The sequence below is a fragment of the Filimonas zeae genome (genome assembly GCF_014641615.1).
Taxonomy (GTDB): Bacteria; Bacteroidota; Bacteroidia; order Chitinophagales; family Chitinophagaceae; genus Filimonas; species Filimonas zeae.
This window is the reverse complement of the sequence record NZ_BMIB01000005.1, coordinates 1-115,343: the sequence shown is the minus strand read 5'-3', so window position 1 is coordinate 115,343 and position 115,343 is coordinate 1. Positions and strand designations below refer to the sequence as shown.

Annotated in this window: 103 protein-coding genes and 2 tRNA genes; 66 read left to right on the top strand and 39 right to left on the bottom strand. The window is 45.0% G+C overall.

The genetic code is table 11. From position 1 onward, the window contains the following. Positions 1 to 238 precede the first annotated feature (238 nt). The 23 genes from rplC (at position 239) to IEY13_RS24075 (ending at position 13,555) form a co-directional block, all read left to right on the top strand. Positions 239 to 856, top strand: coding sequence for a 50S ribosomal protein L3 (rplC, locus tag IEY13_RS24185; RefSeq protein ID WP_146838634.1), 618 nt, complete (start codon positions 239 to 241; stop codon positions 854 to 856). Between the two features lie 18 nt (positions 857 to 874). Continuing rightward, positions 875 to 1,507, top strand: a complete 633-nt coding sequence (rplD, locus tag IEY13_RS24180) for a 50S ribosomal protein L4 (RefSeq protein ID WP_188957196.1) — start codon at positions 875 to 877, stop codon at positions 1,505 to 1,507. Positions 1,508 to 1,536: 29 nt separating this feature from the next. After that, positions 1,537 to 1,836 (top strand): 50S ribosomal protein L23, encoded by a 300-nt coding sequence (gene rplW / locus IEY13_RS24175; RefSeq protein ID WP_146838638.1) that lies wholly within the window; start codon positions 1,537 to 1,539, stop codon positions 1,834 to 1,836. A 50-nt stretch (positions 1,837 to 1,886) separates the two neighbouring features. Next, positions 1,887 to 2,726 carry a 50S ribosomal protein L2 gene (gene rplB, locus IEY13_RS24170; RefSeq protein WP_188957194.1) on the top strand — a complete coding sequence of 280 codons (840 nt, stop codon included), beginning with the start codon at positions 1,887 to 1,889 and terminating at the stop codon, positions 2,724 to 2,726. 57 nt (positions 2,727 to 2,783) lie between these two features. Beyond that, positions 2,784 to 3,053 carry a 30S ribosomal protein S19 gene (rpsS, locus tag IEY13_RS24165; RefSeq protein ID WP_146838642.1) on the top strand — a complete coding sequence of 90 codons (270 nt, stop codon included), beginning with the start codon at positions 2,784 to 2,786 and terminating at the stop codon, positions 3,051 to 3,053. Positions 3,054 to 3,087: 34 nt separating this feature from the next. Next, entirely contained in the window at positions 3,088 to 3,432 is a 345-nt protein-coding gene (rplV, locus tag IEY13_RS24160; protein WP_146838644.1) for a 50S ribosomal protein L22, read from the top strand. 21 nt (positions 3,433 to 3,453) lie between these two features. Next, positions 3,454 to 4,245, top strand: a complete 792-nt coding sequence (rpsC, locus tag IEY13_RS24155) for a 30S ribosomal protein S3 (RefSeq protein ID WP_188957192.1) — start codon at positions 3,454 to 3,456, stop codon at positions 4,243 to 4,245. Positions 4,246 to 4,337: 92 nt separating this feature from the next. Continuing rightward, positions 4,338 to 4,757 (top strand): 50S ribosomal protein L16, encoded by a 420-nt coding sequence (gene rplP / locus IEY13_RS24150; RefSeq protein ID WP_146838648.1) that lies wholly within the window; start codon positions 4,338 to 4,340, stop codon positions 4,755 to 4,757. 19 nt (positions 4,758 to 4,776) lie between these two features. Beyond that, positions 4,777 to 4,992: a 50S ribosomal protein L29 gene (rpmC, locus tag IEY13_RS24145; RefSeq protein ID WP_188957190.1), complete on the top strand. Its 216-nt coding sequence runs from the start codon at positions 4,777 to 4,779 to the stop codon at positions 4,990 to 4,992. A gap of 30 nt (positions 4,993 to 5,022) precedes the next feature. Beyond that, a complete protein-coding gene (gene rpsQ / locus IEY13_RS24140) occupies positions 5,023 to 5,280 on the top strand; it encodes a 30S ribosomal protein S17 (RefSeq protein ID WP_146838652.1) in 258 nt (85 codons plus the stop codon). Between the two features lie 110 nt (positions 5,281 to 5,390). Then, a complete protein-coding gene (gene rplN, locus IEY13_RS24135) occupies positions 5,391 to 5,759 on the top strand; it encodes a 50S ribosomal protein L14 (protein WP_076379459.1) in 369 nt (122 codons plus the stop codon). A 104-nt stretch (positions 5,760 to 5,863) separates the two neighbouring features. Next, positions 5,864 to 6,202 (top strand): 50S ribosomal protein L24, encoded by a 339-nt coding sequence (gene rplX, locus IEY13_RS24130; RefSeq protein ID WP_146838656.1) that lies wholly within the window; start codon positions 5,864 to 5,866, stop codon positions 6,200 to 6,202. Continuing rightward, positions 6,202 to 6,777, top strand: a complete 576-nt coding sequence (gene rplE, locus IEY13_RS24125; protein ID WP_146838658.1) for a 50S ribosomal protein L5 — start codon at positions 6,202 to 6,204, stop codon at positions 6,775 to 6,777. The genes rplX and rplE overlap by 1 nt, the downstream gene beginning before the upstream one ends. A 53-nt stretch (positions 6,778 to 6,830) precedes the next feature. Next, positions 6,831 to 7,100, top strand: coding sequence for a 30S ribosomal protein S14 (gene rpsN, locus IEY13_RS24120; protein ID WP_146838660.1), 270 nt, complete (start codon positions 6,831 to 6,833; stop codon positions 7,098 to 7,100). A 51-nt stretch (positions 7,101 to 7,151) separates the two neighbouring features. Further along, positions 7,152 to 7,550, top strand: coding sequence for a 30S ribosomal protein S8 (gene rpsH, locus IEY13_RS24115; protein ID WP_188957187.1), 399 nt, complete (start codon positions 7,152 to 7,154; stop codon positions 7,548 to 7,550). Between the two features lie 136 nt (positions 7,551 to 7,686). Beyond that, positions 7,687 to 8,241, top strand: a complete 555-nt coding sequence (gene rplF / locus IEY13_RS24110) for a 50S ribosomal protein L6 (protein ID WP_188957185.1) — start codon at positions 7,687 to 7,689, stop codon at positions 8,239 to 8,241. A 57-nt stretch (positions 8,242 to 8,298) separates the two neighbouring features. Beyond that, the gene (gene rplR, locus IEY13_RS24105; RefSeq protein ID WP_188957183.1) at positions 8,299 to 8,652 is read left to right on the top strand and encodes a 50S ribosomal protein L18; all 354 of its coding nucleotides are present in this window, start codon (positions 8,299 to 8,301) and stop codon (positions 8,650 to 8,652) included. Positions 8,653 to 8,683: 31 nt separating this feature from the next. Continuing rightward, the gene (gene rpsE / locus IEY13_RS24100; RefSeq protein WP_188957180.1) at positions 8,684 to 9,205 is read left to right on the top strand and encodes a 30S ribosomal protein S5; all 522 of its coding nucleotides are present in this window, start codon (positions 8,684 to 8,686) and stop codon (positions 9,203 to 9,205) included. A 61-nt stretch (positions 9,206 to 9,266) separates the two neighbouring features. Further along, positions 9,267 to 9,449 carry a 50S ribosomal protein L30 gene (gene rpmD / locus IEY13_RS24095; protein WP_146838670.1) on the top strand — a complete coding sequence of 61 codons (183 nt, stop codon included), beginning with the start codon at positions 9,267 to 9,269 and terminating at the stop codon, positions 9,447 to 9,449. A gap of 64 nt (positions 9,450 to 9,513) precedes the next feature. Beyond that, entirely contained in the window at positions 9,514 to 9,963 is a 450-nt protein-coding gene (rplO, locus tag IEY13_RS24090; RefSeq protein WP_188957178.1) for a 50S ribosomal protein L15, read from the top strand. A gap of 80 nt (positions 9,964 to 10,043) precedes the next feature. Then, a complete protein-coding gene (gene secY, locus IEY13_RS24085) occupies positions 10,044 to 11,393 on the top strand; it encodes a preprotein translocase subunit SecY (protein ID WP_146838674.1) in 1,350 nt (449 codons plus the stop codon). A gap of 85 nt (positions 11,394 to 11,478) precedes the next feature. Beyond that, positions 11,479 to 12,324 carry a type I methionyl aminopeptidase gene (gene map / locus IEY13_RS24080; protein WP_308421188.1) on the top strand — a complete coding sequence of 282 codons (846 nt, stop codon included), beginning with the start codon at positions 11,479 to 11,481 and terminating at the stop codon, positions 12,322 to 12,324. Between the two features lie 4 nt (positions 12,325 to 12,328). Beyond that, on the top strand, positions 12,329 to 13,555 hold the full coding sequence (locus tag IEY13_RS24075; RefSeq protein WP_188957176.1) for a BaiN/RdsA family NAD(P)/FAD-dependent oxidoreductase: 1,227 nt from the start codon (positions 12,329 to 12,331) through the stop codon (positions 13,553 to 13,555). 122 nt (positions 13,556 to 13,677) lie between these two features. Here the strand turns inward: IEY13_RS24075 and IEY13_RS24070 are convergent, their stop codons facing one another. Next, positions 13,678 to 13,971 (bottom strand): hypothetical protein, encoded by a 294-nt coding sequence (locus tag IEY13_RS24070; protein ID WP_188957174.1) that lies wholly within the window; start codon positions 13,969 to 13,971, stop codon positions 13,678 to 13,680. Positions 13,972 to 14,156: 185 nt separating this feature from the next. Between IEY13_RS24070 and rpsA the strand changes: the two genes are divergently transcribed. Both rpsA and IEY13_RS24060 read left to right on the top strand, forming a co-directional pair. Next, complete coding sequence (rpsA, locus tag IEY13_RS24065; protein ID WP_188957172.1) at positions 14,157 to 16,052, top strand: 30S ribosomal protein S1; 1,896 nt, start codon at positions 14,157 to 14,159, stop codon at positions 16,050 to 16,052. Positions 16,053 to 16,173: 121 nt separating this feature from the next. After that, positions 16,174 to 17,493, top strand: a complete 1,320-nt coding sequence (locus IEY13_RS24060) for a cryptochrome/photolyase family protein (RefSeq protein ID WP_188957170.1) — start codon at positions 16,174 to 16,176, stop codon at positions 17,491 to 17,493. Here the strand turns inward: IEY13_RS24060 and IEY13_RS24055 are convergent. Then, positions 17,486 to 18,343: a 1,4-dihydroxy-6-naphtoate synthase gene (locus tag IEY13_RS24055; RefSeq protein WP_188957167.1), complete on the bottom strand. Its 858-nt coding sequence runs from the start codon at positions 18,341 to 18,343 to the stop codon at positions 17,486 to 17,488. The genes IEY13_RS24060 and IEY13_RS24055 overlap by 8 nt on opposite strands. 1 nt (position 18,344) lies before the next feature. Beyond that, a complete protein-coding gene (gene mqnB / locus IEY13_RS24050) occupies positions 18,345 to 19,010 on the bottom strand; it encodes a futalosine hydrolase (RefSeq protein ID WP_188957165.1) in 666 nt (221 codons plus the stop codon). Between the two features lie 73 nt (positions 19,011 to 19,083). Here mqnB and IEY13_RS24045 point away from each other — a divergent pair, with 73 nt between their 5' ends. The 4 genes from IEY13_RS24045 to fabD all read left to right on the top strand — a co-directional run bounded on the left by IEY13_RS24045 (position 19,084) and on the right by fabD (position 21,537). Beyond that, the gene (locus IEY13_RS24045) at positions 19,084 to 19,494 is read left to right on the top strand and encodes a 6-pyruvoyl trahydropterin synthase family protein (protein WP_188957163.1); all 411 of its coding nucleotides are present in this window, start codon (positions 19,084 to 19,086) and stop codon (positions 19,492 to 19,494) included. Between the two features lie 11 nt (positions 19,495 to 19,505). Further along, complete coding sequence (locus IEY13_RS24040) at positions 19,506 to 19,922, top strand: 6-pyruvoyl trahydropterin synthase family protein (protein WP_188957161.1); 417 nt, start codon at positions 19,506 to 19,508, stop codon at positions 19,920 to 19,922. Between the two features lie 26 nt (positions 19,923 to 19,948). Then, the gene (gene folE, locus IEY13_RS24035; protein ID WP_188957159.1) at positions 19,949 to 20,548 is read left to right on the top strand and encodes a GTP cyclohydrolase I FolE; all 600 of its coding nucleotides are present in this window, start codon (positions 19,949 to 19,951) and stop codon (positions 20,546 to 20,548) included. 95 nt (positions 20,549 to 20,643) lie between these two features. Further along, the gene (fabD, locus tag IEY13_RS24030; RefSeq protein ID WP_188957157.1) at positions 20,644 to 21,537 is read left to right on the top strand and encodes an ACP S-malonyltransferase; all 894 of its coding nucleotides are present in this window, start codon (positions 20,644 to 20,646) and stop codon (positions 21,535 to 21,537) included. 90 nt (positions 21,538 to 21,627) lie between these two features. Here the strand turns inward: fabD and IEY13_RS24025 are convergent, their stop codons facing one another. From IEY13_RS24025 to IEY13_RS24015, 3 genes are all read right to left on the bottom strand, one after another. Next, the gene (locus IEY13_RS24025; protein ID WP_188957155.1) at positions 21,628 to 22,092 is read right to left on the bottom strand and encodes a GNAT family N-acetyltransferase; all 465 of its coding nucleotides are present in this window, start codon (positions 22,090 to 22,092) and stop codon (positions 21,628 to 21,630) included. Between the two features lie 102 nt (positions 22,093 to 22,194). Beyond that, positions 22,195 to 22,638 carry a DUF2147 domain-containing protein gene (locus IEY13_RS24020; protein WP_188957153.1) on the bottom strand — a complete coding sequence of 148 codons (444 nt, stop codon included), beginning with the start codon at positions 22,636 to 22,638 and terminating at the stop codon, positions 22,195 to 22,197. Positions 22,639 to 22,743: 105 nt separating this feature from the next. After that, the gene (locus tag IEY13_RS24015; RefSeq protein WP_188957151.1) at positions 22,744 to 23,739 is read right to left on the bottom strand and encodes a beta-ketoacyl-ACP synthase III; all 996 of its coding nucleotides are present in this window, start codon (positions 23,737 to 23,739) and stop codon (positions 22,744 to 22,746) included. A gap of 156 nt (positions 23,740 to 23,895) precedes the next feature. On the opposite strand from IEY13_RS24015, the gene ruvA reads away from it, so the two are divergent. Both ruvA and sov read left to right on the top strand, forming a co-directional pair. Further along, positions 23,896 to 24,495 (top strand): Holliday junction branch migration protein RuvA, encoded by a 600-nt coding sequence (gene ruvA / locus IEY13_RS24010; RefSeq protein WP_188957149.1) that lies wholly within the window; start codon positions 23,896 to 23,898, stop codon positions 24,493 to 24,495. An 84-nt stretch (positions 24,496 to 24,579) separates the two neighbouring features. Then, positions 24,580 to 31,794: a T9SS outer membrane translocon Sov/SprA gene (gene sov, locus IEY13_RS24005; RefSeq protein WP_188957147.1), complete on the top strand. Its 7,215-nt coding sequence runs from the start codon at positions 24,580 to 24,582 to the stop codon at positions 31,792 to 31,794. A gap of 21 nt (positions 31,795 to 31,815) precedes the next feature. Here the strand turns inward: sov and IEY13_RS24000 are convergent, their stop codons facing one another. From IEY13_RS24000 to atpG, 9 genes are all read right to left on the bottom strand, one after another. Next, a complete protein-coding gene (locus IEY13_RS24000; RefSeq protein WP_188957145.1) occupies positions 31,816 to 32,220 on the bottom strand; it encodes a response regulator in 405 nt (134 codons plus the stop codon). Between the two features lie 37 nt (positions 32,221 to 32,257). After that, a complete protein-coding gene (locus IEY13_RS23995; protein ID WP_188957143.1) occupies positions 32,258 to 34,159 on the bottom strand; it encodes a sensor histidine kinase in 1,902 nt (633 codons plus the stop codon). A 49-nt stretch (positions 34,160 to 34,208) separates the two neighbouring features. Continuing rightward, complete coding sequence (locus IEY13_RS23990; protein ID WP_188957141.1) at positions 34,209 to 34,973, bottom strand: SDR family NAD(P)-dependent oxidoreductase; 765 nt, start codon at positions 34,971 to 34,973, stop codon at positions 34,209 to 34,211. A gap of 56 nt (positions 34,974 to 35,029) precedes the next feature. Continuing rightward, entirely contained in the window at positions 35,030 to 37,645 is a 2,616-nt protein-coding gene (locus IEY13_RS23985) for a PKD domain-containing protein (RefSeq protein WP_188957139.1), read from the bottom strand. 21 nt (positions 37,646 to 37,666) lie between these two features. Continuing rightward, the gene (locus IEY13_RS23980) at positions 37,667 to 38,470 is read right to left on the bottom strand and encodes an alpha/beta fold hydrolase (protein WP_188957137.1); all 804 of its coding nucleotides are present in this window, start codon (positions 38,468 to 38,470) and stop codon (positions 37,667 to 37,669) included. A gap of 7 nt (positions 38,471 to 38,477) precedes the next feature. Then, positions 38,478 to 39,626 carry an Lnb N-terminal periplasmic domain-containing protein gene (locus IEY13_RS23975; RefSeq protein ID WP_188957135.1) on the bottom strand — a complete coding sequence of 383 codons (1,149 nt, stop codon included), beginning with the start codon at positions 39,624 to 39,626 and terminating at the stop codon, positions 38,478 to 38,480. An 84-nt stretch (positions 39,627 to 39,710) separates the two neighbouring features. Then, positions 39,711 to 40,925, bottom strand: a complete 1,215-nt coding sequence (lysA, locus tag IEY13_RS23970) for a diaminopimelate decarboxylase (protein WP_188957132.1) — start codon at positions 40,923 to 40,925, stop codon at positions 39,711 to 39,713. Positions 40,926 to 40,927: 2 nt separating this feature from the next. Beyond that, on the bottom strand, positions 40,928 to 41,911 hold the full coding sequence (gene scpB, locus IEY13_RS23965; RefSeq protein WP_188957130.1) for an SMC-Scp complex subunit ScpB: 984 nt from the start codon (positions 41,909 to 41,911) through the stop codon (positions 40,928 to 40,930). 162 nt (positions 41,912 to 42,073) lie between these two features. Beyond that, a complete protein-coding gene (gene atpG / locus IEY13_RS23960) occupies positions 42,074 to 42,955 on the bottom strand; it encodes an ATP synthase F1 subunit gamma (protein WP_188957128.1) in 882 nt (293 codons plus the stop codon). 296 nt (positions 42,956 to 43,251) lie between these two features. Between atpG and secA the strand changes: the two genes are divergently transcribed. The 3 genes from secA to IEY13_RS23945 all read left to right on the top strand — a co-directional run bounded on the left by secA (position 43,252) and on the right by IEY13_RS23945 (position 48,512). Continuing rightward, the gene (gene secA / locus IEY13_RS23955) at positions 43,252 to 46,587 is read left to right on the top strand and encodes a preprotein translocase subunit SecA (RefSeq protein ID WP_188957125.1); all 3,336 of its coding nucleotides are present in this window, start codon (positions 43,252 to 43,254) and stop codon (positions 46,585 to 46,587) included. Between the two features lie 12 nt (positions 46,588 to 46,599). After that, positions 46,600 to 46,932: a hypothetical protein gene (locus IEY13_RS23950; RefSeq protein WP_188957123.1), complete on the top strand. Its 333-nt coding sequence runs from the start codon at positions 46,600 to 46,602 to the stop codon at positions 46,930 to 46,932. 377 nt (positions 46,933 to 47,309) lie between these two features. Beyond that, positions 47,310 to 48,512: an NAD(P)/FAD-dependent oxidoreductase gene (locus IEY13_RS23945; RefSeq protein ID WP_188957120.1), complete on the top strand. Its 1,203-nt coding sequence runs from the start codon at positions 47,310 to 47,312 to the stop codon at positions 48,510 to 48,512. 2 nt (positions 48,513 to 48,514) lie between these two features. Here IEY13_RS23945 and IEY13_RS23940 read toward each other — a convergent pair whose 3' ends face one another. The 3 genes from IEY13_RS23940 to IEY13_RS23930 form a co-directional block, all read right to left on the bottom strand. Continuing rightward, on the bottom strand, positions 48,515 to 49,951 hold the full coding sequence (locus IEY13_RS23940; protein WP_188957118.1) for a DUF294 nucleotidyltransferase-like domain-containing protein: 1,437 nt from the start codon (positions 49,949 to 49,951) through the stop codon (positions 48,515 to 48,517). Beyond that, entirely contained in the window at positions 49,948 to 50,646 is a 699-nt protein-coding gene (locus tag IEY13_RS23935; RefSeq protein ID WP_188957112.1) for a 3'-5' exonuclease, read from the bottom strand. Before IEY13_RS23935 ends, IEY13_RS23940 begins: the two co-directional genes overlap by 4 nt. Before the next feature lie 122 nt (positions 50,647 to 50,768). Then, positions 50,769 to 51,380 carry a PAS domain-containing protein gene (locus tag IEY13_RS23930; protein ID WP_229687996.1) on the bottom strand — a complete coding sequence of 204 codons (612 nt, stop codon included), beginning with the start codon at positions 51,378 to 51,380 and terminating at the stop codon, positions 50,769 to 50,771. Between the two features lie 264 nt (positions 51,381 to 51,644). On the opposite strand from IEY13_RS23930, the gene IEY13_RS23925 reads away from it, so the two are divergent. The 7 genes from IEY13_RS23925 to IEY13_RS23895 all read left to right on the top strand — a co-directional run bounded on the left by IEY13_RS23925 (position 51,645) and on the right by IEY13_RS23895 (position 60,947). Beyond that, entirely contained in the window at positions 51,645 to 54,419 is a 2,775-nt protein-coding gene (locus IEY13_RS23925; protein WP_188957110.1) for an outer membrane beta-barrel family protein, read from the top strand. A gap of 19 nt (positions 54,420 to 54,438) precedes the next feature. Then, positions 54,439 to 55,179, top strand: coding sequence for a GLPGLI family protein (locus tag IEY13_RS23920; protein WP_188957108.1), 741 nt, complete (start codon positions 54,439 to 54,441; stop codon positions 55,177 to 55,179). Positions 55,180 to 55,204: 25 nt separating this feature from the next. Then, on the top strand, positions 55,205 to 55,876 hold the full coding sequence (deoC, locus tag IEY13_RS23915) for a deoxyribose-phosphate aldolase (RefSeq protein ID WP_188957106.1): 672 nt from the start codon (positions 55,205 to 55,207) through the stop codon (positions 55,874 to 55,876). A gap of 42 nt (positions 55,877 to 55,918) precedes the next feature. Then, positions 55,919 to 56,368: an SPOR domain-containing protein gene (locus IEY13_RS23910; RefSeq protein ID WP_188957104.1), complete on the top strand. Its 450-nt coding sequence runs from the start codon at positions 55,919 to 55,921 to the stop codon at positions 56,366 to 56,368. A gap of 18 nt (positions 56,369 to 56,386) precedes the next feature. Continuing rightward, positions 56,387 to 57,568: a M20 metallopeptidase family protein gene (locus IEY13_RS23905; protein WP_188957102.1), complete on the top strand. Its 1,182-nt coding sequence runs from the start codon at positions 56,387 to 56,389 to the stop codon at positions 57,566 to 57,568. 277 nt (positions 57,569 to 57,845) lie between these two features. Next, on the top strand, positions 57,846 to 60,191 hold the full coding sequence (locus IEY13_RS23900) for an NADP-dependent malic enzyme (RefSeq protein WP_188957100.1): 2,346 nt from the start codon (positions 57,846 to 57,848) through the stop codon (positions 60,189 to 60,191). Positions 60,192 to 60,257: 66 nt separating this feature from the next. Then, a complete protein-coding gene (locus IEY13_RS23895; RefSeq protein ID WP_229687995.1) occupies positions 60,258 to 60,947 on the top strand; it encodes an MlaE family ABC transporter permease in 690 nt (229 codons plus the stop codon). Between the two features lie 8 nt (positions 60,948 to 60,955). Here IEY13_RS23895 and pbpC read toward each other — a convergent pair whose 3' ends face one another. From pbpC to IEY13_RS23880, 3 genes are all read right to left on the bottom strand, one after another. Further along, positions 60,956 to 63,358, bottom strand: a complete 2,403-nt coding sequence (gene pbpC / locus IEY13_RS23890) for a penicillin-binding protein 1C (RefSeq protein ID WP_188957095.1) — start codon at positions 63,356 to 63,358, stop codon at positions 60,956 to 60,958. A 26-nt stretch (positions 63,359 to 63,384) separates the two neighbouring features. Further along, entirely contained in the window at positions 63,385 to 65,799 is a 2,415-nt protein-coding gene (locus tag IEY13_RS23885) for an ABC transporter permease (RefSeq protein ID WP_188957093.1), read from the bottom strand. 205 nt (positions 65,800 to 66,004) lie between these two features. Beyond that, positions 66,005 to 71,569, bottom strand: coding sequence for an alpha-2-macroglobulin family protein (locus tag IEY13_RS23880; protein WP_188957091.1), 5,565 nt, complete (start codon positions 71,567 to 71,569; stop codon positions 66,005 to 66,007). A gap of 155 nt (positions 71,570 to 71,724) precedes the next feature. On the opposite strand from IEY13_RS23880, the gene IEY13_RS23875 reads away from it, so the two are divergent. From IEY13_RS23875 to IEY13_RS23860, 4 genes are all read left to right on the top strand, one after another. After that, positions 71,725 to 72,642 (top strand): helix-turn-helix domain-containing protein, encoded by a 918-nt coding sequence (locus IEY13_RS23875; RefSeq protein WP_188957089.1) that lies wholly within the window; start codon positions 71,725 to 71,727, stop codon positions 72,640 to 72,642. Positions 72,643 to 72,802: 160 nt separating this feature from the next. Beyond that, positions 72,803 to 73,378, top strand: a complete 576-nt coding sequence (locus IEY13_RS23870; RefSeq protein WP_188957087.1) for a hypothetical protein — start codon at positions 72,803 to 72,805, stop codon at positions 73,376 to 73,378. A gap of 138 nt (positions 73,379 to 73,516) precedes the next feature. Next, complete coding sequence (locus tag IEY13_RS23865; RefSeq protein ID WP_188957085.1) at positions 73,517 to 75,097, top strand: C1 family peptidase; 1,581 nt, start codon at positions 73,517 to 73,519, stop codon at positions 75,095 to 75,097. A gap of 6 nt (positions 75,098 to 75,103) precedes the next feature. Beyond that, positions 75,104 to 76,507, top strand: coding sequence for an MBL fold metallo-hydrolase (locus IEY13_RS23860; protein WP_188957083.1), 1,404 nt, complete (start codon positions 75,104 to 75,106; stop codon positions 76,505 to 76,507). On the opposite strand, the gene namA is transcribed toward IEY13_RS23860, so the two are convergent. From namA to IEY13_RS23825, 7 genes are all read right to left on the bottom strand, one after another. Then, positions 76,508 to 77,527, bottom strand: a complete 1,020-nt coding sequence (gene namA / locus IEY13_RS23855; RefSeq protein WP_188957081.1) for an NADPH dehydrogenase NamA — start codon at positions 77,525 to 77,527, stop codon at positions 76,508 to 76,510. Positions 77,528 to 77,571: 44 nt separating this feature from the next. Next, entirely contained in the window at positions 77,572 to 78,225 is a 654-nt protein-coding gene (locus IEY13_RS23850) for a class I SAM-dependent methyltransferase (RefSeq protein ID WP_188957079.1), read from the bottom strand. A 92-nt stretch (positions 78,226 to 78,317) separates the two neighbouring features. Further along, positions 78,318 to 79,646 (bottom strand): DEAD/DEAH box helicase, encoded by a 1,329-nt coding sequence (locus tag IEY13_RS23845; RefSeq protein WP_188957077.1) that lies wholly within the window; start codon positions 79,644 to 79,646, stop codon positions 78,318 to 78,320. A 95-nt stretch (positions 79,647 to 79,741) separates the two neighbouring features. Further along, positions 79,742 to 79,924, bottom strand: a complete 183-nt coding sequence (locus tag IEY13_RS23840) for a DUF3606 domain-containing protein (protein ID WP_188957076.1) — start codon at positions 79,922 to 79,924, stop codon at positions 79,742 to 79,744. Between the two features lie 215 nt (positions 79,925 to 80,139). Beyond that, positions 80,140 to 82,710: a M1 family metallopeptidase gene (locus IEY13_RS23835; RefSeq protein ID WP_188957073.1), complete on the bottom strand. Its 2,571-nt coding sequence runs from the start codon at positions 82,708 to 82,710 to the stop codon at positions 80,140 to 80,142. Between the two features lie 391 nt (positions 82,711 to 83,101). Then, positions 83,102 to 83,425 carry a S24 family peptidase gene (locus IEY13_RS23830; RefSeq protein WP_188957071.1) on the bottom strand — a complete coding sequence of 108 codons (324 nt, stop codon included), beginning with the start codon at positions 83,423 to 83,425 and terminating at the stop codon, positions 83,102 to 83,104. Between the two features lie 87 nt (positions 83,426 to 83,512). Further along, positions 83,513 to 85,849: an ABC transporter permease gene (locus IEY13_RS23825; RefSeq protein ID WP_188957069.1), complete on the bottom strand. Its 2,337-nt coding sequence runs from the start codon at positions 85,847 to 85,849 to the stop codon at positions 83,513 to 83,515. Between the two features lie 211 nt (positions 85,850 to 86,060). Between IEY13_RS23825 and IEY13_RS23820 the strand changes: the two genes are divergently transcribed. Further along, a complete protein-coding gene (locus IEY13_RS23820) occupies positions 86,061 to 87,188 on the top strand; it encodes a cellulase family glycosylhydrolase (protein ID WP_188957067.1) in 1,128 nt (375 codons plus the stop codon). A 17-nt stretch (positions 87,189 to 87,205) separates the two neighbouring features. On the opposite strand, the gene IEY13_RS23815 is transcribed toward IEY13_RS23820, so the two are convergent. Further along, on the bottom strand, positions 87,206 to 87,577 hold the full coding sequence (locus IEY13_RS23815; RefSeq protein WP_188957065.1) for a winged helix-turn-helix transcriptional regulator: 372 nt from the start codon (positions 87,575 to 87,577) through the stop codon (positions 87,206 to 87,208). Positions 87,578 to 87,696: 119 nt separating this feature from the next. Between IEY13_RS23815 and IEY13_RS23810 the strand changes: the two genes are divergently transcribed. Continuing rightward, complete coding sequence (locus IEY13_RS23810) at positions 87,697 to 88,329, top strand: nitroreductase family protein (protein WP_188957063.1); 633 nt, start codon at positions 87,697 to 87,699, stop codon at positions 88,327 to 88,329. A 252-nt stretch (positions 88,330 to 88,581) separates the two neighbouring features. Here IEY13_RS23810 and IEY13_RS23805 read toward each other — a convergent pair whose 3' ends face one another. The 3 genes from IEY13_RS23805 to IEY13_RS23795 all read right to left on the bottom strand — a co-directional run bounded on the left by IEY13_RS23805 (position 88,582) and on the right by IEY13_RS23795 (position 90,385). Then, positions 88,582 to 89,448 carry an SDR family oxidoreductase gene (locus IEY13_RS23805; RefSeq protein ID WP_229687994.1) on the bottom strand — a complete coding sequence of 289 codons (867 nt, stop codon included), beginning with the start codon at positions 89,446 to 89,448 and terminating at the stop codon, positions 88,582 to 88,584. Positions 89,449 to 89,470: 22 nt separating this feature from the next. Then, complete coding sequence (locus IEY13_RS23800) at positions 89,471 to 89,728, bottom strand: hypothetical protein (protein ID WP_188957061.1); 258 nt, start codon at positions 89,726 to 89,728, stop codon at positions 89,471 to 89,473. Between the two features lie 78 nt (positions 89,729 to 89,806). Continuing rightward, positions 89,807 to 90,385 carry a YciE/YciF ferroxidase family protein gene (locus IEY13_RS23795; protein ID WP_188957059.1) on the bottom strand — a complete coding sequence of 193 codons (579 nt, stop codon included), beginning with the start codon at positions 90,383 to 90,385 and terminating at the stop codon, positions 89,807 to 89,809. Between the two features lie 181 nt (positions 90,386 to 90,566). Here IEY13_RS23795 and IEY13_RS23790 point away from each other — a divergent pair, with 181 nt between their 5' ends. The 5 genes from IEY13_RS23790 to IEY13_RS23770 all read left to right on the top strand — a co-directional run bounded on the left by IEY13_RS23790 (position 90,567) and on the right by IEY13_RS23770 (position 95,511). Continuing rightward, entirely contained in the window at positions 90,567 to 92,435 is a 1,869-nt protein-coding gene (locus IEY13_RS23790; RefSeq protein WP_188957057.1) for a monovalent cation:proton antiporter-2 (CPA2) family protein, read from the top strand. Positions 92,436 to 92,510: 75 nt separating this feature from the next. Continuing rightward, positions 92,511 to 93,524 (top strand): sensor histidine kinase, encoded by a 1,014-nt coding sequence (locus IEY13_RS23785; RefSeq protein WP_188957055.1) that lies wholly within the window; start codon positions 92,511 to 92,513, stop codon positions 93,522 to 93,524. Positions 93,525 to 93,526: 2 nt separating this feature from the next. Then, positions 93,527 to 94,300: a LytR/AlgR family response regulator transcription factor gene (locus IEY13_RS23780; RefSeq protein ID WP_188957053.1), complete on the top strand. Its 774-nt coding sequence runs from the start codon at positions 93,527 to 93,529 to the stop codon at positions 94,298 to 94,300. 96 nt (positions 94,301 to 94,396) lie between these two features. After that, complete coding sequence (locus IEY13_RS23775) at positions 94,397 to 95,104, top strand: hypothetical protein (protein WP_188957051.1); 708 nt, start codon at positions 94,397 to 94,399, stop codon at positions 95,102 to 95,104. Between the two features lie 20 nt (positions 95,105 to 95,124). After that, a complete protein-coding gene (locus tag IEY13_RS23770; RefSeq protein WP_188957049.1) occupies positions 95,125 to 95,511 on the top strand; it encodes a DUF4890 domain-containing protein in 387 nt (128 codons plus the stop codon). Positions 95,512 to 95,561: 50 nt separating this feature from the next. Here the strand turns inward: IEY13_RS23770 and IEY13_RS23765 are convergent, their stop codons facing one another. Next, a complete protein-coding gene (locus tag IEY13_RS23765; protein WP_188957047.1) occupies positions 95,562 to 96,563 on the bottom strand; it encodes a lipid A deacylase LpxR family protein in 1,002 nt (333 codons plus the stop codon). 140 nt (positions 96,564 to 96,703) lie between these two features. Here IEY13_RS23765 and cysC point away from each other — a divergent pair, with 140 nt between their 5' ends. Both cysC and IEY13_RS23755 read left to right on the top strand, forming a co-directional pair. Next, entirely contained in the window at positions 96,704 to 97,273 is a 570-nt protein-coding gene (gene cysC, locus IEY13_RS23760; protein WP_188957045.1) for an adenylyl-sulfate kinase, read from the top strand. Further along, the gene (locus IEY13_RS23755) at positions 97,273 to 98,097 is read left to right on the top strand and encodes a sulfotransferase family protein (RefSeq protein ID WP_188957044.1); all 825 of its coding nucleotides are present in this window, start codon (positions 97,273 to 97,275) and stop codon (positions 98,095 to 98,097) included. Before cysC ends, IEY13_RS23755 begins: the two co-directional genes overlap by 1 nt. A 364-nt stretch (positions 98,098 to 98,461) precedes the next feature. On the opposite strand, the gene IEY13_RS23750 is transcribed toward IEY13_RS23755, so the two are convergent. Continuing rightward, positions 98,462 to 99,553 (bottom strand): Kelch repeat-containing protein, encoded by a 1,092-nt coding sequence (locus IEY13_RS23750; protein ID WP_188957042.1) that lies wholly within the window; start codon positions 99,551 to 99,553, stop codon positions 98,462 to 98,464. 113 nt (positions 99,554 to 99,666) lie between these two features. After that, complete coding sequence (locus IEY13_RS23745; protein ID WP_188957040.1) at positions 99,667 to 100,239, bottom strand: Crp/Fnr family transcriptional regulator; 573 nt, start codon at positions 100,237 to 100,239, stop codon at positions 99,667 to 99,669. A 95-nt stretch (positions 100,240 to 100,334) separates the two neighbouring features. On the opposite strand from IEY13_RS23745, the gene IEY13_RS23740 reads away from it, so the two are divergent. Next, complete coding sequence (locus IEY13_RS23740) at positions 100,335 to 101,090, top strand: type 1 glutamine amidotransferase domain-containing protein (RefSeq protein ID WP_188957038.1); 756 nt, start codon at positions 100,335 to 100,337, stop codon at positions 101,088 to 101,090. A 155-nt stretch (positions 101,091 to 101,245) separates the two neighbouring features. On the opposite strand, the gene IEY13_RS23735 is transcribed toward IEY13_RS23740, so the two are convergent. Then, positions 101,246 to 101,317: transfer RNA gene (locus IEY13_RS23735), tRNA-Glu, on the bottom strand. 64 nt (positions 101,318 to 101,381) lie between these two features. Next, a tRNA-Glu gene (locus tag IEY13_RS23730) sits at positions 101,382 to 101,453 on the bottom strand. Between the two features lie 191 nt (positions 101,454 to 101,644). Here IEY13_RS23730 and gap point away from each other — a divergent pair. From gap to IEY13_RS23700, 6 genes are all read left to right on the top strand, one after another. Further along, positions 101,645 to 102,658 (top strand): type I glyceraldehyde-3-phosphate dehydrogenase, encoded by a 1,014-nt coding sequence (gene gap / locus IEY13_RS23725; protein ID WP_188957036.1) that lies wholly within the window; start codon positions 101,645 to 101,647, stop codon positions 102,656 to 102,658. Positions 102,659 to 102,726: 68 nt separating this feature from the next. Further along, positions 102,727 to 103,938 (top strand): phosphoglycerate kinase, encoded by a 1,212-nt coding sequence (locus tag IEY13_RS23720; RefSeq protein ID WP_188957034.1) that lies wholly within the window; start codon positions 102,727 to 102,729, stop codon positions 103,936 to 103,938. A 91-nt stretch (positions 103,939 to 104,029) separates the two neighbouring features. Further along, complete coding sequence (locus IEY13_RS23715) at positions 104,030 to 104,749, top strand: hypothetical protein (RefSeq protein WP_188957031.1); 720 nt, start codon at positions 104,030 to 104,032, stop codon at positions 104,747 to 104,749. Next, complete coding sequence (gene yidD / locus IEY13_RS23710) at positions 104,727 to 105,203, top strand: membrane protein insertion efficiency factor YidD (protein ID WP_188957030.1); 477 nt, start codon at positions 104,727 to 104,729, stop codon at positions 105,201 to 105,203. The genes IEY13_RS23715 and yidD overlap by 23 nt, the downstream gene beginning before the upstream one ends. Next, on the top strand, positions 105,203 to 106,078 hold the full coding sequence (locus tag IEY13_RS23705) for a hypothetical protein (RefSeq protein WP_188957027.1): 876 nt from the start codon (positions 105,203 to 105,205) through the stop codon (positions 106,076 to 106,078). The genes yidD and IEY13_RS23705 overlap by 1 nt, the downstream gene beginning before the upstream one ends. Then, positions 106,023 to 106,847, top strand: a complete 825-nt coding sequence (locus tag IEY13_RS23700) for a hypothetical protein (protein ID WP_188957025.1) — start codon at positions 106,023 to 106,025, stop codon at positions 106,845 to 106,847. The genes IEY13_RS23705 and IEY13_RS23700 overlap by 56 nt, the downstream gene beginning before the upstream one ends. Positions 106,848 to 106,927: 80 nt before the next feature. On the opposite strand, the gene IEY13_RS23695 is transcribed toward IEY13_RS23700, so the two are convergent. Next, positions 106,928 to 107,395: a TM2 domain-containing protein gene (locus IEY13_RS23695; RefSeq protein ID WP_229687993.1), complete on the bottom strand. Its 468-nt coding sequence runs from the start codon at positions 107,393 to 107,395 to the stop codon at positions 106,928 to 106,930. A gap of 178 nt (positions 107,396 to 107,573) precedes the next feature. Between IEY13_RS23695 and IEY13_RS23690 the strand changes: the two genes are divergently transcribed. Genes IEY13_RS23690 through IEY13_RS30325 form a run of 3 tightly spaced genes read left to right on the top strand, consistent with a single transcriptional unit; the run spans position 107,574 to position 109,419 of the window. Further along, positions 107,574 to 108,164 carry a LemA family protein gene (locus tag IEY13_RS23690; RefSeq protein ID WP_188957023.1) on the top strand — a complete coding sequence of 197 codons (591 nt, stop codon included), beginning with the start codon at positions 107,574 to 107,576 and terminating at the stop codon, positions 108,162 to 108,164. Between the two features lie 9 nt (positions 108,165 to 108,173). Next, a complete protein-coding gene (locus tag IEY13_RS23685) occupies positions 108,174 to 108,638 on the top strand; it encodes a TPM domain-containing protein (protein ID WP_188957021.1) in 465 nt (154 codons plus the stop codon). 4 nt (positions 108,639 to 108,642) lie between these two features. Continuing rightward, entirely contained in the window at positions 108,643 to 109,419 is a 777-nt protein-coding gene (locus tag IEY13_RS30325; RefSeq protein WP_188957019.1) for a TPM domain-containing protein, read from the top strand. An 84-nt stretch (positions 109,420 to 109,503) separates the two neighbouring features. On the opposite strand, the gene IEY13_RS23675 is transcribed toward IEY13_RS30325, so the two are convergent. After that, positions 109,504 to 111,993: a M1 family metallopeptidase gene (locus IEY13_RS23675; protein ID WP_188957017.1), complete on the bottom strand. Its 2,490-nt coding sequence runs from the start codon at positions 111,991 to 111,993 to the stop codon at positions 109,504 to 109,506. A 258-nt stretch (positions 111,994 to 112,251) separates the two neighbouring features. Between IEY13_RS23675 and IEY13_RS23670 the strand changes: the two genes are divergently transcribed. Continuing rightward, positions 112,252 to 113,409, top strand: coding sequence for a proline and serine-rich protein 1 family protein (locus IEY13_RS23670; protein WP_188957015.1), 1,158 nt, complete (start codon positions 112,252 to 112,254; stop codon positions 113,407 to 113,409). Positions 113,410 to 113,418: 9 nt separating this feature from the next. Then, positions 113,419 to 114,168 (top strand): tRNA pseudouridine(38-40) synthase TruA, encoded by a 750-nt coding sequence (truA, locus tag IEY13_RS23665; RefSeq protein ID WP_188957013.1) that lies wholly within the window; start codon positions 113,419 to 113,421, stop codon positions 114,166 to 114,168. The last annotated feature ends 1,175 nt before the right edge of the window (positions 114,169 to 115,343 follow it).

Here is a 115,343-nt window from a genome sequence, read left to right as displayed (position 1 = left end):
TAGATGCCCGGGATACTAATTAAGGTAAAACGGGCATTAAACAGAAACAAATATAAACAAGCCCTTCGAGGTTTGTTTACCGTCGGTACTTCTACCGTTACTGTTGCAAAACAGAACGAACAACAGAAAAGGTCGACGGCAAACAAAGGATTGAATCCTTTCATAATCCGCTCCGGGATGAGAGCGGCAAATGCGAAAGGATGTCCTTCCGACCTTGCGGGGCGTAAACCGCAACACAATGAAAGGTATTATCGGAAAAAAAATTGGGATGACCAGCATCTTCAGTCCCGATGGTAAGCAAACAGCTTGCACCATCATCGAAGCTGGTCCCAATGTAGTAACCCAGGTGAAATCTAAAGACACAGATGGTTACAGTGCATTACAGTTAGCATTCGGCGACAAGAAAGAAAAGCATGCTACTAAGGGCGACATTAATCACTTCGCAAAAGCCCAGACTGCTCCAAAGCGTTTCGTAAAAGAATTCCGCGATTATTCTCTTGATAAAAATTTAGGTGAAACGGTTACCGTTGACATCTTTACTGAAGGTGAAGATGTGGAAGTAGTTGGTACTTCAAAAGGTAAAGGTTTTCAAGGTGTAGTTAAACGTCATGGTTTCTCTGGTGTGGGTGAGCAATCACACGGCCAGCACGACCGTCAGCGCGCTCCCGGTTCTGTAGGTGGTTCTTCTTATCCTTCACGCGTATTTAAGGGTATGAGAATGGCTGGCCGTATGGGTGGCGACAGAGTGAAAGTTAAAGGCCTGAAAGTGGTTAAAATTTTCCCTGAGAAGAATTACATCCTTGTTACTGGTTCTGTACCGGGCCACAATGGTTCCATCGTTTTAATCCAGAAATAAATCTTAACCTGAAGTACGATGCAAGTAGAAGTATTAAATAGTAAAGGACAAAAGACTGGCAGATCTATTGAGTTGCCAGACGATATATTCGGTGCTGAGCCAAACGACCACGTAATTTACCTGGCCGTTAAACAATACCTGGCTGCTCAGCGTCAGGGTACTCACAAAGTAAAGACCCGTGCTGAAGTACATGGTGCGAGCCGCAAGCTGCACCGCCAGAAAGGTACCGGTGGTTCCCGTAAAGGTAACATCCGTAACCCTTTATACAAAGGTGGTGGTACCATCTTCGGACCTAAACCACATGGTTATGGCTTTAAGCTGAACAAGAAAGTGAAAGATCTGGCTAAGATTTCTGCACTGTCTTACAAGGCTAAAGAAAACGCAATCGTTGTATTAGAAGAGCTGAATTTCGAAACTCCTAAAACCAGGCAGTTTGCTGAAGTTTTAAAGAGCCTGAATGTAGCTGGTAAAAAGAGCCTGCTGGTTCTTGACGAATACAATGACAACCTGTATCTGAGCTTACGCAACATTTCTTCTGTAGGCAGCACTCTGTTAACTGATATCAATACTTATGATATCGTTAATTCAGATGTTCTGATTTTAACAGAGAACGCTGCGAAAGTATTTTCTGAAGCAGAAGTTGAAGCATAGAAATTTTCACATTCTCAAATTGAGATACAATGAATCTGAACGAAGTTTTAGTAAAACCAATCCTGACAGAAAAAGCAAACAACCAGCAGGAAAAGCTGAGAAGATATGCTTTCAGAGTAAGCCGCAAAGCCAACAAGCTGGAAATTAAAACCGCTGTTGAGGCTTTCTATGGTGTATCTGTTGTGGACGTTAATACCGTAGTTGTACCTGGTAAAAATAAAACCCGCTATACAAAAGCTGGTTTTATTAAAGGGGTAAAACCTGCCTATAAAAAGGCTTATGTAACTGTAGCTGAAGGTGAAACTATTGACCTGTACGCTAATATTTAAAAGTATGGCTGTCAAACGCCGCTAAGTATTGACTTATAAAGTATTAAAAAATGGCACTGAAGAAGTACAAACCAATGACCGCAGGTACCCGGTGGAGAATCGGTAATGCCTATGCTGAAATTACAACCAACCAACCTGAGAAGAGCCTGTTAGAGCCTATCAGCGGAACTGGTGGTCGTAACGCGCAAGGTCGTCGTTCTATGCGCTACATTGGTGGTGGTAACAAAAAGCACTACCGTATTATAGATTTCAAGCGTAACAAGAGAGATGTTTCTGCTAAAGTAGTATCTATTGAATACGATCCGAACCGTACTGCATTTATTGCTTTACTGCAATATGCTGATGGTGAAAAAAGATACATTATTGCTCCACAAGGTATACAGGTTGGTGCAACCGTAGTAGCCGGTGACGCAGTAGCTCCTGAGATCGGTAACGCGCTGATGATGAAGAATATGCCTTTAGGTACTATGATTCACAACATTGAGTTGCAGCCTGGTCAGGGTGGTAAAATGGCAAGAAGCGCAGGTTCTTCCGCACAGCTGGCCAACAAAGAAGAAAAATATGCAGTATTAAAAATGCCTTCCGGCGAACTGCGTAAAGTTCTGATTAACTGTTACGCTACTGTAGGTGTAGTAAGTAATGGTGACCATAACCTGGAAACAGCTGGTAAAGCAGGTGTTAACCGTTGGAAAGGTATCCGTCCACGTACCCGCGGTGTTGCAATGAACCCGGTTGATCACCCAATGGGTGGTGGTGAAGGCCGTGCATCTGGTGGACATCCAAGAAGCAGAACCGGTAAATACGCTAAAGGTGAAATTACCCGTACTCGTGGTAAAGGTTCTGATAAGATGATTATCCAGAGAAGAAACGGTAAAAAATTAAGTAAATAATTATTCTTGTTAAAATGGTTCCTGTAAGAGGGAACAAATAAACAACAAAGCAATACTATGGCTCGTTCGATTAAAAAAGGTCCTTACGTTGATGCAAAGCTGGAAGGTAAAGTTCTGGCAATAAACGAAGGCAAAGGCAAAAGAGGCGTTCTGAAAACATGGAGCCGCCGCTCTACAATCACCCCTGATTTTGTAGGCCACACTTTCGCCGTGCATAACGGAAACAAGTTTATCCCTGTTTATGTAACAGAATTTATGGTAGGTCACAAATTAGGTGAATTTGCTCCTACCCGGAACTTTAAAGGACATGCCGGTTCTAAGAAATAGTAGCCGGTTTTAAGAACACATTTAATTAAAAGAAATGGAAGCAGTAGCTAAACTCAATAATTACCCAACAGGACCCCGTAAGATGCGTTTGCTGGCAGACGTTATCCGCGGTATGCAGGTGGAAAAAGCACTTGCTATCCTGGAGCACCACCCTCAGCACAACGCCGTTCCTCTGGCAAAACTGCTGAAGAGTGCAATCAGCAACTGGGAGCAAAAGAACAATGGTCAAAGCGCGGCTGATGCCAGCCTGATCGTTAAAACCGTTTTTGTTGACGGTGGACGTGTGTTAAAGCGCATGCGCCCTGCACCACAAGGCCGTGGTTACAGAGTACGTAAACGCAGCAATCACGTAACTATCATTGTTGATTCAAATAATTAGTAAAACCTATTAATCCATTATATGGGTCAGAAAGCAAATCCAATTGGTAACAGGTTAGGCATCATCCGCGGATGGGAGAGTAACTGGTATGGCAGCAAAAAAGACTTCGCTACCAAGTTGATCGAGGATAACAAAATCAGAACCTACCTGACTGCACGTATCAGCAAAGGTGGCATTGCCAAAATTGTAATTGAGCGTACACTGGGTAAACTGATTGTAACTATACACACTTCCAAGCCTGGTATCATTATCGGCAAAGGCGGTAACGAAGTTGACCGTATCAAGGAAGAACTGAAAAAATTAACCGGTAAAGACGATGTTCAGATTAATATTCTGGAGATCCGTCGTCCTGAGTTAGACGCTAACATTGTTGGTGACACTATCGCAAGACAAATTGAAAACCGTATCAACTTTAAACGCGCTACTAAAATGGCGATTGCTTCTACCCTGCGTATGGGTGCTGAAGGTATCAAAGTTAAGCTGAGCGGCCGTTTAGGTGGTGCTGAGATTGCACGTAGCGAGGAATTCAAACAAGGTCGTGTTCCATTACACACTTTCCGTATGGACATTGATTATGCAAACGTGTTTGCTCAGACTGTATACGGTAAAATCGGTATCAAAGTATGGATCTGTAAAGGTGAAGTATTAGGTAAGCGCGAACTGAATCCAAACTTCGTTAGTGGCAAGAACGACCTGAGCGACAGAAGAGAAAGAGGTGATGACAGAAGAGGTGGTGATGACAGAAGAGGTGACAGAAGAGGTCCAGGTGGCGACAGAAGAGGTGGTGGAGAAAGAAGGGAGCGTAGAAATTAACCCCCTTGCTCCCCACGAGGGGAGCCCAAGGAAAAACTATACATAAAAATTTTAGAAAATTTGCCTCCCTTATGGGAGGATAGGAGGGTACCATGTTACAGCCAAAAAGATCAAAACATAGAAAAATGCAAAAAGGTCGCATACGTGAAGTTGCCAAAAGAGGCACTTACATTGCGTTTGGATCTTTTGCTTTAAAAGCTTTGGAACCTATCTGGTTAACTAACCGTCAGATCGAAGCCGCCCGTCAGTCAATGACACGTGCTATGAAGCGTGAAGGTAACGTTTGGATCAGAGTATTTCCTGATAAAATCATCACCCGCAAGCCTTTAGAAGTAAGGATGGGTAAAGGTAAGGGTAACCCTGAATTCTGGGCTGCAGTAGTAGAACCAGGACGCATTCTGTTTGAGTGTGATGGGGTGACAGAACAAGTAGCACAGGAAGCTATGTTATTAGCCGCCCAGAAGCTACCCATCAAAACAAAATTTATTGTAAGAAGAGACTTACAAGGTTAATTTCTAAAAGGTTATAGCGATGGCTACTAATAAAAAAATTGAATTTAACAGGAGCATTAAAGATCTGAACGTAACAGACCTGAAGGCTCGTATCCAGGAAGATCAGCTGCGTTTAAAGAAGCTGGAATTTGCTCATGCTATCTCTCCTCTGGAAAATCCTATGAGTATTCGCAATCTCAGAAAGGATATTGCCCGTTTGAAAACTGCATTACAGGTTAAAGAACTGGCGAAATAAACTAAATAGCTCAAGCTAAAAATAAGAACGATGTCTGAAAGAAATTTGCGTAAAACGAGGATAGGTGTTGTTAGCAGCAACAAAATGACTAAAACCATTACTGTTGCTGTAGAAAGAAAAGTAAAACACCCTATCTATGGTAAGTTCGTAAAGAAAACTACCAAGTTTCATGCTCATGACGAAAAAAATGAGTGCGGTATTGGTGATACCGTTAAAATAATGGAAACCCGTCCTCTGAGCAAAACAAAGCGCTGGAGACTGGTGGAAATTGTAGAAAAGGCGAAATAGTATTACGCGCCTTCAAGCTGTGTCTCTGGCGATACGGAGCTCAGCCTCTGGGAAAATAAACAACATTAACCCCGGTTAACTCCGGGGATAACAGCTAAAAGCTAAATAAAATGATTCAGCAAGAAAGCCGCCTCAACGTAGCTGATAACAGCGGCGCTAAAGAAGTACTCTGTATCAGGGTACTGGGCAACTCTGGCCAGGATTACGCTAAGATCGGTGACAAAATCGTTGTTACTGTAAAAGACGCCATCCCTGCCGGTGGTATTAAGAAAGGAACTGTTTCTAAAGCGGTAATAGTTCGTACTACCAACAAATTGCGCCGTAAAGACGGTTCTTACATCCGTTTTGACGATAACGCGGTTGTATTGTTGAACAACTCTGACGAGCCAAGAGGTACCCGTATTTTCGGCCCGGTAGCGAGAGAACTGCGTGACAAGGGTTATATGAAGATCATTTCTCTGGCGCCTGAAGTGTTATAAACAAAAACGGGAAATTTTAATTACCTTTGCGCCCCCTTTCGCTTCCTAAGGTTAGTGAAAGGGCATCAGGCAGTCAGAAGGGTTGACTCCATAAACAAAATAAAATGAGCAACAGATTTAAACCTAAATACAATATCAGAAAAGGCGACACTGTAGTAGTGATTGCCGGTGATGATAAAGATCTGAAGAAACCCCGTACGGTTTTGGAAGTTATCATTGATAAAGGCCGTGTAGTGGTTGAGGGTGTGAACATTGTAACCAAACACACCAAGCCTTCTGCCCAGAATACCAAGGGCGGTATTGTAAAGAAGGAAGCTCCAATCCACATCAGCAACGTAATGTTGTGGGATGCAAAAGCTGGTGCACCAGCGAAAGTAAAACGCACCAGAGAAAATGGTAAATTAGTTCGTATATCAAAAAAATCCGGGGAAGCCGTTAAATAATGAGTACCGTTAAATACACTCCGAGATTGGCAGATAAATACAAAAGTGAAGTTTTACCTGCCTTAATGAAGAAATTTGCTTACAAAAGTGTAATGCAAGCTCCCAAACTGGAGAAAATCTGTATCAACCGTGGTGTTAATGGCGCTGTGGCTGATAAGAAAATGGTAGACGTAGCTGTAGAAGAGCTGACAATGATCACTGGTCAGAAAGCTGTTCCTACCATGTCTAAAAAAGATATCTCCAACTTCAAACTGCGTAAGGGCATGCCAATTGGCGCACGTGTTACTTTACGTGGCGAGAGAATGTATGAATTCCTGGATCGCTTGATTGCTGTATCACTGCCTCGTGTACGTGACTTCAAAGGCATTAGCGACAAAGCATTCGACGGCCGTGGTAACTATACACTGGGTGTAACCGAGCAAATCATTTTTCCTGAAATCGATATCGATAAAGTGAACAAAATCACTGGTCTTGATATCACTTTCGTTACCTCTGCCAATACCAACGAAGAGGCTTACGAACTGCTGAAGGAAATGGGTATGCCATTCAAGAACATCAAGAAAGATAACAACTAATATAAAATTCACGATTAGCCGTAAGGCTGATCTGAAATTGTAAATAGAAAATCATGGCAAAAGAATCAGTAAAAGCCAGACAAAGAAAGCGCGAAGCAATGGTTGCTAAGTTCGCTGAAAAGCGTGCTGAATTAAAAGCTGCCGGTGATTACGCAGCATTAGACCAATTGCCACGCAATGCGTCTCCTGTTCGTTTAAAGAACCGTTGTCAGCTGACCGGTCGTCCTAAAGGGTACATGCGTTATTTCGGTATCTCCAGGGTAACTTTCCGCGATATGGCTCTGAATGGCAAAATTCCAGGTGTTAAAAAGGCGAGCTGGTAGTATATCAGTTGCGTTAACAACAATTCATAACAGTAGTAACTAGACATAATTATGGTAACTGATCCTATAGCAGATTTCCTGACCAGGGTTCGTAATGCGCAGCTGGCTGGACACAGACTGGTTGAAATACCAGCGTCAAACCTGAAAAAGCGTATCACTGAAATCCTGTACGATCAGGGATTCATTTTAAAGTACAAATTTGAGGATGACAGCAAACAAGGCATCATCAAAATAGCTTTAAAGTACGATGCTGCAACTAAACAACCAGCTATCCGTTCTCTGGAAAGAGTAAGCCGTCCTGGTCTTCGCCAATATGCAAAGCCAGCCGATTTCAAGAGAGTAATCAGCGGTTTAGGTATTGCGATCGTAAGTACTTCCAAAGGGGTTATGACCGACAAGCAAGCGAAAGCTGAGAACGTGGGTGGTGAGGTATTGTGCTACATTTATTAATACTAAGCGCCAACAAAACCAGGTAAATGCCTGGCTTTGTTCGTTTTATATATTTTGTTTTCAGATACATTAAGCTGCACATACACGGCTGACCGGTTTGAAGACGTATTATCATCAGAATTAAAACAATTTTTGTATGTCTCGTGTAGGTAAAAAGCCAATTGTTGTTCCGGCCGGAGTAACTATTACTGTTGGTAAAGACAACATTGTGACTGTTAAAGGTGCTAAAGGTGAACTGAAGCAGGCTGTTGACAGAGATATCGTTGTAGAAGTTAAAGACGGTATCGTAAATATCGGTCGCCCGACTGATCAAATCCGCCACCGCGCACTGCATGGCCTGTACCGTGCTTTGATTGCTAACCTGGTGAAAGGTGTAACCGAAGGTTACAAGAAAGACCTTGAGTTAGTGGGTGTAGGTTATAAAGCAGCAAACCAGGGCAACACACTGGATCTGTCTTTAGGTTATTCTCACAACATCATTATCGAAATTCCTTCTGAATTAAAGGTTACCACTTTAACAGAAAAGGGTCAGAACCCTAAAATTTTCCTGGAAGGAATTGACAAACAATTACTTGGACAGGTAGCAGCCAAAATACGCGGCTTACGTAAGCCTGAGCCATACAAAGGTAAAGGTGTTAAGTATAGCGGTGAATTTATCCGTCGTAAGGCTGGTAAATCTGCTGGTAAGTAATTATAAATTAAAATAATCAGCCCCCCGGCAGTATCGGGGGGCCATAAATAAACAACAATGGACGCGAAAGTTGTAAGGAGACAAAAGATCCGCTATGCTATTCGTAAAAAAGTAGCCGGTACTTCTGCCAAGCCGAGAATTTCTGTATTTCGCAGTAACAGCGATTTGTATATTCAGGTAATTGACGATCTGAGTGGTAAAACACTTGCCGCAGCATCTACTAAAGACAAAGAAATTGCTGCACAGAAAGTTACTAAATCTGAAAAGGCGAAACTGGCTGGTGCAGCTGTAGCCCGTAAGGCTGTTGCATTAGGCATTACGGCTGCTATTTTTGATCGCGGTGGTTACTTATACCATGGCCGTGTGAAAGCTGCTGCAGAAGGCGCTCGCGAAGGTGGTCTTCAATTTTAATAAAACAACTAACATCGTAAATTCGATATAAATGTCTAAAGTAACTGTAAATAAAGTTAAAGCCGCCGGTGACGTGGAACTGAAGGAGAAAGTTGTGGCTATTAACCGTGTGGTAAAAACCACAAAAGGTGGCCGTACCTTCAGCTTTTCAGCTCTGGTAGTGGTTGGTAATGAAAATGGCATTGTTGGAACTGGTTTAGGTAAAGCTAAAGAAGTTCAGGAAGCCATCACCAAAGGCATTGAAGATGCCAAGAAAAGCCTGGTGAAAGTTCCTGTTATGCATGGTACTATTCCTCACGACCAGCTGGCAAAAGACGGTGCTGCTAAAGTGCTGATTAAACCTGCTGCACACGGTACCGGTGTAATTGCCGGAGGCAGCATGCGTGCTGTACTGGAAAGCGCTGGTATTACAGACGTACTGGCAAAGAGCCTGGGTTCTGCCAACCCTCACAACGTGGTTAAAGCTACCATTAAAGCTTTAACGCTGTTACGTGAGCCGGTACAAGTTGCGAAAGATCGTAACCTGCAATTAAAGAAAGTATTTAACGGATAAGAAAAGTCAGTAAGTCAGGTAGTCCCTGAGACTATCTGATTTGCCTAAAAAGATTTTTATTATGAAAAAGATTAAAATAACTCAGGTTAAGAGTGCTATCGACAGACCTGAGCGTCAAAAACTGACTTTGAAGGCTTTAGGTTTAAACAAACTGAATTCTTCTAAAGAAGTAGAAGCTACTCCACAGATACTGGGAATGGTAACTAAGGTTAACCACCTAGTGAAAGTTGAAGAGTTAGCCTAGTCATTAAGACCATTTATTAAGCAAGGGGGTGATTCCCCGTCGAGTTAAAAAATCATTATATATCATGAAACTGCATAATCTTAAGCCAGCAGAAGGTGCTGTACATAAAGACAAACGTTTAGGTCGCGGTGAAGCGAGTGGTAAAGGTGGTACTTCTACCAAAGGTAACAAAGGTGGTCAGAGCCGTGCCGGCTACCAGCGTAAAAACGCCTTCGAAGGTGGTCAGATGCCTATTCAGAGAAGAGTTCCTAAACGCGGATTCAAGAACAACAGACGTATTGAGTATAAAGTGTTCAACCTGGGGCAGATTTCCCAGATTGCAGAGAAGTACGGTATTACCGAATTTACTCTGGAGAACCTGTACATCAATGGTTTGATTAACCGTACGGATGCTGTGAAAGTATTAGGCAACGGCGAGTTAACCGCTAAAGTTACTTTCAAAGTAAACGCAGTAAGTGAAAAAGCAAAGGCTGCTATCGAAGCTGCCGGCGGAACAGTTGAAGTTTTGAAATAAATTTTAACGATATTTGCCAGACGCATCTTCGGATGCGTCTTTTTGGCTTTCATGCAATCACATAATTAACCGCAGATTCAGTGAAAAAATTTATTCAGACGGTAAAAAATATCTGGAGCATTGATGAGTTACGCAGCAAAATTCTGGTGACTCTGGGCTTAATACTGGTGTACAGGGTTGGTACTCAGATTGTACTTCCTGGCATCAATCCACATTTATTGGAAGCGGCCAAGGCCAACGCCGGTAAAGGTGGTATGCTTGGTCTGTTTGATATGTTCGCAGGTGGTGCCTTTACACAGGCTTCAGTACTGGCTTTAGGTATTATGCCTTATATCTCTGCTTCTATCTTTATGCAGCTGATGACCATTCTGGTTCCGCAACTGCAGAAGATTCAAAAAGAGGGAGAGAGCGGCCGTAAGAAGATTAACCAGTGGACAAGATATCTTACAGTAATAGTTACAGCTTTCCAGGCTGGCGCTTATGTTGCCTACCTGAACAGCCCCGGATATGCAGAAGCGATCATCCCTGCCTATAAAGCATTTTTCTTCCCTTCTACCTTAATTGTACTGACTGCAGGTACTTTATTTGTAATGTGGATTGGTGAAAAAATTCAGGACAAGGGGTTGGGCAACGGTACTTCTATCATTATCATGGTAGGTATCCTGGCCAGGCTTCCTCAGGCAATTATTCAGGAATTTGGTGCCAAGCAGGCTAAAGCCGGCGGTGGTTTGCTTATTTTCCTGATTGAAACTGCCTTACTGATTGCTATTATCATGGGCTTAATCATCCTGATTCAGGGTGTTCGTAAAGTTCCTGTTAACTATGCCAAACAAATTATTGGTAACAGACAGTTTGGTGGTGCAAGACAATTTCTGCCTTTAAAGGTGAACAGTGCCGGTGTAATGCCCATCATTTTTGCCCAGGCGATCATGTTCCTGCCTACATTGTTCTCTTTTACTAATCTTGACTCTGCCAAAGGTATTGTTCGCATATTCAACGACCACAGTAACGTATGGTACATGGTTATTTATGCGGTAATGGTTATTGGTTTTACCTTCCTATATACTGCTCTGATTTTCAACCCCAAGCAAATGGGGGAAGATCTGAAGCGTAACAATGGATTTATTCCGGGAGTAAAACCAGGTCAGCCTACAGCTGATTATATCGGTGCAATCATGGACAGAATTACCTTGCCTGGCGCTATTTTTCTGGCATTGGTTGGTATTCTTCCTGGTTTTGCGCAGCGTTTGGGTGTTACCCAGGCGTTCAGCACCTTCTTTGGAGGTACTTCGTTGCTGATTATGGTGGGTGTTGTGCTGGATACACTTCAGCAAATTGAAACACATCTGTTAATGCGTCAGTACGATGGCCTTATGAAAGGCGGTCGTTTACAGGGCAGACAGGCTACCACAACAGCAGCCAGTTATTAATTCAGATAATTGACAATAGTAAATAACCTGTTGGGCTCTGTCTGACAGGTTATTTTATTTATAGAACACAAGTATTAGTATACTAATGAGCAGGAGGTTTAATATGATTATGTATAAGACTGAGGCGGAAATTGCTATTATGAAAACAAATTCCAGTCTGGTGAGTACCATGCTGGGAGAGGTTGCCAAAGTGCTGAAGCCTGGTATGACAACGCTGGATATTGATGCTTTTTGTAAAAGTTTCATTCTGGATAATAAGGGCATTCCCACCTTCTTTAATTTTCATGGTTATCCCCATAATATCTGTGCATCGGTAAATGATGTAGTTGTGCACGGTTTTCCAAACAAGAAGGAGTTGAAGGAGGGGGATATCGTATCAGTAGACGTTGGTATTACCAGGGATGGATATGTGGGTGAGCATGCCTATACTTTTATATTGGGGGAGGTAAGTGCGGAGGTGTTGCAGCTTGTAAAGGTTACCAAGGAGTCTTTATATAAAGGAATTGAAAAGGCTATAGCGGGCAACCGGGTAGGAGACATAGCTCATGCTATTCAGGAACATACTGAGAAAAAGTATGGCTATGGTGTTGTTCGGGAACTGGTAGGGCATGGTTTAGGCAAGACCATGCATGAAGATCCACAGATTCCGAATTATGGTAAAAGAGGTACAGGCCCTGTGCTGAAGGAGAACGTGGTATTAGCCATAGAGCCTATGGTCAATATGGGTAAAAAGGAAATTTTCACAGAATCTGATGGCTGGACAGTGAAAACGAAAGATGGTAGTCCGTCTGTTCATTTTGAACATAATGTGTGTGTGAAGAAAGGGAAAGCCCTTATTCTTTCCGATTACAGCATTATAGAAGCGGCAGAACAAACCAATTCCAATCTGAATACCAGTTATTATACCAATACTGCAAAAGCTTCTTCCTGATAACATGCAAAAACATTTAGTTGTTATTGGTGGAGGGGCGGCAGGCTTCTTTTGTGCCGTGAATGCCGCACGATTGCAACCATCGCTAAAAGTTACCATATTGGAGAAAAGCAGTAAAGTGTTTTCGAAGGTAAAGGTAAGCGGCGGTGGTCGGTGCAACGCTACTCACTCATGTTTTATTGTAAATGAATTGGTACAGTTTTACCCACGCGGAAAAAATTTTCTTAAAAAGACTTTTCATCAGTTTAGCCCCTCTGATACGGTGGAGTGGTTTAAGGAGCGGAGGGTGAGCCTGAAAACCGAGGCAGACGGCCGGATGTTTCCTGTAACTGATAACTCTCAAACAATTATTGACTGTCTTTTACAAGAAGCAGATAGGTACGGCGTTGAGTTGTTGATGCATGCAGATGTAAAAGAGATCCAGCAACAGGTCACCGGCTTTTCGCTGATACTGGCTGGCGACAGACGCTTACAGGCAGACTATGTTTGCATAGCCTGCGGAGGGTTTGCCAAATCTTCTCAGTTTGACTGGCTTCGTCAGCTTTCTCATACTATAGAAGAGCCGGTGCCTTCTTTGTTTACTTTTAACATGCCTGGAAATGCTATTACTGCTTTAATGGGAGTAAGCGTTCCCAAAGCACAGGTTAAAATTACCGGAAGCAAACTGGTGCAAACCGGACCTTTACTAATTACGCATTGGGGGATGAGTGGGCCAGTTGTACTTCGTTTATCGGCGTGGGGCGCGCGATATCTGGCCGAACTGAATTATCGTTTTCAGTTGCTGGTGAACTGGATACCTGAATATACAGAACAAACCCTGAGAGAAGCATGGGCGGATATCCGGATGGATTATGCACAGCAGAAAATGGGAAGTAAAAATCCGTTTCAGTTGCCCTCACGCTTATGGGCCTATCTGTTACAGCAGTGTGAGGTAGATGAAAGTGTCCGTTGGAGTGAGCTGCCATCGAAACAACAGAATAAGCTGATTCAGCATCTTTGTCAACAGGCTTTTGATGTAAACGGTAAGACTACGTTTAAAGAGGAGTTTGTTACTTGTGGAGGCGTAAAAACATCTGAGATAGAGCCGGGTACTATGGAGAGCCGGATTGTACCGGGATTGTATTTTGCCGGTGAAATTATGGACATTGACGGTGTTACAGGCGGCTTTAATTTTCAACATGCCTGGACCAGTGGCTGGATTGCTGCCAAAGCAATAACTGAATGTATATAGAATATGCAAAGACTTATTTACAGATAGCATTTGAGGGATGCTTGCCGGAAGCCTGCTTTTTCCTGAAACAAAAAAAGAGGTAGTATTTTAGTTTAATACTACCTCTTTTTTTAGAAATATAGCTACTGGTTTTTAGCTGGGGTAGTTGCTGGCTTATTGGCCTTATAGCGCTTATCAGGAGTGCCATCTTTTTTTACAGGACCTGCAGGCTTTTGCGCTTTAGCAGCGTCTTTGTTGGCTTTAAATCTCATATCGGCTGTACCATCTTTTTTAGTAGGGGAAGCTGTTTTTGCTTCTTTCTTAGTGTTTGTTTGCTGAGTGGTACCTTCTGCCTTTTTTGTCGGTTTTGTTGTTTGGGCAAAGGAGGATACGGTGAGTACGCAGGCGGCCATCAAAGCCATGATCATCTTTTTCATATCTATATGAATTTAAGGCACAAAAGGTACTCTGATTTTGGATCGGTACATTTAATTTGAGGTGAAGAATTGCTTAAAAAGTACGTAGAATCAATGTCAATCCACCTGCCAGCTGCTGTAAATACAGTTTCTGCCAAAAAATAAGTAACTTTGCTGCCCCGAATAAAAAACCTCGGGACAATGTTATGTTTCAGAATTTAATTGTTAAAAACTTAAACGCAGATGCACAGGAGAGTGCTGCTCCGGCAGAACAACCTACTGCGACAACAAATGCACCTGTGGCTGAGCCGGTTGTTGCAACCGCTCATGACGACTTCGACTGGAGTATTGATAAGCGCAACGTTTCTCATTACTCTGCTGAAGAGCAGGTAAAGTATGACAAAGTGTATGAAAACACTTTCGTACAGATTGAAGATGGTGAGATTGTAAACGGTGGTGTGGTTGCTTTAACCAAAACTGACGTTGTAATCAACATCGGCTTCAAAAGTGATGGTCTGGTTTCTTTAAACGAATTCCGTGATCTGCAGAACCTGGCAATAGGTGATACTGTAGAGGTAATGGTAGTTGAGAAAGAAGACAGACAAGGTCACTTACACCTGAGCCGTAAACAAGCCCGTATTCACCGCGCATGGGAAAGAATCGTTGAGGTTCATAAAACAGGCGAAGTGGTTACCGGTACTGTTACCAGCAAAACTAAAGGTGGCTTGATCGTTGACGTATTTGGTATGGAAACCTTCCTGCCAGGTTCTCAGATCGATGTTAAACCTGTTACTGACTACGATCAGTTCGTTAACAAGACCATGGAGTTTAAAGTGGTTAAAGTAAACGAGGCTATCAAAAACGCAGTAGTATCTCACAAAGCACTGATCGAAAGCGATATCGAAGCACAACGTGCAGAGATTATCTCCAAACTGGAGAAAGGTCAGGTTCTGGAAGGTACTGTGAAGAACATCACCGATTTCGGTGCCTTCATGGACCTGGGTGGCCTGGACGGTCTGTTATACATCACCGACATCAGCTGGGGCCGTATTTCACACCCAGGCGAGGTGCTGAAACTGGACCAGAAACTGAATGTGGTTGTTCTGGATTTCGACGACGACAAACGTCGTATCAGCTTAGGTCTGAAACAATTAACTCCTCACCCATGGGATGTGCTGCCTGAGTGGATTCACGAAGGTGCTACCGTTAAAGGTAAAGTAGTTAACATTGAAGACTACGGTGCATTCTTAGAAATTCAGCCTGGTGTTGAAGGTCTGGTACACGTAAGTGAAATTACCTGGGCTAACACTCCAATCAACGCTAAAGAGTTCTTCAAGCTGGGTAACGAGCACGAAGCTAAAGTGGTTACTTTAGACAAAGATGCCCGTAAGATGAGCCTGAGCATCAAGCAACTGACTGAAGATCCATGGAGCACTATCGAAACAAGATTCCCAGAAGGAAGCAAGCACAAAGGTCTGGTGAAAAACATCACTCCTTACGGTGTGTTTGTTGAGCTGGAAGCTGGTATCGGTGGTATGATCCACATCAGCGACCTGAGCTGGCTGAAACGCTTCAACCATCCTTCTGAGTACACTAAGGTTGGCGAGCAAATCGATGTTATCATCCTGAGCATTGATAAAGAAAACCGCAAACTGCAATTAGGACATAAGCAACTGGAAGAAGATCCATGGAACACCCTGGAAGATACGTTTGCTGTAGGTAGCCTGCACGAAGGTACAGTTACCCGCAAAGACGAGAAAGGTGCTATTGTTCAGTTACCTTATGGTTTAGAAGGTTTTGCGCCTAACCGTCACCTTGCAAAAGAAGATGGTAAGAGCGTAGGAGCTGACGAGACTGCTCAATTCATGGTGATCGAATTCGATCGCAATGAAAAGCGTATCGTTGTAAGCCATGCGCGTATTTGGGAGCAAGCTGTTGCTGAAGAAAAAGAAGCAGTGAAGAAAGAGGCAAAAGTTGAAGCTGACAAAACGAAGAAGGCTGTTAAAACCATCCAGAGCAAAGTAGAAAAAGCTACTTTAGGTGATCTGGGTGCTTTAGCTCAAATTAAAGAGAAACTGAAGAAAGAAGAAGACAACGGTTAATCTGTTGTTACTGATTTCTGAAGATACAGAGGCGATACCCGAAAGAGTATCGCCTCTTCTTTTGTATGATTATCAGGTTATTGCTTAAACCTTTATCTTGCCGGCCTGTTACCTGTACAATATGAAACCGGAAGTAAACATTATTTGGTTCAGAAGAGATTTGCGATTAACTGATAATGCGGCCCTTTATCATGCACTTAAGGGGGAGTTACCGGTAGTACCGGTATTTGTATTTGATACCAACATACTTAATGAACTACCTGCTGAAGACAAAAGAGTAACCTTTATTTATCAGGCGCTGGAAGAGATGCAACAGCAATTACTTGAGTTTGGAAGCAGTATGGAAGTATATTACGATACACCGGAAGGGATGTTTACTGCGCTTTTAACGAAGTACAGCGTTGCACATGTATTTACCAATCACGACTATGAGCAGTATGCAATAGATCGTGATGCTGCAATAAAGGAACTGCTGAAAAAACAAAATGCTATACTACACACCTATAAAGATCAAGTTATTTTTGAGAGGAGTGAAGTGGTGAAAGATGATGGAACTCCATATACTGTATTTACACCCTACAGTCGCAAATGGAAGGCTAAGCTTACTGAATTTTACCTTTCTTCTTACCCATCAAAGAAATACTATAAGCAGTTTTACCAACAGAACCCGTATGGCTTACCTTCTTTAGAGAGTATGGGGTTTGAGCAGGTTGAGATAAGTTTTCCGGCCAAACAAGTGAAGAATGCTTTGCTGGAACATTACAAAGATACCCGCGATTTTCCCGGTGTAAAGGGTACCAGCCATCTGGGTATTCATTTACGTTTTGGTACTATAAGCATTAGAGAATTGGCGCGTAAGGCACAGGGAAAGAGCGAAGTTTTTCTGAATGAACTGATCTGGCGCGATTTCTATCATATGATATTGGCTCAGTTTGCACATGTGCGTACGGGAGAGTCGTTTCGGCAGGAGTATGACCGGATTCCCTGGCGAAATAATGAAAAGGAATTTGAACGTTGGTGCAACGGACAAACAGGTTATCCTATAGTGGATGCGGGCATGCGTGAGTTGAATACAACAGGTTTTATGCATAACCGGGTGCGTATGATTACGGCTTCCTTCCTTACCAAACACCTGCTGATAGACTGGCGATGGGGAGAGGCTTATTTTGCAGAAAAGCTGCTTGATTACGATTATGCGGCCAATAATGGCGGCTGGCAATGGGCAGCAGGAAGTGGTTGTGATGCTGCACCCTATTTCAGGGTGTTTAATCCTACTCTACAAACAGAACGCTTTGATAAAGACCGGAGCTATATAAAGAAGTGGGTACCGGAACTGGAGGGTTTTGAGTATCCGGCGCCCATGGTGGTGCATGAGGATGCCCGCAAAAGAGCGCTGGATACGTATGGCAGAGTGTTAAAAAATAACACCGGAATCAACTGAATATAGCAGCTGTATTTACTGCTGTACCGGGGTGCAATTGCTGATATACCTGTAGCAGGGCTGTCACCGCTTTTTCACCTTCGGTACCCAACTGTCTGGAAAAATCGTTTACATACAGGTTAATGTGCTGGCGCATCACTGTTTCGCTCATTTCCTGTGCGTGTGCTTTTACGTAATCGGACAGTTCGTGGTGGTGATGGTCGTAAGAATATTGAAGACTTATCTGAATTAGACTATTTACCCTGGTTATAAGCGCCTGATCCAGATTTTTACGGGCTACAATGCCACCCAGGGGAATAGGTGCTTTTACAGTAGCTTCCCAGTATTCACCCAGGTCCATTATTTTGTGCAAGCCTCTGGTATGATAGGTAAACCTGTTTTCGTGGATAATTACTCCGGCATCTACTTCGCCAGACAGTACTGCGTCTTCTATTTCATGAAACACCTTAAATACCTTTTTACGGGCATTGGGAAAAGCCAGTGAAAAAAGCATATGAGCGGTAGTATTTTCGCCGGGAATGGCAATTAGTGGCTGCGAATCGGCATTTGTAAAACGTTCCTGAAAATTAATCAGGTTATTTTTATCGGCAGTAATCAGGAGGGGGCCAACACCTTTTCCCAACGCGCCACCACTGTTGAGCACGGTATACTGCTGGCGAATCAAGGGTAACACCCCATAGCTTATTTTAGAAAAATCCAGTTTACCCTGTAAAGCCCATTCATTTAGCGTTTGTACATCTGCCAGTACTACTTCAAATTCCAGCCCTTCTGTATCTATTTTATGATTCACAAGGGCGTCAAAAACGAAGGTGTCGTTGGGGCAGGGGCTAAATCCTAACGTTAGTTTCATATCATCCTATCTTATAAAGTTTATCAATATACTTCAGCAGTGTATTGTTCAATGCGGATATGGAATCCTTTATTTGCCATTTACTTTTATCCCGTTCTCCAATGTAATTGCTAATGGCACGTACCTGTAGAAAGGGGATGTTAGCCTGGCGGCATACATAATGCAGGGCAGCGCCTTCCATACTTTCCGTAACAGGCTGATATTTTTTGCGGATCTGCTGAATGCGTTTTTCGCCGGTAGTAATCGTATTTACGGTAACTGCATTTACAGCAGGCAGTTTAAGCAGGTTGTACTCACTAAGCCAGGGGTTAGGCAACCTCCTTTTTTCAAAAGGGGGATAGCTGGGTTTTTCCAGTTTCAGGTCAAAAATGTCCCTCCATTTTCCATGTTCCTGCACTCCGGTATCTGCAAGGCTTTCTTCTTTTATCAACACTACAGAGGAAAGGGGCATGAAGGTATCAAAAGTGCCGGCAATACCTGCCTGTATAATCAAGTCGGGTTTTTCTTCGTATGCGAGGCGGGTAATGGCCCATGTGGCGGCTAAAAGGCCTACCCCACACTGGTGAAAGGTTACATTAAGCCGTTTGCTTTTCTGGTAAAGCGGGTCAAGACCTGCATAAGCGGGCATCCATTCGCCTATAGTGGCTGCTGTAATAACTACGCGCATAATAAGGCAAAGGTCGTGGTAAAATAGGTATAAACGCAGAAACAGTTAACTTTGCAAAAATTTTGGGAGCGAGATGGTTTATCTAACCCGGCTGGAACATTTTAACGCAGCGCACAAGTTGTATAATCCCAACTGGAGCAAAGAGCAGAATGATGCTGTGTTTGGTGTTTGCGCCAACGAGAACTGGCATGGTCATAATTTTGACCTTTATATTACTATCAAGGGAACTGTGGACCCTGATACGGGCTTTTTAATGGATGTGAAAAAGCTGAGCAAGCTGGTGCAGGAGAAGGTGATTAAGAAAGTAGATCACAAAAATCTGAATCTGGATGTGGACTTTTTGCGTGGTAAAATGTGTAGTACCGAAAACCTGGCAATGGGCATCTGGAACGAACTGGCACCGCATCTGCCGCAGCAGGTAAAACTACATTGCGTAAAACTGTACGAAACACAGCGGATTTACGTTGAATATTTTGGTGAATAAGTAACAACAAAATGCCTGATAACAAAGTAGCAGTATTCCGACATGAGCATTTTAATGCCGCCCACCGCCTGCATGTTCCTGAATGGGATGTAGCGCGTAACGAGGCTGTGTTTGGCAAATGCAATAATGCCAATTATCACGGGCATAATTATGAGCTGATTGTAAAAGTAACAGGTGTACCTGATGCTGCTACCGGCTATGTAATTGATCTGAAAATACTCAGCGATATTATAAAGGAACAGGTGCTGGATCGTTTTGATCATAAGAACCTGAACCTGGATACTGCTGAGTTTGCCAGCCTCAACCCTACTGCGGAAAATATAGCTGTGGTAATTTACGGATTACTTCGCCCGCATGTAGATGCTTCGCTGGAGTTGCAGGTAAGATTGTACGAAACGCCGCGGAATTTTGTGGAGTATCCTGCCTGATTTCTATTTCATAAAACATTTACAAGATGGCATACAGAAAAACTGAAGAATACGATGAGCGTGTGACGGAAGGGCTGATGAAGAGTTATAAGGATGCGTTGCAGTTACTGGGTGAAGATTCGGAGCGTGAAGGCTTACTGAAAACGCCGGAGCGTATGGCCAAGGCTATGCAATATCTTACACAAGGGTATGAGCTGAACGCAGTGGACATACTCAACTCTGCCAAGTTTAAGGAAGATGTTAGTGAGATGGTTATTGTGAAGGATATTGAACTGTATTCTATGTGCGAGCATCATATGCTTCCTTTTTTTGGTAAGGCGCATATTGCTTATATACCTAACGGATATATTACCGGGTTAAGCAAGCTGGGCCGGGTGGTAGATGTATTTGCCCGCCGTTTGCAGGTACAGGAACGTTTAACCACACAAATATTGGGTGCTATTAAAGAGGCGTTGAACCCGCTGGGAGTAGCAGTGGTAATAGAAGCAAAGCACCTTTGTATGATGATGCGTGGTGTGCAAAAGCAAAACTCTGTAACCACTACTTCGGCGTTTGACGGAGAGTTTCTGCACAATCATATTACCCGTAACGAGTTTTTGAAGTTGATAGCTTCCGACCTTAGTTAAGGCAGGAAGAGCGCATATCCCTTATTTATATGTTTTCGTGATCGGGGCTATCTAACTCAGTTACATTACGTTTGCAAAAAAGTTATCCATCTGTTATGAGTAAACATGCTTATATTTTCCCGGGACAGGGCAGCCAGTTCAGTGGTATGGGAAAGGCCTTATATGAATCTAACGAAAAGGCCAAAGCGCTGTTTGAGCAAGCGAACGATATATTAGGGTTTAATATCAGTGAAATTATGTTCACCGGCACCGATGCCGAGCTGAAACAAACCAATGTTACCCAGCCAGCCGTTTTTTTACATTCTGTAATAGCCTACAACACGCTGGAGAACGCAATACCTGATATGGTGGCGGGCCATTCTCTGGGCGAATTTTCGGCCCTGGTAGCGAACGGTGTACTTTCTTTTGAAGACGCTTTAAAGCTGGTAAGCATTCGCGCACAGGCTATGCAAAAAGCGTGTGAGTTAACCCCTTCTGTTATGGCGGCAGTACTGGCACTGGATGATGCCAGAGTGGAAGAGATTTGTGCAGAAGTGCAGAATGAAACCAAAGAGGTAGTAGTTGCAGCTAACTATAACTGCCCGGGCCAGCTGGTAATCAGCGGCAGCATCCGGGGCATAGATGTGGCGTGTGAAAGACTGAAAGCAGCAGGTGCAAAGCGTGCGCTTGTACTACCTGTAGGCGGTGCGTTCCATTCTCCTTTAATGGCCCCTGCGCGTGAAGAACTGGCAGCAGCTATAGAAGCAACTACTTTTAATACTCCCGCTTGTCCTGTATACCAGAATGTGGTAGCCCGTGCAGTAAGCGATGCGGCAGCTATTAAACAAAACCTGATAAGCCAGTTAACCGGTGCTGTAAGATGGACACAGAGTGTGCAGGCAATGGTAGCCGACGGTGCTACTCATTTCACTGAGGCAGGACCTGGTAAAGTATTACAGGGGCTTGTAGCTAAAATTGAAAAAACAGCAGTAACCGACGGAGTATCTTAACGGTTACACAACCAAATACAAAGGTTCATAGCTTACCGGCGGCAAAACAGGTAGTTTCCTGATGCAGCGTTAGCTATGAACCTTGTTTTATTATACGTTCACTGCACAGTTGATCCATTCCCCATCAAAACTGGCATTCAGCTTTTTATAGAAATTAATGGCGGGTTCATTCCAGTCCAGCACCTGCCAGCTAACAGCTTTTAACTGCCGCTCCCTTGCTTCCTGAAACAATTGCTGAAATAGTAGAGAGCCTATTCCTTTACCGCGCCATTCCTGGGTAACCAGCAGGTCTTCCAGGTACATACGCTGGCCTTTCCAGGTAGAGTAGCGGATGTAATACAGGGCAAAGCCCACCACATTTTTCTCAGTTTCAGATACTGCTGTTTCTGCTACAATAGCCCACCATACAGGTGAGGGGCCAAAGCCACTTTCTACAAAATGCTCCAATGTAACGGTTACTTCCCCGGGGGCTTTTTCGTAAAGCGCCAGTTCGCGCACTAATTCCATCAGTCTGGGGCAGTCCGCCTGTTCGGCCCTGCGTATAGTAATGCTCATTCTCTTCTGTTAGGTTAAGGCGTTATTTACATTATTGGAAGCGTAAATTACGCAATAACCCGGATGAGCCTATTTGCACAGGTGGGTCATTTCTATTAATGCTTATTCAGCAAGTTCCCAGGTGCTGGAGCGGCTAAGCAGTGAAAAGCCGCAGACAAAGCCTTTTAAACGCAATGTTTTACCTTCTACAGTCAATTTGCCGCAGTAGGTTTTACCCGATTTTGGATCGTAAACAGTACCTTCTTCGTACACATTTGCATCTTTGGTGTTTTGAACAAATGCTTTGAGGATGGGATAGTTGAGTAATGGTGTATTACGCAAATTATCCTTAGGATTCTTAACATCTGTACGGGGCTTACCATTTTCATCATTGGGCTGCGCCAACCAGGTAATTTTGCCGTAAAATTTACCATCTGTAGCCTTATATATCTGAATTTTAGACGTTTTTTCGGCGTTATACCATGTATGTTCTACTGAGGTTTTCTGCGCATCGGCAAATAGCAGGCATCCGAGTGTAAAGGACAAGAGTAAGGTTAGATGTTTCATATTAACAGCTTTCTACTTCAAGTTACTCATTTTCATGCCAGGAATATGTAAAAAAAAGCGGCCGGTACCACAGGTACCGGCCGCTGATAAAGCTTATTACATAATCTAGCTGTTGTATGCCCATTTTACCCAGCATGAACCCCAGGTAAAACCGCCACCAAAAGCTGCGAGAATAATGTTATCACCTTTTTTAAGCTGCTTTTCCCACTCCCATAAACATAGTGGTATGGTGGCAGCCGTTGTGTTACCATACCGCATAATGTTAATCATTACCTTTTCTTTCGGTAAGCCCATACGGGTAGCGGTGGCGTCAATAATACGCAGGTTTGCCTGGTGTGGTACTAACCAGGCAATATCATCAGCGGTAAGGTTATTACGCTCCAGTATCTGTGCGCCCACGTCTGCCATGCCGGTAACGGCAAATTTGAATACTGTTTTACCTTCCTGGTAAGCAAAATGCTCACGGGCCGTAACAGTTTCAATAGAAGCCGGTTTCAGAGAACCACCTGCTTTCATATGCAGATAATGCCTTCCGGCACCATCACTTTTCAGAATACTGTCTTTCAAACCATAGCCTTCTTCATCAGGTTCCAGCAGTACGCCGCCGGCACCATCACCAAAGATTACGCAGGTATTTCTGTCGGTATAGTCAATAATGGCGCTCATTTTATCCACGCCAATTACAATTACTTTTTTATAGCGGCCGCTTTCAATAAAAGCAGCACCGGTGGTAAGGGCGTAAATGAAACCGCTACAGGCAGCGCTAACGTCAAAACCAAAGGCGTTAACAGCCCCAACTTTGTCAGAAACAATATTGGCAGTAGCCGGAAACACCATGTCAGGGGTAACCGTAGCACAGATAATACAATCAATTTCTTCGGCGCTGATATTTCTTTTTCTGAGTATTTCTTCTACTACGGGTGCGGCCATATCGCTGCTGGCTTTGCCTTCCCCCTTTAAAATACGTCTTTCCTCAATGCCTGTTCTGGCTATAATCCATTCATTATTGGTGTCTACCATCTTTTCCAGCTCCTGATTGGTAAGCCTGTACTCCGGTACATATCCTCCTACAGCTGTAATGGCTGCATTTATTTTGTTCATGCTATAAATTCAATTAAAGGTGCCAAAGGTATTGACAATTAATTAATCTGGTTTTTCAATTTTAAGGGATGGAAGAAATAAAAAAATTAATGCGCAACTAGTTAAAAATTACACAAATCCGGCAGAAAAACCCCTATTTTTGAAATAACTCGGTATATGATAGCATTTGTAAGAGGCGTTTTTGCGCACAAAACCCCGGCCCAGGTGATCGTAGATGTGAATGGAGTAGGTTATGACTTACATATCAGCCTCCACACCTTCTCCGCCATAAGCAACCTGGAAAAAGGGCAATTGTTCACATATCTGCACATTACAGAAAATGGTCATACACTGTATGGGTTTCATGAGCTTAGAGAGAAAGATCTTTTTCTGCAGTTGATTAGTGTGTCTGGCGTAGGTGCTTCCACTGCAAGAATGATGCTATCCGGTATGAGACCTGAAGAAATAGTAAAGGCTATTGTTCAGGGAAATGCAAAGCAACTGGAAGGAATTAAAGGAATAGGAAAGAAGACTGCCGAACGACTTATTCTGGAACTGAAGGATAAACTGAATAAGCAAGCGCCTGATGTGGCTATGCTTAGCCCGGTAGATGCCCAGCAGTACTCCATGGAAACAGACGCACTGAATGCCCTTGTTAGTCTGGGAATAGCCAGGCCGCTAGCCGAACAAGCTTTGAAGAAAGCATTAAAATCCAATCATCTTACGGACGACCTTACACTGGAAGCGTTAATAAAAATGGCCCTGAAAAATATTTGAGCCTATTGATATAATTGTACTTAACCAGAGCTAGACAGAAAATTGATAACCCGCAAATATAGTTTTCGGTTTCATTGGATACCTATGCTGGTATGCTGGCTGTTTTGTGTGCAGGAAGCACAGGGCCAGAAAACCGATTCACTTCGTTTTCCTATACAAGACCGGAGAGGTGACCCTTACACTGCTCCGCGTGCTAATCCTTTTGATATCAGAGATACCTCTTACCTAAAACGTACGGTGGAATACGATCCTGTTACCCGTCAATATTACATCGTAGAAAAAGTTGGTAAAACGTACTACCGCAAACCCACTTACCTCACGTTTGATGAGTTCTGGCGTTTAAGGAGTCAACAGGCAGAAGCGGATTATTTCAGCCAGCGGTCGCAAACGCTTTTTGATCTGAATAAAAAATCAAGGCGCCCCAAAATGCAGATGTACAATAAACTGTTCGATCGCATTTTTGGGGTAGATAGTGGTGGATTAAAAGTAAACATTAAGCCACAGGGTAACGTAGATTTGTTGCTGGGCTATCAGGGCCAGAAGATAGATAACCCAACCCTGCCGGAACGTGCCCGGAAAACAGGTGGTTTTGATTTTGACATGAATGCCAACCTGAACGTAATTGGTAACATTGGTAATAAGCTTAAACTACCCATTAACTATAACACACTTGCCAACTTCGATTTTGAAAACCAGATAAAGCTGGATTATAAGGGTATGGATGATGAAATTATCCGGAGTATTGAAGCGGGTAATATCTCTTTCCAATCCAAAGGTACACTCATGTCCAGCGTACAAAGTTTGTTTGGTATAAAAACGCAGTTGCAATTTGGTCGTTTAGGTATTACCACGGCACTGGCCAATGATAGGTCGCAAAAGCAATCACTGGCATTACAGGGCGGCGGTTTAAAACAAACGCTGAATAAGAAGCTGGATGATTATGAAGAGAACCGGAACTTCTTAATGGCCCAATACTTCCGTAATACCTATAATAAAACCATGAGTAACCTGCCTGTGGTAAGCAGCCAGGTACAGATACTCCGGGTGGAAGTATGGGTTACCAACCGCACGGGTGCTACTACCGAAACCAGAAACGTTGTGGGATTAATGGATCTGGGCGAAAACGCTCCGTACAATACCAGTATTAACTCTGCTACATCCAGCCCGCTGCCACAGAACGGAGCTAACGATTTGTACGGATTTCTGGCAGGTAACGAGGCTAACCGTAACCCCAATCTGGTAAGTTCACTACTACAGGCAAGAGGTTTACGGCCCGTGAATGATTTTGAAAAAACTTTTGCCCGTAAACTGAATCCTTCTGAATATTATTTTAACCCGCAGGCGGGTTTTGTCTGTTTAAATCAGCAATTGCAGTCAGACCAGGTATTGGGTGTTGCTTATCAATATACTTATAATGGCCGCGTATATCAGGTGGGTGAATTTTCTCAGGATGTAGCGGTTGATTCTTCAAAAGGGGTACAAAAGGTACTGTTTGTAAAACTGCTGAAAGCTACTTCACAGCGTGTAAATCTGCCTCTGTGGAGGTTACTGATGAAGAACGTATACTCGCTGGATGTAACCGGTTTACAGCAGCAGGATTTTAAACTGAATGTATTGTATCAGGACCCCAGTGGTGGCTATAAGCGTTACCTGCCCGAAAGTGCTCCTGGTGTAGAAGGTAAATCATTGCTCCGCATTGTTAACCTGGACAGGTTAAACAACAGGAACGATCCTTTGCCGGATGGAGAATATGACTATGTAGAAGGATTTACCGTGTTATCTCAACAGGGTAAAATTATCTTCCCTGTACTGGAACCTTTCGGGCGCGATCTGGATACTCTGGCATTTGCAGGAATGCCGCAGTCGTTGAAAGACAAGTATGTATTTTATCAGTTGTACGATTCTATTAAAGCCATTGCGCAAACCTATGCCAATGTAAACCGTTTTGTGGCGCAGGGCTCTGTAAAAGGAAGCTCTACTTCAGAGATTTATCTGGGAGCGCTGAACGTGCCACAGGGATCGGTAAAAGTAACAGCAGGCGGGCAAATGCTTACGGAGAACACAGACTTTATTATTGATTATAACCTGGGCACACTGCGTGTAATTAACCAGGCCATACTTTCTTCGGGTGTGCCGGTAAATGTGCAGTTTGAAAACAATGCTACGTTTGGCTTGCAGCAACGCAGCTTTATGGGTATGCGTCTTGATTATGAGGTGAGCAAGCAACTGGCTATCGGCGCTACGTTTGAAAAGCTGGCAGAGCGACCCTTCTTTACTAAAGTGAATTATGGAGAAGACCCTATTAACAACTCCATGTACGGGCTCGATTTCAATTATCGTTCAGAATGGCCCGGCCTTACCCGTGCATTAAATAAGCTGCCTTTTTATAACTCCACTACCATGAGTACTATTAATGCTTATGGTGAGTTTGCTATGTTAAAACCGGGGCATGCCGGACAAATTGGAAGTGGTACAGAAGGAGCGGTTTATATTGATGACTTTGAAGGCTCTACCAACAGTATTGACATACGTTTTCCTACCACTTCCTGGGTAATGGCCTCTACGCCTGCGGGCAATGGGTTGTTTCCGGAAGCTACGCTTACCGATTCTATTGATTATGGTAAAAACCGGGCAAAGCTTGCCTGGTATAATATTGAGCCTATATTACAGGATGTAAGCAATGTAAACAACCCGCTAAGGGGAGAAAGAGAAGCGTTGTCAGATCCGCGGGTGCGTGCTGTTTATACCACTGAATTGTTTCCGCAAAAGACCACGAATATTGTGGATGTTCAGGCAACTACTTTAGATCTGGCCTTTTACCCGAGAGAAAGAGGGCCTTACAACTACTCCAGCAGCCCCTCTGAAATTGATGCCGAAGGTAATCTGCTGAACCCACGTAGTCGCTGGGGGGGTATTATGCGTAACGTTGACCAAACCGACTTTGAAACCGGTAATATCGGTTTTATTGAATTTTGGGTACAGGATCCTTATATTATGCAACCCAACAGTACGGGTGGTAAGCTTTATATCAACCTGGGCGACATTAGTGAGGATGTTCTTAAAGACGGTCGCAGGTTTTATGAAAATGGTTTAAATACACCTACACAATCTGCTTCAATAGATAGTACCACTACCTGGGGCCGTACGCCCATTAACCCTATTCAGATTACACAGGCTTTTAGTAACGAACCTTCAGACCGTGCTTTTCAGGATCTGGGCTTTGATGGTTTGGATGATGCGGGGGAACGCCAGAAAAGAGGTAAGTTTCTGAATGATCTGTCAGTAAACTTTACTCAGTTTTCTACTGTATTCCGGGATGCTTTTAACGATCCTTCTTCGGATAACTATAAATGGTACCGCGATGAAAGTTATGATGCTGCCAAAACCGGTATTCTTGGGAGGTATAAAAACTTTAACAGGCCGCAGGGTAACTCCCCGGTTGTATCCGGAGGTTCACTGTTTTCTCCTGCAGCAACGCTATATCCTGATAATGAAGATTTGAACCGGGATAACACTCTGAATGAAAGTGAAGATTATTATGAGTATGAGATCAATCTTACTCCCAATATGCAGGTGGGCTCTAAATATATTACCGACAAAAGAACTTTTACACCCACTACCCCTAACAATAATGCCAGAGAGGAAAGCTGGTATCTGTACCGTATTCCGGTAAATGACTTTACCAGAAAAGTGGGTAATATTCCCGATTTTAAATCCATTCGTTTTATCCGTTTATTTCTTAGTGGTTTTGAAGATTCAGTGGTAATGCGTTTTGCAAAGTTTGATCTTGTTCGTAACCAATGGAGAAATTTTACTTATGATCTGGATACCACCGGTTCTTACAGGCCGATACAAAATACCGGCGGTACTACATTTGATGTGCAGGCAGTAAACCTGGAAGATAATAGCGATCGGAGGCCTATTCCTTACAGAATACCTCCTGGTATTGAAAGGGTGCAGATGCTGAGCAATAATGGTGTCAACCTGCTACAGAACGAGCAATCGATGAGTTTAAAAGTAAGGGGCCTGGTAAATGGTGATTCGAGGGCGGTGTTTAAAACTATGAATCTGGATATGCGTCAGTATGGCCGTTTATCTATGTTCATGCACGCAGAATCTATGATCGGCCGTACAGCGGTACAGGATGACGAATTGAATGCGGTAATCCGTATTGGACAAGACTTTCTTAATAACTATTATGAGATAAAGGTTCCATTAAAAATCACGCAGCCTTCCATGGCGGCTACAGGAGAACAGATATGGCCTATAGATAATGAACTGAATGTAAGCCTGCAGGAGCTGGTAAAACTAAAACTGAGAAGAAACAGCAACGGCGCTCCTATAAGTAACATATACCGGGAGCAGATTAGTGGCCGCACTATATCTATCATGGGTAACCCTAACCTGGGCGAAGTAAATGCTTTCCTTATTGCGGTAGAAAATGCCACCGACGCTAACACTCTGCCATTGGATGCAGAGGTTTGGTTTAACGAACTGCGGCTTGCAGAAATTGACGAAAAAGGAGGCTGGGCTGCATTGGGCAGGGTAGATATGCAATTGTCAGATCTGGGTACTTTCTCTTTATCTGCCAATACTTACACACAAGGATGGGGTAGTATTGAACAGCGCACTAATGAAAGAGCCCGGGAAGATATGATGCAGTTTGATGCTGCATTGCAGATTGATGCGGGTAAACTGATGCCTAAGAGTCTTGGGGTATCTATGCCTGTATACGCCAGCATTAATAAAACAACGTATACGCCGGAATATGATCCCTATAATCTGGATGTAAAACTGGATGATGTACTGGCAACGGCAGGTAATAAAAGAGATTCTGTAAAAAATGTAGCGTTGGACCAGACTACTATTAAAACGCTGAACTTTACCAACGTAAGGTTTGGTAATACCGGTAAAAAGCCGAAGCTATGGAGCATCAGTAACTTCGACTTTAGTTATTCATACACCAGTACTGTACAAACCAGCCCGCTTATAACCCGCAATAGCGTTATTAAACATCATGGCGGCTTTGGTTACACCTATAACGGAACGGCTAAATACATACAACCCTTCAGAAGGTTATTTAAAGGCAAGAGCCCCTGGTTTGCTTTATTAACCGATTTCAACTTTAACCTTACACCTTCTTTAATAGGTTTCAGAACAGATATTAATCGCCAGTTTGGTACCTATATACCGCGTATTATTAATACCTATGATAATAAAGTGGAACGTGTAGATACCACATTTGACAAGTACTTTACGTTTGACAGGTACTATAATTTCCGCTGGGATCTGGCACGCTCACTGAATCTGGATTTTAATGCCGTAAACAAAGCCTATGTTGACGAGCCGGCTGGCAGACTGGATACCAAGGCTAAGCGCGACTCTGTGAAAAATAACTTCTTTAAGGGGGGGCGTAATACTTTATATCAACAGAAAGTAGTGGCCAGTTATAACCTGCCGCTGAATAAACTACCATTGACTGACTGGATAAATGTGCGCTATAGCTACTCTGCCAACTATAACTGGATTGGTGCCAGCCGCCTGGCCCTGAATCTGGGTAACATTATTGAAAATGGCCAGCAGAATACGTTAAACGGAGAGTTTGACTTTACGCGTTTGTATAGCAAATCGAAGCTGTTAAATGCCATAGACATGCCTGCCGGGCCTGCACAAAAGAAGCAGCCTGCTAAAGCGCCCACAGTTAACCCTGCCGGCAAAGACCCCATGGCCACCATACCTTCCAGAGAGGAAGTGGTGAAAGGGCTTTCCGGTAAAAAAAGAAGAGAAGCCCTGCGCAAATGGCGTCAGCAGAAAAGAGATGCCAGAAAGGCAGCGAAACTGTTAAAGGCCAATGAACCTATTAATCCGGGTGGTATAGTAAAAGCCGGTGGCAGATTGCTTACCATGGTGAAGACCGTTTCTGTTAACTATACCGCTAACTATAGCACCCGCGTTCCGGGCTATATGGATAGCACACGTGTATTGGGGCAAAACTGGAGCAGTATGCAGCCGGGAATGGACTTTGTATTGGGCAAACAGCCGGGTACAGAATGGCTGGATGCCAAAGCAAAGCAGGGGATTATTTCGCGCGATTCTACTTTTAACCTCATGTTCAGGCAAACCTTTGATCAAAGGCTGGCATTAACGGGTAGGCTGGAGCCGATAAGAGAGTTTACTGTCGATCTGAATCTTGATAAATCATTCAGCAAAGAATATTCAGAACTATTTAAGGATACTACGGGCACTGGTAACAATTTTGGTCACCTGAGTCCTTACGCAGCGGGTGGTTTCAGTGTTTCTTATATCAGCTTTAAAACCATGTTTCGCAAGTACAATTCAGGCGAGGTTTCCGGTACTTTTAAAGAGTTCCAGAACAACCGTATGATTATCTCTGAAAGGCTTGCACGTAGTAACCCTTATCAGAACGGAACCAAAACCCCGGATGGTTATTATACGGGTTATGGAAGGTACTCACAGGAAGTAATTATACCCGCATTCATTGCAGCATATAGCGGAAAAGATCCTAATAGCGTTAGTCTTATCAAACAATCTAACCGCAATATTAAATCCAACCCATTCAGTGGTATTAAGCCTATGCCTAACTGGCGGGCTACTTATACCGGATTGTCGCGTATGCTGGGGCTGCAGAATGTATTCTCTAACGTAACACTTACACATGGTTACAACGGAACACTGAGCATGAATAGCTATACCAGCGCGCTTAACTTTAACGATCCGTTCCATCTCGGTTCTCCTGGCTTTTTAGATACGGTGTCTGGTAACTTTGTACCTTATTTCCTGGTGCCAAACCTTACCATACAAGAGCAGTTTAGCCCGTTATTGGGTATAGATGTTACCACTATCAGCCAGCTGAACGTGAAGTTTGAATACATCAAAAGTCGTCAGCTGAGTATGAGCCTGATTGACTATCAACTGAGTGAGGTAAGAAGTACCCAATGGAATTTTGGTTTCAGCTGGCGTAAACGTGGGTTAGTGTTGCCTTTTGCACTGCCGGGCAGTGGGGGAAGTAAAAAGCTGAATAATGATCTTAATATTACACTGGATGTTTCTATGCGTGATGATACACAGAACAACAGTACGCTTGATCAGAATGCCAGTTACAGTACCGGTGGCCAGAAAGTGATTAAAATACAGCCTTCCATAGATTATATCCTGAATAATCGTATTAACGTGAAGCTGTACTTCGATCAGCAGAAGACAATACCTTATATCTCTTCATCTTCACCCATTACTACCACCAGAGGCGGATTACAAATCCGGATTTCTCTGGCGCAGTAATTAAGCTATACCTGAGAGGTATTAACAGGCTTTGCTAATAATGCCTGTTAATACCTCTTTTGTTACCGGCTTTACTATGTAGCTGGATACGCGTTTATACTGGCCAGCCATTTCAATGTCTTCAGTGGCAGGAGAGGAACTGATGATATGAATAACGGGCTTGTAAGAGCCTGCTATTGGAAGGTTTTCCAGTGCTTCCAGAAACTGCCACCCATTCATAAAAGGCATATTAATATCCAGCAGCAGAATTTCGGGAAGGCTTTGAACTGGATTGCTGGTATTGGCTTTTAAAAAGTCAATAGCTTCTTCTCCATTGTAAAACTGCATCAGGGAATGAGCAGGCTGACTTTTCTCAAAAGTCTTTTTCAGAATCAGCTGATAAACCTGGTCATCGTCAATAATGGCAAAACGTAATGATTTCTCCATGGCATATTAGTTTTAGCAAAAGTTAGTGCATGTACATTTATAAAGCAATAGTAAATGTAGTACCCGACGTGCCATCACTGGCAATTTTTATTTTTCCGCCGCAGGCCTCTACCTGATTTTTTACCAGAAACAGGCCCAAACCGCGTCCGTTATGCCCTTTATGAAAAATTCTCTTATACTTAAAAACATCTTCTTTGTACCTGTTTAGGTCAATTCCGGTTCCGTTATCTGCTACGGTAATAATAGTTTTGTCCCCCCTTTTTTCCGAGGTTATCTGTATCTCCAACGGCCTTCCTTCCTGCCGGAAGCGGATGGCGTTGCTTAACAGGTTGTAGAAAACAGATTCCAGGTATACACGTGGAAAATGTATGTCTGCAATATCCAGCCGGGTAGTTATTGTCGCATTGCTTTCGCGGATAGCTTCCTGTAGTGTTTGGGTGCTGGCAGCTATAATATCTCGTAACGGGCAACTACTAAAAGTAACATTCCTGTTCAGCTGCACTTCTATTACCTCTTTCAAATCGTTTAAGGTTTGAATAATCAGTTCCGAAGTACCTTTAATTCTGGTAAGCAGTTCTGCCGCTTCTTCTGCTTCGCAATCTGCCACAATATCTACGGCACTTATCAGGGTTGTGGCGGGGCCGCGCAAATTATGGCTGATGATTCTGTTAAACTCTGTGATATGCTCAATATGGTATTGCAGATTATGGTTTGCTTTTTCCAGCGCCAGGTTTTTGTTTTCCATTTCATTCAGCAGGTGTTTGTTAGCTGAAATATCAACCAGCTGAGAAGTAAAAAAGGCGGGCTGATTGTCTTTCCACACAAGCGAAGCGGAAAGCAGGGTCCAGATAACGCTACCGTCTTTTCTGTAGAATCGCTTTTCCATCCGGTAGTTGTCTATCTGATGGTTCAGTAGCTGTTTCACATAATCCATGTCTGCCGCAATATCATCCGGGTGGGTCATATCCATAAATGTTCGCTGCAGCATTTCCTCTCTGGTATAACCAAACATGTCGCATATTGATTGGTTAACGTTTATCCACCGCCCTTGTATATCTACCAGCGCCATGCCTATAGAAGAATAGTCAAAGGCATTTTTAAATATCCGTCTGCTTTCTTCCAGCAGTTGTTTGTTTCTTTTGAATTCTGTGATGTCCTGCGAGGTACCAATAATCTTGATTGCCTCATTGTTATTGTTACAAACAACAGAACCACGGGTAAGAAAGATTTTTTTATTGCCTTTAGCGGTAACAATGTTCTGGTAATGAGTGCGGAAATGTCGGTTATTGATAAAAGTTTCCAGCAGGTCGTGCTGTTGTACTCTTTCCGCATCCGGAATAAAATTCAGATATGCTGCCAACGTGGTTATTTCCTGTGTTTCGGGTAAATCAAACAGCTGGCGCATGCCTTCAGACAGTTTCAGGGTTCCGCTGGCCAAATCCCATTCAAAGTGTCCAAACTGTCCTATCGTTTCGGCGTTTCTCAACTGCTCGTTTTTCAGCTGTAGTTCCTGTTCTGCTTTCTGGCGCATAGCTGCTTCTGCTTCCAGGGCAGCGGGCGTTTTCAGCGAAAAATAATAAGGCAGCAATCTGATCATATAGAAAATAGTCACCCAGCTTACAATGGCTGTAACCAGCCTTATCAAGGCATTAAGCCGGTAAGCAGGATACCAGAAGCTCACTGCATCTAAAAAGTGGGTAGTGCCGCAGGCCATAATAAAGGCGGCAAAAAGAAAGTACAGTCGTATAAACCGCTGGTGTTTTTTAATGGTAATGTAACGGATAATAATAGCGGGTATGGTAAAATAGGCACTCCAAACCAATAAGTCGCTGATGATGAAAAGCCAGCCATGAAAGGAACTCCATTTTCCGCAATGCCATCTGGGCGGCCAGTCGGCAGTTTCCAATAATTTACTGATGAAATCAGCGATTTCACTCATGGGGGGAACGAATTAATTGCTTGCAATGTAAGCAATTACCGCAAGGTTATCAGGCGTTTTTGTGGGTAAAGAAGGAATTGGCCTGGGCTGTACACGTAACCACCAGGTCGTTAATACATACATGCTCAGGCAGGGTAGCGCAATAAAAAGTGATGTCTGCAATATCTGAAGCATGTAAGGGCTCATACCCCTCATATACGGCTTTGGCTTTACTTCCGTCGCCTTTAAAACGCACATCTGAAAACTCCGTTTCAGCAGCTCCGGGATGTATTACCGTTACTTTAATGCGATGGGGCAACAAATCTATTCGCTGTGCTTTGCTAATGGCATCTACTGCGTGCTTGGAAGCGCAGTAAACGTTGCCGTTAGGATACACTTCTTTACCGGCAGTAGAGCCGATATTGATAATATGGCCTTTACCGTTTTGCACCATGTAGGGTATAATTGCTTTGGACACATACAACAGGCCCTTCAGATTAGTATCAATCATGGTATCCCAGTCGTCTAACGAGGCTGCGTCAAAACTGTCTCTGCCTAAAGCAAGGCCGGCATTGTTTACCAGCACATCAATCTGCTGCCAGTCTGCCGGCAATTGTTGTAATATGGCCGTGGTTTCTGCTCTGTTTTGTACATCAAAGTGCAGAGGCAATATTTTAGTGCCATAGGTTTGCTGCAAATAATTGCACCATTCTTCCAGCTTTTCTTTTCTGCGGCCTGTGATAATACAGTTCCAGCCTGCTGCTGCAAATTTTTCTGCAATTGCTTTTCCAAATCCTGAAGTAGCGCCTGTAACCAGTAGTATTTTATTTGCCATATACCTGTATTTGCCACACGAAGCTAAGTAAATAGACAGGTTAGCCATTGAAAATATTACCGGATAAGTACGATGGTGCCTCTGCTTTGTACTGTTTTACCGGTGTAGTCAATCGCCTGAACGGTGTACACATAGGTGCCGCTGGGCTGGTCGGCGCCGTTCAGTTTGCCATCCCATCCTCTTCCTTCTTCCCGGGTAAAAAACATTTGCTGGCCCCAGCGATTGTATATTCTGAAAAAATCCAGCTGTTTCATTCCGGCAAGAATCGGTTTTACAATATCGTTTCTGCCATCAGCATTAGGTGTAAAGCCAGTAGGAACAAAAATCTCCGGCTGGGTAGAGAATATTTTTACGGTTATATTGTCATCTGCATAGCAGCCTTCCGCACTATATACCCGTACAGTATAATGTATGGTATCCAGCTCTCCTGAAAAAGTAGCTATAGGGTCTGCAATATTGGCATTGGAAAGCGCCATGGCCGGACTCCAGACATAAGAGGTGCCGCCGGTAGCTTGTAGCTGAAGGGGTTGGCCTACCACTACAGAAGTATCATTGCCGGCAAAGGGTTTTACTCTGGGGTATACCGTTACCAATATAGAATCTTTTACCGGTTTTGGGCAGCCCAGTGTATCTGTAACAGTAATGTAATATAAGGTGGTAGCAGATGGCCCTGTAAGCGGCGATAATGTATTGGAATACAACATAGAGTTGAGTGGCGACCATTGGTGAGAAGCTGCTGTGGTTACAGCAGATATCCTTGCTGTTGACCCAAAACAGATAGATGTATCTCCCAAACCATCCACTTCTGGGTAAGGTACTACTAATACGGTAGTGTTACCACTGGCGCCGCATTTGCCCAGCCTTGCTTCTACATGATAGGTGGTGTTTGAAAGCGGCGCGGCTTTAGGGTATTTAACCGTGCTGTTGTTAAGCCCGGTAACTGGTGTCCAGGTGTATTGCAGGCCATGGCTTACCGGGCTTAATACAATACTGTCTGTGCGGCAGATGGTAGTGTCTGCCGGTAGCTGAACAGTAATAAAATCCAATACGTTTACTTTTATAGAGTCTGTATTAATACAGCCCTTGTCGTTCAGCGATACAATATAAGTGGTGGTATCGGCAGGAAAAACCAACGGTGTACTGGTATTGGTATTGAGTATACGATAGCCGGGAGTCCATGAGAAACTACCGGTACCAATAGCCCGCAACTGCAGTGTATCTATTGAACAGATCAATGTATCCCGGAAGGGGAGTGTAATAAGCGGTTTGTCAAAAATGTCCACCTTCTTAACAAGGGTATCTATACACCCCTTGCTGTTGGTTACAATAAACTGAACATCTACTTCGCCTGGTGCGGAATATTTGTAAACCGGATGCTGAAGGTGTGAGGTGTCTGAAAGTACTGTCAGGTCACCAAAATTCCATCTCCAGGAATCTACTACTCCGTATCTGGTCCAGGTAACATCTCTGAAATTGTAGTTGTTTTGAAAGCAACTACCATCCACCGTAAATTCGGGTGTAAAGCCAGGGTATACTCTTACTTTGGTTTGTGCTGAGTCTGTGCAGCCTGCACCAGCTTCTACTGTCAGTTTTACGGTATATACACCTGTATCCGGATAAGTAAATGAAGGGGTAGGTTCTGTAGATACGTCTGTAGTGGTATTGGGTACGCCAAAATCCCACATATAGGCGGTGATGTTGGTACTGGTTGATTCGTTAAAGAAGTTATTGGTAAAGCTGTTACACGAAATATACTCCGGATTAAGTACAGCGCCGGATACACTACAATTAGCTACTGTAACGTGAATCTCTTTCCGCGTTTGTCCTATCAGTACACCTTTCCGGTATTCTGAAGCAACTACTGCCACCACATAATCGCCTGTACGGGAAGGAGCCCGGCCTGAAATAATGCCTGTAATGGGATCAATAACTACATTATCTCCCAAAGGAGCGGTGCCGGTAAAGCCCCCATCGTAGGTAACAGAACTATAGGGCGGGTTACTGGGCGGGTTAGGGCGTGCACCATTATTACCCGTACTACCCCCCACTATACCATCTGTAAAAGAATAGGAGAGAGAGTCGCCGTCTATATCAGAGGCACTGAAGTCGAAAGTGAAAGGTGAATTATAACATACTACCGCAGTATCTTTCTGGGCATACACAGGGCTGTTATTATCGCGGAAAGGCAAACCGTTAATAAGGCCGGGAATGGTATTGGTATAAGTAACACCTACGTTGCTGGAGTTGAATACGTTTACTATGTCTTTAATTCTGCAGCAACGCTGAACAGCAAGTACGTAACCACTGGCGTTGTTGGCCAGGTCCAGTACGGTAGTGTATTTGTCAATACGGTAACAAACGGAAGGTGCTGAACTGATACAGGGACTGAAGAATTTTTTATCAGACCATACCATTTCTGTGTGTGTAACAGTACGCTGGCTTATCAGCTGTCCGGTGCCCCCATCAAAAATACCCAGAAACACTTCTTCATCTATCTGACGGCTTTGCGAGGCGCAGGATAAATACTGGCTGATGGTTACACTATAGCGGCTGCCATTGCCATCGGTAGTGGGTCCAAGGTATTCATACGATATCCATCCGCCTTTTAAGTGGTCTGCAAGTAAGGGGCTTGCGGCGCTTAATAACAGGAGAAAGATGAATAGTTTTTTCATGAACCCACGGCTAATATATATTTATCTGTTCGCAGCCATCACAAAGTCTGAAATGAATCTGTTTACTATATCGGGAGTTTCCCAGATCCCCATGTGCCCTACGTGATCCAGCACATGAATATACGAATAATCAGGCATGGATGTTTGCTTCAAAACATCATTTATTGGTACTGCTACATCCTCAGTTCCCGCAATAAATAATACAGGCTTTTTAATTTCCGTTAAAACACTGCTTCTGTCCGGCCGTGTCATCATTGCATAATAATATTGCTGAAGCGATTGAGTGGAAAATTCATTCCCTTGTTCAATCAGTTTATTTATTTCGTCAGCATTAGTCATTTTATAAGAAACAGAAAAAAGATTGGGAATGGTTGTTTTCAAAAATGCAGCGCCACCATATTGATCCATCATTTGAATACCGCGCTGCCTGTTGGCTTTTTTTTCTTCATTATCTGCAAAAGCGGTACTGTGCACAAGCCCCAGCCCGTTTATTATATCAGGATGTTTTTGCGCCAGTGCCAGTGCAATGTATCCGCCCATGCTGTGGCCCAGCAGCGTGCAACGGGTAATATGTTCCTGTTGCAATAAAGCATACATGGCATCTGCATATTCTTCAATACCTGCTTCTGGCAAATCGTGCAGCCGGTCAGAGCCGCCCGAGCCAGGTATGTCCGGTGCAATCACCTGAAAAGATTGTTCCAGCCAGGCTATCTGATTATTCCACACGCGGCTGTCTTCTCCAAATCCATGTAATAAAACTACAGGTATACCTGCTCCGCTTTTTACGTAACGGATGTTTCGGCTATTATATAAAAAATCGGGCATGTAAATATTAATTGGCTGATAACTGATAATAACGATAGGCTAATAACAGAACAACAGGCACCAGCGAAATGTTGAGTTGCTGTGGCAAAAACAACCAGGCAAACAGAATAGCTATCTGCAGAAACCCGGCGTATAAAAAATATTTTTTTAACCAATTGGGTCTTTTCCATAAAAAGAAACCAGCTACCAGGTTGGTGGGTAACATCCACAACAGGTTATAATTGTTGGCACAGGCCACATGATCAGTACAAAACCACATAAACAGCAGCAGAAAACCGGCCAGCCCGGTCAGATACAATAAAACAGAGTCTGCAATGCGGGTAAGCGTTTTGCCGGTTTTGCTTTTCCATCTGGATAATAAAAGTATCAGAAAAGCAAAAATGCTGAATACCAGCAAAGGCACCCACTTGTTTTGTTTATGAGAAACCGGGGTAGCAGTAAACAGTTGTTTACGGGCTGATACTACAGATGCTCCCTGCCGGGTAGCGCTGTCTACACCCTTCATCAGAAAATCCGGTAAAAACATACTCTCCTGAACGGTTACCGCACGGTCCATGCGGCTACCCAGCAGTATATCAATGCCCAGTTTGCTCCAGGGCTGCCCGCCATTATCCAGGTACGTATGTATCATGTGCCGGAAGGTAGTGCCGGGCGCAGTCAGCCGCGTTTGCATGGTCAATCCTGGAATATGTTTCTGTAGCAGATCGCGCACGCGTGAGGTGCAGTTATCAAATAGAAAATCGTACTTATAGTATTTGTTGGCACCCTGCAGGTTTACATGCAGCGCCTGAATTACGGCTTGCTTTTCTGCACAGGTAAGCTTCAGTTCCTGCTCCGTAATACCCCGCTGTTCTTCCTGGTAAAAGCGTATAAAATCGTGATAGTATTCGGGATTCAGAAAGTAGTCCAGCTTGCCTCTTACAAACTTGGCATAAAAATCAGGATCGCCAAAATCAAAAGTGCCGTAGTTGTATACAATATCTTCTCCTTTGGTACTGTCAGTTATGCGTAAAGCAGTATGCCCAAACAGGGCGTATAACTCCTCGCCCGGGGCGCAGGTAATTACACTAATGCGTATGGGGCAACTGTCGGTTTGTGCACCGGCAGTAAAAAAAAACATAGTGGCCAGCAGGGCGGCCAGGCAAGGTTTTATCAATCGGCTTATCTGTAAGGTCATAGCTGGATAAAAATGAAAGAGCCAAAATCAGTTGGTAGTCAGTTTTGGCTCTTTATGAAAGAATTATAATATTTCTATCTGGTTTCGGAGCAGGTCTTCAAACACATCTCTTTTGCGTATCAGATGCGCTTCTCCTTCTTTTACCATTACTTCTACGGGTTTATAGCGCGAGTTAAAGTTGCTGCTCATTTCAAAGCCATAAGCCCCCGCATTGTAAAATACAAGATAGTCGCCTTCCCGTACTTCATTCAGTTCTCTGTGCCAGGCAAACGTATCCGTTTCGCAAATATTACCTACTACCGAATAGGTTTTTACTGCACCATCGGGGTTGCTTACGTTTTCTATGCGGTGGTAGGCATCGTAAAACATAGGGCGTATCAGGTGGTTAAAGCCACTGTCTACGCTTACAAAAGAAGCGGCCGAGGTTTCTTTAATTACATTTACCTGTGTAATAAAGTAGCCACATTCACTTACCATAAACTTACCGGGTTCAAACCAAACCTGTAAAGGTTTGCCGCCGGGGTTGGGGTGGTTGGCAAAAGCTTCATTTACTTTTTGGGCAAGCAGGTTAATGTCTGTTTCTACATCACCATCTTTGTAAGGTACTTTAAAGCCACCGCCCAGGTCAATAAACTCCAGGTCTTTAAACTGTGGCACTATATCAAATAATACCTCAATGCCTTTTACAAATACATCCACATCTTTTATTTCGCTACCGGTATGAATGTGCAGGTCGCATATGCGCAGGTCGTATTTTTTTACTACTGCCAGTATGGTATCAATCTGATCTACCGGAATACCGAATTTGCTTTTATCGTGGCCGGTAGAAATTTTCAGATTGCCCCCTGCCATAATATTGGGGCGTAAGCGGATACCTACCGGATAGCTGTGGCCGAATTTGGCTCCAAACTTTTCCAGGTTAGACAAGCTGTCTATATTAATATATACACCCAGGTTTTTGGCTTCTTCAATTTCGCTGAAGGCAATACCATTAGAGGTGTACAGAATTCTGTTGGGTGAAAATCCGGCGTGTAACGCCAGCTTAACTTCATTAATAGAACTACAGTCTACATTGGCGCCCAGTTGTTTAATGTGTTTCAGCACATTAATATTGGTAAGGGCTTTACAGGCATAGAAAAATACAGTATTGGTATTCTTAAAAGCTGTAGTTAGTTTCTGGTATTGTTCTGCAATTTTTTCCGCGTGGTATACATATACCGGCGTGCCGTACTGGTTGGCAATCTCTGTTAGTTGTTCTTTACTTAATGCTTGTGCCATGATTATTGTTGTTCGGGGTGGTCGTCTGTTTCCTGCTCTTCAGGGCCACTGTCTTCGTTATTGTCAGGGGTAATGTTATCTGCCGCGTCTTCCTTTGTTTGTTCCTCTTCCTCACCTTCCAGGTTGCCGGTTGGTTCCACATCTTCTTCATCTGAAAAACCATCTACCGATTCAGCTTCCCAGTCATTTTCTTCCGGGCCATCTGCGTCTGGTTCAACTGACGTTGTTTCGTTTGCAGGCAATTCATCTGTATTTATGTCAGGTGCCGCAGAAGCGTCCATATTGTCAGGTACATCCTCCTGCTCAATAGGAATAAGTGCACCGCTGCTGTCTACTGCCAGCGGAATGTCAGACTGTATGGTAGTGGTTTCTTCCTCCTCGCTGCCTGCTGTTTCTTCCTGGGCGCTTCCTTTTACTACAGTGGCTTCCACAATCTGATCGGCCAGTACCTCTTTTATCTTGGGCAGGTCATCAGCACTGTTAATACCAAAATAGTCCATAAAGCTTTTAGAAGTGGCGTATACCAGTGGCTTACCAGGCAGCTCTTCGCTGCGGCCGGTAATTACAATCAGTTCTTTTTCCAGCAGCTTCTGAATGCTGTAGTCGCTGTTTACACCGCGTATACCTTCTATCTCTCCTTTGGTAATGGGCTGTTTATAGGCAATAATGGCCAGGGTTTCCATAGCGGCGTTACTCAGCCGTTTCAAAAACTTATCGCCATTCAGCTGGGCCACTGTTTTATGAAATATCTTTTTGGTCAGAAACTGCCATCCGCCGCCGCTTTCCCTTACTTCAAACGGAAAAAATTCAGATTCGTATTTGTCTCTGATGTTTTCCATGCAATCGTCTACCTGCTCCACGGTAATACGTTGTTCCATAAAGCCAAAGGCATTGTTAATCAGCTCTGCTATTTCCGCACTGGTTAACGGCTTTTCACTGGCAAAAATCAGCACCTCTATATGGGGGATAATCTCAGATAATTCCATAATCTGTGTTCGTTAAAAGTTGAAAACACGGAGGCAAAACACTCCTGCACAACAGCAAATATTACAAATAATCCCGGAAGTACAGTAAAAACAAATAGCCAATAAATGACTGAAAAGCATTTATTGGCTATTTTATATATACCAGCCTGCGGCCGGTTAAAATTATCCCTGTAATGCAGCTGCACCACTTACAATCTCAGTCAGTTCGGTTGTAATAGCGGCCTGACGGGCACGGTTGTAAGAAATTTTCAGCGATTTCAGTAATTCGTTTGCATTCTCGCTGGCTTTATCCATGGCCGTCATACGGGCACCATGTTCGCTGGCGTGTGCATCCAATACTGCCTTATATAACTGAATGTTCAATATTTTAGGCATTAACTCTGCAATCAGCTGGCCTTTTTCAGGCTCGAATATAAAGTCTGTTTTTTTAGCACCCTGTGCAACTTCCTGTTTAGGAATAGGCAAAAACTGTTCTGCGGCAAAACGCTGGGTAGCAGCATTCTTAAACTCGCTGTATACAATTTCAACGGCATCAAACACACCTTCTTCAAACGCTTTCATAGCAGCTTTGGCTACTGTTTGCACGTTTTCAAAAGTAAGTTGTAAAAACAGGTCTTTATAAGTAGCGTCGGTTTTGTAACCTGCTTTGCTAAGGGTTTCCCAGCCTTTTTTACCAATGTTCCATACGGTAACATGGCCTTTGGCAAACTGAGCAGCATATTTATCCTGAATGGTTTGCTTAGCTGCTTTTACCACGTTGGTATTATAAGCACCGGCCAGGCCACGGTCGCTGGTAATTACTATCAGCAGCACGTTTTCTACAGGGCGGTTTTCAGCCAGTTTCAAATTCAGTTCTCCTTCAGTGCTGCTTACTATATTGCTCAGCATTTCCTGCAGCTTTTGTGCATAAGGTCGCATTTGTACAATCGCGTCCTGCGCACGGCGTAATTTGGCAGCACTTACCATTTTCATGGCTTTGGTTATCTGTTGAGAACTCTGTACAGATTTTATGCGGTTTCGAACTTCTTTTAACTGACCGGCCATTGTTAATGAATCGTTTGGATGTTTTTTAACAGTAAAATCCTGAAATTGGCTGCAAAAGTAGCAGAAACGGGCCGTATTTCCATTAGTTACCGTAAAAAAGCCGCTGTCATTTTTAGGTTACGGGGTAGGCGTGGCCTTGTAAATTGATTACCTTTGACACCCACTGCCTTAAAATGCCTGCCAATTTGGCGAGCAGGCAGCGGGTTGCATTGTTTTTGAGTAACATGCATATCATAAATTGTAATAATTAAGCTCCGGAATCAACTGTTACCGGGTTGTAAAACGATCATAATTCTATGTTAGGTTTTTTAAGTAAACTACTGGGTGGGAACAAATCAGAGAAAGATGTTAAGCAAATCGAACCTGTTATTGCCCGCGTAAACCAGTTTTATCAACAATTCCAGAGCTTATCTAACGATGAGTTGCGTGGCAAAACCGTTGAATTTAAACAACGTATTCAAGCGCATATTGCTTCTGTTGACGCCGATATTGCCGGTAAAAAGCAGGCTGCTGAAACCCTGTCCGAGCAGGACATTCAGGGCCGTGATGAAATTTACACGGAAATAGACAAGCTGAAAAAAGACCGCGATAAGAAAATTGAAGAAGCACTGGAGCAGATATTGCCCGAAGCCTTTGCAGTAGTAAAAGAAACCTCCCGCCGTTTTAAAGAAAACGCAGAACTGGTGGCTACCGCTACAGATTTAGATCGTGAGCTGAGTGTTAGAAAAGACAATGTTACTATTAATGGTGACCAGTCTTCCTTTAAAAATACATGGAACGCCGCCGGTATACAGGTTACCTGGAACATGGTGCATTACGATGTGCAGTTAATTGGTGGTACCGTACTGCACCAGGGTAAAATTTCTGAAATGGCTACCGGTGAAGGTAAAACGCTGGTATCTACCCTGCCTGCTTACCTGAACGCATTGGCTGGCGAAGGCGTACACATTGTAACGGTGAACGATTATCTGGCCCGCAGGGATAGTGAGTGGAACGGACCGCTGTTTGAATGGTTAGGCCTGCGTGTGGATTGTATTGATAAACACCAGCCTAACTCCGCCGCACGCCGCAACGCTTATATGGCGGATATTGTATACGGTACCAATAACGAATTCGGCTTTGATTATCTGCGTGATAACATGGTGCATTCTCCGGAAGAAATGGTACAGCGCAAACACCACTTTGCCATGGTAGATGAGGTGGATAGCGTATTAATTGATGATGCGCGTACACCGCTGATAATATCCGGTCCGGTAGGCCATAGTGATAATACCCAACAGTTTTTTGAACTGAAGCCGCGTATTGAAAAATTGGTAGAAGCGCAAAGACGTGCTGTAAACCAGTTTTTGAATGAAGCTAAAAAGAAAATCTCTGAAGGCAACGACGATCCTAAAGACGGTGGCCTGGCCCTGTTCCGTGCTTACCGCGGTTTACCAAAAAACAGCGCTACTATTAAATACCTGAGTGAGCCTGGTGTACGTGTTAAACTGCAAAAAGCAGAAAACCACTACCTGGCCGATCAGCAGCGCGAAATGCATAAAGCAGATGCGGAACTGTTTTTCTATATTGAAGAAAAAAGCAATTCTGTTGAGTTAACCGATAAGGGTATTCACCTGATTACCGGAGCCGGAGAAGATCCTAACTTCTTTGTGGTTCCTGATATTGCTACCGAACTGGCAGCAGTAGATCAGAATGCATCTTTTGCAGCAGACGAAAAACTGCATCGTAAAGAAGCTATTCTGAACGACTATGCCGTAAAAGTAGATCGTATCCATACCGTACAACAGCTGTTAAAAGCCTATACTTTATTTGATAAAGATGTAGAGTATGTGGTACTGGATGGTTCGGTTAAAATTGTAGATGAGCAAACCGGCCGTATTCTGGATGGTCGCCGCTATAGCGATGGTTTACACCAGGCTATTGAAGCTAAAGAAAACGTAACCATCGAAGCTTCTACACAAACTTACGCAACGGTTACCCTGCAAAACTATTTCCGTATGTATCATAAGCTGGCTGGTATGACTGGTACAGCGGAAACAGAAGCGGCAGAGTTCTGGGATATTTATAAGCTGGATGTAGTTAGCATTCCTACCAATATTACTCCTGTAAGAAAGGATGAGCACGATCTGGTGTTTAAAACCAAGCGTGAAAAGTTCGGTGCTATCATTGACAAGGTAGATGAACTGCGCCAGGCTGGTCGTCCGGTACTGGTAGGTACCACGTCGGTTGAAGTGAGTGAATTGCTCAGCCGTATGCTGCGCCAGAAACAAATTCCACACAACGTACTCAACGCTAAACAGCACGCCCGTGAAGCACAGGTAGTTGCTGAAGCTGGTTTGGCAGGTAATGTTACCATTGCTACCAACATGGCTGGTCGTGGTACGGATATCAAACTCGGACCCGGCGTTAAAGAAGCGGGCGGTTTGGCCATTCTGGGTACAGAACGCCATGACAGCCGTCGTGTAGACAGACAGTTACGTGGCCGTGCTGGTCGTCAGGGCGATCCGGGTTCTTCTCAGTTCTTTGTTTCGCTGGAGGATGATCTGATGCGTATGTTTGGTAGCGAAAGAATTGCGAAGGTGATGGACTTTGCCGGTTATAAAGAAGGTGAGGTTATTCAGCACAGCATGATTACCAAGAGCATTGAACGCGCTCAGAAGAAGGTGGAAGAAAATAACTTCGGTATCCGTAAGCGTTTGCTGGAATATGATGATGTTATGAACAAGCAGCGTACGGTAATTTATACCAAACGTAACCACGCCCTGTTTGGCGAGCGCCTGGCGCTTGATCTGGACAATGCGTTTTACGATGTGGCAGAAGGTGTCATCAGCTCGTTCCGCGAAAGCAACGACTACGAAGGCTTTAAGCTGGAAGTAATTGTAAACTTTGGTATTGAAACCGGTATTACACAGGAACAATTTGGCCGTCAGAACGCTACTGACCTGGCTAATACTTTATACAACGAAGCTATTAACAATTTCAAACGCCGCAGAGAAGAACTGGCTGGCAATGCCTTGCCGGTATTCCAGAACATCCGGGAAACGCAGGGTGCGCGTGTTGAAAACGTAGTGGTTCCGTTTACAGATGGCAGAAGGCACATGCAGGTATTGGCCAATCTGGATAAAACCTTAGCTACTAACGGTTCAGAACTGGCACAGGCGCTGGAACGCAATATTACACTTGGCTTTATTGATGATGCGTGGAAAGAGCATCTGCGTGCAATGGACGATCTGAAACAAAGTGTGCAAACCGCCCACCTGGAGCAGAAAGATCCGCTGGTGATTTACAAGCAGGAAGCGTTTATGCTGTTCAGACAAATGGACAGTGCTGTAAATAAAGACATTGTAAACTTCCTGAGCCATGCGGGTATACCGGTTGAGCAGGATGCACCGGCACCTCCCATGCCTGCTATGCAACAGCCGCCCAAAACAGATATGAGCCGTATGCGTGCTAATAAAGAAGATATCGACGCTGCCGGTAGCGATTATGCTGCCAACCAGAACGATTACTTCGATCCTTCAGAAGCGCCTAAGGCTGAGCCGGTGAAAGTGGGACCTAAAATTGGTCGTAACGATCCTTGTCCTTGTGGCAGTGGTAAAAAATACAAACAATGCCACGGCAGAGATTTGTAGTATAACAGTATTATGATACTAAATATAAAGAGCGGACCTGCCTTATGGCGGGTTCGCTTTTTCTTTGCCGCTGAAAAAGCTTATCCAGCGGCTGAGCATACTTTTTCTGGGGTGGAGAACACTCATCCGGCGGCCGGGCGAACTTATTCTGCGGCCGGAAAAACTTTTCCCGTGGCTGAGTTCACTTTCTCTACGGCAGAGAACACTTATCCGGCGCCGGGCGAACTCATTCTGCGACAGGAAGAGTTTTCTCTGCAACCAGCACACTTTCTCTATGGCAAAGAACACTTATCCGGCGGCCGGGCGAACTTATTCTGTGACAGAAAAAGCTTTCTCTGCAACTGAGTCCACTTTCTCTGTGGCAAAGAACACTTATCCGGCGGTCGGGCAAACTTATTCAGTTGCAGAAAAAGCTTTCTCTGCAACTGAGCCCACTTTCTCTGGGGCAGAGAACACTTATCCGGCGGCCGGGTGAACTTATTCTGTGACAGAAAAAGCTTTCTCTGCAACTGAGTACGCTTTCTCTGTCGCAGAGAAATATTTTCCCTGCGGCCGGGCAAACTTATTCTGTAGTGGAAAAGCTTTCTTTGCGGCCGGGAAGTATTTTCTGTGATAGAGAAGACTTTCTCAGTTGCCAGGAAAGGAATTCTTGCAGGCATTCTTTAATGTATATAGATAGATGCAGGAATGGTTCTTGTATCAACTGGATGTAAAATTCTATTGTGTTAAATCTGCATTCCGGACTTCCTTATTCACTTATCAGATATGGTATACCGTTTATATATCCTTCATTGGAAAAAGACCTGCGTGCAGATGTGGTAATAGTAGGTGGAGGTATTTCCGGCGCATTAACTGCATATGCACTTGCGCAGGAGGGAGTGGACGTGGTAGTAGCAGATGCACGTACTATAGGTTTAGGTAGCACAGCAGCAAGCACTTCGCTGGTGCAGTACGAAATAGATGCTCCCCTGGTAAAGCTGGCCGAAAAAATAGGGATGGCAAAAGCTGCTGCTGCTTATCAGCTTTCTCACGAATCGGTAGAGGCGCTTGCTGAGATATGCCGCAAAACCGGTTTCCCGCTTTTTGAATCCAGGCCCAGCATGTATCTGGCGTCTGCTTCTAAAGACGTTGCATGGATGAAGAGCGAATACGAAGCGCGTAAGGCATTGGGTTTTGATGTTCAACTTTGGCATCCGGGAATGATTACCCGTACCATGGGGTTTGATGTACCAGCAGCTATTTACTCTGAAACAGCTGCTCAAACAGATGCCTATATGCTTACCCATCACCTGCACCAATACAATATTAAAAAGGGGGTGAGCGTGTACGACCGTACGCAGATTGTTAGGGTGAGCCGTACCAGGCAGCAGGTAAAACTTATCACAGAAAAAGGATATCAGATTACGGCTAAATATATGGTGGTAGCTACCGGATATGAAGCCATGCAATATATAAAGGAGCCTCTGGTACAATTACATTCTACCTATGCGCTGGTAAGTGAAAATCTGCCTCAACAGCATCAGTGGTATAAAAACTGTTTGCTGTGGGAAACGCGGCAACCTTATTTGTATATGAGAACTACGGCAGATAACCGCATTCTTGTGGGCGGGCGTGATGAGGCCTATTATAGCCCCCAGCGGCGCGACCGGTTAATACGCCGGAAATCGGGAACCCTGGTTAAAGATTTTGCAGCCCGGTTTCCGCATATTCCGCTTGTTCCTGAATTAATGTGGACCGGTACCTTTGCTACTACTGAAGACGGGCTGCCTTTTATTGGGGCCTATCCACGGTTAAAAAGAACCTTTTTTGCATTGGGCTTTGGTGGCAATGGCATTACGTTCAGCCAGCTGGCGGCAGATAGTATTGCCGCACTTATTAAAGGGCGCAAAAGCGAAGCTCAAAAACTGTTTGCTTTCGGGCGTTGATTTTATCCAAACAGATTATTGGTAAAGGCCAGTTTAATGCGGGTCTGGAAATTTTCAATGGTTTTGAAAATCTCAATCAGGGTAGAACGTTCAATTCTGTTGAGGCTGCTGATGCTTACGTAGTTGTTCGGCTCCGTTTTTTCATCCATTATCTGCGATGCCTGATTTTTCAAACGCAGGCCCATTAAAAAATAATAGCTCTGCGATAGTTCTTCGTAGTCCGCCTCTTTAAAAACACCCTTTTCCCGCAGAGCATTTAAACGGTCACCCGTATTCACCTCAAATATCCGGTTTTTAAGGGCATACACACGTACCAGATCTACAATAGGCGACATGGCTTTTTTAATGTCAATCACCTCCTGTTTGTTTTTGGTAATGGTGCGTATATTTTTAAAAAAGGTAAGTGGCGGCTGGTATTGCAGGGCGTTCCGGGCCATGTAAAAAAACAGCTTTTCCAAAGGCTGCTCCAGTTCCTTATCCAGAAACGCATGCAACTCATCTATAATAGTGCTTTCGCCATATACAAACCGGCAGTCGAAAAAGGTAGAAAACTGAATGGCGGTTTCTGGTATCGGATCGGTCATCCATTTATCATAATTGCCTTTCCAGTGCGATAGGCTGTGTGTCCATTGCGGGTTCATAGCCATAAAACCACCGGTGCAGTAGCTGAATCCGATGTAGTTTAACCGGTCCGATACCTTTTTGGCAAAGTCCAGAAAATAAGCCCTTACCTCTTCGCGGTGTTCATTGGCTTTATCTTCATATATAATAGCGTTATCCTGGTCGGTCTTTAGCGTTTGTTCTTTGCGGCCTTCGCTGCCCAGTACCATAAAAGCAAATTTTGCCGGCGGCGGGCCTACTTCTTCAATTACCGTTTCAATTACTTTCAGGGCAATGGTATCGGAAACAGAGGTAATTACCTGGTTTACTATTTCGGCAGGCACATCGCTGTTCAGCAGCTTGGCTACCACCTGCGGCACACCATCCCATTTGCGTTTCAGCTCATCGTCCGAAACGGCTTGCCGTACACTCTGAATAAACAACAGGGGCGATTCGGCCTGCTCTCCCAGCAGCTTGTTACGGCTTATAAAACCGGTATATTTCCCATTTTTGGTAATCAGCAGGTAACGTGTTTTGGTACGGAACATCATTAATATGGCCTCGTACACATAGGTGTTGGAACTGATTGACACAATTGGGTTGTCCATGATATTTTTTACAGGCTGGTTTAAATCAGCCTGTTTAGCCACTACGTTATCGCGCAGGGTAATATCAGTAACATATCCCACCACCTCATCCTGTGCATTTTTTACAAACAAACAACCGGTTTTTTGCAAGGCCATAACGGCTGCTGCTTCATGTACCGGCATGTTCTCATCACAGGCAATGATATCGCGTTGTTCAATGCCATCAATCTTTGTCGTATACAGTTCATTCATAGAAAGTAAGCAATTATGGCAGTCACCAAACAGAGAATAATTACGGCCATGCCCCAGGTTGCCTGCCGGGCGGTAGCGGTGGCTTTTTGTAAAAGGCTGCTCTGGCTTATTATTTTTTCATCGGTAATATCCCCTTTTTTCAGCAATTCAAAAAAAACAGTGGCGGTGGCCTGTGCATCTGTAAGGGCATTGTGTTGGCCTTGCAGTGGGGTATGAAATAATTCTTCATACAGTTGCCCCAGCCGCAGATATTTGAATTGCGGGTTGCGCACCATATAGGTGGTAGCCTGCATGGTACAAAAAGCCGGCAATGCCGGAATGGGATTTTCTAAACCCGTACGGAAAAATTCAGCACCGGTAATATGATAGTCCAGCTCCAGAAAATGCCCTACCACCATAGGTTGGTACTGTAGCAGGTCGGCTGCCAGAAACGCCATTACCTGGTGCCTGGGAAAGCCATGCTGCATACGGTATTCCTGCGTAATGCCATGAATTTTCTGCGCGGAGGGTGAAATTTTAAAGTCATCATCGCTAATGTAGTAGTCTTCCTGTTTAACCAGCTCGCCCGTACGGGTGTATACCAGCCAGGATACCTGAACGGCAAAGGGCCAGTTGTCTCTGGCGCTGTAAGGCTTCTCCCAGTTTTTCGGCAGGCCGGATGTTTCTGTATCTACAAACAGCAAGAAATCTTTCACACAGATGATTGAGCGGTAAATATAAATGAAAAAGCCCGGCGATAAAAATAACCCGGGCTTTCGTTACTCCAGCCCTTTCCCTTCCCGGGCCGGAGTAGCAGATAGATAATCACTGAGAATGGTTAGCGTCCGAATAACCTTGAAAAGAACCCTTTTTTCTCTTCCGGCTGCTTGTCTTCACGCGGCAGGCCGTCCGTAATAATATCTTCAATAAACTCATTATAGCCTTTGCCTTTTTCTTCCAGATAGCCTACCAGGTATTTTTCGCTGGCATCCATACCCGTAACGGCTTCAATCTGTAGCAGCTTTTCGTACAATGGTTCAATATGTTTTTGTACAATTTCCATAGGGGCAGCCCGCCGGCGGCTGTAATAATTGGTAATTACACCCTTGGCATTGGTTTTTACTTCAAAGTCGGTTATCACCCAATAATACCGCCCGCTTTTGCTCAGGTTTTTTACAATAGCGTGTATGTTTTTACCTCGTTTCAGGTAATCCCATAACACCTTGAATACCACGCGGGGCATATCGGGGTGTCTGATAATATTGTGTGGTCTTCCCATCAGTTCATGCTCTTCATAGCCCGAAACTTCAATAAAAGTTTCATTGGCATATTCTATCACACCATATGGATCAGTCTTACTCATGATGATTTTAGACTTATCCCACGCTACTTCTTTGTTAATAGGGGTGGGTCTGGTTATTTCGCCCATTGCGTTAGATAGATTTATCATACCGCTAAAGTAGAACGGCAGCGGTTGCCGGGGCCTGATGCCCGTTACTACAGGTAATGATCCTCGTCAGCTTTCCCGGATGGCAATAATTTTTATTTATTGCGCGGAATGTCGCTGGTACATTTCCTGCTGCCGTTTAAAATGTTTAACAGAAACTTGTGGAATATTCTGCTTTTTTTTATCCCATTGATTGACGCCGTGCAGAGTGCCTTAATAAACCTTAATAACTATTGTAATCTTCTTTAGACCCATCTCTGTAGACAAATGAAAAAACTGGCTGTGCTAATCGTATGCCTTATCGTAACTGCTGTGGGGTATGGCCAACAGGCCTCTGTAAAAGGCTGTGTATCTGACAGCTTTGAACACAAAACACTGGCAAAATCTGTGGTAGCTCTGTTACAGGCCAAAGATTCCATTCTGTATCGTTTTACCCGTACCGATGCGGCGGGAAAGTTTGCTTTTGATAAGGTGCCCCCCGGCGATTATCTGCTGATGATTACCGTGCCGGGGTACGCAGACTACGCCGAAAAGCTGGTACTGGCCGATACCAGTCAGGTAAATTATGGTAATCTTTTTATGACATTGAAAGCGCGCCTGCTGGAAGATGTGGTGGTAAGGCAAACGGTAGCTGCCATTAAAATGAAAGGAGATACTACGGAGTATAAGGCCGACAGTTTTCATGTGATGAAGGATGCGAATGTAGAAGACCTGCTGAAGAAGCTGCCGGGTATACAGGTAAACAGTAAGGGGCAGATTACAGCGCATGGCCAGACGGTGAAAAAAGTACTGGTAGACGGGGAGGAATTTTTTGGCGACGACCCTACACTGGTTACCCAAAACCTGCGGGCAGACATGGTGGATAAGGTGCAGGTATTTGATAAAACGAGCGAGCAGTCTGCGTTTACAGGAGTAGATGACGGACAAAAAGATAAAACCATTAACCTGAAACTGAAAGCCGATAAGAAAAAAGGATATTTTTCAAAACTTACTGCCGGGCAGGGTACAGATAGCTTTCACGACTACCAGGCTATGCTGAACTTTTTTAAGAATAAGGAAAAAATTTCAGGATACGGCATTAAATCTACCACGGGCAAAACAGGGTTAAACTGGGATGAGAGGGGCAATTTTGGCCAGAGTGAAGCGGATAATTTTTCGTACGATGAAAGCACAGGCGATTATAGCTATGAAGGTGGTGGCGGTAATCTGGGTGGATGGGATGGCCAGTACGATGGCCAGGGCCTGCCTGCAGCCGTGGCAGCCGGATTGCACTATAATAACAAGTGGGATGATGATAAAAAATCAGTAAATGCCAATTATCAGATGCTTGGTCTCGATGTAAAAGGCAGCAGAAGCACCCAGGCGCAATATCTTTTACCCGATTCGTTGTACTATCAAAACTCAGGTACTACTTTTAATAATAGTGTTACGCACCATAGGGCAGATGGTAAGTATGAACTGAAGATTGATTCCAGCTCTACGTTTAAAATATTCGGCACTATTGGTAATGACCATAAAGTAACGGCTGATGCTTCTTACACCAACTCTTTAGACAGAGACAGTGTTTTGGTAAACCAGGGTACTACCACTTCTAACTATACCGGCGACAACCGTTTGCTGAACGGAACTGCTATCTGGATGAAAAAACTACCTAAAAAAGGCAGAACCTTAACTGTAAACCTTTCGGGCCGGTACACAGATGGCGATACCAAAGGCTTTTTAAATGCCCGCACGGTGTTTTATAAAGAAGGTGTGTATTCCTATGAGCAGCGAACCGATCAGTTTAAAACCCAGAATAACCGGAACGTGCAGCTGAATGCCAGGGTAACGTATACAGAACCTTTGTCTACCCGTTCCACCCTTTTGTTTAACTACGGCGCGGTACTGAATAACAGCAGTTCTGAACGTCTATCGTATAATGCCGCAACCGATGGTAAGTATACGCAGTTAGATAGCACCTTTAGTAGTAATTATGTATATGATATTTTTACCCATCAGGGGGGAGCTACCTACTCTTACTCCGGTAAAAAAATAAAAGCAAGAGTGGGCGGTAATGTGGGTATCACCAGCTTTAACCAGGAAGACAGGATGTATCATATTAACCGTACACGGCATTTCATCAACTGGTTTCCACAGGCTTCTGTTAACTATGCTTTTTCTCAGCAGCGCCGTTTAGGTATAGAATATTCAGGTAACACCCGGCAGCCTTCTATTGAAGCGTTGCAGCCACTGCGGCAGAACGAAAACCCGCTGTATATTACTATTGGTAATCCGGATCTGAAACCAACTTTCTCTAACCGTTTTACCATACGCTATAACGATTATAAAGTACTGGCGGAAAGAGGCATATGGGCATATGCCAGTTATAATATTTCCAATAATGCTATCAGTAATCTCAGCATTATTGATAGCGCCGGTAAAACCACCAGCCAGCAGGTAAACGTAAATGGCAACCAATCGTTTTACACCAATATCAATTACGATAAAAAGCTGAAGAAACTGAATCTGAACCTGCGGCCTGAACTGGGCTTTAATTATTCGCGTAATGTGAACTATGTGAACGGCCTTTTAAACGTGAATAAAATTGCCAATTATAATTTAGGTTTGGGGGTGAGCCGCTATAAGGAAAAGAAATATGAAATAGGTATTAACCTGGAAGCCAGCTATTCTACTACTACCTCATCCATTCAAAGAGCAGTACAGCCCAATTACTGGACTTTTTACATAAGACCGGAACTGAGTTTCGATTTTCCGTGGAATATAGAATTGCGTAACAATGGCGATTTTACCATGAGGCAGAAGAACAGTGTGTTTACCACCAATAACAATATTTTTCTGTGGAATGCATCGCTGGGTAAAAAGTTCCTGAAAAACAAATCACTGCTGGTAAAGCTTTCTGTAAATGATATACTGAACCAGAACCTCGGTTTTTACCGTTCCGGCGGCAGCAACTATATTATGCAGAACGAAAACACCACCATACGCCGCTACGGTATGATGTCGGTGGTATGGAACTTTAATAAAATGGGCGGTCAGAAATAATAACACTACAAATAACGATATGAAACTTATTATAGCACTTCTTCTGTGCCTTTTCCTTACCCAGGCATTTTCTCAGCAGGGCACGTATGTAACCGCGGGGCGTATTGAGTTTGAAAAAAAGGTAAACAGCCATGCCTTATTAGCGGGCGAGGAAGATAACGATTGGTACAGCCTGATGAAAAAAACAATGCCTCAGTTCAGAATTACGTATTATAACCTGCTGTTTCGTAACGACAGCACTTTGTATATGCCGGGCCGGGAAAATCTGAATAATGGCAATAGTGGTTTTATGACTACTGCTGACGAAAACATCGTATTCAGCGATCTGAGCAGAAGCCAGTATGTAGCTGCCAAGCTTATTTTTGACGAAAAGTTTCTGATAAAAGACAGCACCCGGCAGATAAAATGGAAAATTACTTCCGAAACGCGCAATATTGCCGGTTTTGACTGCCGGCGGGCTAATGCGCTGATTATGGATTCTATTTATGTGGTAGCATTTTATACAGATATGATTATTCCCCCCGGAGGGCCGGAAGGTTTTAACGGTTTACCCGGTATGATAATGGGGGTTGCCCTGCCGCATGAACATGTAAGCTGGTTTGCCACAAAGGTGTTTGCAGAAGAAGTAAAAACTACCGATTTTAAAATACCCGCCAAAGGCAAAGCTGTAACCAATAAAACACTGTTTGATCAGCTGCAGGGCCGTCTTGGCGACTGGGGTAAGTGGGCCAAAAGGAATATTGTGGCGGCTATGCTGTAAATTCGCTGCTCAAAGCGAACGGATTATGCAGGTAACGCAATACATAGACCACACTATTTTAAAGCCCACCACCCTGGTGGCAGATATTGAACAATTATGCAAAGAAGCTGTAACCTATGGCTTTGCAGCAGTATGCGTGCCGCCACCGTTTGTAAAACTGGCTAAACAGCTTACGGATGGTTCGCCGGTTAAAGTGGCTACCGTTATCGGTTTTCCTTTCGGCTATTCTGCAGTAGAGGCTAAGATAGCCGAAATTGTACTGGACATAGTTGATGGTGCCGACGAGCTGGACGTGGTAATTAACCTGATTGCGCTAAAAAATAACGACTGGCAACTGCTGGGTAATGAAATAAGCCATATTATGCCTGTGATACGCAGCAAAGGCAAGGTGGTAAAAATTATCATCGAATCCGGCATTCTTACCGATGAGGAAATTATCAAATGCTGCGAACTGTATGGTGTGGCAGGTATCGATTACCTGAAAACCTCTACCGGATACGCCGAAAAAGGTGCTTCTGTACACGCCGTGCAGCTGTTTAAAAAACACTTACCTTCCAACGTACAAATAAAAGCTTCCGGCGGTATACGCGATTATGCGTTTGCAAAAGAGCTGGTTGAGGCGGGTGCTACCCGTTTGGGTTGCAGCGCCAGTGTAGCCATTGCTACCGGCCAGGCTGCCGGTGCAGGAAACTATTAACGGTTCAGTTTTTGAAATTTACTCAGGTATAACAATCATCTTATGAAAGCTGCAATAAAAAAAGGAATCCTCATTTTTTTGCTTACTGCATGGGCCGGTGCTTTACAGGCACAGGATACCGTTGTGGTGCGTAAAGATTCCAGGCTGGATATGCTTACTGCCAAACAGGCAGCTTATAATAAGCTTGCGGGAAAAATGACCAACAACGGATTGTATCGTGGCTATCGCCTGCAGGTTATTAACACCCGCAGCCGCGAGCAGGCATTTCAGGTTAAATCTGAATTATTACGTCGTTTTCCTGACGAAAAAACCTACCTGCTGTACCAATCGCCTTATTTTAAAGTACGTATAGGCAACTTTCTGGAGCGTTCTGCAGCAGAAGAGTTTAAAAGAATGGTGGCTAAGCAATATCCGCAAGGGGTGTATGTAATTGATGACGCTATTGAATACAAACCTACCGAACAGGATGAGGCTGATTTGTCCACTGAATAATAATCAATTGAGCATCTGATGAGTGTAGAGCTAAAGATTAAGACCCTTGCCCGGCAATATGCCGAAGAGTTTACCCAGGTGCGCAGGCATTTGCATGCACACCCCGAATTAAGTTACCAGGAACATGCTACCTCTGCTTTTTTACAGCAGAAGCTACAATCATATGGTATTCCGTTTACTATAAAAGCCACTACCGGTATTGTGGGTATTATTGAGGGCCGCAACCCGCAAAGCCGTGTTATTGCCCTGCGTGGCGATATGGATGCATTGCCTATTAAAGAGGAGAACAATGTACCCTACCGCTCGCAAAACGAGGGGGTTATGCATGCCTGCGGGCACGATGTGCATACTACCTGTTTACTGGGGGCCGCCAAAATACTCAACGAGCTTAAAAATGAGTGGGAAGGAACGGTTAAGCTGATATTTCAACCGGGTGAAGAAAAAAATCCGGGAGGCGCTTCCATTATGATTGCGGAGGGCGTGCTGGAAAACCCAAAACCACAGGGCATTTTTGGCCTGCACGTACATCCGGGACTGGATGCCGGGTTACTCAGCTTTCGCAAGGGCCGTGTAATGGCCAGTGCAGATGAAATTTATATTACCATCCGAAGCAAAGGCGGGCATGCGGCTGCTCCCCATCTTACTGCCGACACTATATTAATAGCTTCTCAGCTTATTGTTAGCCTGCAACAGATTATCAGCCGTAACAACAATCCGTTGTCTCCTTCGGTATTGTCTATCTGTTCTTTTCAGGGCGGGCATACCACTAACGTTATACCCAGCGAGGTAAAGCTGATGGGTACTTTCCGTGCTATGGATGAAGAATGGCGCTTTAAAGCTCACGAGCTTATCCGCAAGCAAACCATAGGGCTGGTAGAAGCGATGGGTGCGGAAGTTGATCTGCACATTGATATTGGCTACCCTACGGTAGATAATGATCCGGAATTAACCGAAAAAGGATGGAGCCTGGCAAAGTCTTATATGGGGGAAGGAAATGTGCAGGAAACCGAAATGCGCATGGGCGCGGAAGATTTTGGCTACTACACCCAGGTTATTCCGGGATGTTTTTTCAGACTGGGAGTACGTAACGAAGCAAGAGGCATTGTACATAATGTGCATACCCCACGGTTTGATGTAGATGAAAACGCCATTGAAACCGGCATGGGAATAATGGCGTATCTCGGTGCCGCTGCACAATAAAACAGAAATTAAAGCTTAGTATAATTCAGGGCGTTGCCAGTGGTAACGCCCTGAGTGTTTGAAATATACACCCCCTAACATACAGGGTAAAACATTGATTCTGTTAGCGTTTTGTTAAACGAAACTTCCTTTTGTTCATACTCCCCTCCGTTAGCTATCAGATATTCCCGTATTTTTGCGGCCTTGCCGGCATAGAAAGCAGTCCCCCTTCAATTTCAACCCTGGTCTGTTTGTGTTAATGGATTACCGTGTTTACATGCCGGCTAAAAACAGAAATATGGATAAGCAGATTCAACTGAGAAAGCAGCAGGCGCTGGAGTACCACAGTAAAGGTCGCCCCGGAAAAATTGAAGTAGTACCTACCAAAGAAGCGAAAACACAAAGAGATCTTTCCCTCGCTTACAGTCCTGGAGTAGCAGAACCCTGTAAGGAAATTTTCAACAACAAAGAAGATGTTTACAAATACACCGCCAAGGGCAACCTGGTAGGGGTAATCAGTAATGGAACGGCCGTACTGGGTTTGGGAGATATAGGACCCGAAGCTGGTAAGCCGGTAATGGAGGGTAAAGGCGTATTATTTAAAATATTTGCTGATATAGATGTGTTTGACATCGAAATCAACGAAAAAGACCCCGAGAAGTTTGTTCAGATTGTAAAATCGCTGGAACCTACGTTCGGCGGTATTAACCTGGAAGATATTAAAGCGCCGGAATGTTTTTATATAGAGAAGGCATTGCGCGAGCAGATGAATATTCCGGTAATGCACGACGATCAGCATGGAACTGCTATTATTAGTGGTGCTGCCTTGCTGAACGCACTGGAAATTCAGAAGAAAAAGATTGAGAAGGCAAGATTTGTAATTAACGGAGCAGGTGCTGCGGCTATGGCCTGTGTACAGATTTATGTGGCACTGGGCGCCCGTTATGAGAATTTTACCATGTTTGATATTGATGGCGTACTGCACACCGGCCGTACCGATCTGGACGAAGTGAAAAGGAAATTCGCTGTTCAGAAATCGGATATCAACCTGGAAAAAGCCATGAAAGATGCCGATGTGTTTGTGGGCTTAAGTGTAAGAAATGTGGTTACGCAGGAAATGGTGAAGAGCATGGCTAAAAACCCCGTGGTGTTTGCAATGGCCAACCCGGAACCTGAAATTTCTTACGACCTGGCTACTGCTGCCCGTAAGGATATTATTATGGCTACCGGCCGCAGCGATTATCCTAACATGGTAAACAACGTATTAGGGTTTCCTTTCATTTTCCGCGGTGCGCTGGATGTACGTGCCAGCCAGATTAATGAAGCTATGAAGCTGGCGGCTGTAAAAGCACTGGCCGACCTGGCTAAAACACCGGTGCCGGATATTGTAAACCTGGCGTATAACCAAAAGAACATGTCTTTTGGTCCTGAGTATATTATTCCTAAACCGTTAGACCCGCGTTTGCTGGCTACCGTATCGCCGGCAGTGGCAAAAGCTGCTATTGACAGTGGTGTGGCAAAAGTGAAGATTGATGACTGGGAAGCATATACCATTGAACTGAACAAACGTCTGGGGCTGGATAATCAGATTATGCGCGCACTGGGCGCCAAAGCCCGCCGCGATCCTAAGCGTATTGTATTTGCTGAGGCAGACAACGTAAAAGTGCTGAAAGCAGCCAGTATTGTATACGATGAGGGTATCTGTTATCCTATCCTGTTAGGGAATGAGGAAAAAATACGCCGTATTGCGGAAGAAAATACGCTGGATATCAGCGATTTACCAATCATAGATCCACACCACGAGTCTACTGAAGAAAAGAGAAACCTGTACGCAGAGGTATTCTTCTGGAAGCGGCAGCGTAAAGGCTTCAACTATTACGAGAGTAAGAAAGTGATGAGCGACCGTAACCACTATGGTTGTATGATGGTGGAAATGGGGGATGCAGATGGTATGATTTCCGGTTTAACCCGCGATTATGCAGAAACCATTCGTCCGGCCCTGCAGATTATTGGTACGGAGGAAGGAGTGAAGCGTATTGCCGGTATGTATCTGTTGCTGACTAAAAAAGGACCTTTGTTCCTGGGAGATACTACGGTTAACTTTAACCCCACGGCAGAAGAACTGGCAGATATTGCTGAACTGGTGGCTAAAGAGGTAAAAACCTTTAACCTTACACCACGTATAGCTATGCTTAGCTACAGCAATTTCGGCAGCAACAACTCGCCCGAAGCAAGACTGGTAGCAGAAGCTACCCGCATTTTGAAAGAGCGTGACCGTACACTGATTGTGGATGGTGAAATGCAGGCATCCCTGCCTTTCAACAAAGAAATTATGCGCGATAACTATCCGTTCAGCGAACTGGTGAACGAAGATGTAAACACGCTTATCTTCCCCAACCTGTCTGCCGGTAACGTAGCTTACGGTTTATTAAAAGAAGTTGGTGGCGCTGATGCTATTGGCCCGATTTTGTTAGGATTGAAAAAGCCGGTACACGTACTGCAACTGGGAAGTTCTGTTCGCAGTATTATCAATATGGCTAATATTGCAGTAATAGACGCGCAATTGAAATGCAAGCTGAACACTGATGATGCTGTTCAACGCTCGCAGTGGTGGAAAGGACGTAAAGGCAAAAAGGATAAGTAATAAGTTAATCTAGCATAAATGCATCTTTTAACACAGATAGGCAGGTACCTGCTCATGCTTAAGGGCATGATTTCGAAACCTGAAAACAAGAAAATGTACTGGAAAGAGTTTATGACCCAGTGCTATGAAATTGGTTTTGGTGCTATGCCTATCGTGTTAATTATCTCTTTCTTCTTGGGGGCGGTAACTACTGTACAAACTGCCTATCAGCTGGTAAGTCCGCTGATTCCCAAAACCACTATTTCCATGATTGTGCGCGATACCATTATGCTGGAATTATCACCTACCGTGGTATGTGTGGTATTGGCCGGTGTGGTAGGTAGTAAAATTGCGAGCGAGCTGGGTAATATGCGGGTGAGCGAGCAGATTGATGCTATTGAAATTATGGGTATCAATACCAAAAGCTACCTTATTTTGCCAAGGGTGCTGGGTGCATTAGTCGTAATACCTGCGTTAATTGTGCTTTCTATGTTTCTGGCGCTGATAGGGGGTAGAATAGCGGGCAGTTTAGCCAACATACTTTCTACTGAAAGTTATGATATCGGGCTGCGTCAGAACTTCAAACCTTTCAACGTATTCTTCTCCTTGATTAAGGCATATACTTTTGCCTTCCTTATCAGCTCTATATCTGCCTATTTTGGTTATTATGTAAAAGGCGGCTCATTAGAAATTGGCCGTTCCAGTACCACAGCAGTAATTGTAAGCTGTATTCTGATACTGCTGGCGGATTATGTACTGGCAGCGCTTTTACTGTAAGCTACCTCTTATTTCTTTTCCTGTGTCTGTATTTCAAAATTGCGGGTAATACTTTCCCCATTTTCATCAATTACGGTAAGTACGTGTTTACCCGGTGCGGGATTAACGGACAACTGGTGAAACTGTTGGGTGGTAGCTACAAAAGCATCATCAATATGCCAGAACAGTTTGCTGTTGGTATTGCGGTGGGTAGCCCTGAAAACAGTATTACCACGTTCGCCGGATATTTCCAGCGGCACATAAATACGTGCGCTTTCTTCGGGATAAATAATCTCCAGTACTTTACCATTGTCCTCCGCGCAGCCGGGTAAAAAAGCGGGCAGCGGCTTATAATCAGCATGTTGCAGCCGGTAGTAATATTCAATGGCAGGGGGCAGTATAAACCAGCTGGTGTGCTGCATCCCGGCAGGTGAAACACAATTGGCTGTTACACGATATTGCCCTGTTTTATCCAGATGCACCATTTTATGGTAGGGGCAAACCGGCGCATTTACCGCGCGGTTATCTGCCAGCATGGTATCGGCTACCGGGCAGTCGGTACCTGCCTTAAAACCGGAATGATGGCAAACCGGCAGATAGGTAAAGCCGGTAGATGGTGCCGTAAACCAATTGGTTAACGGCAGGCTACGGAATATCTCAAATAAGATAGGCGCAGCCGTATTAATGCCTGTAAGGCCGGGCCGCCCCTCGCCGGTTGTATTACCCACCCACACCACTACACAGTATTTGGGTGTAAACCCTACCGCCCAGCCATCTCTGAAGCCAAAGCTGGTTCCCGTTTTCCAGGCTACCCGCTGCGCCGAACCAAAAAGCCCCCATAATCCTTCCTCACCCGGCCGCATTACTTCCGTCATAGCATTAAACGTGTGCCACAGGGCGGGGTAGCTGAAGAGTTGGGAGTTGTTAGCTGTTAGTTGGGAGTTTTTACTTTTTACTTTTGAATTTTGAGTTTTTATATACCCCGGCATAAACCAATCCTCCGGATTCCACTTACCCTTATTCTGTTGCTCATGCAAATACATACGGGCCATGCTGCTGTATACGCCTGCCAGTTCGTAAGGCGTAACCTCACAGCCGCCCAGTATCAGGCTCATGCCGTAAAAGTCGGCAGGGCGGGGCAGGGTGCTAAGGCCACATTCTTTTAATACATGGTAAAAGCGTGGGTACTTGTATTGCTGCAGCATTTTAATAGCGGGAATGTTAAGGCTGCGTGCCAGTGCGCGGTTGGCGGGCACAGCACCATCATACCCCAGATCAAAATTCTGTGGGGTATAGCCGTTTATCTGAGTAGGTATATCCGGTATCAGCTGGCGGGGTAGTATACTGCCTTCGGTAAGCAGGCTGGCGTAGAGTATGGGCTTTAAAGTGCTGCCTGGGCTGCGTGGTGCATTTAGTACATCTACATGGCTTTCCAGTGCAGCATCTGCTGTATTGTATATGTTACCGGTGTAGGCCACTACCTGCCCGCTTTCTATTTCCATTACCATGGCAGCCGCGTTGTTTATCTGGTTGCCTTTTAATACCTGCTGATGCCTTTCTACAATACCGTTTACCAGTAGTTGCAGCTGGTAGTTTATAGTAGTTTGTATACCTGTAGTAAGGTCTTTATTGTCAGCATGCAGGGCTGCATATTCCCTTTTAAAGCGGTCCAGCAGGTGCGGGGCCAGCTGTGGCAGTGGGCGGGGGGCGCCGGGTAGGGGCTCCTGCTGTGCCAGCCGGCAGGTAATACTGTCTATTTTATGGGTGGTATATAATTTATACAATAAACTATTGCGCTTGTTCAGCAGCTGGTCGCGGTTTTTGCCGGGGTGTATGGAAGCAGGTGCATTTGGCAGCACAGCCAGCGCTGCGGTTTCGCCCCAGCTTAACTGTTCGGGGCTTCTGCCAAAGTAGCGCCAGGCAGCTGCCTGTAGCCCAACCACGTTACTGCCAAAGGGGGCATTAGAGGCGTACAGGGCCAGTATACTCCGCTTGCGGTAGCCGCATTCCAGCCGCACGGCTAATACAGCCTCCTTCATTTTATTCCATAGGTTGCGGCTGCGGTTACCGCCACTCAGGCGCATAACCTGCATGGTAAGGGTGCTGCCTCCGCTAATGGTTTTATGGTGCTGCAGGTTTTGTTTTATGGCACGGGCAAGGGCTGCTACATCCACACCCGGATGGTAAAAAAAGCGCTTGTCTTCATAGGTGGTAATACAATCCACAAACTTTTGCGGTACAGCGCTATCATAAGGAAAACGCCATTGGCCATCTGCTGCTATAGAGGCATTCAGTAAGTGCCCTTCTTCATCCATCAGAATAAAGCTGGTGGGCGCTTTAAACAGCTGAGCTGGCAGGCACAGCCAAAAACATACAATCATAATCAAAGCTATTCCTGCCAGTATCTTTTTCCGCTTGCCGTTTAGTTTCATAACGGCGATGAATATACAACAATCAGCTATTCAGAACGCAGGCTTTGCACCGGGTTGGCCAGGGCTGCTTTCAGTGTTTGAAAACCGATAGTGCCCAGGGCAATCAACAGCATCACCAGGCCTGCAAACGGGAATATCCACCAGTAAATAGAAATATGATATTGAAAGTTCTGTAGCCACTGGTTCAGAAAATACCAGGCTACCGGTACTGCTATTAAAAAGGCTACCAGCACCAAGCGTAAAAAGTCTTTACACAGCAGGCGGGTAATGCCTTGTACACTGGCGCCAAGTACCTTACGCACCCCTATTTCTTTGCGGCGCTGCTCCATTACCAGCTGCACAATAGCAAAAAGCCCCAGGCAGCTAAGCAAAATAGCTATGGAAGCAGCAGTACCAAACAGGGTGCTCAGGCGTTGCTCTTTCTCATACCAACGTAATGTGTTTTCTGTAATATAGGAAGCTTCTATTTTGTTTGCGGGCTCAATGCGGCGGTAGGCATCCTGTATCATTGTCAGGGTATGGCGTGGGTTACCGGTATTTACTTTCACCAATATATAACCGTATCCGCCACGGCCCATATGCAAGGTTAGCGGCTCTACTTTTTCGTGCATGGAATACAGGTGAAAATCAGGAATAACACCAATTACCGTCCATTTGGGTTTGGCACTATCTGTATAAAAAGATAATCCTATTACCTGCTTTTCATCCAGCTGTTTAGCCATGCTTTCTGTAATCACTATATTATCCTGATCCTGGGCGGTATCTGATGGAAAAGCAGCACTGAATTCACGGCCGGCCAGCAGCGGAATACCAATGGTTTTGAGGTAATCATAGTCTACATTGAGCAAACCTGTATTTACTATCTTGTCTTTATAACTGAAACCGTTGGCCATAGAAGCCTGGCTACCATCCTTACCAATACCCAGATTTATATCACTGGCCGATATCTGTACTACTTCCGGGTGAGCAGCCATCTGCTGCCTGAAGGCCCGCAGGTAGTGTTGAGAGTTGTCTGTGTTTTTAATGGGAATACTGATAAGCGATTCCTGCTCATAACCCAGCGGTGCATTGCGCAGGTGCTGAAACTGGCTGAATATAACAATGGTGCTGCATATAAGCAGACTGGCCATTACAAACTGAAACAGAATTAAGCCGTTACGCACACCCGAGGAGCGGCTTACTTTCAGTTTTCCTTTTAATACTTCTACGGTATTAAAACGGGATACCAGCCAGGCGGGGTAACCACCTGCCAGAAAAGACACGAATAACATGCCGCCCAATATGCTCAATACCACCAGCGGCTGTAGCAGAATGGCGGGTGATACTTTTTCTCCAAAGGTGCGTATACAAAGTATTACCAGCAGTATAGCGGGTAATAAAGCCATCAGACACAGTAAAAAGCTTTCTGACCACAGTTGCGTAAATATCTGCTTTTTACCGGCTCCGATAGTTTTGCGTACGCCTACTTCCCGCGCGCGGGTAAGTGAGCGGGCTACATTCAGATTTACAAAATTGAAACAGGCTATAAACATTACCACCACGGCTATCAAAAGCAGTGTATATAAATAAAGCTTGCTCACGGCATTTCTGCCACCCAGCTCTTCATTAAAGCGCAGGGAGTTTAGTGAGGCCAGTTTAAACGCATAATAATCGCCCGCAGCGTCTTTTCTAAAGCCTCTGGTATTCATTTCTTCTTCATTAGCCAGCCGGTAGTGTTTTACCACCTCGCGCAGTTCTTTTTCTGCGGTTGCCTGGGTAATATTAGGCTTCAGCTGCACATATACATTGTGGTGCTGAAAGTTCCAGTTGTTTTTCAGTTCGGGATAATCGTTGTTGATTTCTATACGTGCCAGCGTTTGAAACTGCAGGGTGGAGTTGTCTGGCGCATCTTCCAGCACGGCAGATACCGTAAGGGTTTTCCAGTGGCTACCCAGTTTTACTTCAACAGATTTTCCTATGGCGTCGCTATCGCCAAACAGGGCTTTAGCGGTGGTTTCGTTCAGGGCAATATCGCTCTCCGAAGCCAGTGGGTTGGCTCTGTTGCCGGCTTTAACAGGAAAGCTAAACATGCTGAAAAAATCTGCACTTACCAGTTGTATGCTTTTGGCTAGTTCTTTATCACCATAACGTATGCCTTGCCCGGCCCACATATACGGAGTGGATTTTTCTACACCAGGTACCTCTGCTTTAAAAGCCGGCGCAGCGGGGTAGGCCATGCTGGCAGACAGCTTGTCGCCCTCCCTGGCATGCGATACACTATATACCTTAAATATCCGGTTCACGTTTTTGTGAAAACGGTCGTACGAAAACTGCCTTTGTACCATCAGAAATAGTACAATGCAGCAGGTGAAGGCCACGGTAAGGCCCAGCACGTTTATGCCGGCCGTTAACTTGTTCTTTTTCAGGTTACGCCAGGCAGTAAGAAAATAGTTTCGGAGCATACTGTATAGTTCTGATATGTGCAAAATGGAACATACGAGGTGCCATAAATGTTAATGGCTGATTGTCAGATATATAAAAGAGACCGGCCTGCTGAAATGTACGCTTTTGATACAGCGTATGTTCATTTTCAGCAGGCCGGTCTCAGGGTATCTGTATACTGTGCCTTTAGTGCGGGTTCAGTGATAAAGCGTTCAAATTATCGGCTTACTCCTTTACCTCTATCCATTTTCCGGTGGCGCCACCGTTGATAGTATGGTCGTACATGGCTTCGCAATATACCCCTGGCCAAAAGTAACGGCCTGGGTAAGCTGCGTTCAGCTGTACATAGTAGGTAAGCGTTTCCCGCGGACGGATATCAAAATAATGGTAAACCCTGTCATCTCTGATATCCATATAGGAAGAAGGAGATGATTTAAAGCTACCCTCGCTGTTGTACAGGCGGGTGTTCAAAATCTCCCATCCACCAGGAAACACCTGCGACAGGGCCATATTCGTGTACCCACCGCGTTTGCCGGGGTTGGTTACCGTTACTTTGGCTACAAAGTCGGTACCCTGGCTTAACTGGGCAGGATCTAACGGCTGGCCGGTGCTGCTGAGGTAACTTACGTTTACCTGCAACACATCCGGGTTGTTGGTAACAGGCACCGGTTCGGTAGCAAAAGGCTGCCCCTGATTAATTACGCGTACATACAGCACATTGCTGCCTTTGTTGGTAAGGCGTACACTGCTTTTGCCCCTTTGCCAGGTTACAGCGGTCTGCGAAACCGGGCTGCTGCTGTTGAGGGTGCTGTTTTCGCTGTTTACCGCCACTGCAGCGTTTATTTTTTGTCCATTGCTGTTAGTGCCGCAATAGTTGGCAATGGCTATAAGGGAGTAAGCGGTGGTTTGTGTGCTGTACCAGCTTTCCTGTGCCAGTTGCGCTGCTACCTGTTTTACCACGCCTTCTGCCTCTGCTTTGCGCTTCATCAGCGTAAGTGTTTCCAGTACCATTGCCTGATCGCGCAGGCTGCTGCCAAAGCTGTAACCCGGCTCGGTACGGGCCGGGAAGCTTACCGGTAAACCGCTTATCAGTTGCAGGGCTACCTGTTGCTGGCCTGCCAGATAATAGGCTGCTGCCAGCCGCCATTTGGCTTCGGGGGTAATAAACTTAAATTCTTTCAGCCGGTTCATAGCACCCAGTTCAGGTGCTTTGGCCAGGGCCAGCAGGTACAGGCGGTATGCCTGGGTAAGGTCGCTGCCATACCATGGTGCTTCGGTCTGGTTCCAGGCGCTGGCTTTATTGCGCTGGTAGGTACGCCATTGCTGTAACAATTGTGCTGGTACATTATAGCCACGGGCAGTTGCTTCCAGCAAAAAGTGTCCGGCATAGTTGGTACCCCACGCGTCAGCAGTGGTATTGCCAGGCCAGTAACTGAAGCCACCATCAGCTGTTTGAAAGTTCTGTAGTTTTTGCAGGGCTGCTTTAATGTTTCTGTCTATATCTGCTTTCTTTTTATCAGACAGTTCTGTTAACTGCTGCAATACCAGTTGTGGAAACACGGCCGAAGTGGTTTGCTCAATACAGCCGTGCGGATAAGAAATGAGATAGTTTAAACGCTTCTGCAGGTTAATAGCCGGTATGCTGGATACTTCCAGGGTGGCTTTGGCGGTAGAGGCATCACCTATCATGGCTACATTACCCGTCCAGCTCTGGCCGGGTTGCAGCGTAGCTTCTGTTACCTGTGTGGTATAGGGTGCGGCATTGCGTATATCTATTTCTGTTTCATACACCGTTTGTTCCTTACCGGAGCTGGCTACAATTTTAAAGCTGCCAATGCCGGTATTGGGTTTCACTTTTGCATTAAAATACACCAGTTGCTCGCCGGTACCGTTGAAGCTGATGCTTTGTGTGCCGCCAGATTCGATAAACGGATTAGACTGTATGCTCAGGTTTACATTGCGGATGTTGCTTTCTGTAGCAAACACCGTAACCGGTATTTTAATTTCTTCCAGCGGGCCCAACACGCGTGGCAGGGTAGCCATTAACATCAACGGCTTTTTCACCTGCACACTTTTTTCTGCCATACCATATGCGGTACCCTTAGAGGCATCGCCAACGGCTACTACCATGGCGCGTACAGCACCCATATAAGGTGGCAGCGTAAACTGATGGGTTTTGCTGTTGCCATTGCTGCTGAAGGGGCCCATAAAGGTTACCACCGGTTTAAAGCGGTTAGCTCTTCTGGTTTTAGAAGCCAGTTCTGCTTCGCCATCACCACCTATGGTAAGTATTCTTTCCAGTTGTCCGCCCCATGCACCAATTACTTCATCATACAAATCCCAGGTTTTTACACCCAGCGCTTCTTTGGCAAAAAAGGCACTATGCGGATCGGGTGTTTTAAAGCGGGTAAGGTCCAGCAGGCCTTCATCTACCAGGGCAATTACATACGTCATGCTGTTGCCGTTGGCTTCTGATACCGTAATGGTACCAGGCTGCTCGGGTCGTATTGCATCCGGCATTTTAATTACCGGTTTCAGTACCGTGTTTTTGTCTTCTACGGTAATGGGTATGGTGCCATACATACGCAGCGGCAAATCGTTTACTGTTTGTGCGTGCGGCTGTATCAGACTTACGTTAACGTATACGTTTGGCGTCATTTCTTTTTCTGCTGTAAACGAAAACTCTGTCTGGCCTTTGGTGGTGTTTACCCAATAAGTTTTCAGCACCTTGCTGCCGTTTTCCAGGCTAATAAGGGCACGGCCACCTTCGCTGCTGGGTATGGTTAGTTTTACTTTTTCACCGGTGTTGTATTTGTTTTTCTCTGCTGTAAACGATAACATAGCGGCGGCTGAAGCATTGTCATCTCCGCCGCTGCGGCTTTGCCAGCCGTAGTCATCTGCATAAAAGGTTTTGCCGGTAACGTGGCCGCTGCGGGTATCCCGTACCAGTAACAGGTAACGGCCATAGTTTTCAGCTCCTATTTTAACGTCGTAAAAGCCGCGTCCATTGTACAATGTTACAGCGTCTTCTTTTATCAGTTTGTTATACGTGTCCTGGGTAAAATTGCTCAGGTCATCTCCGCTGTTATCCCACCACCAGCGCCATTGAATTTTGTACAGTTCCAGCTTCAGTTCTGTAGAACCCGCTACAGGTTCGCCTTTGGTATCTACATCTGCCAGTTCAAAACGATGGTTTTTACCGGTTTCCAGAAAGCCCCATGTTTTATCGCCCTCAGGTACACGTAAGCCTGCATAACTGCTGTAGGGGTTAAACGGCATAGCCACGTTGTCTATACTAAAGTTGCCACCGGGCTCAAATACTTTTATTACCAGGTTGGCCAGTAGTTGACCAGGTGCCTGCTCGCCGCTTTCAAATACGGGGTTAATAGCTGCCTTACCTTCTGCACTTAACGCACCGTCGAAAATGGTTTTAGACTGGGTGGTAAAAGATGCAGTGGGGTTATCAAATACATAATCTTTAAACTTAGGGAAGGAGGTAGATTTTTTGTACAACTGCGCATCTACTCTCGCTTTCAGGTTTTCGGCAGTAGCACCAAACAACCAGCGGGCGCTGAGTGTGGCGCTGGCCGTAGCGTTTTTACCCAGTGCCTCCATGCCTGCAAAATCCAGATCAATCTTCAGGCGGTTGGGCATTACGGTTTCAATCTTCAACCTTTTTTCAAACGTAGCACCACCCAGTTTTACGCGGCATAACCAGTTGCCGGTAGGGGCCCCTGCATCGGTAGCAGTTCTGAATACATTAAAGCCATCGGCTGCATTGGTTTGTACCAGTCTTTTATACAACTGGCCGCGTGGAGATATCAGTTCCAGTTCCAGCGGGTGATCTTTAGGTAACTGCTGGTCGCGGTCCTGTATAATACAGCTCAGGTATAAGCTGTCGCCTGGCCGCCATACGCCACGCTCTCCAAAAATAAAGCCCTTAATACCGTTCTTCACTTCCGCACCATCCACATCAAAACGGCCCAGTGGTAAGCTGCTGCCATCATCCAGTTTCAGGTAACCTTTTTCAGTTCCTTTTTTAGCAATCAGCAGGTAGGGTTTACGTGTTAATGGTATCAGTGCCAGGCCATCTTTATCAGTATTGGCCTTGCCTATTACCTGTTGCTGGTAGTCTACTACCTGTAATTCCACCTCACCCATGGGGTTAGTGGTAATAATGTCGTTTACGGCTACAAACAGTTGGTTGTTGTTGCTGCGCTTGGCGGTAAGGCCAATATTGCTGGCCAGAATGTTGCGGCTGGCAAAGCGCTCTTTGTTAAAGTAGCTGCGGCTGCAGGGGTTATCGCGTTGCTCCCAGTTGTAGCCGTAAGGGTACCAGGTATCGTAGGTGCGCCAGAAAGCGTCATCCTCATCACCACCGTTGCGGTTGGCTTCGTAGTAATCATACTCATCCTCATCGCCTTCCTCATTGCTGCTGCTATCGGTACCCTGGGTACAGGTATACAGGCTGTATTCCGGCTTAAAGCCTATAAACACCCGGTATATAGCACCCGGCTCGGTACGTACATATTTATCAATATCCAGCGAGAAGCGGTTTTTACGGTGCAGGTTTAAAGCGGCATCTTCATCCAGCTTTAACGTGGCCTGTACCAATGGCCGGGCCACACGGCGCAGTTCATTACCGCCACCCAGATTGTTCTCCTGTAAAAACTGACCAATATTGTTTTCAAATATTTTTATGATGGAAATGTCTACCGCTTTCAGATTGGTAGCTTCAAACGGAAGCACCAGTTTACCGGTGCTGTTAGGCAGTATTTCACCACGTCCATGAATTTTTACAGAGGGCATGCGGTTTTCAAAAAACACATTGGCAGTAAAAGCTTTTTCCAGCTTTTCGCCCCATTGGTTTTCTATGCCTTCATGCACGGCAACGGTATAATCACCATCCAGCTTGCCAGAGCTGTATACCTTTACTTCACTGCCCAGTATGGTGTAGCTGAGCTGCTCCTGATTGCTGATGCCTATTAAACCATCCAGCGATTGCCCCACAGTAATAGGGTCGCTGAATTGTACAAGGGCGTATTGTTCCTCATCCTGCTCGGCCCGTATGTTCATTACTTTAAAATCGCCAATGGCAGGAATGTTAATCTCTTTGGTCTCCTGTATTTTAGAACCCAGTGCATCGCCGTTCCAGCTCAGCTTTAGTGTGCCTGCGCTGCCGCTGCGTTTTACCGGATTAATAACAAAGCCGTGGGTTTTATTGGCGTCGTTGTGTTGCCAGGCAATGGTAGCATTGCTGCCGTTTACCGATGCCTGTAACAGTTTTTCCACTTTGGCGCTTTCTTCCACATCGGCAGTAACCAGCTGTCCGCTAAAACTCATATCTGTTTTGTTCAGCGCACGTAAACCGTTTTCTGATACTTCAAAAGCCGGTTTAATAATCTGAACATTAAATACAAAGTCTTTATAATCGGCGGGTACCTTCATTACCTTATCCAGCTCAAAATGTATCTCATACATTTCATCCGGTTTCAGGTCTTTTTCGGGCTTAAACTCAATGGTACGCGCGTCTGTCCAGTACGCTTTGCCCTCTACCGCGGGGGAGAAGCTGAACAGCTTTTCTTTAATGGTTTCGTTTAAGGTGTGCGTTACCTGCGCATCGGCCGCCAGCTGAATGCGGATGGGGGATTTTTTAGAGATCACCCCTGCACTGTATGCGTTAACATACTGACTGAAAGATGGATCAACGGCTACCAGCTTTTTCTTGCTGTTACAGCCTGCGAGGATCATTACAAACAAACCTGCAATGACTATCCATTGTGTTTTCATACGCCTGAGATCTTGTTTTTGAGTAAAGGATGGCGGGAAATTAAGAAATATATACCACTGCTGCCGTGGTTTACACAACAGAAAAAGGTTTTTCATAACAAGGAGCACACTTAATTTTGCCCCGGACTAATGATTGACTGATTAGAATAGGGCGTATGAACAGAAGAGAGAAGATGGAAACAATAGCAGAAAGCATTGCCTGGTACTCCAAAAAGGTTACAATTTCCCAATCAGCGTGGCCACACGGTCAGCATCCGTATTTTGCACTGCTTGCAGCGGAAGGAGTTTTGCCAGTTGGCGGCCCGGTTAAAACAGACCATTATATACTGGCCGTTTGTATGCGGGGGCAGGGCACGATGCTGATGGATGAAACACAGGTGGCAGTACAACCTGGTAGTTTTTTTATGATTCCTCCCAACTACCGTTACGGTTATGTACATGGAACAGAAGACCTGCTGTTATACTGCATACTTTTTAAAAAAGAATTTCTGGATGAAGCGGTGCTGAAACAAGGTGTGCTGGAACAACTGCTGCTGAGCGAAGCAGAAGCGGTTAGTTTGCTGCCAGAGAATGCGCGGGTAGTAGAAGATGTAATGCGCCGTATGTATGAGGAGTGCCATAAAGAAGATGGTTATGCGCTGCCCATTCTTCGCCTGCAATTGCTGGAGTTGCTGTACGAAGTGCAACGTTTGCATACTGCCAACACAGTGCGTAGTGTAAAACCAGTTACCCGCAGTGCACAGCTGGCACAGGAATACCGCAGGCTGGTAGATGAAAAGTTTACTGATTTGCGAACGGTGCAGGAGTATGCTTCGCTGCTGCATGTATCGCCCAAATACCTGAGCGAGCTGGTGCGGAATGAAACGGGTGAATCTGCCCTGCATATTATTCACCGCAGAATTTGCCGGGAAGCGGCTTATCTGTTGCAGTATACACAGGCTACGGTAAAAGAAGTGGCAGATCAGCTGCATTTTGATACACCTTCTCACTTCAGCCGTTTTTTTAAACAGGTGGCTGGCTACAATCCTTCTGAAGTAAAGAAAGAACTGATGCTGCCGGATACGGCTGCATAACAGTTACCGGAAAATCGGTTCATTTAACCGGAAAATTGGCATTGCCCCGGCTAAAGCACCATACTACCTTTGAGTTATCAAACCACATAGCTAACACACGATTGATGATGAACAAATAGCAGAAAGGAATTATTACAGAAATTATTTAAAGAAACACAAGATGAAACGTTTATTGAAAAGTGGAGCAGTTACACTCTCCTTATTACTTGCCGCCGTTGCAGGCACCTATGCACAAACTACTAACACAGCAAACGGAAGCCGTCCATCCGGCGTATTACTCAGCGTAGGCCCCGAAGCAGGCTTGCCGGTTGGTAAACTTAAAAATGCTTACGATTGGTCGCTGGGTGGTTCTGTACAGGCAGAGATGCCCGTTGTAAACAAGTCGCTGTACCTACTGTTAAATGCAGGCTACAATAACTTTTTTGCCAAAGATGATGTGCCGGGTTTAAACAATATGAAGCTGATACCGGTAAAAGCAGGTCTTAAGTTTTATCCTTATAAAAATCTGTATGTACAGGGTGCAGCAGGTGTTAGCTTCTTATCCAATAAAGATGAAGTAGCCGCCAATAAATCAGCTGTATTTGTATACAGTCCACAGGTGGGTTACCTTATTCCAATTGGAAAAAACAACTATCTGGATGCAGGTGTGAAGTTTGAAAGCATGTCTAAACTCAGCAGTGTGGGCAGCAGTAACAACTTCTTTGGGGTAAGGGTTGCTTACGGGTTAGGCATCTAAAAACGCATAACATCAATCGTTCATTTCAGCTATAAAAGAACCGGCAGGGATTATCCCGGCCGGTTTTTGTTTTCAGGCAATCAGGTATACCATTTGATTGTAAGAAATACCTATTTTGCTTTAACAAAAATTTCTTTTATGCCTATAAGAATGGTGGATGATCCGGATGATCGTTCAGACAATAGTAACGACAATTCCGGCGGCGGCGGTGGCCGTTTTCCCGGTGGTGGTGGCGGCGGTGGTATGCTATTGCCGTTGCTGATGCTATTGATTCGTAAACCCATTTTGCTGGTGGTGGTGCTGGCCATAGGTGGCTTTATGTACCTGCGTGGCGGCTGCTCTGGTATGATGAGCGGCGATGGTAACCAGCAGGAAGCAGGGTTTGCTACCGGTGGTGTGCTGGACCCCAGGCAGTTTAACAAAGCGGAGATTTATGAAGGCCTGGATGTGGGTAAAAATGCCCTGCCCGAAGCCGTTTCGCTGGAAAGATTTTGTCCGCAACGGAAAGACCAGGGAAAACAGGGCAGCTGTGTTGCCTGGAGCAGTGCGTATGCCGCGCGTTCTATACTGGAAGCTACCAGTACGGGTGCTAATCCCGATCAGACTGCTTTCAGTCCATCGTTTATGTATAACCAGATTGGGCTGGATGGCTGCCAGGGCAGTTATATTATACGGGCCATGGAAAACATGACCAAAGTGGGGGCGGTACCTTTTAATGATTTTCCGTATGATGAAAATGATTGTACCCGCCAGCCTTCCGGTGCGTTAAAGCAGGAAGCGGCAGACCACCGTATGCTGGGCTTTACACGCCTTACGGATGGTGATAAAATTAATAACATAGACCTGCATGCTATTAAAGAACATCTGGCTAAAGACGTACCTGTAGTAATTGGTATGATGGTGGGCGGCTCTTTTATGCAGGGTATGATGGGGCAGGAGGTATGGCACCCGAATGATGAAGATTACTCGCAGATGGGCTTTGGCGGCCATGCGATGTGCGTAATAGGGTATGACGACCGTAAGGAAGGCGGTGCTTTTCAGATTATGAACAGCTGGGGACAGGCCTGGGGTAAGAATGGTATTGGCTGGGTAAAGTATAACGACTTTAAGCGTTTTGTGCGTGAAGCATATGGCTTAAACAACATGCCTAAATCCGGCACTGCAGCCAGTGAACATCTGGATTGTAATATTGGCCTGGTACATGCCAAAACCAAACAATATATACCATTGCGTAGCAATGGTGGTAATGTATTCAGCACAGTGCAATCGTTACCCAAAGGCACTACCTTTAAAATGGAGGTAAAGAATAATATTGCCTGTTATGTATATGTACTGGGTATGGAAACAGATGGCAGTAGCTATGTGTTGTTTCCCTACCCTGTAAAAGACGATCCTTCCAAAACCAAATTCTCTCCTTATTGCGGTATTACCGGTTACCGCCTGTTTCCACGGGGTATGAGCATGCAGGCCGATTCTATTGGGAATAAAGATTACATAGCGGTAATTGTAAGTAAAGAGCCGCTGGAAATATTTGATGTAAACCAGAAGGTGAACACCAACCGCAGTGCGGGTTTTGCAGCAGCTGTACAAAGGGCCGTACGGGCACAAAGTATCAGCAATGTGCCTTTTAACAGCACACCCGAAGGGGTAATTCATTTTGAAGCTACTGCAGCTGAAAAGAGTGCGGTAGTAAGCATTGTAGAAATTGAAAAACAGTAAATAACGATGAAGCTTGCATTTCATGGGGCCGCCCGTACGGTTACCGGCTCTAAACACCTGCTTACGCTGAATAACGGAACTAAGATTCTGTTTGATTGCGGTTTGTTCCAGGGCATGGGTAAAGACACTGATGCCCTGAATGGCAACTTTGGTTTTGAGCCCGCTGATATTAAATACCTGTTGCTATCTCACGCACATATTGATCATTGCGGGCTGGTACCCAAACTGGTAAGGGATGGCTTTAACGGTAAGATATTCTGTACTGCCGCCTCCAGAGACCTGGCGGAAATACTGTTGTATGATTCTGCTGACATTCAGCGTGATGATGCGAAGTTTATTAATAAAAAACGCGCTAAACAACACCTGCCGCCCATAGAACCTTTGTATACAGAAGCGGATGTAAACCGCACGCTGCCTTTGTTTGTGCCGGTGGATTACGGTAAGTGGGTTGAGATAGAAAAAGGCCTGGAAGTATTGTTTACAGATGCCGGACATATTATTGGCAGCGCCGCCGTGCACCTGCGCATCAACGAGGGTAAAGAAACCACGCAGGTAAGCTTTAGTGGCGATGTGGGCCGGTACCGTGATGTTATTTTACGCTCGCCGGAAGTATTTCCGCAGGCAGACTATATTATTCTGGAAAGCACGTATGGCAACAGCCTGCACGAAGATGTGTTTAATACGCCGGAGCAGTTGCTGGAATGGATTGAGAAAACCTGTGTGCAAAAGAAGGGTAAGTTGATTATTCCCGCGTTTAGCGTAGGCCGTACCCAGGAGATTTTGTATTTTCTGAACCAGTTGAGCCTGGAAAAACGTTTACCTGCCGTGCCGGTATATGTAGATAGCCCGTTAAGCCGCGAGGCTACAGAGGTGGTGAAAAGCCATCCGGAAACCTTTAACACCCGCATTCAGAAGATACTGAAGATAGATGATGATCCGTTTGAGTTTCCGGGCATGCAGTTTATTAAAACAGTAGATGATAGCAAGATGCTGAACTTTAAGCAGGAGCCCTGTATCATCATCGCCGCCAGCGGCATGGCGGATGCAGGACGCGTAAAGCATCATATTATGAATAATATTGGCAATGCTGCCAATACGGTATTACTGGTGGGGTATTGCGAACCACGTTCGCTGGGGGGCCATTTAATGGCCGGCGATAAGGAAGTGCGCATTTTTGGCGACTACTATAAGATGGAGGCTGAGGTGGGCATTATGCGCAGCATGAGTGCCCATGGCGACTACGATGACCTGTGTCAGTTTCTGGCCTGTCAGCATCCGCGTGATGTGAAGAAGCTGTTTATTGTACATGGTGAATATGATGTGCAGGTAGAGTTCCAGAGCCGTCTGTTGAAGAAAGGCTTTAAAGACGTGGAAGTACCTGCACAACACGAAGTATTTGGATTGGACTAGCTATTTCCATCCACGGAGATATTGTTCCGGCGGGGCAATAGGTACCGCCAGCTCAGCAGCGGCAGTGCGCGGCCAGTAAGGATCGCGCAGTAAAGCCCGGGCAATAAATACCAGGTCTGCACGGCCGTTGCTGAGTATTTCTTCTGCCTGTGTGCCAGTAGTAATAAGCCCTACGGCACCGGTGGCTATACCCGCTTCTTTACGTATGGCATCTGCAGCGGGTACCTGGTAACCGGGGTAAGCATTAATGGTAGCCGGTACAACACCGCCCGAACTGCAATCTATCAGATCTACGCCCTGCTCCTTCATACGTTGTGCGTAGTGTATAAAGGTTGCCATGTCTGTGCCGCCTTCTGTATATTCATTGGCGGAAATACGGCAGAACAGCGGGCCATCCCACTCTTTACGTACGGCATCTATCACTTCTCCTAAAAAACGGTACCGGTTGTCTGCATTGCCTCCATATTCATCTGTACGGGTATTGGATAAAGGCGATAGAAATTCATTAATCAGGTAGCCGTGTGCGGCATGTATTTCAATTACATCCATACCTGCTGCTCTGGCGCGGCGGGCCGCCTGCTGAAAAGCCTGTACCAGTTTGGTAATGCTCTCTTTGCTTAATGCTTCCGGCGTTTTCATGCCTTCAAAAGCAATGGCACTGGGTGCTAACGGTGCTTCATCCAGCATAGCTTTACGGCCGGCATGCGCCAGTTGTATACCTATATGGGCGCCCTGTTCATGTACCAGTTGTACCAGATGTTGTAAGCCGGGTATGTGCTCATCACTCCAGATACCCATATCCTGATAGGATATACGGCCTTCCGGCGTAACAGCACTGGCTTCGGTAATAATGAGGCCTGTTTGCCCAACGGCCCGGCTGGTGTAATGTGTATAATGCCAGTTGTTAGGCTTGCCATCTTTGGCAGTAACAGAATACATACACATGGGCGACATTACGATCCTGTTTTTCAGGGTAATATTTCTGATAGTATACGGAGAAAAGAGTATGCTGTTTTTCATGTACTTGTTTTTACAAAAATTGAATTATGTAATGAAAGGGATAGTTAAGGTTTACAGCCTATAATATACAACGCCTGTAGTTGTATATGTTTATCGTGCCCGTGCACCTCAAACGGAGGCTCTGCTTCCTCTATGCTGTGTATATCTGTAAAGCCAGCCTGTTGCAGTAATTGTTCTACCTCAGCGGTTTCGTAAAGGTTAAAACCATATGCCGTAAAGGGTAGCTGTTGCATACTTGCCCGGCTGCGCAAGGCTATTACCACTTTTCCTCCGTGCTGTAGCACACGTAGTATCTCTGCCAACTCTGTTAACGGCTGCTCCCAGAAGTAAATAGTATTTACACTAAATACCTTATTAAAAGTGTTGTTAGAGAAGGGCAGTGCACAGGCTTCGCATTCGTGAAAAGAGGCGCGTTCTGCCTCTATCCAAAGCTGGTTGAATGCAGTAGCTTCGGTAACCATCAATTCGCTGAAATCGCAACCGGCATAGGTAATGTCTCGCTGCCATTGTACCACATCTTTGCAAAAGAATCCATTGCCCATACCTATTTCTAACACCGCATCTCCGGCTGCCAGCTGCAGGTGGGCTACGGTATGCAGGGTAATTAAACTATTAGAGGCGTTCATGTTTTCAGCTACCCGCCTGCCGTTTTCGCCCTCCGGCTTTCTTAGTTGCGATGCCAGTATTGCATAGTCCATATATCAGCAATTTACCCCGGTTTCTTTCAATAATAAAGCCATTATCAGGTATAAAAGCGAACGCCTTACCGGTTATTGGTAAGGCGCTGCTGTTATCTTTTCTTCGGCCGCTTTTTAGGCTTGCCGTATTTCTTCATCATTTTATCGGCATGGCTTACCCTTACGTTCACTTTCTGGTTTTTAGCTTTCTTTTCATGAAAAGACGCGCCTGCATCTTTACGGGGTTGTACAGCAGGTACCACCTTCATGTACACCTTCGGCTCTTCGTCGGGGGTAAGAACAGAAGAAATGACCAGGTTTTCCGGTATGGGAATCATGGGTATCTGATAGTTCATCAGCGTTTCAATCTTTTGCTGCTGTTCCTGCTCCCGCTCTGTAATAAAGGAAATAGCAATACCCTTTTTATCTGCACGGCCGGTACGGCCAATACGGTGAATATAGTTTTCCGGTACTTCCGGTAAATCAAAATTAATTACATGGGTTACTTCGGATATGTCTATACCGCGCGCCACAATATCCGTAGCAATAATAAACCGGTAGGTACCATTCTGAAACTGGCGCACGGTGTTAAAGCGGTAATTCTGCTCTTTGTTGGAGTGAATAATACCTGCCTGCTCAGGAAATTTAGTTTCCAGTTGTTCATACAGCTGATCGGCCAGGCTTTTGGTGGCTACAAACACCAGCACCTTGCTCATTTGCTCATGCTGTTGCAGCAGCAGCTCTAACAGGTTTACTTTGGTGTAAAAGTTAGGCACGGCGTAAGCGGTCTGCTGAATGTTTTCCAGCGGCTGCCCGGCAGGTGCCGCTTCAATACGGGTTATATTGCTGTTGAAATAATCGTGTATTAAGCTGGTAAGTTCTTCCGGCATAGTGGCAGAAAATAACAGGTTTTGCCTGCGTGCCGGTAACATGTCCAATATATTCGTCAATTGTGTACGAAATCCCAGGTTCAGCATTTCGTCCATTTCATCTATCACCAGTTTCTTAATGCCTTTCATTCGCAGCGAGCCGCTGGCTGCCAGATCAAATAAACGTCCGGGAGTGGCTACCAGAACGTCAAGTCCGCGCTCTACCATATCCCGCTGCGGATTCATATTAACACCACCATACACACCGGCTACTTCCAGGCTCATGTGCGCGGTGAGTTTTTGAGCGGCTTCTACTACCTGCACTACCAGTTCCCGTGTAGGCACCAGCACCAGCATTTGCGGATTGCGTTCTTTAGAGTATGTTAACTGGCGCAGACAGGGCAGCAGGTAGGCCAGTGTTTTACCGGTACCGGTTTGGGCTATGCCACATACGTCCTGGCCGGACATAATTACTGAAAACGCCTTCTGCTGAATAGTGGTAGGTGTGGTATAGCCCATTTCGTCCAGAGCTTTCAGTAACGGGGCACTCAGATTTAATTCGGAAAAAGTCATAAAAACACAGGTAAATGAAACGCAAAGGTACTAAAAAGCCCCGCCGTAAATAAACCTTGTTATTTACGGCGGGGCTGATGCGGTGTAACCCGGTTTTATTTTCTGCCAGCCAGGTAAGCTTCTACTTTCTCTTTGTTTTTTCCTACTTCTCTTACTGCGGCCAGTATATCAGCCTGGGTAACACCAAAACGGATAATCATTTCACGCATGTTCCATGAGTCATCGCTGGTGTTAATTGCTGTGTAAACCGGGGCTGTAGTGGTGCTGTTGCTTTTCATGGAAATGTTTTTTTTGTGTACAATGTAAGCTTAAATCATGCCAATAGCAATACTATTTATGAATAAACCGCTATCTTCTTAGTTTCTTAACAACACTTACCTGTTTGTTAAGGAACATTTGGGCTGGTGTGCACAAAGGCTGCATACATGCAACGGCCATACAATGGATACTGTATGGCCGTTGCATGTATGCAAGGGTAATTGTATGGTTGCTTTTATTGTACCGTTTGTGCAGACGCGGGTAGTTGGTGTGCGCGGAAAACGTTATCTGCCGCCTGCAATATTTTATTCTTCAGTTTGGGATTATAGTTTTTATGCTGCTGAAGAAAGCGTTTAATAATAACTACAGCTTCTTCAGACTGATAATAACCCAGTGTTGCCTGCAGCCAGTTTTGCGGAAAGAATATATCGCCTGTTTTTTGTATTTCTTCTACCAGTTCCAGGCTTTGGGGTAAATACTTTACAGAATAAGCAGTGCGTAGCGGGTGATGCAGGTAATTTAACGCAGTACCTACCCAGGCTTCTTTGGTTCTGTTTTCAGGTTTGGAAAGTGCCTGGAAAAAGCTGTCGCGGCGGGCAGGTACATCAGATAAAGCCGGCATCAGAAACTGCCAGCGGAGCTTGCGATCGGCATTATGAATGCGTGCCAGCTGTGCCAGGGCAATGGTATCTGAACCGGGGTATGCCCTGATACATAAAGCGGCTGCCAGGTTATTGTAATCATCTTCTACCAGTTTTATATTTCCGGGTGCCTGCTGTGTTTGCCATATGCGGAACAGGGTATCCTGAGCAGCACGGTTGAGCGCCATATTGCTATAAGCTTTAAACAACAGCTTTTGCTGGTTGGCATTGGTATTTTCAGCAAGCGTACGCCATAATATCTGCTCTGCTTCTTTAGCAATGGTTTGCCTGTATGGCGCAGGAAAGAAGCGCCAGTAAATATTCTGCAGCTGATCCAGCAGCATGTTCAGACACAGTTCGTCTTTTTCCGCGCTGATAGCACTTGTGTAAAAAGGAAGCCATGCTGTGTGCGATGGGCCGTTACCCCGCAGAATATTTTCATACAGATTCAGGTAAGCACTTGCCCTCAGCAGGGGAGAGGGTAGGTTAAAGGTCTGGTTGGCCTTATCGAATACATAAGGAAAAACGCCATACCCTTGCCCGTTGGCATTAAATACCAGTGCAGCCGGTACTTTGCGGCCAACAAGTTCTGGCAGATGCACTTTTCCGCTATTCATGTTTACGGTAACTTCTTCTACATGGTCGGGGTAAACCAATGCTATTTCAAACAACTGTGGCCATATTTTAGAACTGCCATCTTCTGCTTTTTGGGTAACGGTAAAGTCAATAAAACGGCCTTTATCTAACACCGCCCTGTAACTGATTACCGGCCGTCCGCTTTCATTTACCCATACCTTATTCCATGCCTGCAGATCGGCAGCGCAATAACGATCCAGTATATTAATCAGGTCGGGCCATGAGGCGTTACCATTGGCATAGGTGCGCAGGTATTCACGTAGTCCGGTGCGTAAAGAATCTGCACCCATCAAACGCTCCAGCTGGCGCATCATAATAGGAGCCTTGTGATAAATGATATTGCCATACATGCTTCCGGCGTCTTTAAGATTGTTCAGCTGCTGGCGTATGGGGTGCGTGCCTTCGGTTCTGTCTACGCTGTAAGCCGCAGGGTAATGGTCTGTAAGAAATTTCAGATCAAAGTTGTTGTTCTGTACGGTAAGGTTACCAATCTTATCTGCCATAAAATTGGCAAACACCTCTTTCATCCATACATCATTAAACCAGCGCATGGTAACCAGATCGCCAAACCACATATGTGCTGTTTCGTGCGATAAAAGATTGCTGCGTGCGTTCAGCTGGTCGCGTGTGGCGCTTTCTTCCAGAAATAGCGTAGGCGCCTTGTACTGAATGGCACCAGGATGTTCCATTCCGCCAAACTGAAAATCGGGCAGGGCCGCAAAATTAAATTGCTGAAAAGGATAAGGAATTTGTGTGTAGTCTTCCATAAACCGCAAAGCATTGCTTTGGATGCTGAATATGGATGGCAGGCTGGGCCTGAGTTTGGCTGTATCGTTTTCGCGGTAAAGGCCGTGGATGGTGCGTCCATCCAGCTGACGAACGGTTTCTGTAAATTTTCCGGCAACAAACGCAAACAGATAAGTGCTTATGGTATCGGAAGTTTTAAAGCGGTATTGTTTACAGGTGGTTGTAGTGGTAGAATCCTGTAAAGTACCATTAGCAATGGCCTTCCATTGCAATGGCAGTTGCAGCGATAAGTTAAAAACAGCTTTCAGGTCTGGCTGGTCAAAACAGGGAAACACTGTACGCGCACGTTCCGGCACCAGCAGGGTGTACATATAATCTGCATTCCGGTTAAGTGCAGCTGCACCTGCGGTAAAGCGAATGGCTATCTGGTTGCGGCCACGCTGCAACAGCGAAGCGGGTAATATCAGATGCTCGTTCAGCAATTGCGGTGCCGTGCTTTTGCCATTTACTTCCAGTTGCTGCACAGCACCTGCCGGGGCCTTAAAATCCAGCGGCAATGCCTTGCCGGTATTGGAAAGATGAAACGTAATATTTTCTGTAGCAGCTATGGGGGTGCCGGGTGAGCCGGTAATATCCAGCCCCAGGGTGTAGGTAATCTGGCTTACTGCCTGTTTACGGTATTGGGCCAGTTGTTCAGATACGCCTGCTTCGGTAAGCGGGCTTTGTGCCTGTAATAACAGAGGGAAAAGGGCCAGACAAAGTAAGCTGTTAAAATATCTCATACTCGCAAAAACGGTTTGTAGCTGTAAAGATGAGGTATAACTGCCAATACACCCGCAGTGGTTTGCCTGTTCATCGGTACATCCCCCTTCTTTATCGGGCCATTGCCTGTACCCAAATGCGTTATAAACATATAATTATTCCATTCTTCTTTTTGCTTCATCAATACCTGTTTTTCTGCCGGCGGCAGCTTTTACCTGCTGGTTGCCAAAACGCCAGGTGAATGTGAATTGTACAATACGTGATTCCGGCTTGTAGTTAACAACAGAATATTCGCGTGGTAAGGCCTGATGAGGTAATGCTGATGAATGAGCAGCTGATACCGGTAAGAGTGAGCTATAAGGAGCAGGTAATAAAAGTTTTTCCGGCAGTTAGGTTGCTGCCGGGAGAAGGCTATTGTACCTGATAAATTACTTTTTGCTGGTATTCTCCCAGTATCACCCGGCCGTAGATGATGCGTGTCCAGCCATTTTCAAAGCCGTGGTTGTTCGCAATCAGAAAACCTTTGTGTGCATCGGTTTTAATAATCTTATGGGCATCTATATACCGTCCTTTTATCTTGCAGAATACAATATCGCCGGGTTTATATACCGCTGCTTTTTCAAAAGTAAGCTGCGTGCCACTTTTCAGAATGGGTAGCATAGAACTACCGAAGGCTTTCATTTTGCCTTTGCCGCTGTTTTCCAGATCGGCTTTTAATCGCTCGTATTTGTTCATATGTAGAATGTTTCATGTTATTCCATTTGCATTCAAAACACGAACAATACAACGCAATGTATCTGCGCAGGGCAGAATAAGGTATAATTATTCTGCCCGAAGATTATGAACCGGATTGTATAATGCTGCTTTAAACGTTTGAAAACTCATGGTAATTAACGCGATTACCAGGGCAATACCCCCTGCAACAGCAAACATGAGCCAGCCAGGCTGAATTTTATAAGCAAAGGTTTGCAGCCATTTATGCATCACCAGCCAGCCTACCGGGCAGGCAATGAGAAAGGCAATGCCTATCAGTACTATAAAATCTCCTGACAGCAACGTGATAACATGGGTAAGTGTGGCGCCCAGCACTTTCCGGATACCTATTTCTTTACGGCGTTGCTCTGCCATAAAGGTGCTTAAACCCAGCAGTCCCAGGCTGGATATAATAATGGCCAGTATACTGGCATAAGAAACGAGGGTGCCGGTAATGTTTTCGCTTTTATACAACCGGTCGTACACCTCATCTGTAAAGTGATAGGTAAACGGATATTGCGGATTAAACTGATGGTATAATTTACGCACTGTTTCCAAACCTGCGGAAATACTGCCTCCCCGTAGTTTCACCAGCATATACCGGGTATCGGATGGATAGTAGCAGAGAATAAGCGGTTCAATCTGCTGATAGAGTGAGGCGTAATGAAAGTTTTTTACAATGCCCAGTACAGGCCCCTTTATACCCCAGAACTCCAACGTTTTGCCTAATGCTTCCGGCCCCAGTATGGCAGCCATAGTCTCGTTAATAACAAAGCCGGAAGTGTCTGACGTGGAAGCAAAATCCCGCCCGGCCGCTAATGGAATATTCATGGTTTTGAGAAAATCCGGCCCTACCGTGGCGGTGAAAATATTCAGATCGCTTTTTTCATCCATTCCCTGCCAGCTGAGGCCGCTGCTGGATAGGTTAATCTCTGCCGGTACTTCAGATGAAAACGTGGCGGAAGCAATAACAGATGATTGCAGTACCTGCTGACGGAAAGCCTCCCGCTGGTTTAGCAGCCTGCCTTCCAGTGGAATATATACCATATGCTCATTATCCAATCCCAGATTTTTTTCACGGGTATATTTCAGTTGCCGGTGAATACCCAGAATGGCAATGATGAGAAAAATAGAAATGGTAAACTGAAGCACTACCAGTGATTTACGAAACAGTGCAGCACTGATACGGGAGTTGATGGTATTGCGTAACATGCTTACCGGCGCTTTGGCAGACAACAGTAGTGCCGGATAAATGCCGGATAATAAGGTGGTAATAATCAGTAACAGCAGTACGCCTGTAAGCAATACAGGTGACAGGCTTAGCTGTATGTTCTTGCCCAGCAGGCTATTGAAGGCAGGCAGGCACAGTTGTACTATGGTAAATGCCACCAGCAGCGCCAGCAGACAGTTAAGAAAGGCTTCGCCCAGAAACTGCCGGAACAGACGACTGCGCGCAGCGCCCAGTATTTTGCGTACACCGGTTTCTTTGGTGCGGATACTGGCGCGGGCGGTAGTCATATTCATAAAGTTGATGCAGGCTATCAGCAATATAAAAGTGGCAATGCCGGTAAAAATGCGCACATAACTGATGGGGCCGCCAGAGGGTTTTCCGTTCTCAAACTCTGAGTACAAATGTATATGGGCCAATGGTTGTAGTAAGGCTGTTTTGCGGCGGCTATTTTCGCTGTGCCGGTCGTAAATATGTTTTACACCAGCTTCAACACTGGCCAGGGTAACGCCCGGTTGTAGTTTTATAAAAGTACGGAAAGCATTGCTGTGCCAGTTCTGCATCCACTCAGGCTCTGGTTGGGGAAAAGGGCGTACCCAATCGTATTGAAGGGTGGATTGTGCCGGCAGGTTTTCTATCACTCCCGCCACGGTATAAAACTGGTTAGTATCAGCCATCAACGTTTGCCCTGCACACCGCACTGTGCCAAAATATTTTTCTGCCAGGCGGCGTGTAATTACTATATCTGAAGGGTTATGGAGGGCCTGCGCCGCATTACCATCAAGCATAGGTACAGCAAATACTTTAAAAAAGTCTGCGGTTGCTTTTATGCCTGTTTCTCTGGCTGCTTTTTGCTGTACGGTAATCAATACATCCTGCTCCCAGCTGATACGGGTGCTTATCGCTACGCCTGGCACTTCCGCTTTAAGAGCAGCAGCCATGGGGCCGGGTGTTGCCGGGTTGGTGAACATTTTTCCTTCGTGTGTGCCATTGTACTTTACCTGGTATAACTGCTGGTAACCGGGATAAAAGCGGTCGTATGCCAGTTCGTCTTTTACCCAAAGGGCAATTAGCAGACTGCAGGCCATTCCCAGGGCCAGGCCGGTAATATTAATTACAGAATATAGTTTCTGTTTGCGAAAGGCGCGCCAGGTAGTTTTGAAAAAGTGAAATAGCATAAGCCGTATATACCAATAAAAATACCATGTTTATAATAGTTGATTTGCAATTGCTTACTATGGATTGGGGCGATGGTGTGTGCGGTTATGATACAAACAGGTGTACCTTTAAGGAACACGCTGGTTTAAACGGGCCCTATTTATTAGATTGTGCAGTTGTTACAGATGGGGGCGGAACCCCTTCTTTAGGTAACAATTAAAAGTATAACCCATGAAAATATGGAGATACCTCGGTGGCAGCATACTTGCAGCCGCCTTGTTGCACTGCCTTGCGATTGCCCAGTCTGCACCCCGTGCCGTATGGACGCCCGACCAGGCAAGTGAGTGGTACAACCGCCAGCCCTGGCTGGTAGGAAGCAATTATATACCTGCTACAGCCATTAATCAGTTGGAAATGTGGCAGGCCGATAGTTTTGACCCCGAAAGGATTGATAAAGAACTGGAATGGGCACAGTCGCTGGGTATGAACACCATGCGGGTGTTTCTGCATGATATTGTGTTTGCAGAGGATTCTGCCGGGCTTATTAAACGTATGGATAAGTTGCTGACTATTGCGCAGAAACATGGTATCCGTATTCTGTTTGTACTGTTCGATTCGGTGTGGGATCCCTTCCCGGCATCGGGCAAACAACGGGCGCCTAAACCGCATGTACACAATTCCGGCTGGGTACAGAGCCCCGGCAAAAAAGCATTACAGGATAGCACCCAATATCCACGCTTGGAGCGATATGTAAAAGCTATTATAGGCAAGTTTGCTACAGATAAGCGTGTGCTGGGCTGGGATGTATGGAACGAGCCGGATAACCCTAATGATGATGATTATGCAAAAAATGAACTGCCCAATAAAGACGCCGTAATTCTGCCGCTGTTAAAAAAGGTGTTTGTGTGGGCGCGCGAGGCAAAACCTGAGCAGCCGCTTACCTCTGCTATATGGTATGGTAACTGGCAGGCAGATGACAGTTTGCGCCCGATGGAGAAGTTGATGATACAGGAGTCTGATATTATCAGCTTTCACGACTACAGTGGTATTGATAACTTTAAAAAGCAGGTGGAATACCTGCAGCGTTATCAGAAACCGCTGATGTGTACAGAATATATGGCACGCCCGAGAGGAAGCACTTTTGAAGCCATTCTGCCTTATATGAAACAACAACGTATTGCCGCTTATAACTGGGGATTTGTAGATGGGAAAAGCCAGACCAAATTTCCATGGGATAGCTGGAGAAAAGCTTACGGTGATGAACCGCCTGTGTGGTTTCATGACATTTTCCGCACAGACGGTACACCGTATGACAGCCGTGAAACACGGCTGATATATACGCTGGCAATGGAAAAATAAAAAAGCGTAACAGGTGCCTAAGCCAGCTCAGGCACCTGTTGTTTTTCCAGTATCTTTTTACGGTGCAGGTTGCCCCACTTTTTCAGTTCTTCTATTACCGGATACAATGTTTGCGCATGCGGGGTAGCCGTATATTCTACCGATACGGGTAATGTATCATATACGGTGCGCTTTACCAGTTGATGACATTCCAGATCTTTCAATTCCTTGCTCAGCATACGGGCCGTAATTTTAGGTATGCGCCGTTCTATATCCTTAAAGCGTGTGTTGCCTTCCCATAAGGCTATGATAATCTGAATTTTCCATTTTCCGTTAATCACATCCAGCGCGTCCCGCACAGCCATCAGGTGTTTGGTACATTCCGGAGCAGACAGTTTCTCACTTATCATATGTTAATATTTGAAGGTATGTGGGTATACTATAGTATAGCAGTAACAAAAGTATACTAAAGGTGGATTAGTTTTACATACCGAATTATAAAAATAGTTTAAGACTAATAGAAAGAATTATGAGCTTACTGAACGACCTTCAATGGCGCTACGCCACCAAAAAAATGAACGGACAGGCTGTACCGCAGGATAAAGTAGACTATATACTGGAAGCTGCCCGCCTGGCACCCACTTCTTCAGGCTTACAACCTTTTGAGATTATTGTGGTGACTAACAAAGAGTTATTACAGCAGATTCATCCGGTTGCTTTTAGCCAGACGCAGATTACCGATGCTTCTCATCTGTTAATCTTTGCTGCGTGGGATAAATATACGGAAGAGCGTGTTAATGGTGTTTTTAAACACCTGAATGCAGAGCGTGGCTTACCTGAAAATGCAGGAGATGATTACAGAAACCGTTTACTGGGCATGTTTGGTGGTATGACGCAGGAGCAGCAGGCTGCACACGCTGCACGCCAGGCATACATTGCTTTTGGTATTGCTATTGCCGCAGCAGCTGAACAAAAGATAGATGCTACGCCTATGGAAGGCTTTAACAATGCAGAACTGGATAAACTGCTGAACCTGGAAGCCAAAGGTTTAAAGAGCGTAACATTATTACCATTGGGTTACCGCGACGAAGCGGGTGATTGGCTGGTGAACATGAAAAAGGTGCGCAGACCAAAAGAGCTGTTGATTTCTGAGATTAAATAGCGCATGAGATGAATAATAAGAAACGCCCGCTGAATAAGTGGGCGTTTTTGGTATCTGAGCATTTTATTGGGTGCCGGAAACCAGTACGTAAAACCTCCATAAAAACACATCCACTGTACAGATGATTGTACAAACCCATTGAAACCATTGTATTGCCGGTTAAAACGGCTCTCCTCTGGCTTACACAAAAAAGCCCTGGCAACAATGCCGGGGCTTTTTTTATAGTAAAGGAAAATAGCATAGCGCGCTACACTAGGTATTTAGCACAGTGCCTCCGTTAGGATGCAGTACCTGTCCGTTAATAAAAACACTTTCCTTGCTGGCCAGGAATACATAGCACGGCGCTATCTCTGCCGGTTGTGCAGGTCTTTCCATGGGGATGTCTTTGCCAAAAGAGGCTACCTTTTCTTCATCAAAAGAAGAAGGGATTAAAGGCGTCCACACCGGGCCTGGTGCTACTCCATTTACACGTATACCTTTTTTAATAAGCGATTGCGACAGGCTTCTGGTAAAGGATACAATAGCACCTTTGGTGGAAGAATAATCCAGTAATGCCTCGCTGCCGCGGTAGGCGGTTACAGAAGTGGTATTGATTACCGTGCTGCCGGGTTTAAGATAAGGTACGGCGTGCTTGGTAAGGTAGAACTGTGCATAGATATTGGTGGCGAAGGTATTCTCCAGCTGCTCAGACGTAATATCTTCAATACTTTGCTGTGGATACTGCACAGCTGCGTTATTCACTACAATATCAATACTGCCAAACTCAGCCAATGTTTTTGCTACAGCATCTTTGGCATTTATCTCTTTACGCATATCGGTAGAGATAAGCAATACCTGCCTTCCATATTTGTTCTTAATAATTTCACCGGTTTCTCTGGCATCGTCATGCTCGTCCAGATATACAATGCATACGTTAGCTCCCTCTTTTGCAAAGGCAATAGCTACGGCTTTGCCTATGCCACTGTCGCCACCTGTTATAATAGCAGTTTTTCCTTTTAATCGGTTACAGCCTGCTTCCCCGGTATCGTAAATAGGTTTTGGATACATTTCCTGTTCTGTACCTGGTTGCTTTTCCTGGTGTTGTGCCGGAACAGATGCCGGCATAAATGCTGTTTCCATAAGTTTTTATTTTAGGTGTTATTTAATCACTTTCTTTATCTTTTCTACCGGTACCGGTGTTTTGGGTAACGGGTGTTAAAATGTCTTCATTCTCACTACTTACCTCAATTTTATCTCCCAGGGTAGGCTCCTCACTCCATTCGGTTGCGGTTACTTTTTCCTGTTTACCGGTAACGGATGTTGTCTTGTCCTTCTTTGCTTCATCCGGTGTTTGCAGTGTGTCTTTATCGTTTAGCCATATCTGGGTTTCCTGTGCTTCTGGTTTCTTGTTGTTGTCCATAATAAAATGTTTAATGGTGTATTTGCCGGGAACAAAAAAGCCCCGTATACAACGGGGCTTTCCACTCTTCACCTGCACTTATTCAGCCTCCACTTCTTCCGCTGCTTCATAGTTGATGCCATTTTCAGCTATGGTTGTCAGCAGCATATCAGTTTCTTTTTCTTCTTCCAGTGTTTCGCGCAGCAGCTGTGCTACTTCGCTCTGGCCAAGTGTTTCAGCCAGTTGCGCCAAACCACCGTAAGTGGCAATTTCGTAATGTTCTACTTTTTGTGCAGCCATTACCAGGCCTACATCGCGGGTAGAAGTACCTTCTTCCGTTTCTTCAATAATGCTTTCGCCTTCTTTGGTAATACCTTCAATGGCTTCGCACTTTTTACCACGTGCCGGTTTACCCAGAATTTCAAACACCTGCTCCAGACGGGCTACCTGTCCTTTGCTTTGTTCGGTGTGCTGATCGAATGCATCTTTCAGCTCCTGTGAAGTTGCTGCCTTTTTCATTTTAGGCAATGTTTTTACAATGTGCTTTTCAGCCCAGTAAATGTCTTTCAGTGAGTCTTCAAAAAACTCCTGCAACATAGAATCGCCTTCGGCAGCGCCCATGTTTTTAGCTACGCTGGTAGCCTTCCGTTTCGTTGTTGTTTTAGATGAATTAGCCATAGGTTATTGTTTTTATGGTAATATTGTTTTTCTGATAACACTGATTAAAGAACTGTGCCACGCGTACCATAGAAAGGAACAGCTAAGGCATACCAATAATCAGGGGAAATTTATGCACGAATTGTACAACAACTGAGGTATATGATTGGCGTAACTTTCCCCGCGAAAAACATACAGGCTTATGCAGCATTCATTTTTCTTTCAGGCAATGATTTATCTGGCAGCAGCAGTGGTAATGGTGCCGCTGGCTAAAAAGGCAGGGCTGGGTTCGGTGCTGGGGTATTTGCTGGCTGGTATTATTATAGGCCCCGCATGTTTGCATTTTATAGGAGAGGAGGGGGAAGACCTGATGCACTTTGCAGAGTTTGGGGTGGTAATGATGTTGTTTGTGATAGGGCTGGAACTGGAACCGATGCGCCTTTGGAGGTTACGCAAATCTATAGCAGGGTTGGGCGGCCTGCAGGTATGTATTACCATTGGTGTAATTGCCGGGTTGGCTATGTTGCTGAAGGTGGATTGGAAGCAGTCGGTAGCCCTGGGGATGATTATAGCCATGTCTTCCACTGCCATTGTGTTACAGTCGTTGCAGGAGAAGGGGCTGATGAAGTCTTCTGCCGGGCAGTCATCTTTTGCCGTATTGCTGTTTCAGGATATTGCCGTTATTCCCATATTGGCCATTTTTCCGCTGCTGGTAAATGAGGCCAATATCCCCGCAGCCGGTTCGTCTGACCATCATAACCTGGTGGGGGAGTTACCTGCGTGGATGCAAACGGGTGTTGTATTGGGGTCTGTAGCCGTGGTAATACTTACCGGCCGTTATTTGATGCGCCCGGTATTCCGGTTTATTGCCAAAACGGGTATGCGTGAAATGTTTACCGCCATGGTGCTGCTGCTGGTGGTAGGTATTGCTGTGCTGATGACTACGGTAGGGTTGAGTCCGGCACTGGGTGCCTTTCTGGCCGGGGTAGTATTGGCCAACAGCGAGTACCGGCATGAGCTGGAGAGTGACATTGATCCCTTTAAAGGGCTGTTGCTGGGGCTGTTTTTTATAGCAGTGGGTGCCACGATTGACTTTAACCTGATTCTTTCCAAACCACTGGTGGTGCTGGGGCTGGTATTGGGTATTATGATAAGTAAAATGTTGGTGCTGCGTTTACTGGGCCGCATCTTCGGCCTTACCAGAGATCAGAATGCTATTTTCAGTACCGCGCTTTGCCAGGTAGGGGAGTTTGCGTTTGTGCTGTTCAGCTTTTCCAGCCAGGCGGGTATATTAACCAAAGATATTACAGATATTATGGTAGCGGTGGTGGCTATAAGTATGGCGCTGACGCCGCTGGTAATTTGGCTGAACGAGAAACTGGTGCTGCATTTTTCGGATAAGGCTGCACCGGAAGATCTGCCTCCGTCGGATGTGGCGGAAGAAGATAATCCTGTAATTATTGCCGGGTACGGGCATTTTGGTACCACCATAGGCCGTTTTTTGAACGCCAATAAAATAGGCACCACGGTACTGGATATTAATAGTGATAATGTGGACTGGCTGCGCAGAGCTGGTTTTAAAGTATATTATGGAGATGCCAGCCGGCACGACCTGCTGGAAATTGCAGGGGCTACCCGGGCAAAGCTGATTGTGATAGCCATTGGCGATGAAGAGAAGCGTTTGGAGATGATTGAAACCATAAAAAAACACTTCCCCAACCTGCGCATGCTGGTAAGGGCCTCTAACCGTTTTGACGCCTATGACCTGATGAATGAGGGTATCCTGAATATTTACCGCGAAACACTGGATACCAGTCTGCGGGTAGGGGTAGACGTGTTGAAAATGCTGGGGCACAGTGCAGAAGCGGCCACCCGTTCTGCCAAAACCTTCTTCCTGCACGATGAAAAGGCATTGAAGCATTTGTCTGCCGTGCGTAACGATGACAATGAGTATCTGCTGGCGGTAAGGGCTACTTTTGAAGAGCTGAGCCGTATGATGGAGGCCGACCGGGAAGCCACCAACCTGGATACTGCCGAGCCGAAGGATAAGAACTGTATGGCGCTGGGCTAAAATTCACCCCTGCTTTTTACAGCTTCGCCGGCAGGGCGGCTACACTATGCCACTTTATTACGCATCTTTGAAAGGATGATGCGGTTGTCTGACGAAAAAAAGATAATGCTGTACGGCGCACTGGCGGTTGCGCTGATGGTGAATATTCCCCGGCTGTCTGCCCTGCGGGCTGATGGTATGCTGGCGCAGGTTTCTGTTTTTAATCCCCTGGAGTTTGCATTTCAGTTCAGCTATAATTTTCTGTTCTGCTGGCTGGTATTTATATATAATATGCACGGGCAGGCACATTTTCGCCTGCGTCCGCTGCAGAACCTTGCTTTGTTTCTGGTTGCGGTTATTATAGGAGCATCTGTACAGCGGTTATTATTCCGCCCGCTGCATGCCCATCTTCCTCAGGTGCGAAAGTTTTACAGAGGTGGTTATCTGGGGCGTTTCTTCATTAGCATGGTAATAGAAATGCTGGTAATACGCATATTGTTTCTGCTGCGCGAAACCCGCTCGCGCGAACTGGAAGCGGAGCAGGCGAAAACCCGTTTTGTAAAGGCGGAACTGTCGTTATTAAAACAGCAGCTGAACCCGCATTTCTTTTTCAACTCCCTCAGTACACTGGCAGGTATTGTAAGGGAAGATCCTGCCAAAGCACAACGTTTTATAGGGCATCTTTCCAAAATATTCAGAGGGCTGCTGCAGCACAACCAGTCTGTGGTAACGTTGCGGGAGGAACTGAAGGAGCTGGAAGCCTATACAGCGCTGCTGAAAATGCGGTTTGAGAATAGTATTGATATTGCCATTACTGTTCCGGAGGAATATATGGAATGGCGGCTTCCTCATTTGTCGTTACAGCCATTAATTGAGAATGCTGCCAAACACAACAAAGCAACCGCTGCCACACCTTTATATATACAGGTAACGGCTCAAAGCGGGCAGGTGTATGTACAAAATAACCTGCAACCTGTAGGTTTTGTACAGGAACAGAGCGGCACCGGCCTGCTGAACCTGAGCGAGCGGTACCGCTTATTACAGGGGGTGGAAATAACCATTAACCGTACCGATCTTCACTTTATAGTTGTATTACCCTTAATCCGTTGACCATGCCCCTGCGCGTACTGCTTATAGAAGACGAACCTACCAATGCCCGCAATCTGGAATATATGCTGCGGGAAGCTGACAGCACCATAGCGGTGGTGGGGGTATTGCCGGGCGTGGAAGAGGCGGTAAGCTGGTTTCGTGCATACCCGGCAGCATGCGATCTGGTGTTTATGGATATCCGTTTAAGTGATGGGCTTTCTTTCGAAATATTTCAGCAGGTGAACGTGGAGCAGCCGGTGATTTTTGTAACGGCGTATGACAATTATGCTCTGCAGGCTTTTAAAGCCAATGGAATAGATTATGTACTGAAGCCTTTTGACCAGGACGAAATTAAGCAGGCGCTGGATAAATACCGGCGTTTAAGCACTGCCACGGTTGTAAACGCGCGGGAGCAGATGCAACAGTTGCTGAAGGTGTTGCAGCACGGACAGCCTGCTTATAAACAATCTTTTCTGGTACAGTTCAGAGAAAAGCTGATTCCATTGGAGGTAGCTGCCATTGCCTGGTTTTATACCACCAACGAGGTAGTGCACGCCCATACCAGAGATAATAAACAGTATATAATAGATTATACGCTGGAGCAGTTGCAACAGCAGTTAAATCCACAGCAGTTTTTCAGGGCCAACCGGCAATGTATTGTACAGCGGAATGCTATACAGGAAATAGAACTGTATTTTAACGGCCGCCTGTTTTTGCGTTTGCAGCCGGAACCTGCTGAAAAAATCCTGATCAGTAAAGCGCGGGTACCTGAATTTAAGGCCTGGCTGGATAACTGATGCTTTACCCCGGTTTCTGGCAGCTTCACCCATTTTTAGCTGGTCTGCCTTTTCTTTCTTCCGCAATTTGCCTTCATTAAAACAAAACATACCATTATGAAAAAAGTACGTATTCTTAGCCGCAGTGTTGCTGCGTGTGCGTTGTTTACCCTGCTGCTTACTTCCTGCCGTAAAGAGAACAGTAGTGCAGAAGTTACGGAGGAAGACGTGGCCGATGTAATAACCCAGGCAGTGGCGTCCTCTTCGGGCGGTGTTACCGCACAAACAACAGATGCTGCCCGCATAGCTGCAAAATATAGTACTGCCTGCGGTGCGGCTAAAGACACCAGCATTGTATATGTAAATGCTGCCAATGCTGCTGTTACCTATTCGCTTACCGCCAGCTGGCACTGGTCGCTTACCTGTGGAGCCAGCCCGTATTTCGATTTTACGTATAATGGCAATACGGTGTATGATGCACCACGTATGTCCAGCAATGATAAGGTTGCTGCTACTTTAAGAATTAGCGGACTGGGCGCGGCTTCTGCTGCTTATACAGCCAATATGCAAATTACCCGCAATGGGTCGCAAACCTCTAAGGTGCGGAACAAAAATGTGTTTACCAGTTTGCTTACCCTTACAGGTACCGATGTGGCAGTGAGTAAACAAACCTTGCTGGTTGACTCCGGTACGCTGGCGGTTACTTTTACAGGTTCCGGAACCGGTGGCCGCAGCTTTGCTTTTGCAGGTAAACTGGTGTTTAAAGGAAACAGAACGGGTGTGCTTACGCTTAACAGCGGAGCCAGCTATACAATTAACTGGTAACACATAAAAACATACAAAAGATGAAAAAGTATCTGTATTTACTGCTGATAGCTTTGTTGTCCTGTGCTTTGGTGCAGGCGCAGGCTTCCGAAGAATTAAAAAATACCACGCCGGAGCAGCGGGCAAAGGTTCAGACGGATCTTATGAAAACAAAGTTGCAGCTGAATGAGGAGCAGACCGCCAAAGTGGGGGCTATTAACCTTAAGTATGCAAAGCAAATGGAGCCCGTTGTAAAAAGCGGGGGCGGCAAGCTGGCTAAGTACCGGCAGGCTAAAAAGATAAATGAACAAAAAGAAGCGGAGTTGAAGCAGGTGCTGACAACGGAGCAGTTTGAGACTTATGAGGCGGTGAAAGAGACAATGAAGGAGGAGATGAAGAAAAAGATGAAAGAGAAAAAACAGTTATAGTTCCGGGGGGAACATGTACCTGCAGGGTCGCCGCCAGCGACCCTGTTTTTTTACCAGGCCAGTTGCAGCGAAATAGTACCTACTGAGTGCGGGCGTATGCCCTGGGCTTCCCGGGTACGCAGGCTTTGCATAAAAAGCACAGAGGCACGGCCGGAAGAAGCCATTACACCAAAGTCAAACCTGCCTACCCATTTTACCGGTTGCACAGAATGGTGGCCTCCATGAACCTTACCACGGTAGGGGGATTCCTTATTAAACATTCCACCCTGAAACAGGGCATTGTAAAGCATCAGCTGCGCCCCGGGTTTAATAATGGCATGCAGCTGCCAGCGTTTGGCATCACCCGGTGGAGGCGTATATTGTTGTATAAGGCCGGAGTAGTAAGGCGATCTTTTGCCCAACCGCAGTAACCCATATACGTAGCCGCTGTTTTGCATAGTGCCCGCCGCCAGTTGTGCACCTGCCGATACGTCCAGTAAGGAATGTTTATCATACAATCCTTTTTCTACAGTAAAGTTATAATTCAGCAACAGGTCGGTAGGCATCTGGCTATCCCAGCCACGGGGTGTAATAAAGCCGAAGGTTTTGTGTATAAACTTCTGAAACCCTTCTGCCAGGGAGGGAGGGCCCATAACGCCCACTATAATTTCGCTTTGCAGGTTCAGCTTTTTGAGCGGATTGGCAGAGTGAAAAGTATGTGCTGCAAATAAGCCGCCTGCATACGGATAGTCATTTGCCGGTGGAAAAGGGGTTTTCAGCTGGTTGGGGGTGTACATTACCTGCATAATGCCCCAGCCATAGGTGGTAATGCTGCTATCGCCCGCTTTGGGCAGCAGGCGGTAAAGTAAAGAACGTTGTTTTGCGGGTTGGTAAAGCAGGTCAATGCGTGTACCGTTGGTGTAGCCTTCATCGCTACCCATGCCACGTATGTCAATTCCGTCATTATCGTCAAAGCCTCTTAAAAGATGTTTGTATTCCTGTGCCTGTGGGTAAAAAGCAACAGATAAAAACATCACCAACAGCCATACAGGATACCGGATTTGCCTGTTCATCTACACAATAATTTCATTCGTCTGCTAATATAGTTACTTCCACTGTATTAACAGATGTACAGCATTTGCCGGGGCATCAAAATGTATGTATCCGTAATCTTTAGGTGGGTGCAAACAGTTGCAAATAAACCATTCTGATTATGATTGTACAATTATGTGGTATGTCTGGCGCCGGTAAATCTACACTGGCAACACTGGTAAAGGGCAGGTTGCAGCAGCATGGTATTAAGGTGGAAGTGATTGATGGCGATGACTACCGGGAGGTGTTGTGTAAAGACCTTGGTTTTTCCCGTAAAGACAGGTGCGAGAATATCCGCAGACTGGGGTTTGTGGCAGGCCGTTTGGCTGCGCATGGTGTGGTGGTTATTATCAGTGCTATTAATCCATATAAAGAAGTGCGTGAGGAAATAGCGAAAACCTATGAGGATGTAAAGACGGTATTTGTGGATTGTGCGGTTGACGAACTTATTAACCGGGATACAAAAGGGCTATATCGTAAGGCGTTGCTGCCGGAAGGGCATCCGGATCGTATTGGTAATCTTACCGGCATCAACGATCCCTTTGATATTCCCGCTTCGCCAGACCTCTATATTAACACGGCTTTACAGGAGGTGGAGGAGAGTGCAGGCAGGTTGTTTTACTTTATTACTTCTGAACTGGCAGGGTCTCTTTTCTTTTTTAAAAAACAACACGCACAACGGTATAGTTAATGAATAACAATGTATTGGTAATTGCAGGAATGCACCGCTCCGGAACGTCTTTAATTACACAATGGCTATATCGCTGCGGGTTATCTGTGGGGGAGGAGCTGATGGGAGAGGGTATTGGTAATGAGGAAGGACATTTTGAAGATATGGATTTTGTAAGGTTGCACGAAGGGTTGCTTCAACAACATGACATGTCTGAAACCGGCCTGTGGCTGGAAAAGCCACCCGTGCTTACGAAAGAACAGCAGCAGCAGGTGGCGGCACTGGTGTTAGAAAAAAATGACAACCATGCCATATGGGGTTGGAAAGACCCGCGCACCTGTTTGTTTCTGCCTGCTTATCAGCAAGTGTTGCCGCAGGCAAAGTATCTGATTATTGTACGCGATTATAAGGAAGTGGTAAACTCGTTATTATCGCGTGAGTATAAAAACGCAGCACAGCAATATGCGCAGAAGGGGTGGTTTAAACGTTTGTTGTGGAGCGCGATAGAAAGCCGTAGCCGCCGTAAACTGATATACCGCAAGCTGGCTCCGGTTTTTTTGAAAGCCTGTGTGGTTTACAACGAAGCGTTACTGGAGCATCTGAAGCAGATACCTGCTTCGCAAAGGTTGGTGGTAGATTATACGATGTTAAGCAAAAATGATAGTGTTGTTTTTACGCATTTGCAGCAGCAGTGGCAACTGCCTTTGAGTTACCGCCCCTTCAGTGATATTTATAAAGCGGGCCTTATAACACCGGTAAATGTTTTTCACCCTTATATACAGGATAAGGCTTTGCTGCAACGGGCAGAACATGCGGAGCGTAAACTGCGGGAAGTGATGGGGTAACCGGCTGACCTGCTTTGCGTTAATGGTAAACTGTACTATACTGTTTGGTGTTTTTTATAATGCCGTCTGGCTGCTTTATACTGCCTTCCTGCAGGTAAAAAGGATGGGCGGTGTTATAAAGAAGCCGGACGGCGATTCTTTTATTATAGGGCATGGCGGCAAAAAGTGACGCGCATACCGATTTATTAGCGGCAGAACCGGTAAAAGATATTTATCTTACACCCGGTTTTACATAAACAGAACACAAAGCCTTTTAAAGGCGTTTAGTATACAAGCTTCTATGCAGCAGTGCATAGTGTTTTTCTCATGTGTAACGGGGGGTGTATCCACATCCCCTTTTTTATTGCCGTTACCTGAGAGGCAGTTAGTCTGCCGCATCTACCGTTTGGTTAGGCATAAACTCCTGAAAATCATCCATAGCCTGGCTGCCGGTAGCACCGGTGCCTACAAAACCGCGGTTATGTACAGAAAAACCCAGGGCTTTGGTACGGGCGGCTCTTTCCAGTGGTGTTCTGCGGGCCCACTGGTTGTTGGCAAAATCGTACCGCCAGGTGCTGGAGATAAGGATGCCCCTGTTATCGCCCGCTGTGTAATAGCCGTAATCGCCAATTACAAAGGCGCTACCGTATTGGCGGCAGATGTCTGTATAATCATCGTCTCTGCTATCATCCAGCTCATTAATCAGGTTGCCCTTGTACTCCCATTTAAGGGTGGCGCTATCCATAGCCCACATATCGGTTACTTTATCAAAGCTGCTATAGCCACCAAATACATAGGCTTTGTTTTTATGTACGAACACAGAAGCTCCCTGGCGCTTGGTGCCACTGAGTGCAGTTACTGCACGCCAGCTGTTGTCTTCCGGATTGTACTGGTAATTGTCTTTCTGTGTATTGGCGCCGTCATCGCCTGTAGTAATATAACCTCTGCTGCCAAAGCCAAAACCTACGGCATACTGGCGCGGACTGCCAGGGAAGTCGGCTTTCTGCTCCCACTTAGTGCCATCAAAGGCGTAAAAATCTTTCAGCATGGTATACCTGTCAGCACTCATGCCTGTGCCTACATAACCAATATTGCCAATATTAAACCCTACGGCATAAGCCCGGAACCCGTTTGGGCCAGGTAACTCTTCCACCTGTGTCCATGTATAATTTTCCTGTGTATTGCCCTCGCTTACCGGAGGCATGTTCAGCTTCCAGAAGTCGCGCAGAAAACCGTTTTTAATAAGGTCATCCCCGTGCTCATTTTTATACGTCTGTACATTCTGATTAAAGCCGGTTCCTATATAGGCGGTATCGTTAATAACAAACGATACGGCGCCGGAGCGGGCAGGCCCGTCCAATGTGCCTCTTCTTACCCAGTTGCCTGCTTCGGTATCGGGCGTATCGGGGTTTTTAGTACAGGAAAATGTAAGCAAGGCTACGCCCACTGTAATGGCAAAACATACAGTTTTTTTCATAAACTATTAAATGAATGAGTAAATGATGATGACAGTCAGGAGCTCCTGTAACTGTTATACGGCGTAGTATGGAAATGTGTTGGGTGCGGGAAAAATGTTTTTACAATACTTGTTCAGGAGTGTAGCCGGCTGAGTGTTTCGCGCGATACACCTATGTAAGAAGCTATAAGTGCTTTAGGCACCCTTTGTATTAAAGTAGGATATTGTTGTAGTAGTTGCTGATAGCGCGATTGTGCATCGTTCTTTAACAAAGCCATTACCCGGTTTTGCATATTGAGAAAACCGGAGGTAACCTTCATGCGCGAGAAGTGTTCAAACTTGTGCATCTCGCTACACAGCTTATTGCGATCGCTATAGGAAAGTTGCAGCAGGGTAACCTCTTCCAGACATTGAATGGCAAAAGTAGCTGGTGTTTGATGGTGGAGCGCCTGATAATCAGATACCCACCAGTTTTCCATAGCAAACTGCCAGATATGTTCTTTGCCATCCTCATCGGTAAGAAAGGTTTTGAGTAAGCCTTTTACCACAAAGTATTCATTGTGTACACGGTCGCCTGGGTGCAGTATAATGGTGTGTTTTTTATATTTCTTCGGTTGAAAATGCGAACACAGGTATTCAAACTCCCCATCGGTAAGGGTAATCAGCTCCTGCAAATGTGCTCTGAGTATAGAAAATGCTTCGGTCATTATTAAATAGATGTGATCTGTGTCACTTTAAAACTGTGCGCTATGTCCTTTACCGGTCAGGCAGGGGGTACTAGCTTTGTAACAAAATTAAGGATATGAAAAAGATGATGAGATATGTAATGGCATTGTTGCTGCTGGCAGTGCAGCAGGTTTATGCGCAAACTGCACAACCAAAGAAAGTATTAATAGTAGTAACCTCGTTTGGCGAACTGGCCAATGGCGATAAAACCGGTATCTGGCTGGAAGAATTCAGTACTCCTTATTATAAGTTAACAGAAAAAGGAGTGCAGGTAACTATCGCTTCTCCCAAAGGCGGCAAGGCTCCCATAGATCCTAAAAGTACTTCAGAAGCCTTCCTTACCCCTTCTGCCAAAAAGTTTCTGGCAGATGCGGCAGCACAGGAGCGTTTAAATAATACGGTAACGCTTGCTTTAATTAAAGCTTCAGATTACGATGCAGTTTTCTACCCCGGTGGTCACGGCCCTATGTGGGATTTACCGGAGAATAAAACCTCTATCGCGCTTATCAGTGGACTTATTCAGAAAGGCAAGCCTGTTGCACTGGTATGTCATGCACCTGCTGCTCTTAAAAATGTAAAACTGGCCAATGGGGAATATCTGATAAAAGGAAAAAGAGTAGCGGGTTTTACCAATAGTGAGGAAAATGCAGGCGGCTCAGTGGCAATGACTCCTTTTTTGCTGGAAGATATGCTGAAACAACGCGGTGCCAAATATGAAAAAGGTGCGGACTGGCAACCTTTTGCCGTACAGGATGGCTGGTTAATTACGGGCCAGAATCCTGCTTCTGCAGAACCTGTAACGGAAAAATTGCTGGCGGCACTGAATAATTAAGGTGTTTGGGCGCGGAAGGAATAGGAAAAGGGCGTTTCCGGATCAGGCCGGGGCGCCCTTTGTTGTGTTGGAGGGTATAGGCATAAAAAAACCTCTCACTGCGGNTGTTGGAGGGTATAGGCATAAAAAAACCTCTCACTGCGGAGAGGCTTATGTACCACGTACGGGAATCGAACCCGTCTCTCCTCCGTGAAAGGGAGGTGTCCTAGCCGATAGACGAACATGGCGGCTGATAAAAAACGCTTCTCAGCTGAGAAGCGTTTTTTATAAAATTTCCTTCAACTTTACCTGTACCACGTACGGGAATCGAACCCGTCTCTCCTCCGTGAAAGGGAGGTGTCCTAGCCGATAGACGAACATGGCAGTTGTAATAATTCTTGTGTAAGAGCTTTCCCGAAACCGTTATTGTGATTTGGGAGTGCGAAAATAGAAAACTGTTGATTATTACCAAATTTTTTCTTTAAATATTTGAAAAAATAATTTGCTCTTTTTGCTCTCCCCCTAATATACCCGTAAATTCGCCATGCTTTTTAAAACCAATAAACTAGTAAACAATGAGCACAGTAAAAGTTGCGATCAATGGATTCGGACGTATCGGTCGCCTGGTTTTTCGCCAGATTTACAACATGGAAGGAATTGAAGTAGTGGCCATTAACGACTTAACCAGCCCTAAAGTACTGGCGCACCTGCTGAAGTACGACAGTGCTCAGGGTCGCTTCGATGCTAATGTTACTTATTCTGACAACTCTATCACTGTAAACGGTGAGGAAGTAAAAATATACGCACAGAAGAACCCTGCTGAAATTGGCTGGAAACAGCACAATGTAGACGTGGTTCTGGAATGTACAGGTTTCTTTACCGATAAAGAAAAAGCGGAAGCTCACCTGACTGCCGGTGCTAAACGTGTAGTAATTTCTGCACCTGCCACAGGTGACCTGAAAACCATCGTTTTCAACGTTAACCACAACATCCTGGACGGTAGCGAAACCGTTATCAGCTGCGCTTCCTGTACTACCAACTGTCTGGCCCCAATGGCGCAGGTACTGGACGAGAAATTTGGTATCGTTGCCGGTACTATGACTACCATCCACGCTTACACCAACGACCAGAACACACAGGATGCTCCGCACCCTAAAGGTGATCTGCGTCGTGCACGTGCTGCTGCACAAAACATTGTGCCTAACAGCACCGGTGCTGCAAAAGCAATTGGCCTGGTTCTGCCTTCTCTGAAAGGTAAACTGGACGGTAGCGCACAACGCGTTCCTACTTTAACTGGTTCTTTAACTGAACTGGTTACTGTATTAGGTAAGAAAGTTACCGCTGAAGAAATTAACGAAGCTATGAAGGCTGCTGCTAACGAAAGCTTTGGTTATACGGAAGACGAAATCGTAAGTTCTGATATCATTGGTATCAGCTACGGTTCTCTGTACGATGGTACGCAAACCAAAGTAATCAGCGCAGGTGATGTACAACTGGTGAAAACTGTAAGCTGGTACGATAACGAGATGAGCTATGTAAGCCAGCTGGTACGTACTGTAAAATACTTTGCAGGTTTAATTAGCAAATAAGTTTCTAATAAAGAAGGGCCGGAAACATTTCCGGCTTTTTCTTTGTATTTCTTCTGAAAAACCGGACTATGAGCAAATTCTCCGATTATAACTTCGCGGGCAAAAAAGCCCTGGTGAGGGTAGATTTTAACGTGCCTATCAAAGGCGGTAAAATTACCGACGATACACGTATTAAAGCGGCACTGCCTACTATTGAAAAGATTTTGAAAGATGGTGGTAGTGTTATTCTGATGAGCCACTGGGGCCGCCCTATTAAAGACATGGAGAAGAAGCCTGAGTTAACCAAGGCTGATTTCTCTTTAAGCCGTGTAGTGGATCATTTATCACAACTGTTGAACAAGCCGGTACTGTTTGCAGATGACTGCATCAGCGAAGCGGCACAGCAGCAGGCTGCCGGTTTACAGCCAGGCCAGGTATTACTGCTGGAAAACCTGCGTTATTACAAAGAAGAAGAAAAAGGTGATAAAGGCTTTGCTGAAAAACTGAGCAAGCTGGGTGATGTATATGTAAACGATGCATTTGGTACTGCACACCGCGCACATGCTTCTACAGCCGTAATTGCTGAATTTTTTCCTGCCGGCCAGCGCGTGTTTGGTTTACTGATGGAAGCAGAAGTAGATAGCGCAGAGCGCGTACTGCACAAAGCAGACAAGCCTTTTACTGCTATTATTGGCGGTGCCAAGGTTTCTGACAAAATACTGATTATTGAAAACCTGCTGGAACGTGCTACCGACATCATTATTGGTGGTGGTATGGCTTACACGTTTATGAAAGCTATGGGCGGTAAAATTGGTAACTCCCTGTGCGAAGACGATCGTTTGGAAACCGCACGCGAGCTGTTGAAAAAAGCAGAAGCCAAAGGAGTAATGCTGCACCTGCCTGCAGATTCTATTATTGCAGATAAGTTTGATGCCAACGCAGAAACTTCTTCTTCTACCAGCGATAATATTCCTGATGGCTGGATGGGACTGGATATTGGCCCCATGGCTGCTGACCAGTTTACCAACGTAATCAAAAAGTCTAAAACCATTCTGTGGAACGGTCCTATGGGCGTTTTTGAAATGGAGAAGTTTCAGAAGGGTACCAAAACAATTGCAACTGCAGTAGCAGAAGCAACTCAGGGCGGTGCTTTCTCGCTGGTAGGCGGTGGCGACAGCGTTGCTGCGGTTAACCAGTTTGGCTATACTGATAAAGTAAGCTATGTATCTACCGGTGGTGGTGCATTGCTGGAGTATTTTGAAGGTAAAGAATTGCCTGGTATTGCTGCGGTTAAGCAGTAATGCTGCGTAGTAAATAAATTCCTGAAAACGGCCGGATGCAACTGCATCCGGCCGTTTTATTTATATTCGCGGCTGACGACCCAAATCCAATATGATGAAAAATCTCTGGCTGTTTATTGCCTGCATGCTGTTACCGGCATTGTTCTCCTTCAGGCTACCCCCTTTTTATCTGGTGAATAAGGTATATACAGAATTGGAGACCCGCCAGTTAAAAGAAGGTAAATACATGACTGTAAAAGGGGAAATCTGCTACGAAGCGAACGGAAATATGGTAAGCCATTATTTCTATCCCAAAGATTATGTACTGCTTTCTAACAGTAAAGGTGAGGTAAAGCTATACGAGCCATCTACTAACACGGTAGTACTTACACAGAATAATGCTTTCAGCTCGCAGACTTCTGAGTTTTATTACTTCTTTGCCGGCAAGCTGGCTGATATGGGCCTGAATGAGATTGGTTATGTACAGGAAAAGGTGTATCCCGAAAAAGACCTTATGGTATCGCTATGGAAGCTGAAAAAGCCTGATGCCAAAAGGCAGGTGCAGAAAATTAAACTGGTACACCAGCGTCAAAGCCCTGTTTATATGCACTATGAAGATGGTAAGGGAGCTATTGTACGTAAAGTATACTATTACGGATATACGCAGTTGCAGGATGTGGCCTTTCCTGCTACCAGTACAGAGATTATCTTCAGCGGTAAAGATTCAACGGTAACCAAAACCAATTTCCGCAATTTTCGCCTTAACGAGCAGGCTACCAGCCAGTACTTCAACTATAAGATTCCTTACAATGCCAAAATTCAACGGTTATAAACATCTGGTGCTTCCGGCTGTGTTTTGGGTGGTACTGCAATGCACCTGGTATACGGTACATGCACAGTCTGCCGCTGACATTCAAAAGGTAAAACAAGCCGGTTTTTATACGGGCGAACATTATTATACCAGAGCCGGTAACGATAAAAAAGTACTGCAAACACACAGTAATAACGGACTTGCCGCCTGGAACCCGGTTTCGCTTACGCTGAAGGGGCTTATGTTTGTGTATCAGCATGTGATAACACAGCAACTGTCTGCCAGCTGCCCTTACGAAATAACCTGTTCTAATTTCAGTAAAACAGCTATTAAAGAGTTTGGTGCATTAAAAGGCATACTGATGTCTGCCGACAGATTAATGCGTTGTAACCGCATTGCTTTAACGGAAATTTCTCCATTGAGCATTGATGAACATACAGGTGCCATTACAGACGACTTAAATAACTACAGATAATGGCGGGGCGAAGATTATACCGGCTGTTATTGCCATTGTTATTAGTTGGGGCCGTTAACGTGCAGGCGCAGTTGAATGGCGGCTTTAGCAGTGATATATCGTTTGCAAAATACCTGCATGATAAAGAGATGTATGCCCACGCACACTGGGTATTAACGCAGATGCCAGAGACCCGGCTGAGCTTGCCGCAGAAGGATTCTCTTTACTATTGGAGAGGTTGGAATGCTTATGCTTCTAAAACACTGAAGGTGGCTGCGGAAAATCTGATGCGGGTATCGGACAGTGCTGACTGGGCGCAGAAGAGTCATTTTTTTGGAGCCTATTGTATGGCGTATCAGAGGGATACGGCTGCTTACACTGCCGTACAGCATATTCAGCTGAAAGATTCTATAGAGCACGAACTCCGGTATTTTGAGCTGGCAGGTATACGGTTGTTGCAGCGTGATGTAAAAGCATATGATTCGCTCCGGAAACATTTTACATTCTCGTCCTATGTAATGGAAGGAGAAGAAAGAAAAATGGATGCTTACTATAACAAAATCATGCATCAGAAAAGGAAATCGCCATTACTGGCTGGTTTGTACAGCGCAGTTATTCCGGGTGCCGGTAAAATATATGCCGGTAAAAAAGGACAGGGTATCGGCGCCTTTTTTCCGGTGGCCTTACTGGCAGGTTTAACTATTGAAGCCTATAATGTCGGTGGTGCAAAAAGTGCACGTTTTATAACCTATAGCACCTTATTCAGCTTATTCTATGCCGGCAACATATGGGGCAGCGTAGTGGCTGTAAAGGTGAAACAACGCGAACAGAATAATTACTATGACAACCAGATTCTACTTAATATGCATATTCCTTTGCGCAACCTGTATAATTAAGGCGCAGCAGCCAGACTGGATGGCTGTTGCTGATAGCTTATATGCGGGGGAGCAATATTTTGAAGCAGGTATTTTTTGCGAACGGGTATTGTTTGAGCAGCAGCAGCCAGATGTAACAACAAAGGCCATTCTGCTGGAAATTAACTGCTACAAAAATCAGGAACAGTTTGATAAGGCTGCCCGCTTTATAGCCGCCGCTCAAACTCGTGCTGTTTCTGATACCCTGCAAAAGGCCCTGTATACTGAGCTTACCACCTGTTACTACCTGGCCGGAGATTTTGATAATTGCATTGCTGCTGCAGACAGAGCTGCTGTGTTATATGGCAATACAGGCGGCACCCGATGGATGAATCTGCTGAAGCTGCTATCGCTGAATGAGCAGCAGCGCTGGCAGGAAGCCGCTGTTTTATACCGGCAGCAGGTGCCGGGAGATACACTTACTGACTACTACGCGCATATACCCCATTTAAAAAACGAAGACAAAGCCAGCTGGCTGGCAACATTTATTCCTGGTGCCGGGCATTTTTATGCTGGTAACACTCTGGAAGGCATCACTTCTATTTTACTGCAGGGGGCAGGCGTGTATTATGGCGTTACAAGCTGGTTAAATGGATACTATATTTCCGCGTTGCTGGCAGGTGGCGGTGTAGCAGGGGCTTTTCATTTAGGAGGTGTAAAAAGAGCCTCCGAACTGGTTAAAATATACAACCGCAAAAAAACATATGAGTTTAATCAGCAGGTAAAGCAATCTGTAATAAGCCGCTGGTAAAAGGCCAGCAATAAAGCATGCAAAGCACAAAAAAGCCGGTACAATTGCACCGGCTTTTTTTGTAAGATGGTAGTTAACGCTTACCACATAAAAAATCTTGTGTTGTCAACATACTCACTAATGTCGTTTGCGTTGATAATCAGCACAACAAAGTCCACTAAAGGAACAATACCGAAGATACCACCACAGGTTAAGATGTAACCAACCCAGGTAAAGGTTTTAGTACCCAGATAAGCACGGTGAATACCTAATCCACCCAGGAAAAAGTCCAGTACAATGGCTAATACCGCACTCTTGTCGCCCGACTTTACAGATAAAACCGCGTTTTGCTGTTTTTTAGCAGCAGCAGTGTAAGTACCGGAAGCATCCAGTTCTGCCAGCAGGGCAGGAGAAGCTTCGCTGATATCTGCGCTTGCAGCAAACATGTTTTCAACCTGGCTGTCGTTAACAAAATACGCATCAGTGTTGGCTACAGTTGTTTCAGATGCGAAAGAAAAGATGGAAACAGAGCACGCGAGTGCGAGAGAAAGTAAGGCCTTCTTCATCATTGAATTTGGTTTAAGGTTAAATAATTGGGGTCAAATATATAAAAACAATTCAATCCAACTAATTGTAATCCAGCTACCATTCATCAAAATCAACTGACGTATCGTCATAAATTTTAAAGCGGGTATCAGCTTTGATGTGTTATCTTTATAAACGTTCAAATACCAAAAATTCGAAAAGATGAAAACAAAGTATCTTGCTTTGATTGTAATTGCGGCACTGGTTCTTATTCTGGGTGGTTGTGGCTGTAGCGGCTATAACAACATGATTCAGCTGGATGAAAATGTTAAAGGCAAATGGGGTAACGTACAGAGTGAATACCAGCGCAGAGCCGATCTGATACCTAACCTGGTAAGTACCGTAAAAGGCGAAGCCAATTTTGAACAGACAACTTTGCAGAACGTGATTGAAGCACGTGCCAAAGCAACACAGATACGCGTAGATCCTGCTGATCTTACACCTGAAAAAGTACAACAGTTTCAGCAGGCGCAAGGCCAGTTATCACAGGCGCTGGGTCGTTTGTTAATGGTAACAGAAAACTATCCTACCCTGAAGGCTAATGAAGCATTCCGTGGTTTGCAGGTGCAGCTGGAAGGTACAGAAAACCGTATCAAGGTTTCCCGTAATGACTTCAATACAGCTGTACAGGGCTATAACTCTGTAATTCGCCGCTTCCCTAATAACATTTTCTCCGGTATGTTTGGTTTTGCCCCTAAAGGCTACTTCCAGGCAGAAGCTGGTTCTGACAAGGCGCCTGAAGTTAAATTCTAACCAGATATCATGGCCGGACTATTCAGAAGAAAAAAGCCTGTACACTTTTTTTCTGTTGCAGAACAGGATAAGATTGTGCAGGCTATTAAAGCCGCAGAAAAGCTTACCAGTGGCGAGGTGCGTGTATTTATTGAAAGCAGATGCCGCTTTGTTGATCCTATAGACAGGACAAAGGAGTTGTTTGCACAGCTGGATATGGTAAATACTGCAGAACGCAATGGTGTGCTGGTGTATATTGCCCTGAAAGACAGGCAGCTGGCTATTTATGCAGATGAAGCTATTTATACACGCGCGGGAAAGGATTTCTGGCAGGAAGAAGTGTGGAAGATGCTGCGCATGTTTAATAAAGAAGATTATGCAGAAGGTATAGCCACGGTGGTGATAGAAATAGGAGAAGTGCTGTCGCAGCATTTTCCTTATAATGCAGCTACCGACAAGAATGAGCTGCCAGATGATATTGTATTCGGAAATTAAGAGAATGAAGAAGAAGCTACTTTATATACTACTGTTTGCCGGCGTTTGTATAAACGCTCTTGCACAGAATGTATTACCCAAACCCAACCCGCCCAGGCTGGTGGTGGATAACGCAAACGTATTATCACCCGAACAGAGAGATATATTAGAGCAACAGCTGGTTGCGCTGGACGATAGTACTTCTAACCAGATTTGTATTGTTACTATTCCTACACTGGATGATTATCCCATTGAAGATTATGCAGTAAGCCTGTTTCGCAGCTGGGGTATTGGTAATAAGAAAACCAATAACGGTGTACTGATTCTGGTAGCAGCCCGCGATAGAAAAATGCGTATAGAGGTAGGATACGGCCTGGAAGGTGCTATTCCGGATATTACCACAGCGTCTATTATTGATAATGATATGAAGCCCAGCTTTAAGAACGGCAACTTTTACCAGGGGCTGTCTAAAGCTGTTAACTCTTTAAGCAAAGCAGCAGCGGGAGAATACAAAGTAGCCCGGGAGAAAAAGAACAATCGTGATGGTGGTGGAGGCGGTGGTGGCTTTATTGGCCTTATAGTTATTATCATCATTATAGTGCTGTTATCTGGCGGCGGCGGTGGCGGCCGTGGTGGCAGAAGAGGAGGCGGTCTGTGGCCTTTGCTGTTTTTAGGTAGTGGTGGCGGTAACTGGGGCGGCGGACGCGGCGGCTGGGGTGGCGGCGGAAGCAGTGGAGGCGGTGGCTTCGGCGGTTTCGGCGGCGGCAGCAGCGGCGGAGGCGGTGCCAGTGGAAGCTGGTAATTGTTTAGATATACTGATTACATTCTATTACCAATAAAAAAATGCCGGAGCTAAACTCCGGCATTTTTTTTTACTGCCAGCTGATTATTTCAGCTTTTCTTCCAGCAGTTTTATTTCTTCTTCAATAGCTTTTTTATTTGAAGTGGCAGACAGTGAAGCCTGTTTCTTCTTCAGCAGTTGCTGCATGGCTTTAATAACAGCCGTGCGATATCGGGGAGCAAATGCAGCTGCCTGTCTGCTGAAAGCGTTTACAGCATTTAAAGCAGTTTTAAAATGATCGGGTTCCTGTACTTTGCTCAGGTAATTGAGTAAAGTAAAACTTTCTTCAAAACGGTCGTACATAGAAGCCCCGGTAAAGCGCTGATACATGCTGTCGAAGTCTGCCTCTGTTTTTGTATATACCGATACTTTTTCAATAGCAGCAGACAAATCATTTCTGGCATCTTTTTGTAACATTGGCAACAGAGATACAGCTTTGTTCTCGTTGATTGCTGATAAAGCAATTAACGCCGCACCAGCTACAGAATAAGAAGAGTCTGTAGTGTTTTTTAACAGAAAAGCTTCATCGCTGCTACGGCTAAGCAGTCCCAGTAAGCTAATAGCAGCAGCGCGGTTCAGACGGCGTTCGTCAGAACGGGCTAGCTTATCCACTTTAGCCACTATAGCATCAGACATAGTATAACCACCCAGATTTTTCAGTACCAGGTTGCGGATACCATGATAGGGATCGTTCAAGCCCATTAATATCAGCGCCTCTGCCGCTTTGGTATCTTCATCTGCATGTTCAATAACATATTCCAGTGCTTCTCTGCGGTCCACATAATTACCGGCATATTTATACTGATGTATATAGGCTGCCAGATTTTTGCTATCTTCTTTATCAGCCAATAATATTTTATCGCCATCTACATTAATGAGATCGGGCTTTGCAGTAACGGAGAATGCAAAGGTGTCAGATTTATTGCCAATCCATACAGTATGGCGTTTTTTCTGTGCGCCGTTATATACATCAATATCCACCGGCATACGGAATACCTTGTTGCTTACCTGCATCTGGTTGATGTATACATAGGCAGTTTTAGCGGTATCGTTATAATAGTAGTGGATGTTCAGGTGCGGGTGGCCGCTACCATAATACCATTGGTTAAAATACCAGTTCAGGTCCTGACCGGTTACTTCTTCAAAAGCCAGTCGCAGCTGATGTGCTTCAGCAGCTTTGAATTTATGCTGGGTAAGATAGCGGTTTAAGGAAGTGAAGAAAGCAGAATCGCCTATATAATGACGCAGCATATGCAGTATGCGGCCGCCCTTGTTGTAGCTTACCGCATCAAACATATCCTCATGGGTGGCATAATGAAAGCGAACCAGATCTTTATTATCACTGCCGCTGCGCAGATAGCCCAGCATATCGTTATAATTCTGCTCTTCTCCTGCGTCTTTACCATGTTTATAAGTACTCCATAGCGTTTCGCTGTAGTTGGCAAAGCTTTCGTTTACGGTAAGGTTGCTCCAGCTTTCTGCAGTTACCAGATCGCCAAACCATTGGTGAAACAGCTCGTGCGCTACATATTCCTCGTATTGGTTGCCATCAGTCAGTTCACGGGCGTTCTGCTGTAATTTATCGGTATGCAGGGTGGCCGTGGTATTTTCCATAGCACCGCTTACATAGTCGCGGCCTGTCATCTGAGAATATTTAACCCAAGGAAAATCTACGCCAAGGATGCGCGAGTAAAACGCCATCATTTCAGGAGTTAACCCGAATATCTGACGAGCAGTGGATGCATATTCTTTTTCTACATAATAATTAACTTCTTTGTCTTTATACTTGTCTTTGATAATGGCAAAGTCGCCTACCCCCATAAAAAACAGGTAAGGGGCATGCGGGTCGTTCATTTTCCAGGTATCAGTACGCGTACCGTCTGTGTTTTTTTTCTGAGAGGATAACAAGCCGTTGCTAAGCGTTACATATTTATCAGGAACCGTCATGGCAATTTCGTGAGTCGTCTTTTGGTTAGGCCTGTCTATCGTGGGGCACCATACACTGGTTGCTTCCGTTTCGCCCTGCGTCCATATCTGTATTGGTTTGCTTTTGTCTTCTCCCTTAGGATTAATAAAATACAATCCTTTAGCATCTGTAATGGCGGCACTGCCTTTAGCGCTATACTCGTTGGGTTTGGCTACATAGTCAATAAATACGGTGTAACTATCACTGGCAGTATAACTCTTGTCCAGCTTTATACGCAGGCTCAGCGAATCGTAAGTATATAGTAAAGGTTGGTGCTGGCCATTGCGTGCTATGGCAACCGAATGAATGTTCATGCCTTTGGCATCCAGCTGCAGCGAATCGGTAGCATAAAAATGTGGGCGCAGGGTAATCCATGCTTTACCATACATATAAGCCTTGTCGTAATCAAAGCGCACATCCAGTTTTGTATGTACCAGATCATTGGTTTTGGTGGCAGCAGCACGGTACAGCTTTTTCCACGGCTCCTCTGCTTTCGTTTTTTTGGCCTGTTCCTGCGCAGCAACGCCTAATGATGCCAGCACAGCAACCGATAACACAAATTTCTTCATGAGTTGTTATTAAAGCCATAAATGTAGCAAAATATCCCCCCTTATTTAAAGCTGGCTCGATTGTGGCGGGAATTAGCATATTTACGCGACTTACTATAGTTTTGTTTGTATTAAAAACGGGCTTTTCGAATGAATTTCCAATTTCCGGGCGTCAAATCCCTTCTGTTAGTATGTATTGTATTGCTTTGCCGGTTATCGGGGATAGCACAACAAAGTCATTTTATTTACATTCAGTCAGACAATAAGCAGCCCTTTACTGTGGCGCTCAATAAAAAAAATTACGCCTCCAGTGGAACAGGTTATCTGATCATTTCTAAAATACCCCCGGGCAGGCAAACTTTGGTGCTGGGATTTACCGGAAGCAAACAACCGGCTTTTGAGTTTGCTATGGAAGTAAATGCAGATGCAGGGTATGCGCTGAAGAACTATGATGAGAAAGGTTGGGGGCTCTATAATCTGCAATCAATGGCCGTGGTAATGGGCACCGCTTTGCTACAGGCGCTTCCCCAGCAACAGCCAGTTAAGCAGCAGCCGGTGGCAACAACGTCTTCTGCCCCTAAAACCACAGGTAACAATCAGTTTGGTGATATGCTTGCTCAGGCTGTAGATGATCCTGATCTGGCAAAAAGAAACACCCCTGCACCTGCTGATAAGTCTGCTACACCTGTAACGGCGGCCACAAAACCGGCCGTTAAACCTGCACAGAAACCTGCAACAGACACGGTAATAGCAGCAGAGGAAGAAGATGTAGCTGCCAATGCTTCTACTAAAGGAGTTATTAAGGCACAGGAAAATCAGGATGAGAAAGGCACAGGAATGGTGTTTATTGATTTTAACAATAAGGGCAGTGATACCGTTAAAATATTTATACCCGTGATGCCTCCTGTTGATTCTGTAAAAGTAGCAGAAGCAAAGCCAGAAGCGCAGAAGGAAGTGCCTGTGATGCCTACGCAGGCAGATACAGCGGTAGTGCCTAAAGAAACAACGGCTGTAAATAATCCTTTCTACAATAAGCCGGCAGAAGCTACTCCCACAGGCGCACAGGAAAAAAGAGAGCCTGAAATAGTAGATTCTGCGGTGTTTGAATTACCCGAGAAAAAAATTGCCAGCTACAACTCCAACTGTACGGGAGGAATGGCATCTGATAAAGATCTGGATAAGCTGAAGAAGCGCATGGTAGGAGAGGGAGGCGATGATAAAATGATAGCAGCCGCCAGAAAAGCCTTTAAATCGAAATGTTATACTACCGCGCAGATTAAAGAACTGGGGATGTTGTTTTTTACTGATGAAAGCAGGTATTCGTTTTATGATGCCTCTTATCCGTTTGTATACGACGTAGCCAATTTCAGCAGTCTGGAAGCCATGTTGCTGGAGGATTATTACAAAAAACGCTTCAGAGCTATGTTACGTTCGTAACTTTGCAGCATGCCCCGGTATTTTTTAGAAGTAGCATATAAAGGAACCCGTTACAGCGGGTTCCAGATACAGGATAACACTGTGACCATACAATCTGAAGTTCAACGAGCGCTGCAGGTAATGTTCCGGCGTGAGTTTGAGCTTACCGGCTCTTCCAGAACAGATAGCGGCGTACATGCCTTACAGAATTATTTTCATTTCGATAGCGACATCCTGTTCCAACCCCGGCAGATATATAATCTCAATGCCATCATCAACAGCGATATTGTAATAAAGAATATTATCCCTATGCCGGATGAGGCCCATAGCCGTTTTCAGGCCATTGCCCGGGAGTACCATTATTTTATATACGCGCAGAAAAACCCTTTTCTGGACGATCGTGCTTACTTTTTCCCTTATACACTAGATGTAAACCTGCTGAATCAGGCTGCTGCCATAGTGAAGGAATACAACGATTTCACCTCTTTTTCCAAACGGAATACACAGGTAAAAACATTTATATGTACCATCCAGCACTCACAATGGCAGCCTGGACCGGATAATACCATCTATTATCATGTAAAAGCCAACCGTTTTTTGAGGGGGATGGTGCGCGGACTGGTGGCTACCATGTTAAAGGTGGGAAGAGGAACGCTTACGCTGGAAGGCTTCCGGCAGGTGCTGGAAGCACGCGACTGTTCCAAAGCTGATTTCTCTGCTCCGGGGCACGGGCTTTTTCTGGCAGTCGTACATTATCCGGAGGATTTTTTTCCGGCATGATATTTATTATAGTGTGCTGTATAGAGACGTGTTTCATTTTCTCCCATAGCATACTGCACAAGTGATATTTGGAGATAACTATTTTTTCAGTAATGCAGAAAACTAAAGTTGCTGTTGGGAACAGTACGGTTGTGCTGAAAAAATGGGCGTTACTGCCGCGGAAAATCACAGTTGTGCCGGGAAAAAAGCTGTTATTGTCAGGAAGAATTGCGTTTGTGCTAAGAAAAATGCAGCACAGTCATTGAAAATTGCAGATATGCTGAGATAAATGTTGTTACTGGCCAAAGGAATTTCAGTTGTGCTGAAAAAGTGGTTAAAGCTATTGGGAATAATTATAGATGTGCTAAGAAAAAAGTCGTTACTGTTATAAAGAATTACATTCTGCTAAGAAAAAGGAGTGAACTGACCAGAGATATTACAGTTGTGTTACGGAAAAAGTGAGAAGTGCCAGAAAAAATTCCGGTTGTGCTGAAGGGCTGGACAGAGCTGTCCGTTTAAATGGCAGATGAGTTAAGATAAACTTTAGTAGCGTCCGGAAAAAAATCTAATGTGCTGAGAATAATATCAAATGTACCAGGATATTTTGCGGTTGCGATGATAAAAATGACTAAGCTGCCATAAACAATTACAATTGCGCTGAAAAAAAATCAACTACCCCGTTGAATCGCTGCTGTTACATTGGAAATATTTGGAGAAGCGCGGATAATGCCGGCTGTATTTCACTGTATTTTTTAACAAGCTGCCACTTAAATAGTAGTTCTTTGGAGAATTATATTTGGTTAGGAACAAAATCCTCTTATCTTTGCCGCCCGTTCAACGAAAACGGAAGCTCTTTAAAAGGTTGACAGTCAGGAATAAAAAGGTTCAGAAATCTGAAAATAAATTTGGAATTGAAACTTTAAAACTGCTACCTTTGCAACCCGCTTCAAAAACGGAACAGCTCTTAAAAGTATTGAAAATCAGAAAGTTACTCAGAAAGAAATTAAAAAATAATTCTAAAATAACTTTGGAAGATTGAAAATAAAACGCTTACCTTTGCAACCCGATTGAAAGTAAAAAGTCAAAAGGGAAAAGCAAAAAGGAAAGAGAAGTTCTTTAACTACAAATGATAACGGCATACGGCCTGAAGGTTCACAACCTTATTATCAACCAAATCACAGATGAAAATCAATGGT

Excerpts from the sequence above, each read along its gene's own strand:
- rpmD (WP_146838670.1), top strand. The coding sequence starts at position 9,267 with ATGAAAAAGATTAAAATAACTCAGGTTAAGAGTGCTATCGACAGACCT.
- IEY13_RS23820 (WP_188957067.1), top strand. The coding sequence starts at position 86,061 with ATGAAAATATGGAGATACCTCGGTGGCAGCATACTTGCAGCCGCCTTG.
- truA (WP_188957013.1), top strand. The coding sequence starts at position 113,419 with ATGCCCCGGTATTTTTTAGAAGTAGCATATAAAGGAACCCGTTACAGC.
- rplX (WP_146838656.1), top strand. The coding sequence starts at position 5,864 with ATGAGCAACAGATTTAAACCTAAATACAATATCAGAAAAGGCGACACT.
- IEY13_RS23870 (WP_188957087.1), top strand. The coding sequence starts at position 72,803 with ATGAAACGTTTATTGAAAAGTGGAGCAGTTACACTCTCCTTATTACTT.
- IEY13_RS23925 (WP_188957110.1), top strand. The coding sequence starts at position 51,645 with ATGAAAAAACTGGCTGTGCTAATCGTATGCCTTATCGTAACTGCTGTG.
- IEY13_RS23800 (WP_188957061.1), bottom strand. The coding sequence starts at position 89,728 with ATGGACAACAACAAGAAACCAGAAGCACAGGAAACCCAGATATGGCTA.
- rplC (WP_146838634.1), top strand. The coding sequence starts at position 239 with ATGAAAGGTATTATCGGAAAAAAAATTGGGATGACCAGCATCTTCAGT.
- mqnB (WP_188957165.1), bottom strand. The coding sequence starts at position 19,010 with ATGCGCGTAGTTATTACAGCAGCCACTATAGGCGAATGGATGCCCGCT.
- rplO (WP_188957178.1), top strand. The coding sequence starts at position 9,514 with ATGAAACTGCATAATCTTAAGCCAGCAGAAGGTGCTGTACATAAAGAC.
- rpsC (WP_188957192.1), top strand. The coding sequence starts at position 3,454 with ATGGGTCAGAAAGCAAATCCAATTGGTAACAGGTTAGGCATCATCCGC.
- IEY13_RS23715 (WP_188957031.1), top strand. The coding sequence starts at position 104,030 with ATGATGAAAAATCTCTGGCTGTTTATTGCCTGCATGCTGTTACCGGCA.
- rplD (WP_188957196.1), top strand. The coding sequence starts at position 875 with ATGCAAGTAGAAGTATTAAATAGTAAAGGACAAAAGACTGGCAGATCT.
- IEY13_RS23765 (WP_188957047.1), bottom strand. The coding sequence starts at position 96,563 with ATGAACAGGCAAATCCGGTATCCTGTATGGCTGTTGGTGATGTTTTTA.
- IEY13_RS23850 (WP_188957079.1), bottom strand. The coding sequence starts at position 78,225 with ATGGACTATGCAATACTGGCATCGCAACTAAGAAAGCCGGAGGGCGAA.
- IEY13_RS30325 (WP_188957019.1), top strand. The coding sequence starts at position 108,643 with ATGAAGAAGAAGCTACTTTATATACTACTGTTTGCCGGCGTTTGTATA.
- IEY13_RS23875 (WP_188957089.1), top strand. The coding sequence starts at position 71,725 with ATGAACAGAAGAGAGAAGATGGAAACAATAGCAGAAAGCATTGCCTGG.
- lysA (WP_188957132.1), bottom strand. The coding sequence starts at position 40,925 with ATGGCACAAGCATTAAGTAAAGAACAACTAACAGAGATTGCCAACCAG.
- rplV (WP_146838644.1), top strand. The coding sequence starts at position 3,088 with ATGGAAGCAGTAGCTAAACTCAATAATTACCCAACAGGACCCCGTAAG.
- rplW (WP_146838638.1), top strand. The coding sequence starts at position 1,537 with ATGAATCTGAACGAAGTTTTAGTAAAACCAATCCTGACAGAAAAAGCA.
- rplF (WP_188957185.1), top strand. The coding sequence starts at position 7,687 with ATGTCTCGTGTAGGTAAAAAGCCAATTGTTGTTCCGGCCGGAGTAACT.
- IEY13_RS23950 (WP_188957123.1), top strand. The coding sequence starts at position 46,600 with ATGATACTAAATATAAAGAGCGGACCTGCCTTATGGCGGGTTCGCTTT.
- IEY13_RS23940 (WP_188957118.1), bottom strand. The coding sequence starts at position 49,951 with ATGAATGAACTGTATACGACAAAGATTGATGGCATTGAACAACGCGAT.
- namA (WP_188957081.1), bottom strand. The coding sequence starts at position 77,527 with ATGAAAAACAGCATACTCTTTTCTCCGTATACTATCAGAAATATTACC.
- IEY13_RS23790 (WP_188957057.1), top strand. The coding sequence starts at position 90,567 with ATGCAGCATTCATTTTTCTTTCAGGCAATGATTTATCTGGCAGCAGCA.
- rpsA (WP_188957172.1), top strand. The coding sequence starts at position 14,157 with ATGTTTCAGAATTTAATTGTTAAAAACTTAAACGCAGATGCACAGGAG.
- IEY13_RS23780 (WP_188957053.1), top strand. The coding sequence starts at position 93,527 with ATGCCCCTGCGCGTACTGCTTATAGAAGACGAACCTACCAATGCCCGC.
- IEY13_RS23980 (WP_188957137.1), bottom strand. The coding sequence starts at position 38,470 with ATGCCCGATTTTTTATATAATAGCCGAAACATCCGTTACGTAAAAAGC.
- IEY13_RS24045 (WP_188957163.1), top strand. The coding sequence starts at position 19,084 with ATGGTTTATCTAACCCGGCTGGAACATTTTAACGCAGCGCACAAGTTG.
- IEY13_RS23815 (WP_188957065.1), bottom strand. The coding sequence starts at position 87,577 with ATGATAAGTGAGAAACTGTCTGCTCCGGAATGTACCAAACACCTGATG.
- IEY13_RS23740 (WP_188957038.1), top strand. The coding sequence starts at position 100,335 with ATGAAAAAGATGATGAGATATGTAATGGCATTGTTGCTGCTGGCAGTG.
- rpsN (WP_146838660.1), top strand. The coding sequence starts at position 6,831 with ATGGCAAAAGAATCAGTAAAAGCCAGACAAAGAAAGCGCGAAGCAATG.
- map (WP_308421188.1), top strand. The coding sequence starts at position 11,479 with ATGAGCAGGAGGTTTAATATGATTATGTATAAGACTGAGGCGGAAATT.
- IEY13_RS24040 (WP_188957161.1), top strand. The coding sequence starts at position 19,506 with ATGCCTGATAACAAAGTAGCAGTATTCCGACATGAGCATTTTAATGCC.
- rplN (WP_076379459.1), top strand. The coding sequence starts at position 5,391 with ATGATTCAGCAAGAAAGCCGCCTCAACGTAGCTGATAACAGCGGCGCT.
- IEY13_RS23700 (WP_188957025.1), top strand. The coding sequence starts at position 106,023 with ATGACAACCAGATTCTACTTAATATGCATATTCCTTTGCGCAACCTGT.
- rplR (WP_188957183.1), top strand. The coding sequence starts at position 8,299 with ATGGACGCGAAAGTTGTAAGGAGACAAAAGATCCGCTATGCTATTCGT.
- IEY13_RS23750 (WP_188957042.1), bottom strand. The coding sequence starts at position 99,553 with ATGAAAAAAACTGTATGTTTTGCCATTACAGTGGGCGTAGCCTTGCTT.
- IEY13_RS23690 (WP_188957023.1), top strand. The coding sequence starts at position 107,574 with ATGAAAACAAAGTATCTTGCTTTGATTGTAATTGCGGCACTGGTTCTT.
- IEY13_RS23840 (WP_188957076.1), bottom strand. The coding sequence starts at position 79,924 with ATGAAAAGCAACAGCACCACTACAGCCCCGGTTTACACAGCAATTAAC.
- rpmC (WP_188957190.1), top strand. The coding sequence starts at position 4,777 with ATGGCTACTAATAAAAAAATTGAATTTAACAGGAGCATTAAAGATCTG.
- sov (WP_188957147.1), top strand. The coding sequence starts at position 24,580 with ATGCTGGTATGCTGGCTGTTTTGTGTGCAGGAAGCACAGGGCCAGAAA.
- cysC (WP_188957045.1), top strand. The coding sequence starts at position 96,704 with ATGATTGTACAATTATGTGGTATGTCTGGCGCCGGTAAATCTACACTG.
- IEY13_RS24055 (WP_188957167.1), bottom strand. The coding sequence starts at position 18,343 with ATGAAACTAACGTTAGGATTTAGCCCCTGCCCCAACGACACCTTCGTT.
- IEY13_RS24060 (WP_188957170.1), top strand. The coding sequence starts at position 16,174 with ATGAAACCGGAAGTAAACATTATTTGGTTCAGAAGAGATTTGCGATTA.
- IEY13_RS23905 (WP_188957102.1), top strand. The coding sequence starts at position 56,387 with ATGAGTGTAGAGCTAAAGATTAAGACCCTTGCCCGGCAATATGCCGAA.
- pbpC (WP_188957095.1), bottom strand. The coding sequence starts at position 63,358 with ATGAAACTAAACGGCAAGCGGAAAAAGATACTGGCAGGAATAGCTTTG.
- IEY13_RS23675 (WP_188957017.1), bottom strand. The coding sequence starts at position 111,993 with ATGAAGAAATTTGTGTTATCGGTTGCTGTGCTGGCATCATTAGGCGTT.
- IEY13_RS23830 (WP_188957071.1), bottom strand. The coding sequence starts at position 83,425 with ATGAACAAATACGAGCGATTAAAAGCCGATCTGGAAAACAGCGGCAAA.
- IEY13_RS23795 (WP_188957059.1), bottom strand. The coding sequence starts at position 90,385 with ATGGCTAATTCATCTAAAACAACAACGAAACGGAAGGCTACCAGCGTA.
- rpsH (WP_188957187.1), top strand. The coding sequence starts at position 7,152 with ATGGTAACTGATCCTATAGCAGATTTCCTGACCAGGGTTCGTAATGCG.
- IEY13_RS23920 (WP_188957108.1), top strand. The coding sequence starts at position 54,439 with ATGAAACTTATTATAGCACTTCTTCTGTGCCTTTTCCTTACCCAGGCA.
- IEY13_RS23695 (WP_229687993.1), bottom strand. The coding sequence starts at position 107,395 with ATGATGAAGAAGGCCTTACTTTCTCTCGCACTCGCGTGCTCTGTTTCC.
- IEY13_RS23990 (WP_188957141.1), bottom strand. The coding sequence starts at position 34,973 with ATGGCAAATAAAATACTACTGGTTACAGGCGCTACTTCAGGATTTGGA.
- IEY13_RS23720 (WP_188957034.1), top strand. The coding sequence starts at position 102,727 with ATGAGCAAATTCTCCGATTATAACTTCGCGGGCAAAAAAGCCCTGGTG.
- rplP (WP_146838648.1), top strand. The coding sequence starts at position 4,338 with ATGTTACAGCCAAAAAGATCAAAACATAGAAAAATGCAAAAAGGTCGC.
- rplE (WP_146838658.1), top strand. The coding sequence starts at position 6,202 with ATGAGTACCGTTAAATACACTCCGAGATTGGCAGATAAATACAAAAGT.
- IEY13_RS23775 (WP_188957051.1), top strand. The coding sequence starts at position 94,397 with ATGAAAAAAGTACGTATTCTTAGCCGCAGTGTTGCTGCGTGTGCGTTG.
- IEY13_RS23880 (WP_188957091.1), bottom strand. The coding sequence starts at position 71,569 with ATGAAAACACAATGGATAGTCATTGCAGGTTTGTTTGTAATGATCCTC.
- IEY13_RS23930 (WP_229687996.1), bottom strand. The coding sequence starts at position 51,380 with ATGATAAATCTATCTAACGCAATGGGCGAAATAACCAGACCCACCCCT.
- IEY13_RS23995 (WP_188957143.1), bottom strand. The coding sequence starts at position 34,159 with ATGAGTGAAATCGCTGATTTCATCAGTAAATTATTGGAAACTGCCGAC.
- scpB (WP_188957130.1), bottom strand. The coding sequence starts at position 41,911 with ATGGAATTATCTGAGATTATCCCCCATATAGAGGTGCTGATTTTTGCC.
- IEY13_RS23845 (WP_188957077.1), bottom strand. The coding sequence starts at position 79,646 with ATGACTTTTTCCGAATTAAATCTGAGTGCCCCGTTACTGAAAGCTCTG.
- IEY13_RS24020 (WP_188957153.1), bottom strand. The coding sequence starts at position 22,638 with ATGAAACATCTAACCTTACTCTTGTCCTTTACACTCGGATGCCTGCTA.
- IEY13_RS23785 (WP_188957055.1), top strand. The coding sequence starts at position 92,511 with ATGATGCGGTTGTCTGACGAAAAAAAGATAATGCTGTACGGCGCACTG.
- gap (WP_188957036.1), top strand. The coding sequence starts at position 101,645 with ATGAGCACAGTAAAAGTTGCGATCAATGGATTCGGACGTATCGGTCGC.
- folE (WP_188957159.1), top strand. The coding sequence starts at position 19,949 with ATGGCATACAGAAAAACTGAAGAATACGATGAGCGTGTGACGGAAGGG.
- IEY13_RS24070 (WP_188957174.1), bottom strand. The coding sequence starts at position 13,971 with ATGAAAAAGATGATCATGGCTTTGATGGCCGCCTGCGTACTCACCGTA.
- yidD (WP_188957030.1), top strand. The coding sequence starts at position 104,727 with ATGCCAAAATTCAACGGTTATAAACATCTGGTGCTTCCGGCTGTGTTT.
- fabD (WP_188957157.1), top strand. The coding sequence starts at position 20,644 with ATGAGTAAACATGCTTATATTTTCCCGGGACAGGGCAGCCAGTTCAGT.
- IEY13_RS23865 (WP_188957085.1), top strand. The coding sequence starts at position 73,517 with ATGCCTATAAGAATGGTGGATGATCCGGATGATCGTTCAGACAATAGT.
- IEY13_RS23685 (WP_188957021.1), top strand. The coding sequence starts at position 108,174 with ATGGCCGGACTATTCAGAAGAAAAAAGCCTGTACACTTTTTTTCTGTT.
- IEY13_RS24000 (WP_188957145.1), bottom strand. The coding sequence starts at position 32,220 with ATGGAGAAATCATTACGTTTTGCCATTATTGACGATGACCAGGTTTAT.
- IEY13_RS23755 (WP_188957044.1), top strand. The coding sequence starts at position 97,273 with ATGAATAACAATGTATTGGTAATTGCAGGAATGCACCGCTCCGGAACG.
- deoC (WP_188957106.1), top strand. The coding sequence starts at position 55,205 with ATGCAGGTAACGCAATACATAGACCACACTATTTTAAAGCCCACCACC.
- IEY13_RS23910 (WP_188957104.1), top strand. The coding sequence starts at position 55,919 with ATGAAAGCTGCAATAAAAAAAGGAATCCTCATTTTTTTGCTTACTGCA.
- IEY13_RS24075 (WP_188957176.1), top strand. The coding sequence starts at position 12,329 with ATGCAAAAACATTTAGTTGTTATTGGTGGAGGGGCGGCAGGCTTCTTT.
- IEY13_RS23885 (WP_188957093.1), bottom strand. The coding sequence starts at position 65,799 with ATGCTCCGAAACTATTTTCTTACTGCCTGGCGTAACCTGAAAAAGAAC.
- IEY13_RS23745 (WP_188957040.1), bottom strand. The coding sequence starts at position 100,239 with ATGACCGAAGCATTTTCTATACTCAGAGCACATTTGCAGGAGCTGATT.
- IEY13_RS23705 (WP_188957027.1), top strand. The coding sequence starts at position 105,203 with ATGGCGGGGCGAAGATTATACCGGCTGTTATTGCCATTGTTATTAGTT.
- IEY13_RS23985 (WP_188957139.1), bottom strand. The coding sequence starts at position 37,645 with ATGAAAAAACTATTCATCTTTCTCCTGTTATTAAGCGCCGCAAGCCCC.
- rpsS (WP_146838642.1), top strand. The coding sequence starts at position 2,784 with ATGGCTCGTTCGATTAAAAAAGGTCCTTACGTTGATGCAAAGCTGGAA.
- IEY13_RS23805 (WP_229687994.1), bottom strand. The coding sequence starts at position 89,448 with ATGGAAACAGCATTTATGCCGGCATCTGTTCCGGCACAACACCAGGAA.
- IEY13_RS23900 (WP_188957100.1), top strand. The coding sequence starts at position 57,846 with ATGGATAAGCAGATTCAACTGAGAAAGCAGCAGGCGCTGGAGTACCAC.
- IEY13_RS24015 (WP_188957151.1), bottom strand. The coding sequence starts at position 23,739 with ATGAACAAAATAAATGCAGCCATTACAGCTGTAGGAGGATATGTACCG.
- IEY13_RS23895 (WP_229687995.1), top strand. The coding sequence starts at position 60,258 with ATGATTTCGAAACCTGAAAACAAGAAAATGTACTGGAAAGAGTTTATG.
- IEY13_RS23770 (WP_188957049.1), top strand. The coding sequence starts at position 95,125 with ATGAAAAAGTATCTGTATTTACTGCTGATAGCTTTGTTGTCCTGTGCT.
- atpG (WP_188957128.1), bottom strand. The coding sequence starts at position 42,955 with ATGGCCGGTCAGTTAAAAGAAGTTCGAAACCGCATAAAATCTGTACAG.
- rpsE (WP_188957180.1), top strand. The coding sequence starts at position 8,684 with ATGTCTAAAGTAACTGTAAATAAAGTTAAAGCCGCCGGTGACGTGGAA.
- IEY13_RS23825 (WP_188957069.1), bottom strand. The coding sequence starts at position 85,849 with ATGCTATTTCACTTTTTCAAAACTACCTGGCGCGCCTTTCGCAAACAG.
- IEY13_RS23835 (WP_188957073.1), bottom strand. The coding sequence starts at position 82,710 with ATGAGATATTTTAACAGCTTACTTTGTCTGGCCCTTTTCCCTCTGTTA.
- ruvA (WP_188957149.1), top strand. The coding sequence starts at position 23,896 with ATGATAGCATTTGTAAGAGGCGTTTTTGCGCACAAAACCCCGGCCCAG.
- IEY13_RS23810 (WP_188957063.1), top strand. The coding sequence starts at position 87,697 with ATGAGCTTACTGAACGACCTTCAATGGCGCTACGCCACCAAAAAAATG.
- secA (WP_188957125.1), top strand. The coding sequence starts at position 43,252 with ATGTTAGGTTTTTTAAGTAAACTACTGGGTGGGAACAAATCAGAGAAA.
- IEY13_RS24025 (WP_188957155.1), bottom strand. The coding sequence starts at position 22,092 with ATGAGCATTACTATACGCAGGGCCGAACAGGCGGACTGCCCCAGACTG.
- IEY13_RS23860 (WP_188957083.1), top strand. The coding sequence starts at position 75,104 with ATGAAGCTTGCATTTCATGGGGCCGCCCGTACGGTTACCGGCTCTAAA.
- rplB (WP_188957194.1), top strand. The coding sequence starts at position 1,887 with ATGGCACTGAAGAAGTACAAACCAATGACCGCAGGTACCCGGTGGAGA.
- rpsQ (WP_146838652.1), top strand. The coding sequence starts at position 5,023 with ATGTCTGAAAGAAATTTGCGTAAAACGAGGATAGGTGTTGTTAGCAGC.